102 protein-coding genes and 1 tRNA gene (1 of these 103 running past the window's edge) are annotated in these 112143 nt (G+C 68.6%); 60 read left to right on the forward strand and 43 right to left on the reverse strand.

The features are described from left to right. Positions 1-84: 84 nt before the first annotated feature. The 21 genes from KDK82_RS18755 (at position 85) to KDK82_RS18855 (ending at position 13845) form a co-directional block, all read left to right on the forward strand. On the forward strand, positions 85-393 hold the full coding sequence (locus KDK82_RS18755) for a DUF2160 domain-containing protein (RefSeq protein WP_043820414.1): 309 nt from the start codon (positions 85-87) through the stop codon (positions 391-393). Positions 394-493: 100 nt separating this feature from the next. Then, positions 494-2227: an ABC transporter substrate-binding protein gene (locus tag KDK82_RS18760; RefSeq protein ID WP_012202962.1), complete on the forward strand. Its 1734-nt coding sequence runs from the start codon at positions 494-496 to the stop codon at positions 2225-2227. Between the two features lie 344 nt (positions 2228-2571). Next, positions 2572-4161 carry a glycerol-3-phosphate dehydrogenase/oxidase gene (locus tag KDK82_RS18765; RefSeq protein WP_088165880.1) on the forward strand — a complete coding sequence of 530 codons (1590 nt, stop codon included), beginning with the start codon at positions 2572-2574 and terminating at the stop codon, positions 4159-4161. Between the two features lie 688 nt (positions 4162-4849). Beyond that, positions 4850-5218: a 50S ribosomal protein L14 gene (gene rplN, locus KDK82_RS18770; protein WP_012202964.1), complete on the forward strand. Its 369-nt coding sequence runs from the start codon at positions 4850-4852 to the stop codon at positions 5216-5218. A gap of 10 nt (positions 5219-5228) precedes the next feature. Further along, positions 5229-5549, forward strand: coding sequence for a 50S ribosomal protein L24 (gene rplX / locus KDK82_RS18775; RefSeq protein ID WP_012202965.1), 321 nt, complete (start codon positions 5229-5231; stop codon positions 5547-5549). Positions 5550-5559: 10 nt separating this feature from the next. Continuing rightward, on the forward strand, positions 5560-6099 hold the full coding sequence (rplE, locus tag KDK82_RS18780; RefSeq protein WP_012202966.1) for a 50S ribosomal protein L5: 540 nt from the start codon (positions 5560-5562) through the stop codon (positions 6097-6099). A gap of 8 nt (positions 6100-6107) precedes the next feature. After that, positions 6108-6413: a 30S ribosomal protein S14 gene (rpsN, locus tag KDK82_RS18785; RefSeq protein WP_012202967.1), complete on the forward strand. Its 306-nt coding sequence runs from the start codon at positions 6108-6110 to the stop codon at positions 6411-6413. Between the two features lie 20 nt (positions 6414-6433). Beyond that, complete coding sequence (gene rpsH / locus KDK82_RS18790) at positions 6434-6829, forward strand: 30S ribosomal protein S8 (protein WP_012202968.1); 396 nt, start codon at positions 6434-6436, stop codon at positions 6827-6829. A gap of 24 nt (positions 6830-6853) precedes the next feature. Continuing rightward, on the forward strand, positions 6854-7387 hold the full coding sequence (rplF, locus tag KDK82_RS18795) for a 50S ribosomal protein L6 (RefSeq protein ID WP_013804444.1): 534 nt from the start codon (positions 6854-6856) through the stop codon (positions 7385-7387). A gap of 11 nt (positions 7388-7398) precedes the next feature. Further along, positions 7399-7764 carry a 50S ribosomal protein L18 gene (gene rplR / locus KDK82_RS18800; RefSeq protein WP_012202970.1) on the forward strand — a complete coding sequence of 122 codons (366 nt, stop codon included), beginning with the start codon at positions 7399-7401 and terminating at the stop codon, positions 7762-7764. 15 nt (positions 7765-7779) lie between these two features. Next, on the forward strand, positions 7780-8301 hold the full coding sequence (gene rpsE / locus KDK82_RS18805; protein WP_012202971.1) for a 30S ribosomal protein S5: 522 nt from the start codon (positions 7780-7782) through the stop codon (positions 8299-8301). Between the two features lie 14 nt (positions 8302-8315). Then, a complete protein-coding gene (gene rpmD / locus KDK82_RS18810; protein ID WP_012202972.1) occupies positions 8316-8498 on the forward strand; it encodes a 50S ribosomal protein L30 in 183 nt (60 codons plus the stop codon). A gap of 11 nt (positions 8499-8509) precedes the next feature. Then, the gene (gene rplO, locus KDK82_RS18815) at positions 8510-8941 is read left to right on the forward strand and encodes a 50S ribosomal protein L15 (protein WP_012202973.1); all 432 of its coding nucleotides are present in this window, start codon (positions 8510-8512) and stop codon (positions 8939-8941) included. 24 nt (positions 8942-8965) lie between these two features. Next, positions 8966-10285, forward strand: coding sequence for a preprotein translocase subunit SecY (gene secY, locus KDK82_RS18820; RefSeq protein ID WP_012202974.1), 1320 nt, complete (start codon positions 8966-8968; stop codon positions 10283-10285). A gap of 132 nt (positions 10286-10417) precedes the next feature. Next, complete coding sequence (rpmJ, locus tag KDK82_RS18825) at positions 10418-10531, forward strand: 50S ribosomal protein L36 (protein ID WP_003050535.1); 114 nt, start codon at positions 10418-10420, stop codon at positions 10529-10531. A gap of 22 nt (positions 10532-10553) precedes the next feature. Then, positions 10554-10919 carry a 30S ribosomal protein S13 gene (gene rpsM / locus KDK82_RS18830; RefSeq protein ID WP_012202975.1) on the forward strand — a complete coding sequence of 122 codons (366 nt, stop codon included), beginning with the start codon at positions 10554-10556 and terminating at the stop codon, positions 10917-10919. 18 nt (positions 10920-10937) lie between these two features. Further along, positions 10938-11342, forward strand: a complete 405-nt coding sequence (gene rpsK, locus KDK82_RS18835) for a 30S ribosomal protein S11 (RefSeq protein ID WP_012202976.1) — start codon at positions 10938-10940, stop codon at positions 11340-11342. A gap of 90 nt (positions 11343-11432) precedes the next feature. Beyond that, entirely contained in the window at positions 11433-12056 is a 624-nt protein-coding gene (rpsD, locus tag KDK82_RS18840) for a 30S ribosomal protein S4 (protein WP_012202977.1), read from the forward strand. A 112-nt stretch (positions 12057-12168) separates the two neighbouring features. Next, complete coding sequence (gene rpoA / locus KDK82_RS18845; protein WP_012202978.1) at positions 12169-13167, forward strand: DNA-directed RNA polymerase subunit alpha; 999 nt, start codon at positions 12169-12171, stop codon at positions 13165-13167. Positions 13168-13354: 187 nt separating this feature from the next. Next, positions 13355-13747 carry a 50S ribosomal protein L17 gene (rplQ, locus tag KDK82_RS18850; protein ID WP_012202979.1) on the forward strand — a complete coding sequence of 131 codons (393 nt, stop codon included), beginning with the start codon at positions 13355-13357 and terminating at the stop codon, positions 13745-13747. Positions 13748-13768: 21 nt separating this feature from the next. Next, positions 13769-13845: transfer RNA gene (locus tag KDK82_RS18855), tRNA-Met, on the forward strand. An 81-nt stretch (positions 13846-13926) separates the two neighbouring features. Here KDK82_RS18855 and KDK82_RS18860 read toward each other — a convergent pair. After that, positions 13927-14244, reverse strand: coding sequence for a hypothetical protein (locus tag KDK82_RS18860; RefSeq protein ID WP_012202980.1), 318 nt, complete (start codon positions 14242-14244; stop codon positions 13927-13929). A gap of 294 nt (positions 14245-14538) precedes the next feature. On the opposite strand from KDK82_RS18860, the gene KDK82_RS18865 reads away from it, so the two are divergent. Next, positions 14539-16044: a DASS family sodium-coupled anion symporter gene (locus tag KDK82_RS18865; RefSeq protein ID WP_034389959.1), complete on the forward strand. Its 1506-nt coding sequence runs from the start codon at positions 14539-14541 to the stop codon at positions 16042-16044. A gap of 12 nt (positions 16045-16056) precedes the next feature. Here the strand turns inward: KDK82_RS18865 and KDK82_RS18870 are convergent, their stop codons facing one another. From KDK82_RS18870 to KDK82_RS18900, 7 genes are read right to left on the reverse strand one after another with little or no spacing between them, the layout of a single operon-like run. Further along, positions 16057-16644, reverse strand: coding sequence for an alkylhydroperoxidase domain protein (locus KDK82_RS18870; RefSeq protein WP_013804442.1), 588 nt, complete (start codon positions 16642-16644; stop codon positions 16057-16059). After that, positions 16641-17336 (reverse strand): CMD domain protein, encoded by a 696-nt coding sequence (locus KDK82_RS18875; RefSeq protein ID WP_088165881.1) that lies wholly within the window; start codon positions 17334-17336, stop codon positions 16641-16643. Before KDK82_RS18875 ends, KDK82_RS18870 begins: the two co-directional genes overlap by 4 nt. Continuing rightward, the gene (locus KDK82_RS18880; protein WP_088165882.1) at positions 17333-18463 is read right to left on the reverse strand and encodes a putative FMN-dependent luciferase-like monooxygenase; all 1131 of its coding nucleotides are present in this window, start codon (positions 18461-18463) and stop codon (positions 17333-17335) included. The genes KDK82_RS18875 and KDK82_RS18880 overlap by 4 nt, the downstream gene beginning before the upstream one ends. Beyond that, positions 18444-20135, reverse strand: a complete 1692-nt coding sequence (locus tag KDK82_RS18885) for an ABC transporter ATP-binding protein (RefSeq protein ID WP_088165883.1) — start codon at positions 20133-20135, stop codon at positions 18444-18446. Before KDK82_RS18885 ends, KDK82_RS18880 begins: the two co-directional genes overlap by 20 nt. After that, positions 20132-21088 (reverse strand): ABC transporter permease, encoded by a 957-nt coding sequence (locus KDK82_RS18890; RefSeq protein ID WP_088165884.1) that lies wholly within the window; start codon positions 21086-21088, stop codon positions 20132-20134. Before KDK82_RS18890 ends, KDK82_RS18885 begins: the two co-directional genes overlap by 4 nt. Continuing rightward, a complete protein-coding gene (locus tag KDK82_RS18895; protein ID WP_088165885.1) occupies positions 21085-22032 on the reverse strand; it encodes an ABC transporter permease in 948 nt (315 codons plus the stop codon). Before KDK82_RS18895 ends, KDK82_RS18890 begins: the two co-directional genes overlap by 4 nt. Before the next feature lie 28 nt (positions 22033-22060). Then, a complete protein-coding gene (locus tag KDK82_RS18900) occupies positions 22061-23734 on the reverse strand; it encodes a TIGR04028 family ABC transporter substrate-binding protein (RefSeq protein ID WP_088165886.1) in 1674 nt (557 codons plus the stop codon). Between the two features lie 251 nt (positions 23735-23985). On the opposite strand from KDK82_RS18900, the gene KDK82_RS18905 reads away from it, so the two are divergent. The 3 genes from KDK82_RS18905 to KDK82_RS18915 all read left to right on the forward strand — a co-directional run bounded on the left by KDK82_RS18905 (position 23986) and on the right by KDK82_RS18915 (position 26760). After that, the gene (locus KDK82_RS18905) at positions 23986-24537 is read left to right on the forward strand and encodes an OsmC family protein (protein ID WP_088165887.1); all 552 of its coding nucleotides are present in this window, start codon (positions 23986-23988) and stop codon (positions 24535-24537) included. A gap of 25 nt (positions 24538-24562) precedes the next feature. Next, positions 24563-25387, forward strand: coding sequence for a VOC family protein (locus KDK82_RS18910; protein ID WP_088165888.1), 825 nt, complete (start codon positions 24563-24565; stop codon positions 25385-25387). 116 nt (positions 25388-25503) lie between these two features. Beyond that, the gene (locus tag KDK82_RS18915; RefSeq protein WP_088166339.1) at positions 25504-26760 is read left to right on the forward strand and encodes an Hsp70 family protein; all 1257 of its coding nucleotides are present in this window, start codon (positions 25504-25506) and stop codon (positions 26758-26760) included. On the opposite strand, the gene rsmI is transcribed toward KDK82_RS18915, so the two are convergent. Beyond that, complete coding sequence (rsmI, locus tag KDK82_RS18920; RefSeq protein WP_088165889.1) at positions 26761-27702, reverse strand: 16S rRNA (cytidine(1402)-2'-O)-methyltransferase; 942 nt, start codon at positions 27700-27702, stop codon at positions 26761-26763. Here rsmI and KDK82_RS18925 point away from each other — a divergent pair. The 3 genes from KDK82_RS18925 (at position 27702) to KDK82_RS18935 (ending at position 29528) form a co-directional block, all read left to right on the forward strand. Continuing rightward, positions 27702-28118, forward strand: coding sequence for a YraN family protein (locus KDK82_RS18925; protein WP_088165890.1), 417 nt, complete (start codon positions 27702-27704; stop codon positions 28116-28118). The two genes, rsmI and KDK82_RS18925, sit on opposite strands and share 1 nt — an antisense overlap. Before the next feature lie 73 nt (positions 28119-28191). Beyond that, a complete protein-coding gene (locus tag KDK82_RS18930) occupies positions 28192-28800 on the forward strand; it encodes an SIS domain-containing protein (RefSeq protein ID WP_012202994.1) in 609 nt (202 codons plus the stop codon). Continuing rightward, entirely contained in the window at positions 28797-29528 is a 732-nt protein-coding gene (locus KDK82_RS18935) for a BON domain-containing protein (RefSeq protein ID WP_063327425.1), read from the forward strand. Before KDK82_RS18930 ends, KDK82_RS18935 begins: the two co-directional genes overlap by 4 nt. 194 nt (positions 29529-29722) lie before the next feature. Here the strand turns inward: KDK82_RS18935 and KDK82_RS18940 are convergent, their stop codons facing one another. The 4 genes from KDK82_RS18940 to KDK82_RS18955 all read right to left on the reverse strand — a co-directional run bounded on the left by KDK82_RS18940 (position 29723) and on the right by KDK82_RS18955 (position 33725). Beyond that, positions 29723-30634, reverse strand: a complete 912-nt coding sequence (locus tag KDK82_RS18940; protein ID WP_088165891.1) for an NAD(P)-dependent oxidoreductase — start codon at positions 30632-30634, stop codon at positions 29723-29725. A gap of 125 nt (positions 30635-30759) precedes the next feature. Further along, on the reverse strand, positions 30760-31896 hold the full coding sequence (locus KDK82_RS18945) for a PilT/PilU family type 4a pilus ATPase (protein WP_012202997.1): 1137 nt from the start codon (positions 31894-31896) through the stop codon (positions 30760-30762). A 121-nt stretch (positions 31897-32017) separates the two neighbouring features. Beyond that, positions 32018-32650 (reverse strand): cyclic nucleotide-binding domain-containing protein, encoded by a 633-nt coding sequence (locus KDK82_RS18950; protein ID WP_012202998.1) that lies wholly within the window; start codon positions 32648-32650, stop codon positions 32018-32020. A gap of 31 nt (positions 32651-32681) precedes the next feature. Beyond that, positions 32682-33725 carry a type IV pilus twitching motility protein PilT gene (locus tag KDK82_RS18955; RefSeq protein ID WP_012202999.1) on the reverse strand — a complete coding sequence of 348 codons (1044 nt, stop codon included), beginning with the start codon at positions 33723-33725 and terminating at the stop codon, positions 32682-32684. Between the two features lie 37 nt (positions 33726-33762). Here KDK82_RS18955 and KDK82_RS18960 point away from each other — a divergent pair, with 37 nt between their 5' ends. Next, complete coding sequence (locus KDK82_RS18960) at positions 33763-34488, forward strand: YggS family pyridoxal phosphate-dependent enzyme (protein WP_088165892.1); 726 nt, start codon at positions 33763-33765, stop codon at positions 34486-34488. 38 nt (positions 34489-34526) lie between these two features. On the opposite strand, the gene KDK82_RS18965 is transcribed toward KDK82_RS18960, so the two are convergent. After that, positions 34527-35810 carry a branched-chain amino acid ABC transporter substrate-binding protein gene (locus tag KDK82_RS18965; protein ID WP_088165893.1) on the reverse strand — a complete coding sequence of 428 codons (1284 nt, stop codon included), beginning with the start codon at positions 35808-35810 and terminating at the stop codon, positions 34527-34529. 26 nt (positions 35811-35836) lie between these two features. Continuing rightward, complete coding sequence (locus KDK82_RS18970; protein ID WP_088165894.1) at positions 35837-36559, reverse strand: TetR/AcrR family transcriptional regulator; 723 nt, start codon at positions 36557-36559, stop codon at positions 35837-35839. A 159-nt stretch (positions 36560-36718) separates the two neighbouring features. Between KDK82_RS18970 and KDK82_RS18975 the strand changes: the two genes are divergently transcribed. From KDK82_RS18975 to KDK82_RS18995, 5 genes are all read left to right on the forward strand, one after another. Then, positions 36719-38314, forward strand: a complete 1596-nt coding sequence (locus tag KDK82_RS18975) for an AMP-binding protein (protein WP_088165895.1) — start codon at positions 36719-36721, stop codon at positions 38312-38314. A gap of 16 nt (positions 38315-38330) precedes the next feature. Then, positions 38331-41624, forward strand: coding sequence for a carboxyl transferase domain-containing protein (locus KDK82_RS18980; RefSeq protein ID WP_088165896.1), 3294 nt, complete (start codon positions 38331-38333; stop codon positions 41622-41624). A gap of 100 nt (positions 41625-41724) precedes the next feature. Next, positions 41725-42867, forward strand: coding sequence for an alanine--glyoxylate aminotransferase family protein (locus KDK82_RS18985; protein WP_034389990.1), 1143 nt, complete (start codon positions 41725-41727; stop codon positions 42865-42867). Positions 42868-42900: 33 nt separating this feature from the next. Beyond that, positions 42901-43320, forward strand: coding sequence for an FKBP-type peptidyl-prolyl cis-trans isomerase (locus tag KDK82_RS18990; RefSeq protein ID WP_034389991.1), 420 nt, complete (start codon positions 42901-42903; stop codon positions 43318-43320). Positions 43321-43408: 88 nt separating this feature from the next. Further along, positions 43409-44329 (forward strand): DMT family transporter, encoded by a 921-nt coding sequence (locus tag KDK82_RS18995; RefSeq protein ID WP_034389992.1) that lies wholly within the window; start codon positions 43409-43411, stop codon positions 44327-44329. Here KDK82_RS18995 and norR read toward each other — a convergent pair. Next, on the reverse strand, positions 44313-45896 hold the full coding sequence (norR, locus tag KDK82_RS19000) for a nitric oxide reductase transcriptional regulator NorR (protein ID WP_088165897.1): 1584 nt from the start codon (positions 45894-45896) through the stop codon (positions 44313-44315). The genes KDK82_RS18995 and norR overlap by 17 nt on opposite strands. Positions 45897-46016: 120 nt before the next feature. Between norR and hmpA the strand changes: the two genes are divergently transcribed. Continuing rightward, a complete protein-coding gene (hmpA, locus tag KDK82_RS19005) occupies positions 46017-47243 on the forward strand; it encodes an NO-inducible flavohemoprotein (protein ID WP_088165898.1) in 1227 nt (408 codons plus the stop codon). Between the two features lie 79 nt (positions 47244-47322). Here hmpA and KDK82_RS19010 read toward each other — a convergent pair whose 3' ends face one another. Next, on the reverse strand, positions 47323-49278 hold the full coding sequence (locus KDK82_RS19010) for a bifunctional diguanylate cyclase/phosphodiesterase (RefSeq protein WP_179217940.1): 1956 nt from the start codon (positions 49276-49278) through the stop codon (positions 47323-47325). Between the two features lie 73 nt (positions 49279-49351). Between KDK82_RS19010 and purU the strand changes: the two genes are divergently transcribed. The 3 genes from purU (at position 49352) to KDK82_RS19025 (ending at position 52797) form a co-directional block, all read left to right on the forward strand. Then, on the forward strand, positions 49352-50200 hold the full coding sequence (purU, locus tag KDK82_RS19015; RefSeq protein ID WP_013804418.1) for a formyltetrahydrofolate deformylase: 849 nt from the start codon (positions 49352-49354) through the stop codon (positions 50198-50200). A gap of 19 nt (positions 50201-50219) precedes the next feature. After that, positions 50220-51143 (forward strand): LysR substrate-binding domain-containing protein, encoded by a 924-nt coding sequence (locus KDK82_RS19020; protein WP_012203013.1) that lies wholly within the window; start codon positions 50220-50222, stop codon positions 51141-51143. 142 nt (positions 51144-51285) lie between these two features. After that, positions 51286-52797: an FAD-linked oxidase C-terminal domain-containing protein gene (locus tag KDK82_RS19025; protein ID WP_088165900.1), complete on the forward strand. Its 1512-nt coding sequence runs from the start codon at positions 51286-51288 to the stop codon at positions 52795-52797. 62 nt (positions 52798-52859) lie between these two features. Here KDK82_RS19025 and KDK82_RS19030 read toward each other — a convergent pair whose 3' ends face one another. Next, entirely contained in the window at positions 52860-53882 is a 1023-nt protein-coding gene (locus KDK82_RS19030; RefSeq protein ID WP_088165901.1) for a hypothetical protein, read from the reverse strand. 118 nt (positions 53883-54000) lie between these two features. Here KDK82_RS19030 and KDK82_RS19035 point away from each other — a divergent pair, with 118 nt between their 5' ends. Next, entirely contained in the window at positions 54001-54423 is a 423-nt protein-coding gene (locus KDK82_RS19035) for a hypothetical protein (protein WP_013804415.1), read from the forward strand. A 62-nt stretch (positions 54424-54485) separates the two neighbouring features. Here KDK82_RS19035 and KDK82_RS19040 read toward each other — a convergent pair whose 3' ends face one another. The 7 genes from KDK82_RS19040 to KDK82_RS19070 form a co-directional block, all read right to left on the reverse strand. Then, a complete protein-coding gene (locus KDK82_RS19040) occupies positions 54486-54836 on the reverse strand; it encodes a DUF4148 domain-containing protein (protein ID WP_088165902.1) in 351 nt (116 codons plus the stop codon). A gap of 186 nt (positions 54837-55022) precedes the next feature. Next, complete coding sequence (locus KDK82_RS19045; protein ID WP_088165903.1) at positions 55023-55775, reverse strand: carbon-nitrogen hydrolase family protein; 753 nt, start codon at positions 55773-55775, stop codon at positions 55023-55025. After that, on the reverse strand, positions 55772-57295 hold the full coding sequence (locus KDK82_RS19050) for a cytosine permease (protein ID WP_088165904.1): 1524 nt from the start codon (positions 57293-57295) through the stop codon (positions 55772-55774). Before KDK82_RS19050 ends, KDK82_RS19045 begins: the two co-directional genes overlap by 4 nt. 217 nt (positions 57296-57512) lie before the next feature. Further along, positions 57513-60686, reverse strand: coding sequence for a CusA/CzcA family heavy metal efflux RND transporter (locus tag KDK82_RS19055; RefSeq protein ID WP_088165905.1), 3174 nt, complete (start codon positions 60684-60686; stop codon positions 57513-57515). Positions 60687-60709: 23 nt separating this feature from the next. Beyond that, on the reverse strand, positions 60710-62098 hold the full coding sequence (locus KDK82_RS19060) for an efflux RND transporter periplasmic adaptor subunit (protein WP_088165906.1): 1389 nt from the start codon (positions 62096-62098) through the stop codon (positions 60710-60712). Positions 62099-62128: 30 nt separating this feature from the next. Next, the gene (locus KDK82_RS19065) at positions 62129-63463 is read right to left on the reverse strand and encodes a TolC family protein (RefSeq protein WP_088165907.1); all 1335 of its coding nucleotides are present in this window, start codon (positions 63461-63463) and stop codon (positions 62129-62131) included. 167 nt (positions 63464-63630) lie between these two features. Next, entirely contained in the window at positions 63631-64035 is a 405-nt protein-coding gene (locus tag KDK82_RS19070) for a hypothetical protein (protein ID WP_063328026.1), read from the reverse strand. A 164-nt stretch (positions 64036-64199) separates the two neighbouring features. On the opposite strand from KDK82_RS19070, the gene KDK82_RS19075 reads away from it, so the two are divergent. The 3 genes from KDK82_RS19075 to KDK82_RS19085 are packed head-to-tail and all read left to right on the forward strand — an operon-like array spanning position 64200 to position 66744. Beyond that, a complete protein-coding gene (locus KDK82_RS19075; RefSeq protein WP_179217941.1) occupies positions 64200-64889 on the forward strand; it encodes a heavy metal response regulator transcription factor in 690 nt (229 codons plus the stop codon). Next, positions 64886-66280 carry a heavy metal sensor histidine kinase gene (locus tag KDK82_RS19080; RefSeq protein WP_012203023.1) on the forward strand — a complete coding sequence of 465 codons (1395 nt, stop codon included), beginning with the start codon at positions 64886-64888 and terminating at the stop codon, positions 66278-66280. The genes KDK82_RS19075 and KDK82_RS19080 overlap by 4 nt, the downstream gene beginning before the upstream one ends. 35 nt (positions 66281-66315) lie before the next feature. Next, positions 66316-66744: a hypothetical protein gene (locus KDK82_RS19085; RefSeq protein WP_016446659.1), complete on the forward strand. Its 429-nt coding sequence runs from the start codon at positions 66316-66318 to the stop codon at positions 66742-66744. Between the two features lie 7 nt (positions 66745-66751). Here KDK82_RS19085 and KDK82_RS19090 read toward each other — a convergent pair whose 3' ends face one another. Genes KDK82_RS19090 through KDK82_RS19115 form a run of 6 tightly spaced genes read right to left on the reverse strand, consistent with a single transcriptional unit; the run spans position 66752 to position 73495 of the window. Further along, complete coding sequence (locus KDK82_RS19090; protein ID WP_088165909.1) at positions 66752-67189, reverse strand: PaaI family thioesterase; 438 nt, start codon at positions 67187-67189, stop codon at positions 66752-66754. Beyond that, complete coding sequence (locus tag KDK82_RS19095) at positions 67186-67410, reverse strand: acetyl-CoA carboxylase biotin carboxyl carrier protein subunit (protein WP_012203026.1); 225 nt, start codon at positions 67408-67410, stop codon at positions 67186-67188. Before KDK82_RS19095 ends, KDK82_RS19090 begins: the two co-directional genes overlap by 4 nt. Before the next feature lie 11 nt (positions 67411-67421). Next, a complete protein-coding gene (locus KDK82_RS19100) occupies positions 67422-68783 on the reverse strand; it encodes an acetyl/propionyl/methylcrotonyl-CoA carboxylase subunit alpha (protein WP_088165910.1) in 1362 nt (453 codons plus the stop codon). After that, positions 68780-70888 (reverse strand): acetate--CoA ligase family protein, encoded by a 2109-nt coding sequence (locus tag KDK82_RS19105; protein WP_088165911.1) that lies wholly within the window; start codon positions 70886-70888, stop codon positions 68780-68782. Before KDK82_RS19105 ends, KDK82_RS19100 begins: the two co-directional genes overlap by 4 nt. Before the next feature lie 10 nt (positions 70889-70898). Further along, on the reverse strand, positions 70899-71918 hold the full coding sequence (locus KDK82_RS19110; protein ID WP_016451976.1) for a tripartite tricarboxylate transporter substrate binding protein: 1020 nt from the start codon (positions 71916-71918) through the stop codon (positions 70899-70901). 29 nt (positions 71919-71947) lie between these two features. Continuing rightward, positions 71948-73495 carry an acyl-CoA carboxylase subunit beta gene (locus KDK82_RS19115; protein WP_088165912.1) on the reverse strand — a complete coding sequence of 516 codons (1548 nt, stop codon included), beginning with the start codon at positions 73493-73495 and terminating at the stop codon, positions 71948-71950. 222 nt (positions 73496-73717) lie between these two features. Here KDK82_RS19115 and KDK82_RS19120 point away from each other — a divergent pair, with 222 nt between their 5' ends. Next, the gene (locus KDK82_RS19120; protein WP_088166340.1) at positions 73718-75400 is read left to right on the forward strand and encodes a sigma-54-dependent Fis family transcriptional regulator; all 1683 of its coding nucleotides are present in this window, start codon (positions 73718-73720) and stop codon (positions 75398-75400) included. 105 nt (positions 75401-75505) lie between these two features. Next, the gene (locus KDK82_RS19125) at positions 75506-76507 is read left to right on the forward strand and encodes an arsenic resistance protein (protein WP_088165913.1); all 1002 of its coding nucleotides are present in this window, start codon (positions 75506-75508) and stop codon (positions 76505-76507) included. Here KDK82_RS19125 and KDK82_RS19130 read toward each other — a convergent pair. Next, positions 76483-77427: a siderophore ABC transporter substrate-binding protein gene (locus KDK82_RS19130; protein WP_088165914.1), complete on the reverse strand. Its 945-nt coding sequence runs from the start codon at positions 77425-77427 to the stop codon at positions 76483-76485. The two genes, KDK82_RS19125 and KDK82_RS19130, sit on opposite strands and share 25 nt — an antisense overlap. Before the next feature lie 121 nt (positions 77428-77548). Then, positions 77549-79576 carry a ligand-gated channel protein gene (locus tag KDK82_RS19135; RefSeq protein WP_013804398.1) on the reverse strand — a complete coding sequence of 676 codons (2028 nt, stop codon included), beginning with the start codon at positions 79574-79576 and terminating at the stop codon, positions 77549-77551. On the opposite strand from KDK82_RS19135, the gene KDK82_RS32840 reads away from it, so the two are divergent. Continuing rightward, complete coding sequence (locus KDK82_RS32840) at positions 79575-79742, forward strand: hypothetical protein (RefSeq protein WP_179217942.1); 168 nt, start codon at positions 79575-79577, stop codon at positions 79740-79742. The two genes, KDK82_RS19135 and KDK82_RS32840, sit on opposite strands and share 2 nt — an antisense overlap. 166 nt (positions 79743-79908) lie before the next feature. Here KDK82_RS32840 and KDK82_RS19140 read toward each other — a convergent pair whose 3' ends face one another. Then, a complete protein-coding gene (locus KDK82_RS19140; RefSeq protein WP_088165915.1) occupies positions 79909-81213 on the reverse strand; it encodes a DUF445 domain-containing protein in 1305 nt (434 codons plus the stop codon). 121 nt (positions 81214-81334) lie between these two features. Between KDK82_RS19140 and KDK82_RS19145 the strand changes: the two genes are divergently transcribed. Further along, the gene (locus KDK82_RS19145) at positions 81335-81592 is read left to right on the forward strand and encodes a DUF3297 family protein (protein ID WP_013804396.1); all 258 of its coding nucleotides are present in this window, start codon (positions 81335-81337) and stop codon (positions 81590-81592) included. Positions 81593-81643: 51 nt separating this feature from the next. Here the strand turns inward: KDK82_RS19145 and KDK82_RS19150 are convergent, their stop codons facing one another. Beyond that, positions 81644-82519, reverse strand: coding sequence for a ChaN family lipoprotein (locus KDK82_RS19150; protein ID WP_088165916.1), 876 nt, complete (start codon positions 82517-82519; stop codon positions 81644-81646). Between the two features lie 161 nt (positions 82520-82680). On the opposite strand from KDK82_RS19150, the gene KDK82_RS19155 reads away from it, so the two are divergent. Continuing rightward, a complete protein-coding gene (locus KDK82_RS19155; RefSeq protein ID WP_088166341.1) occupies positions 82681-84579 on the forward strand; it encodes a type IV pili methyl-accepting chemotaxis transducer N-terminal domain-containing protein in 1899 nt (632 codons plus the stop codon). Between the two features lie 28 nt (positions 84580-84607). Further along, positions 84608-85279 (forward strand): response regulator, encoded by a 672-nt coding sequence (locus KDK82_RS19160; protein WP_012203037.1) that lies wholly within the window; start codon positions 84608-84610, stop codon positions 85277-85279. A gap of 4 nt (positions 85280-85283) precedes the next feature. On the opposite strand, the gene KDK82_RS19165 is transcribed toward KDK82_RS19160, so the two are convergent. The 3 genes from KDK82_RS19165 to KDK82_RS19175 are packed head-to-tail and all read right to left on the reverse strand — an operon-like array spanning position 85284 to position 89604. After that, complete coding sequence (locus KDK82_RS19165) at positions 85284-86525, reverse strand: MFS transporter (protein WP_088165917.1); 1242 nt, start codon at positions 86523-86525, stop codon at positions 85284-85286. Beyond that, positions 86522-87583, reverse strand: coding sequence for a trans-aconitate 2-methyltransferase (locus KDK82_RS19170; RefSeq protein WP_088165918.1), 1062 nt, complete (start codon positions 87581-87583; stop codon positions 86522-86524). Before KDK82_RS19170 ends, KDK82_RS19165 begins: the two co-directional genes overlap by 4 nt. Positions 87584-87609: 26 nt before the next feature. Beyond that, on the reverse strand, positions 87610-89604 hold the full coding sequence (locus tag KDK82_RS19175; RefSeq protein WP_088165919.1) for a TonB-dependent receptor: 1995 nt from the start codon (positions 89602-89604) through the stop codon (positions 87610-87612). Between the two features lie 130 nt (positions 89605-89734). On the opposite strand from KDK82_RS19175, the gene KDK82_RS19180 reads away from it, so the two are divergent. From KDK82_RS19180 to KDK82_RS19235, 12 genes are all read left to right on the forward strand, one after another. Beyond that, entirely contained in the window at positions 89735-90697 is a 963-nt protein-coding gene (locus tag KDK82_RS19180) for an AraC family transcriptional regulator (RefSeq protein ID WP_088165920.1), read from the forward strand. A gap of 156 nt (positions 90698-90853) precedes the next feature. Next, positions 90854-92176: a nitrate/nitrite transporter gene (locus tag KDK82_RS19185; protein WP_088166342.1), complete on the forward strand. Its 1323-nt coding sequence runs from the start codon at positions 90854-90856 to the stop codon at positions 92174-92176. A gap of 16 nt (positions 92177-92192) precedes the next feature. Beyond that, a complete protein-coding gene (locus KDK82_RS19190) occupies positions 92193-93653 on the forward strand; it encodes an MFS transporter (RefSeq protein WP_012203039.1) in 1461 nt (486 codons plus the stop codon). A 67-nt stretch (positions 93654-93720) separates the two neighbouring features. Continuing rightward, the gene (locus KDK82_RS19195) at positions 93721-97500 is read left to right on the forward strand and encodes a nitrate reductase subunit alpha (RefSeq protein WP_088165921.1); all 3780 of its coding nucleotides are present in this window, start codon (positions 93721-93723) and stop codon (positions 97498-97500) included. 177 nt (positions 97501-97677) lie between these two features. Next, positions 97678-99219, forward strand: coding sequence for a nitrate reductase subunit beta (gene narH, locus KDK82_RS19200; protein ID WP_012203041.1), 1542 nt, complete (start codon positions 97678-97680; stop codon positions 99217-99219). 11 nt (positions 99220-99230) lie between these two features. Continuing rightward, positions 99231-99944 (forward strand): nitrate reductase molybdenum cofactor assembly chaperone, encoded by a 714-nt coding sequence (gene narJ / locus KDK82_RS19205; RefSeq protein WP_088165922.1) that lies wholly within the window; start codon positions 99231-99233, stop codon positions 99942-99944. Further along, on the forward strand, positions 99941-100678 hold the full coding sequence (narI, locus tag KDK82_RS19210) for a respiratory nitrate reductase subunit gamma (RefSeq protein WP_071954236.1): 738 nt from the start codon (positions 99941-99943) through the stop codon (positions 100676-100678). The genes narJ and narI overlap by 4 nt, the downstream gene beginning before the upstream one ends. Positions 100679-100778: 100 nt before the next feature. Then, positions 100779-101600: a peptidylprolyl isomerase gene (locus tag KDK82_RS19215; RefSeq protein WP_016446632.1), complete on the forward strand. Its 822-nt coding sequence runs from the start codon at positions 100779-100781 to the stop codon at positions 101598-101600. Between the two features lie 15 nt (positions 101601-101615). Continuing rightward, positions 101616-102293 carry a carbonic anhydrase gene (locus tag KDK82_RS19220; RefSeq protein WP_088165923.1) on the forward strand — a complete coding sequence of 226 codons (678 nt, stop codon included), beginning with the start codon at positions 101616-101618 and terminating at the stop codon, positions 102291-102293. 55 nt (positions 102294-102348) lie between these two features. After that, a complete protein-coding gene (locus KDK82_RS19225) occupies positions 102349-104793 on the forward strand; it encodes an adenosylcobalamin-dependent ribonucleoside-diphosphate reductase (protein ID WP_088165924.1) in 2445 nt (814 codons plus the stop codon). Next, a complete protein-coding gene (locus tag KDK82_RS19230) occupies positions 104790-105368 on the forward strand; it encodes a hemerythrin domain-containing protein (protein ID WP_088165925.1) in 579 nt (192 codons plus the stop codon). Before KDK82_RS19225 ends, KDK82_RS19230 begins: the two co-directional genes overlap by 4 nt. Before the next feature lie 98 nt (positions 105369-105466). Further along, positions 105467-106561 (forward strand): AbrB family transcriptional regulator, encoded by a 1095-nt coding sequence (locus KDK82_RS19235; RefSeq protein ID WP_063327390.1) that lies wholly within the window; start codon positions 105467-105469, stop codon positions 106559-106561. An 8-nt stretch (positions 106562-106569) separates the two neighbouring features. On the opposite strand, the gene KDK82_RS19240 is transcribed toward KDK82_RS19235, so the two are convergent. The 5 genes in view from KDK82_RS19240 to KDK82_RS19260 are tightly spaced (at most 13 nt apart) and all read right to left on the reverse strand, a layout consistent with a single transcriptional unit that may run on beyond the window. After that, a complete protein-coding gene (locus KDK82_RS19240) occupies positions 106570-107136 on the reverse strand; it encodes a glycerol-3-phosphate responsive antiterminator (protein WP_012203049.1) in 567 nt (188 codons plus the stop codon). Between the two features lies 1 nt (position 107137). After that, positions 107138-108688, reverse strand: a complete 1551-nt coding sequence (locus KDK82_RS19245; RefSeq protein WP_088165926.1) for an FAD-binding oxidoreductase — start codon at positions 108686-108688, stop codon at positions 107138-107140. Next, entirely contained in the window at positions 108682-110364 is a 1683-nt protein-coding gene (locus tag KDK82_RS19250; RefSeq protein WP_088165927.1) for a glycerol-3-phosphate dehydrogenase/oxidase, read from the reverse strand. Before KDK82_RS19250 ends, KDK82_RS19245 begins: the two co-directional genes overlap by 7 nt. Beyond that, the gene (locus tag KDK82_RS19255; RefSeq protein ID WP_088165928.1) at positions 110361-111902 is read right to left on the reverse strand and encodes an FGGY family carbohydrate kinase; all 1542 of its coding nucleotides are present in this window, start codon (positions 111900-111902) and stop codon (positions 110361-110363) included. Before KDK82_RS19255 ends, KDK82_RS19250 begins: the two co-directional genes overlap by 4 nt. 13 nt (positions 111903-111915) lie before the next feature. Then, positions 111916-112143, reverse strand: partial view of a nitrate/nitrite transporter gene (locus tag KDK82_RS19260; protein ID WP_088165929.1) — the 3' end only. 1221 nt of this gene lie beyond the right edge of the window; the window shows 228 of its 1449 coding nt (coding positions 1222-1449); its start codon lies off the right edge, out of view; its stop codon occupies positions 111916-111918.

Consider the following 112143-nt stretch of genomic DNA (forward strand, 5'->3'; position numbering starts at 1 on the left):
GCCCTTCCTCGGTGTCCCTGGGCTGGGCTCTGCCGGTTTCGAGAAGCTGCGGTATTGATGCTGGATTTCTGAAAGGACTCGTCAATGTTTTCCTGGATGGCCTGGACGCTGCCGGTGGCGGTGTTCTTCAGTTGCATCGTGCTGATGCTGGTGGGCATGACGCTGTGGGAGTTGCGCAGCCCGACCGTGATGCGCAAGGGCTGGCTGCCGATGGCGACGACGCGCGGGGACCGGCTGTTCATCGGGCTGCTGCTGGCGGCCTATGTCAATCTGGCCTGGGTGGGCCTGGGCGAGAGGATGGTGCAGTGGTTCTCGCTGGAGGCCGAGCCTTCGGTGTGGATCAGCCTGGTGCTGTCCATGCTCGTGCTGGCCGTGGTCATGCGCAAAGGCTGATCACTTCATTCCATTTATCGACAGCCGGGTCCGAAGCTCCCCCGGGGCCCGCTGGTGCATGTGCATGTCGGGGAGACAGCAAGAATCTAGGAGACGGCAGATGAAACAACGACTTCATACCATCGCCCTCGCGGCGGCCCTGCTGGCGGCGGGGCAGGCGTCCTGGGCCGGAGAGGCGGAAGCCAAGAAGTGGATCGACGCGGAGTTCCAGCCCAGCACGCTGTCCAAGGACCAGCAGATGGCCGAGATGAAGTGGTTCATCGAGGCGGCCAAGAAGCTGCAGGCCAAGGGCGTCAAGGAGATCGCCGTGGTGTCCGAGACCATCACCACGCACGAGTACGAGAGCAAGACGCTGGCCAAGGCCTTCACCGAGATCACGGGCATCACCGTCAAGCACGACCTGATCCAGGAAGGCGACGTGGTCGAGAAGCTGCAGACCTCGATGCAGTCGGGCAAGTCCATCTATGACGGCTGGATCTCCGACTCCGACCTGATCGGCACGCACTACCGCTACGGCCGCATCATGAGCCTGACCGACTACATGGCCGGCGCGGGCAAGGACTTCACCAATCCGGGCCTGGATATCAAGGACTTCATCGGCACCAGCTTCACCACCGCGCCCGACGGCAAGCTCTACCAGCTGCCCGACCAGCAGTTCGCCAACCTCTACTGGTTCCGCGCCGACCTCTTCGAGCGCAAGGACCTCAAGGACAAGTTCAAGGCCAAGTACGGCTACGAGCTGGGCGTGCCGCTGAACTGGAGCGCCTACGAGGACATCGCCGAGTTCTTCACCAACGACGTCAAACAGATCGACGGCAAGCCCATCTACGGCCACATGGACTACGGCAAGAAGGACCCGTCGCTGGGTTGGCGCTTCACCGATGCCTGGCTGTCCATGGCCGGCGCGGCCGACAAGGGCATTCCCAACGGCATGCCCGTCGATGAATGGGGTATCCGCGTGGCCGACGACAAGTGCACGCCCGTGGGCGCTTCGGTCTCGCGCGGGGGCGCCACCAACTCGCCGGCCGCCGTGTTCGCGCTCACCAAGTACGTGGACTGGATGAAGAAATACGCGCCCAAGGAAGCCATGGGCATGACCTTCGGCGAGTCCGGCCCCGTGCCAGCCCAGGGCCATATCGCGCAGCAGATCTTCTGGTACACCGCCTTCACGGCCGACATGACCAAGCCCGGCCTGCCCGTGGTCAATGCCGACGGCACGCCCAAATGGCGCATGGCGCCCGGCCCCAACGGCCCCTACTGGAAGGACGGCATGCAAAACGGCTACCAGGACGTGGGCAGCTGGACCTTCTTCAAGGACCATGACGCCAACCGCACGGCCGCCGCCTGGCTCTACGCGCAGTTCGTCACCGCCAAGACCACCAGCCTCAAGAAGACCATCGTCGGCCTGACGCCCATCCGCGAGAGCGACATCCGTTCCAAGGCCATGACCGACATGGCGCCCAAGCTCGGCGGCCTGGTCGAGTTCTACCGCAGCCCCGCCCGCGTGGCCTGGACGCCCACCGGCAACAACGTGCCCGACTACCCCAAGCTGGCCCAGCTGTGGTGGAAGAACGTGGCCCAGGCCGTCACCGGCGAGAAGACGCCCCAGGGCGCCATGGACAACCTGGCCGAGGAAATGGACCAGGTCATGTCCCGCCTGCAGCGTGCCGGCATGGCGCACTGCGCTCCCAAGCTCAACCCCAAGGGCGACCCGGCCAAGTGGCTCAGCGACAAGCAGGCGCCGTGGAAGAAGCTGGCCAATGAAAAGCCCAAGGGCGAGACGATTGCGTATGACACGCTGCTCAATGCCTGGAAAAACGGCAAGGTGCGTTAGCACCCCCTGAGGCGCTTGCGCGCCTTCCCCCTCTCTACTTGCTTCGCAAGGGAGGGGGAAGGCGCCCTCGCCGCGAGGCGGCTCTTGCTCGGCGTCCCTGAGTTGGGCCGTGTCGGCTTTGGACAACATGCCCTGTGCTGGTCTCCCGGCCTATCGCCAAATTCGTTGACTGCAAAAAACACGAAACGAAAGATAGCGAAGAAAAAAATACAAAAACGAGCGAAAATAGCGGAAAACCCGATTCCGTCCCCTTCGCATTGGGCGCAGGCGTGGCGTCCCGGGTGCTGACATGGCGGCTACATGGCGCCCTGTTAACTTGCCCCACATTCCTTCGTCGAAGATCCATGTCCCTCGTTGCTTCCCCTCTGCCCACCGGCCGTGCCGCCCTGCTGGAACGCCTGGCCCAGCCTGAAACCTACGATCTGGCCATCATCGGCGGCGGTGCCACCGGCCTGGGCGTGGCCCTGGACGCGGCGGCGCGCGGGTTCAAGGTCGTGCTGGTGGAGTCGCACGACTTCGCCAAGGGCACGTCCTCGCGCGCAACCAAGCTGGTCCATGGTGGCGTGCGTTACCTGGCCCAGGGCAACATCGCCCTGGTGCGCGAAGCGCTGCACGAGCGCACCACGCTGCTGCACAACGCACCCCACCTGGCGCAGCCGCTGGCCTTTGTCATGCCGTCCTACAAGCTGCTGGACACGCCGTTCTATGGCATCGGCCTCAAGATGTATGACGCGCTGGCCGGCAAGGCAGGCTTGGGCGCCACCGAATTCCTCTCGCGCTCCAGCACCGTCAAGTGTTTGCCCACCGTGCGCCAGCAAGGCCTCAAGGGCGGCGTCAAATACTGGGACGGCCAGTTCGACGATGCCCGCCTGGCGCTGGCGCTGGCCCGCACGGCCGCTGCCAAGGGCGCGCTGCTGGTCAACTACTGCCCCGCGCTTGAACTGCTGCATGAAGGCGGCAAGGTCGCCGGCCTGATCTGCGAAGACTCGGAATCCGGCCGGCGCTTCACGCTGCGCGCCAAGTGCGTGGTCAACGCCACCGGCCCCTGGGTGGACCTGTTCCGCCAGCAGGATGCCGAGGCCCAGGGCCGACCCGTCAAGCCCATGGTCGCGCCCAGCCAGGGCGTGCACGTGGTCGTGGACCGCGACTTCCTGCCCAGCGATCACGCCCTGCTCGTGCCCAAGACGGCCGATGGCCGCGTGCTCTTTGCCGTGCCCTGGCTGGGCAAGGTCATCCTGGGCACCACCGACACGCCGCGCAACGACCTGGCGCGCGAGCCCCTGCCGTTCCCCGAGGAGCTGGACTTCATCCTCACCGAGGCCGGACGCTACCTCACGCGCCAGCCCACGCTGGCCGACGTGCGCAGCATGTGGGTCGGCCTGCGCCCGCTGGTCAAGCCCCAGGACGACGACGGCGAGAACACCAAGAAGATCAGCCGTGAGCACACGGTCATGTCCAGCCGCACCGGCCTGGTCACCGTCACGGGCGGCAAATGGACCACCTACCGCGCCATGGCCGAAGACGTGCTCTCCGAGTGCTTTGCCATCGGCCGCCTGCCGCACCGGCCCGGCGGCGTCACGGCCCGCCTGCCGCTGGCTGGCGCCCCGGCCGAATCCGCCGTGCACCACCGCATGAACCAGGTCCAGGGCCTGCACTCCTATGGCACGGAAGCCTCGGCGGTGGAGGCGTTGCCGGGCAACGACGAATGGCTGGCAGACGGCCTGAACGAAGCCATGGTGCGCTTTGCCGCGCGCTTCGAATACGCGCGCACCGTGGAAGACGTGCTGGCGCGCCGCAGCCGCCTGCTGTTCCTTGATGCGCGCAAGGCCGCCGAGGTGGCGCCGCGCGTGGCAGCCATCCTCCAGGAGGAGCTGGGGCAGGACGCCGGCCTGGCGGACTTCATGCCGCTGGCGGCCCAGTACCTGCCGGCCTGATTGCGGCTGAAGTCCCTCTCAAGCAAAACGCCCTGCACTGCAGGGCGTTTTGCTTTTGGAGGCAGATGCAAGTCGAGGAAAGATTGTCAAAATTGATGGATATCTATCTTTGATTGTTTTTATGAATCAGAATGCTGCCCATGGCATCTCGTAACGGTGCCAGCGAACAGCAGCCAGCACAAGGCTGACGAGGGAGGGGGAAATGATGAAGAAAGCGCTTGAAAGTCCGTTTTCCGCAGGGCAAGGGCCGTGCCCGAGCCCAACGCGGTGGCCCCAAGCCGCTGCGATGTCTGCGCCGCCGTAGTACGAGCGGCCAGCCCGCAGCAGACGATTGCGTTGAGTCTGCCACCCTTTGCCGAGCCCGCCAGGCTCGGCTTTTTTATGGGCGTTTCCGATGGTGTGCGGCCATCGGCAGGCCCAGCTTGCTCCTGGGTTGATAGCGCTCTTGTGGGGGTTGCGCAACGCTGCCGGCCAGGGGTGGAAAAGGCAGCTAAGGGTTTGACGCGCAAAGGAATTTCTGGGACAATCCCATGCTTCACGTGAAAATCGTGAAGTTATCTGCCCAGTGGAAGCGCCGAGAAATGGTTTTCGGCGTGGACGACGGGCCCAAGACTGACTGGCTGCTCGCGGCCCTTGAGAAGACTCTGGGGCTGTCGAGTGTTTGCTGGAGCAAGTTGGGAATATTGAAATGATCCAAACAGAATCTCGGTTAGAGGTTGCCGACAACACCGGCGCGAAGTCTGTTCAGTGCATCAAAGTGCTGGGCGGTTCTCATCGTCGCTATGCGAGTGTTGGTGACATCATCAAGGTGACCATCAAGGAAGCTGCACCGCGTGGACGCGTCAAAAAAGGCGAGGTCTACAGCGCGGTCGTGGTGCGTACGGCGAAGGGTATTCGCCGTGCTGATGGCTCGCTCGTCAAGTTCGACGGCAACGCCGCCGTTCTGCTGAACGCCAAGCTGGAGCCTATCGGCACCCGCATCTTTGGCCCCGTGACTCGTGAACTGCGCAACGAAAAGTTCATGAAGATCGTGTCCCTGGCACCTGAAGTTCTCTAAAGGAAGCACCATGAACAAGATTCGCAAGGGCGACCAAATCATCGTGCTGACCGGCCGTGACAAGGGCAAGCAAGGCGTGGTCTCGGCTCGCAAGGACGACTCCCACCTGTTGATCGATGGCATCAACATGGTGAAGAAGCACGTCAAGCCGAACCCCATGAAGGGCACCACCGGCGGTATCGTGGAAAAGGCCATGCCTATCCACCAATCCAACGTGGCCATCTTCAATGCAGCGACCGGCAAGGCTGATCGCGTGGGCATCAAGGTGCAGGCCGACGGCACACGCGTTCGCGTGTTCAAGTCCAGCGGCGCCGAAATCAAGGCGGCCTAAGGGGTAACACATGGCACGACTGCAAAAACTGTATCGCGAAAAGATCGCGGCTGAACTCAAGGAAAAGTTCGGCTACACCTCCTCCATGGAAGTGCCCCGTCTGACCAAGATCACCCTGAACATGGGTGTGAGCGAAGCCGTGGCCGACAAGAAGGTGATGGACAACGCCGTGGCTGACCTGACCAAGATTGCTGGTCAGAAGCCCGTGGTGACCAAGGCCAAGAAGGCTATCGCCGGCTTCAAGATCCGTGAAGGCCAGGCCATTGGCTGCATGGTGACCCTGCGTGGCGTTCAGATGTATGAATTCCTGGACCGTTTCGTCACCGTGGCTCTGCCCCGCGTGCGTGACTTCCGTGGTATCTCCGGCCGTTCTTTCGACGGTCGCGGCAACTACAACGTCGGCGTCAAGGAACAGATCATCTTCCCCGAAATCGAGTACGACAAGGTGGACGCTCTGCGTGGTCTGAACATCAGCATCACGACGACAGCTCGGACCGACGATGAGTGCAAGGCACTGCTCGCCGCTTTCCGTTTCCCCTTCAAGAACTGAGGTGGCGCATGGCTAAAGTTGCATTGATCCAGCGCGAACTCAAGCGCGAAAAGCTGGCAGCCAAGTACGCTGCCAAATACGCAGAACTGAAGGCAATCGCCGCTGACGCAAAGCGCAGCGACGAAGAGCGCGACGCCGCTCGCCTGGGCCTGCAGAAGCTGCCCCGTAACGCGAACCCCACTCGCCAGCGCAACCGCTGCGAGATCACGGGTCGTCCCCGTGGCACCTTCCGTCAATTCGGTCTGGGCCGCGCCAAGATCCGTGAACTGGCCTTCGCTGGCGACATCCCCGGTGTCACCAAGGCCAGCTGGTAAGCAAGCAGGAGAGATTAAACATGAGCATGAGTGATCCCATCGCTGACTTGCTGACCCGCATCCGCAATGCACAAATGGTCTCCAAGACCACCGTGACGGCTCCTTCCTCCAAGGTCAAGGTTGCCATCGCCCAGGTGCTGAAGGATGAAGGCTACATCGACGGCTTCCAAGTGAAGACCGACGCTGGCAAGTCCGAACTCGAAATTACCCTGAAGTACTACGCCGGCCGTCCGGTGATCGAGCGCATCGAGCGCGTGAGCCGTCCCGGCCTGCGCGTGTACAAGGGCCGTGACGCAATCCCCCAGGTCATGAACGGTATGGGCGTTGCCATCGTCACCACTCCCAAGGGCGTGATGACGGATCGCAAGGCACGCGCCACTGGCGTGGGCGGCGAAGTGCTGTGCTACGTGGCCTAACGGACATTAAGGAGAAATACTGAAATGTCTCGCGTAGCAAAGACTCCCGTGGCCATCCCCGCAGGCGTGGATGTGTCCATCAAAGACGACCAGATCAATGTGAAGGGCACCGGCGGCACGCTGTCGCAAGCCCAGAACGTTCTGGTGAAGATCTCCAACAACGAAGGCAAGCTGTCTTTCGAGCCCGTCAATGACTCGCGCGAAGCCAACGCCATGAGCGGCACCATGCGTCAGCTGGTGAACAACATGGTGGTGGGCGTGAGCAAGGGCTTCGAGAAGAAGCTGTCGCTGGTTGGCGTGGGTTTCAAGGCTTCGGCCTCGGGCTCCAAGCTGAACCTGGCGATCGGCTTTTCGCACCCGGTGAACTTCGAAATGCCGGCCGGCATCACTGTCACCACCCCCACACCGACCGAAATCTTGGTCAAGGGTGCTGACCGCCAGGCCGTTGGCCAGATGGCTGCTGAGATCCGTGCCGTTCGTCCTCCCGAGCCCTACAAGGGCAAGGGCATCCGTTACTCGGATGAGAAGGTCGTGATCAAAGAGACCAAGAAGAAGTAAGGAGCTGCATTATGTTGACCAAGAAAGAGCAGCGTCTCCGTCGTGCCCGCCAGACCCGCATCCGCATTGCACAGCAAGGCGTGGCACGTCTGAGCGTGAACCGTACGAACCTCCACATCTACGCAAGCGTGGTGTCGGAAGACGGCACCAAGGTGCTGGCTTCGGCCTCCACCGCCGAAGCCGAAGTGCGCACCCAACTGGGCGCCATCGGCAAGGGTGGCAACGTGGCTGCCGCTACGCTGATTGGCAAGCGCATTGCCGAGAAGGCGAAGGCTGCCGGCGTGGAGAAAGTGGCTTTCGATCGCGCTGGTTTCGCATACCACGGCCGCGTGAAGGCTTTGGCAGAAGCCGCTCGTGAAGCCGGCCTGCAGTTCTAAGCGGAGCGGATAGAAATGGCAAAGTTTTCTCCCAAGGTGCAAGACGAAGGTCGTGACGACGGTCTGCGCGAAAAAATGATCGCGGTGAACCGCGTCACCAAGGTTGTGAAGGGCGGTCGTATCCTCGGCTTCGCTGCACTGACCGTGGTTGGCGATGGTGATGGCCGCGTTGGCATGGGCAAGGGCAAGTCGAAAGAAGTGCCTGCAGCCGTGCAAAAGGCGATGGAAGAATCCCGTCGCAACATGATCAAGGTGTCTTTGAAGCACGGCACGATCCATCACACCGTGATGGGTCAGCATGGCGCAGCATCCGTGATGCTGAACCCCGCTCCCAAGGGTACCGGCATCATCGCCGGCGGCCCGATGCGCGCCGTTTTCGAAGTGCTGGGCATCACCGACATCGTGGCCAAGAGCCATGGTTCGTCGAATCCCTACAACATGGTCCGCGCGACTTTTGACGCTCTGAAGCACTCCACGACCCCTTCGGAAGTGGCAGCCAAGCGCGGCAAGTCGGTTGAAGACATCTTCACCGCCTGATCGGAGTCAATCACATGACAACGCAACAAACCGTGAAGGTGCAACTGGTGCGCAGCCCCATTGGCACCAAGGAATCGCACCGCGCCACTGTCCGTGGCCTGGGCCTGCGCAAGCTGAACAGCATCAGCGAACTGCAGGACACGCCTGCCGTGCGCGGCATGATCAACAAGATCAGCTACCTGGTCAAAGTTCTCTGAAAGGATTGATGATGGAACTCAATAGCATCAAGCCTGCAGAGGGCTCCAAGCACGCCAAGCGCCGTGTCGGTCGCGGCATCGGCTCCGGCCTGGGCAAGACTGCCGGCCGTGGTCACAAGGGTCAGAAGTCGCGTTCGGGTGGCTACCACAAGGTGGGCTTCGAAGGCGGTCAAATGCCTCTGCAGCGCCGTCTGCCCAAGCGTGGCTTCAAGTCGCATCTGCTGAAGTTCAATGCAGAAGTGACCCTGTCCGCTCTGGAACAGCTGGGCCTGGCCGAAGTCGATCTGGCAGCTCTGAAGCAAGCCGGTCTGGTTGGTGAAATCGCAAAGGTGGTCAAGATCATCAAGAGCGGTGAAATCAGCAAGGCTGTCAAGCTCAACGGCATCGGCGCTACCGCCGGCGCCAAGGCTGCCATCGAAGCTGCCGGTGGCAGCATCGCCTGATTAATGATCTGAAAGAAGACATCCGTGGCTACTAGCGCAGCTCAAATTGCAAAAACCGGAAAATTCGGCGATCTTCGCCGCCGTCTGGTTTTTCTGTTGCTCGCGCTGGTCGTTTACCGGATCGGGGCTCATATCCCCGTGCCGGGCATCGATCCAGCGCAGCTGCAGCAGCTGTTCAATGGCCAGCAGGGCGGCATTCTCAATCTGTTCAACATGTTCTCGGGTGGGGCGCTCTCGCGCTTCACGGTGTTCGCACTGGGGATCATGCCGTACATCTCGGCATCGATCATCATGCAGCTCATGACCTACGTGGTCCCTACATTCGAGCAGCTGAAAAAGGAAGGTGAATCGGGTCGTCGCAAGATCACCCAGTACACCCGCTACGGCACATTGGGCCTGGCGATTTTTCAGTCCCTGGGAATTGCCGTGGCTCTGGAAAGCTCCGCAGGTCTGGTTCTGAGCCCTGGCTTCGGCTTCCGCCTCACGGCGGTGGTCAGCCTGACGGCCGGCACCATGTTCCTGATGTGGCTCGGTGAACAGATCACGGAACGTGGTCTGGGCAACGGCATCTCGATCCTCATCTTTGGAGGTATCGCCGCAGGTCTGCCGAGCTCCATCGGTGGTCTGCTGGAGCTGGTGCGCACCGGTGCCATGAGCATCCTGGCCGCGATCTTCATCGTTCTCGTGGTGGCAGCCGTGACGTACTTCGTCGTGTTTGTCGAGCGGGGACAACGCAAGATCCTGGTGAACTATGCGCGTCGTCAGGTGGGTAACAAGGTGTATGGTGGCCAGTCTTCGCACTTGCCGCTGAAGCTGAATATGGCGGGGGTCATTCCTCCCATCTTCGCTTCCTCGATCATCTTGCTGCCGGCGACCGTTGTGAACTGGTTCAGTGCAGGGGAATCCATGCGCTGGCTGAAGGACATTGCTAGCACGCTGACCCCCGGTCAGCCGATCTATGTGATGCTCTACGCCACTGCCATCATCTTCTTCTGCTTCTTCTACACGGCCCTGGTGTTCAACAGCCGGGAAACCGCCGACAACCTGAAGAAGAGTGGTGCCTTCATCCCCGGGATCCGTCCCGGTGACCAGACGGCCCGCTACATTGACAAGATCCTGGTTCGCCTGACCCTGGCTGGCGCGGTGTACATCACATTCGTGTGCTTGTTGCCCGAGTTCCTGATCCTGAAGTACAACGTTCCGTTCTACTTCGGTGGCACATCACTGCTGATTATTGTGGTGGTGACCATGGACTTCATGGCCCAGGTGCAGAACTACATGATGTCGCAACAGTACGAATCGCTCCTCAAAAAGGCGAACTTCAAAGCGACACTTGGCAATTGAACTAAGTGATGGGCCTGGCCGGCGGTGCCGGCGGGTCCAGTAAGAGTTAGTAGACGCCCACTCGATCTATCCATCGCGGGCATGTTTCCCGGTCGATAGGCCGTAACGGATGTAGAGTTTTAGGAGAATGAAATGAGAGTTTCGGCTTCGGTCAAAAAAATCTGCCGTAACTGCAAGATCATCCGCCGCAAAGGTGTGGTGCGAGTGATCTGCACGGACCAGCGCCACAAGCAGCGCCAGGGTTGATAGGAAAGTTTGAGGACGAATAATGGCACGTATCGCTGGCATTAACATCCCGCCGCATCAGCACGCTGAAATCGGCCTGACCGCTATCTATGGGATCGGTCGCACCACTGCACGCAAGATCTGCGAAGCCGCTGGCATCGCATATTCCAAGAAAATCAAGGAACTGACTGACGGTGATCTGGAAAAGATCCGTGATCAGCTGACTTCCCTGACTCTGGAAGGTGATCTGCGTCGCGAAACAACGATGAACATCAAGCGTTTGATGGACATCGGTTGCTATCGCGGTTTCCGTCATCGTCGTGGCCTGCCCATGCGTGGTCAACGTACCCGCACGAATGCACGTACCCGCAAGGGTCCGCGCAAGGGTGCCGCGGCTTTGAAGAAATAAAGAGATTGAAAGATCACTATGGCTAAGTCTCCCGCAAACAACGCTGCACAGCGCGTTCGCAAGAAAGTCCGTAAGAACATTTCGGACGGCATTGCCCACGTGCACGCTTCGTTCAACAACACGATCATCACCATCACCGACCGCCAAGGCAACGCTCTGTCGTGGGCCTCGTCGGGTGGCCAGGGCTTCAAGGGTTCGCGCAAGTCGACTCCCTTCGCTGCCCAGGTGGCTTCGGAAGTGGCTGGTCGTGCTGCCATCGAACAGGGCATCAAGAACCTGGACGTCGAAATCAAGGGTCCCGGTCCTGGCCGTGAATCCTCGGTTCGCGCCCTGGGCGCCCTGGGCATCCGCATCACTTCCATCGCGGACGTGACGCCGGTTCCCCACAACGGCTGCCGCCCTCAAAAGCGCCGTCGTATCTAAGCTTTTTCACCAAGCCCACCGCCGCCCAGATGTGTAACATCGCGGGCGGCTCCCGTGCTTGTGCACGGCAGATGACACAAAGGAAATCAAGTGGCACGCTATATCGGCCCCAAGGCCAAACTCTCCCGCCGTGAAGGCACTGACCTGTTTCTGAAGAGTGCACGTCGCTCGATCGCCGACAAGTCCAAGTTCGACACCAAGCCCGGCCAGCACGGCCGCACTTCCGGTCAGCGTACTTCCGACTTCGGCCTGCAGCTGCGTGAAAAGCAGAAGGTCAAGCGCATGTACGGCGTGCTGGAAAAGCAATTCCGCCGCTACTTCGAAGCCGCCGACAAGAAGAAGGGCAACACCGGTGCCAATCTGCTGTCGCTGCTGGAGTCGCGTCTGGACAACGTGGTGTACCGCATGGGCTTCGGCTCGACCCGCTCGGAAGCGCGTCAGCTGGTGTCGCACAAGGCCATCACGGTCAACGGCCAATCCGTCAACATCCCTTCCTACATGGTGAAGGTGGGTGACGTGGTCGCCGTGCGTGAAAAGTCCAAGAAGCAGGCTCGTATCGTCGAAGCCCTGCAACTGGCTGGTCAAGTCGGTTTCCCCGCATGGGTGGAAGTGTCTGCCGACAAGGCTGAAGGCACGTTCAAGAAGTCGCCTGACCGCGACGAGTTCGGTGCAGACATCAACGAATCCCTGATCGTTGAGTTGTACTCGCGTTAATTCCGCGCAGCGACATTTCTGTAAAACCGTCCCCCAGCCGCGAGGCATCGCGCTGGGGTGCTTCACCAGCCTTACCGGTGTAACGAGCCGGGGGTATTGAGAGGAAGTCTGCATGCAAACCAATTTGCTGAAGCCCAAGACGATCAATGTCGAGCAGCTTGGCCACAATCGCGCCAAAGTTGTTCTGGAGCCGTTTGAGCGTGGCTACGGCCATACGCTGGGCAACGCCCTGCGCCGTGTCCTGCTCTCCTCCATGGTGGGTTACGCAGCGACGGAAGTGACGATTGCTGGTGTGTTGCACGAGTACTCGTCCATCGACGGTGTCCAGGAAGATGTGGTCAACATCCTGCTGAACCTCAAGGGTGTGGTGTTCAAGCTGCACAACCGCGATGAGGTCACGCTCTCGCTGCGCAAGGATGGCGAAGGCGTCGTGACGGCGCGCGACATCCAGACGCCCCACGACGTGGAAATCATCAACCCTGATCATGTCATCGCCAACCTGTCGCAAGGCGGCAAGCTGGACATGCAGATCAAGGTGGAGAAGGGCCGCGGCTATGTGCCCGGCAACGTGCGCCGCTATGGCGACGAGTCCACGAAGTCGATCGGCCGCATTGTGCTGGACGCTTCGTTCTCGCCCGTCAAGCGCGTGAGCTACGCCGTCGAATCGGCCCGCGTTGAACAACGCACCGACCTCGACAAGCTGGTGGTGGAGATCGAAACCAATGGTGCGATCACTGCCGAGGACGCCGTGCGCGCCTCCGCCAAGATCCTGGTGGAACAGCTCGCCGTGTTCGCTCAGCTGGACGGCGGCGATATCGCCAGCGTCTTCGATGCTCCGGCCGGTGGCCGTGGTGCCGCAACCGCCTTTGATCCCATCTTGCTGCGTCCCGTGGACGAGCTGGAACTCACCGTGCGTTCGGCCAACTGCCTCAAGGCAGAGAACATCTACTACATCGGCGACCTGATCCAGCGTACCGAAAACGAGCTGCTCAAGACCCCCAACCTGGGTCGCAAGTCGCTCAACGAGATCAAGGAAGTCCTGGCTTCCCGCGGTCTGACGCTGGGCATGAAGCTCGAGAACTGGCCGCCTGCTGGCCTGGAAAAGCGCTAAGCACTATAATTGCGGGCTCTCCTTTTTTGGAGAGCCTCAGTGCCTCGGGCAGTACCTGATACGGCTGCACGAATTAATCAACAACTTGCGCAAATTCGGTTGAGGCAAGCTGCAGATCCGGTAACGGGTCCAGGCTTGCATCCTTGTTTGCGCAAGCCCTAATTACATATTTTAGGAATAAAGCACCATGCGTCACGGTCACGGCCTCCGCAAACTCAATCGCACCTCTTCGCACCGCCTGGCGATGCTGAAGAACATGATGAATTCGCTCATCGAGCACGAAGCCATCAAGACCACCGTTCCCAAGGCCAAGGAACTGCGCCGCGTGATCGAGCCCATGATCACCCTGGCCAAGGTCGACACCGTTGCCAACCGCCGTCTGGCATTCGACCGCCTGCGCGACCGCGACAGCGTGACCAAGCTCTTCAACGAGCTGGGCCCCCGCTTCGCAAAGCGTCCTGGTGGCTACACCCGTATCCTGAAGATGGGCTTCCGCGTGGGCGACAACGCCCCCATGGCCTTCGTGGAACTGGTCGAGCGCGCTGAAGAAGGCGCCGCCGAAGCCAAGGCAGCTGAATAATCTGCTATAATTTTGGAATACCGCGCGATGGAGCAGTCTGGTAGCTCGTTGGGCTCATAACCCAAAGGTCGGAGGTTCAAATCCTTCTCGCGCAACCAAATTGAAAAGGGCTACGACAGTGTCGTAGCCCTTTTTTCATGCCCTCGCGCCAGGGCAAAGGCCAGGCGGACAGCCCGGCATCAGCCGCCCAGCTGGTTGCCGATGCGCTGGCCCAGCCGCAGGCGCACGCGGTGGGCGATTTCCTGGGCAACCTCGGGGCTGAGCACTTCGCTGATGTGCAGCAGCTCGGTGTAGTGCATGTACAGAAGACCGCGCAGGGTCTTGAATGCGGCCTCGTGCTCGGCGCCGCAGACGCTGGCGTCATTGGCCAGCACGCGCTCCACCACACCGGCCTGCAGCAGCGGGATCTTGCAGATGACGGCGTGGCGGGCGATCTCCAGGTCGATTTCCTGGAGCCGGCATTCCCATTCCTCGGGCAAGAATCGGTTGGCTGGCATGTCGGCTTTTCTCCTTTTTTCACTGCATGGGTACACCGGGGCGAAAGGCACCCGGTCTGGGGATGCTGTCATGTGAGCGGGGCTCGGTGGCCTGGGTCGCCAGGTTTACTGGCCCGGGCTTGATGCCTGTCAAACTTCGGTGGCGCAGGCACCCGCTGGAAGCCGGGCTCATGCTGCACTGCATCATGATGTCAGTCATGCGGCGCGGCCGCCAGTGCCCGTGCAGGCTGGTGGGCTTTTGCTCCCGGCAGGCCATGCTCTCTCGGCGCCGCTCCGGCAACGCAAAGGATCCACATGCTCGAGAAGATCGCCTCGCTGTTCCGTTATTTCAAGGCGGCCGTGCCGTTCCGGCTGGTGCCGGCACTGATTGCCACCGCCGTGCTGTTCGGCCTGCTGCTGATGCCCGTGCCCGAGGGGCTGACGCCCAAGGGCTGGCAGCTGGTCGCCATTTTCCTGACCACCATCGTGGCCATCATCCTCAAGGTCATGCCCATCGGCGTGATGGCCTTGATGGCCATCGTCATCGTCTCGCTGTCCCAGGTCACCTCCGGCTCGTCCAAGGGTGCCATCACCGATGCGCTGAGCAGCTTTTCCAGCCCGCTGATCTGGCTGATCGTGGTGGCCATCCTGATCTCGCGCGGCCTCAAGAAGACGGGGCTGGGCAGCCGCATCGGCCTGATGTTCATCGCCCTGCTGGGCAAACGCACCATCGGCATCGGCTACGGCCTGGCGATCTGCGAGCTGGTGCTGGCTCCGTTCACGCCCAGCAACACGGCGCGCGGCGGCGGCATCGTGCACCCGATCATGAAGTCCATCGCCAATGCCTTCGAGTCGGACCCGGCCAAGGGCACGCAGGGCAAGGTGGGCACCTACCTGGCCCTGGTCAACTACCACGCCAATCCCATCACCTCGGCCATGTTCCTGACCGCCACGGCGCCCAACCCGCTGGTGGTGGATTTCGTGGCCAAGGCCACGGGCCAGGCCCTGCACCTGAGCTGGACCACCTGGGCGCTGTACATGCTGCTGCCGGGCCTGCTGTGCCTGCTGCTGATGCCGCTGGTGATCTACCTGCTGTCGCCGCCCGAGCTCAAGGCCACGCCCAATGCCGTGGAGTACGCGCGCAGCGAGATGGCACGCATGGGGCCGCTGTCGGGCAAGGAGCGCGTGATGCTTGGCACCTTCGGCCTGATGCTGCTGCTGTGGGCCAACGTGCCGCAGATGCTGTTCGGCCCGGCCTTCGTGCTGGACCCCACCGTGGTCGCCTTCCTGGGCCTGTTCGTGCTGATCATCACGGGCACCATCGACTGGGATGACGTGCTGTCCGAGAAAAGCGCCTGGGATACCCTGGTATGGTTCGGCGCCCTGGTCATGCTGGCCGAGCAGCTCAACAAGCTCGGCGTGGTGTCCTGGTTTGCCGTGGGCATGAAGAATGCCATCGTCGCCAGCGGCCTGGACTGGCTGCCGGTGGCTGCCATCCTGGTAGGCGTGTTCGTGTTCTCGCACTACCTGTTCGCCAGCACCACGGCCCACATCAGCGCGATGATGCTGGCCTTCCTGACCGTGGGCGCGCAGCTGATTCCGGCCGACTATGTCGTGCCCTTCATGCTGATGATGACGGCCGGCTCGGCCATCATGATGACGCTCACGCACTACGCCACCGGCACTTCGCCCATCATCTTCGGCAGCGGCTACGTCACGCTGGGCAACTGGTGGCGCGTGGGTGCGGCCATGTGCGTGATCGAGCTGCTGATCTTTGCCGTGGTCGGCAGTGTCTGGTGGAAGCTGCTGGGCCTGTGGTGAGGGCGGGCGCCCTCAAGCCGTGGTCCGTGGCTCGCCCAGCGACAGCATGAGCCGGTTGGCCCAGTTGAAGAAGGCCGTGCCGTGCAGCACATCGGAGATGGCGGCATCGTCCAGGCCTGCGGTGCGCAGCGCATCGATGTGGGCGGGCTCCAGCGCAGGCGGCGTCTGGGTCAGCGCCACGGCCGCCGTGACGATGGCATTCCAGCGCGGCCCCAGGTCCGTGCCCGGGCCTTCGTCGAGCAGGCGCTGCACGTCGCCGCCCCGGCGCGAGAAGTGCGTGGCAAAGCGCGCATGGACCGAGGCGCAGTAGATGCAGCCATTGGCGCGCGAGGTGGCCGCAGCGGCCAGCTCGCGCTCGGCGCGCGGCAGGCCGGCGTCGGGGTTGTAGAAGATGTCCTTGTCGGTGCGCGTGCGTGCGCCCAGCGTGTCGGGGTCGCGCGCCAGCAGGCGGAAGTAGGGCGACTGCGCGCGTGAGGCATCGACCAGGCCTGCATGGTGGCGTTCGGTCAGCTCGCTTTCTTCCAGCGGCTCAATCCATGGCAGCCAGTCGAGTTGTTCCTGGGTGAAGACCTGGGGAGCGGCGGAGTTCGTTGAGGTCATGGCTGGGCTTGCAGGGTGGTGGGTTGATGGGCTGCCGGGGGCGCGGGGCGTGCAGCCAGCACGCGCAACCCCGCCACCACGCGGATCTGGAAGGACAGGAAGGACGCCAGCTGGGACAGGATGACGATGTCCGTCTCGCTCCAGCCCGCCTGTTGCAGCGCCTGCAGGGCCCCGGCGCTGGCGTCGCGCGGGTGGTAGGCCAGCAGGTGGGCATGGGCCAGCGCCGCGGCCAGGCGCGGGCCCAGCAGTGCGGCGTGGGCCGGGTCCACGGCATAGGCGGGGCCGGGCTGGTCCTCGCGGCTCAGCGGGCCTGCCGGGTAGCTGCCGTAGGGGCCGTGCGGGCCGCTGCCGGCCTGCAGGCTCTGGGCGCGGCCACGCACCACTTCGGACGCCACCACGGCGGCCAGTTCCGCATCCTCGGTGGCCAGCGCGCGTGTATAGAAGACGGCGCTGCGCGGCTCGCCATGCAGCCCGGCCGTGAAGGCGGCCAGGGCCAGCCGCTCGCGCAGCGAGACCGTGCCTGGCACGGGCTCGGCAGGCGTGAACAGGGCGGCAAAGCTTTGCTGGGCCTGCGTGCGTGCCTCGGTGCGGTGGCGGCGCACGCGGTCCAGAGCGCTGCCGGGGGTGATGTCGGCGAGGTGGTCGATCACGTCGCCGGGAAAGCGGGGCGTTGCGGTGGTGTTCATGGTCATGCGGCTTGCAGCAGTCCGGCCCGGACTGCTGGGAGGGAAGAAGGCGCTGGGGTGGACGTGGATGTGGACTCATCGGCACGGCGCCAGCCCAGGGCCGGTGCCACATGGGCGGCCGTCAGTTCGATCGAGCGCAGGATGGCGTTGTGCGGTGGGTCGATGGAATGCACCTGGAAGACGATGTCGCTCACGCGCGCCAGCGCCGTGTCGGCGCGCAGCGAGGCGATGACCTCGTCGGGCGTGCCCACATGTACGTCGTAGGCGGCGATGAGATCGGCCAGCGGCGCCTGCGGATCGACGCGGGCCGCCCATTGCGAGGGCTGGGCGGCATGGCGCAGGGCCACGCGGCGCAGGCCGGCCTCGGCCCAGCGCAGCGCCTCGTCGCGGCGGTCGGCCACGAACAGCGTGCGCGAGCCCAGGATGCGCGGCGCCCGCCCCGCGGGCAGGCAGGCGAGGTAGGCGTCGATGATGGGGTTCTGGATCTCGGACAGCGTGGCCTGCGGCGCGCCTTCGGGCCGTGGCTGGGTGCGCGACAGCATCAGGCCGTCGCCGTTGGCCCCGGCCCGCGCACCGCCCTCGGCCGAGAACGTGGCCTGCCAGACGCGCTCCAGCAGCTGCGGCGCGGCCGGGTACAGGCGCACGCCGCCAGCCAGCGCGCGCCCGGCCCAGGCGTCCTGCAGCACGCCGAAGTTGCGTGCGAAGACGGCGCCGCGCTCGGCGCCCTGCACGCCAAAGGCCTCGAAGGATTCGGCCGTGCCGCCCGTGCCCAGGCCCACCTCCAGGCGGCCGCCGGTCAGCAGGTCCAGCACGGCCGCGTCCTCGGCCACGCGCAGCGCGTTTTCCAGCGGCAGCGTGATCACGCCCGTGCCGATGCGGATGCGCCGCGTGCGCGCCGCCACATGGGCCAGAAAGACGAAGGGCGAGGGCAGGCCGCCCTCGCTTTCATGGAAATGGTGCTGGGCCACCCAGGCCGAGTCGAAGCCCTGGGCCTCGGCATGGGCGATCTGCTCGGCCACCAGGCGGTAGCGCTCGCCGGCCGGCGCATCGTCGAGCAGGCGGCTGAAGAAGCCCAGGCGCGGGCCGGTGCGGGAGCCGTGGCCACGGTTGGTATCAGGCGGTATGAGGGACAAAATCAATGCTCCTTTTGCCGGGAATGGCGTCCATGAGTTCACGCGTGTAGTCGCTGGTGGGGCGCTGGAACACTTCCTCCACGCTGCCCGCGTCCACCACCCGGCCCGCGCGCAGCACCGACACCGTGTCGGCGATCTGGCGCACCACGGCAAGGTCGTGCGAGATGAAGAGATAGGTCAGCCCCAGGTCCTGCTGCAGCTGGGCGAGCAGGGCGAGGATCTGCGCCTGCACCGTCACGTCCAGGGCCGATACGGCCTCGTCCAGCACCAGGACCTGCGGCTGCAGCACCAGGGCGCGCGCAATCGCCACGCGCTGGCGCTGGCCGCCCGACAGCGCATGCGGGCGCCGCTGCAGCACGGCGGCCGGCAGGCCCACGCGCTCCAGCATGTCGTGCACGCGCCGGCGGCGCTCATCGGCCGGCAGCGGGTCGAAGTTCAGCAGGGGCTCCTCGATGATGTCGAACACGCTCTGGCGCGGGTCCAGAGAGCTGAACGGGTTCTGGTAGACCAGCTGCACGCGGCGGCGCAGCTGGCGCAGGGCCTCGCCGTGCAGGCCCGTGACCTCGGTGCCTTCGATGCGGATGCGGCCCGCCGTGGGCCGGCCCAGGCCCACGATGGCGCGGATGGTGGTGGTCTTGCCCGAGCCCGACTCGCCCACGATGGCATGCGTGCTGCCCCGGCGCACGCGCAGCGACACGCCGTCCACGGCGCGGAAGATGCCGCGCCCGTGGGCCGAGGCATGGCCGGGCGCCGCGAACTCGTGCACCAGGTCCTCGACCTCGATGGCCCAGTCATCGGCCGTGGCAGGCCTGGGCGTGCGGCGCGGCGCGGGCGCCAGCGAAGGCGCATCGGCCAGCAGCCGCCGCGTATAGGCGCTTTGCGGATTGCGCAGCAGCTCCAGCGTGGGGCCCTGCTCCTGGATGCGGCCGCCCTGCATGACGACCAGGCGGTGCGAACGGTCGGCCGCCACGCCCAGGTCATGCGTGACCAGCAGCACGGCCGTGCCGGTCTCGCGGCGCAGCGCGTCGATCAGGTCCAGGATGCGCCGCTGCACGGTCACGTCCAGCGCGCTGGTGGGCTCGTCGGCAATGATGAGGGCGGGCCGCAGCGCGATGGCGATAGCGATCAGCACGCGCTGGCGCATGCCGCCCGACAGTTCGTGCGGATACTGGCGTGCGCGCAGCGCGGGCTGGGACAGGCCCACGCGGGCCAGCAGCTCCAGCACGCGCGCCTCCACGGCCGTGCGGTCGCGCAGGCCGTGGAGGCGCAGGATCTCGCCCACCTGGTCGCCCACCGTGCGCACGGGGTTCAGCGACATGGTGGGGTCCTGCGGCACCAGGCTGACCACGCGGCCGCGGATGGCGTTCCAGCGTGCGGCCGGCCACTCCGAAACCTCGGTGCCCTGCAGGCGGATGCTGCCGTGCTCGCGGTGGCCGTTGTCGGCCAAAAGGCCGATCACGGCCTGGGCCGTGGTGGTCTTGCCCGAGCCCGATTCGCCGACCAGGGCCACCACCTCGCCCGGCGCCACGGAAAACGACACGCCGTGCACCACGCGCTGCGCCTGGCCTGCGGCATCGCGGTAGGCCACGGCCAGGTCCTGCACTTCGAGCACAGGGGCGGTGGTTGCCACTGCTGGTGCGGCGTGGATGCGTTCCTCGATGGCGGCGCTCATGCAGGCCTCCGTGCGAAGGCCGTGGCGATGCGGTTGGCCGCCAGCACCACGGCCACCACGATCAGGCCCGGCGCCGTGGTCAGCCACCAGGCGGAGGCGATGTAGTTGCGGCCTTCGGCGATCAGCAGCCCCCATTCGGGCGTGGGCGGCGGCGCGCCGTAGCCCAGAAAACCCAGCGTGGAAATCGCAAGGATCGCCGAGCCGAACTGCAGCGCCGCCATGGCGATGACCGACGTCAGTGAGTTGGGCAGCACATGGCGCCACAGCACGGCGGCAAAGCGCCCGCCGCTGCCGAAGGCGGCCTCCACATAGTCGGAGCGGCGCACGCGCACCACCTCCGAGCGCACCAGGCGCGCGAAGCTGGCCACCGAGACCACGCCCACGGCAATGGCCGCGTTGATGGTGCCAAAGCCCAGCACGATGATGATGGTCAGCGACAGCAGCAGCGAAGGCACGGCCAGCAGCACATCGACCAGGCGCATCAGCGCATCTTCCGTGCGCCCGCCCGTGGCCCCGGCCAGCAGGCCGATCAGCGTGCCCACGGCCAGGCCCACGCCCACGGCCACGAAGGCGCCCGACAGCGAATGCACGGCGCCATGCACCACGCGCGCCCACAGGTCGCGCCCCAGCGCGTCCGTGCCCAGCCAGTGCGCGGCGCTGGGCGCCAGCAACTGCTGGCCGGCCTGGCCCGCGATCGGGTTCTGGTGGGCGAACCAGCCGGGCGCCAGCGCCCACAGCGCGGCCACGGCAATCACCAGCCAGGCCAGGGCCAGCGTGGGCGGCAGGCGTTTCAGGGATTGCAGGCGGGCCGGCAAGGCGAAGCTGCGGCGCGGGGCGGCTGGCGCAGGGGCCAAGGACGACGCTGGCAGCGCCGTGGGAATGGGAGTAGGAGTGGCGGGCGCGGCCTGGGCATCCAGGGCCGGGGAAAGAGCGCTTGAGACGGCAGTGTTCATGGCCGGTTCTCCACGGAATGGCGCAGGCGCGGATCAAGCAGCGGGTACAGCAGATCCACGGCGAGGTTGATGAGTACGAAGGCGGCGGCCGAGACGACCACCACGGCCTGGAGCACGGCCGTGTCCTGGTTGCCCACGGCCTGCTGGGTCAGCGTGCCCAGGCCATTGAGGCCGAACACGGCCTCCGTCACCACGGCGCCGGCCAGCAGCTCGCCGAACAGCACGCCGGCAATGGTCAGCGTGGGCAGCAGGGCATTGCGTGCCACATGGCGCAGCAGCACCCAGCGGCGCGAGGCGCCCTTGGCCCGTGCCACGGCCACGAAGGGCTGGGCCAGCACGGCGTCGATATTGCGCAGCAGCACCTGGGCCAGCGGCGCCGAGATCGGTACGGCCAGGGTCAGCGTGGGCAGCACCAGTCCTTCCCAGGGGCCGGGATTGATCACGGCGATCCAGCCCAGGCGGAACGACACCACCTGGATCAGCATGATCCCCAGCCAGAACACGGGCACCGAGACAAAGACCGAAGGCAGCGAATACAGCGCGTTGCGCAGCCAGGCAAAGGGCGCCAGGCTGGCAGCCGCCGCCAGCGCCACGGCCAGCAGCGCGGCTGCGGCAAAGCCCAGGGCCGCGAGCTTGAGCGTGGGCGGCAGGCTGGTGGCCAGGCCCTGGCTCACCGGCACGCCGGCCTGCAGCGAATAGCCGAAATGGCCCGTGAGGAACTGGCCCAGCGTGCGCAGGTACTGCTGCCACACGGGCTGGTCCGAGCCGTAGGCGGCGCGGATGTCGGCGATCTCCTGCGGGCCCAGGCCCAGCTCGGGGTTCAGGAACTTGATCAGCACGGCATCGCCCGGCAGCAGCTGCAGCAGGATGAACGAGACCGTGAAGGCCGCCCACAGCACCAGGGCGGCCTGTGCGATGCGGCTGAGCAGATAGCGGCGCGGCATGGTAGTGGTTCCTCAGGGAGCGTTCCGGTCAGCGCCTGGCCAGCCAGGTGCTGTAGAAGCTGGGCCGGCCTACGGCCTCGAAGCCCACGTCGCGCACCCAGCCCGCGCCCGCAAAGGCCTGGGGTTCCTCGAAGATGGGGATCACATAGGCCTGGTCGATCAGGTAGTTCTGCACCTCGCCGGCCAGCGCCAGGCGCCTGGCGGCATCGGTCTCGGCCGCGATGGCGTCGAACAGGCCGTTGAGCTTGGTGTCCTCGAAGGACTTGACCTTCTGGCTCACGCCGCCCTTTTGCAGCAGCACGTTGCGGTTGGTCGGGTAGTAGTTGCTCTTGATCACGTCGGGATCGGCGCGGCCCACCATGCCGGGCAGCACGCCGGTCTTGTCGGGGTCCAGCGTGTCCACGGCACGGCTGCCCGCGTCGCCCGACAGCACGTTGAGCTTGACGCCGATGCGCGCCCACTGCTGGGCCACGAGCTGCAGCGTCTCCTTGTTCTGCGGCTGGGGCAGGGACTCGTAGGTGGAGAGCACGAAATCGCGGCCGTCCTTCTGGCGCAGGCCGTTGGCGCCCAGCGTCCAGCCGGCCTCGTCCAGCAGCTGTTTCGCCTTGGCCTCGTCATAGGCCAGCTTGGCCGACAGGTCCACGAAGCCGGCCGCCGTGGAGGCAATCACCGAGCGCGCCTGCGGATAGCGCGGCGAGAACAGCGTCTCCACGATCTCCTTGGCATTGGTGCCGTGCAGCAGGGCCTGGCGCACCTTGAGATCGGCCACCAGGGCGTTGTCCGGGCGGATGGCCACGCTGTTGTTCACGCCGCGTGTGGGCGGGGCGTAGATGCTGAACTTCTGGTCCTCGACGCGCTTTTCGTCATAGGCCTGGATCTGGCGGATCAGCCCGGCCTGCCCGGCCAGCAGCGCGCCGATGCGCACGCTGTCCTCTGGCGTGACGATGAACTTCACCTCGTCCAGCCGCGCGCGGCCCTGGTGGGCCAGCTTGGCGGGACCCCAGGCATAGTCCTTGCGCACCTTGAGCACCAGCTCCTTGCCCAGCGTCTCGCTGGCCACCACGAAGGGGCCGGAGCCGATGATGCGCGTGGCGTCGCCCAGCTCCTCGAAGGGGCGGTCCAGCGTGGCCGGCGAGACCAGGCCCGAGCCGATCACCGAAGTGCCCTGCAGGAAGCCCGGCGAAGGCTTTCTGAAGAAGAACTTCACCGTCAGCGGGTCGACCACCTCGCTGCGCTCGTAGTTGTTGATCACCTCGGACACCGGCTGCTTGAGCGCCTTGTTGCCCAGGCCATAGGTGTCGAAGTTGCGCGCCACGGCCGCCGCGTCCAGCGGCGTGCCGTCGGAGAAGGTGACGCCGGGCCGCAGCTTGAAGCGGTACTCGGTGGCATCGGCATTCACGGTCCAGGACTCGGCGATCCAGGGCTGGATCTCCAGCGTCTTCGGGTCCTGGTAGGTCAGCTTGTCGGTGATCTGGTTGAGCACGCCGCCATTGGGGTAGAAGCCCCCGGCCGGCGGATAGAGGTTGGTGTGGGCCTGCTGCTCCAGGTAGACCAGGGTGCCGCCTTCCACGGGGCCAGCAGCCGCGCCCGCCTGGGCCGTATCGGCCTGCTTGGAGCACGCCGCCAGCAGCAGGCTGCTGCCCGCCAATACCGCTATCGCGGCCTTCCATGCCACCTGACCCGCCTTCGATTGGGAAAACACGTTCGTACCTCGCCGCCGCTGGGGCGCTGAAAAACAAGACTGCCGGCCACAGGACCGGCTCCATGTTTTTCATGCTATCGATGCCAAATATTTGCGCTCATATATCGAGTTGCATCGATATTTGGAAAACGACTAAGGGATTGGGCCCCCGCATATCTGCCCAGTGCATAAGCGCAGACGGATTCGTTTGTTTGCCGCGCATGCGGCGGTCCCAACAATGGGCTGGTACTTCCTTCACCGAAAGCCCGTCCATGAGCCATCTCAACGAATACCTCGCCGAAAAGCGCGCCGCCGTGCTCGCCCGCAGCGCCACCGTCGCGGCCGGCACGGCCCAGCCCGCCCACCTCAAGGCCCATGTGCGCGCCGAGGGCCGCAGCGGCGTGCGCCGCCTGCGCATCCGCGAGCACCAGGTCATCAGCGACAGCCCGCCCGACTTCGCGGGCTACAACCTCGGCCCCAGCTCGCCCGAGCTGCAGCTGGGCGTGCTGGGCACCTGCGTGACCCACATCTTTCTGATCCAGGCGGCCGAGCGCCAGGTGCCCGTGGAGAGCCTGGAGGTCGAGGTCACGGGCATCATCGATCCGCGCGGCGGCAAGCCCGGCCACGAGGCCACGCCCATCTGGCCGCATGAGATCGGCTACACCGTGCACATCGACTCGCCCGCCAGCCGCGCCGAGATCGATGCGCTGTTCGAGGCCGTGGAGCGCACCTGCCCCATCCTCAACCTGCTGCGCAATCCGCAGAACATCCGCGCCGAAGTGCGCCACACCGACTCCAGCGCCGCCGCGCGCCTGGCAGCCTGAACACCGTGCAGAAAGCACCCCTGTCATGACCCTGCCACTCGACCACATCGTCATCGCGGTCCAGGACCTGGAACGCACCATTGCCGACTACACCGCGCTGGGCTTCAACGTGCTGCGCGGCGGCGAGCATCCGGGCCGCTCCACGCACAACGCCCTGGTGGTGTTTGCCGACGGCGCCTACTTTGAACTCATCGCCTGGCGCGCACCCGCGCCCGAGGAGCGCTGGTGGCAGCAACTGCAGCGCCATGGCGAGGGCATTGTCGATTTCGCGCTGCTGCCCACCGAGACCGGCGCCGTGGTTGCCGCCGCCCAGGCGCGCGGTCTGGACTACGAGGCGCCCTACGAAGGCGGCCGCCTGCGCCCCGACGGCGCGCAGCTGCGCTGGCGCAATGCACGCGCCCGCAGCCAGGACCTGCCCTTTCTCTGCGGCGACCTCACGCCGCGCGCCCTGCGCGTGCCTGAGGGCGATGCACGCGTGCACCCCAACGGCGCCACCGGCGTGGCCCGGCTGCACGTGGCCGTGCATGACCTGCGCGCCAGCCTGGCACGCTGGCGCGCGCTGCTGGGCGAGGGCGCAGACATTGGTGAGGCCCGGCTGTCGGACGACGGCAGCGCCTACCGCGCATCGCTGAGGCTGGGCGCCACCGAGCTGGTGCTGGCTGCGCCTGCCCAGGGCGTTGCCACGGGCACCCTGGGCCACCGTCTGGCCACGCGCGGTGAAGGCCCTTATGCCATCGAGCTGCAGGTACGCCAGCCCGCGTCTGCGCTGGCGCTGGACGAGACCGCCACGCATGGCGCGCGCATCGTGCTGGCCCAGGTTTCCCCGGCCAGGGAAACCGCCGCCGCCTAGGCGAAATGCGTGGGCGCTAGAATGGCGCCCCGCTGACACCCATGCCCACCCCGGTGGGCGTTTTCGTTGCAGCCGCGGCCTCCCTTGAGGGGCGCCGTGGCGCGGCGCTGCTTGCCATGACGACTGCTTCCACTCCTGCCACGCTGGGCATAGATTTCGGTACCTCCAACTCCGCCATGGCCTGGCGCGCCCCCGGCCAGACCGCACGCCTGCTGCCGCTGGAGGGCGATGCCTGCGGCATGCCCACGGCGCTGTTCTTCCATACGGACGAGCACAGCACCCATTTCGGGCGCGACGCCATGGCCCAGTACCTGGACGGCGAGCCGGGCCGGCTCATGCGCTCCCTCAAAAGCTTGCTGGGCAGTGCGCTGCTGCAGGAAAAGACGGCGGTGCACGACCAGTTCGTGAGCTACCAGGACATCATCGGCCTGTTCCTGCGCCGCGTGGCCGACCGGGCGCGTGCCTCGCTGGACGGCCGCCTGCCCGAGCGCGTGGTGCTGGGCCGGCCCGTGCATTTCGTGGACGACCATCCCGAGCGCGACCGCCAGGCCCAGCAGGCCCTGGCCGATGCCGCGCGCGCCGCAGGCCTGGGCGAAGTGGATTTCCAGATGGAGCCCATTGCCGCCGCGCTGGACTACGAGCAGCGCCTCACGCAGGAATCCGTGGTGCTGGTGGTGGACATCGGCGGCGGTACCTCCGACTTCACCGTCGTGCGCCTGGGCCCCGAGCAGGCCGGCCGCAGCGATCGCCGCGACGACATCCTGGCCACCAGCGGCGTGCACATCGGCGGCACGGACTTCGACCACCGGCTCAACCTTGCCCAGCTCATGCCGCTGCTGGGCTACCGGCACATCGGCCCCAGCGGCCGCGAAGTGCCCAGCCGCGTGTTCTTCGACCTCTCGACCTGGCACCTGATCCAGTGGCTGTACTCGCCCAAGGCCCTGGCCGAGGCGCGCAACCTGCGCACCGACTACAGCGACCAGCGCCTGCACAAGCGCCTGATGGACGTGCTGGAACTGCGCGAAGGCCACCGCCTGGCCGCCGTGGTGGAGCAGGCCAAGATCGAGGCGTCCACGCGCCATGCCGAAGCGGCCATCGAGCTGGGCTGGCTGGAATCGGGCCTGTCCGCCGCCATCTCGCCCGAGGTGCTGCACGAGCAGCTGCAAGGCCCGCTGCAACAGGTCGTTGCCTGCGCCCAGGACTGTCTGCGCCTGGCCGGCGTGGCGCCCCAGGCGCTGGACGCCATCTACCTCACGGGCGGCTCATCGGCCCTGCGCACGCTGCGCGATGCGCTGCGCGAGGCCTTCCCGGGCGTGCCGCAGGTCGAGGGCGACCTGTTCGGCGGCGTGGCCACCGGCCTCGCGTATGCCTGATCAATCCGCGTCGCCGTCCTCCTCGGCGGCCTGCTTGATCGCCAGCGCGGCGTCATAGAGGCGGTTGCGCGGTGCGCCTGTGATCTCGGCGGCCAGGCGCACGGCGGTCTTGGTGGGCAGCTCGGCCAGCAGCAGGCGCAGCACGCGCAGGGCGTCGGCGTCGGCCTCATCGCCACCCAGGGCCACCGGGTGCAGCACCACGGCGAATTCGCCCTTGCTGCGCTGGGGCACGGCCTGCAGCCAGGCCGGCAGCGCGCTGGCGGGCATGGTGGCAATGTCCTCGAACTGTTTGGTGATCTCTCGTGCCAGCGTTACCGGGCGCTCGCCCAGCGTGGCCAGCGCGGCGGCCAGGTCGGCAATGCGGTGGGGGGCCTCCAGCAGCACGGTGCAGCGCGGCTGCAGGGCCAGCTGCTGCACGGCGGCCAGGCGCTCGGCCGACTTGGTGGGCAGAAAGCCTGCGAAGACGAAACCTCCCTCGCCCTGTGAAGGCGTGACCGCGCCGGCCACGCTGATGGCCGCCGTGATGCTGCTGGCGCCGGGCAGCGGAATGCAGCGCAGGCCCGCGGCCTGCACGGCTGCGCACAGGCGTGCGCCGGGGTCGCTGACGCCGGGCGTGCCCGCATCGCTGACATAGGCGATGCGCTGGCCCTGCTGCAGCCGCGCCACGATCTGCTGTGCCGCCTCGGCCTCGTTGTGCTGGTGCACGGCCAGCAGCTGGCTGCCGGGGCGGTCCAGTCCATAGGAGCGCAGCAGGCCCTGCGTGTGGCGCGTGTCCTCGCAGGCCACGCAGTCCACCAGCTGCAGCACATGCAGGGCGCGCAGGCTGATGTCGGCCAGGTTGCCGATGGGAGTGGCCACCACGTAGAGGGCGCCCTGCGGATAATGCTGGGATGCCGCAGCATCCTTGGCTGCGCCCAGCGCGGTGGCGAAAGAGGTAGTCAATGGGTTTCCTTGCGAAAAAGCCGGCAGGCGCGGGGCCGTCTGCCCTCACGACCCGGCACCGGGGCCAGCAGGCCGAGGATGCGGCGCTGGCCCATCTGCAGGCGGCCGGCCTGCGTCTGGTCGAGCGCAATTATCGGACGCCGGGCCGCGGCGGCGGCGAGATCGACCTCATCGTGCAGGCGCGCGACGGCACCGTGGTCTTCGTCGAGGTGCGCAGCCGCGGCACGCGCGCCTTCGGCGGTGCCGGCGCCAGCATCGGTGTCACCAAGCAGCGGCGTATCGTATTTGCGGCGCGCCACTACCTGATGCGCTGGTCCGCGCCGCCGCCGTGCCGCTTCGACGTGGTGCTGGTCGAGCCCGGCGCCGGGTCCGCCGTGCAGTGGCTGCAGGCCGCCTTTGACGCCGAAGGCGCCTGATCCGTTACCGCTGCAGCACAAATAACGCCTGGCTACGAAAGACTTCAAGGGCGGCAGTTATCATCGGGCCTCCATGCTTGAGCAACGTATCCAACAGCATTTCATCGACAGCGCCGACCTGAAATACCAGGCCGCCCAGGCGCTGAGCCAGCCCATTGCGGCGGCAGTGCAGGCCATGCTGGCCTGCGTGACCAGTGGCGGCAAGGTTCTGGCCTGCGGCGCGGGCGCCTCTGCCAGCGATGCCCAACTCTTCGCCGCCCTGTGCGTGGCCGGCTTCGAACGCGACCGGCCCGAGCTGGCTGCCGTGGCCCTGGTCTCCGACGGCGGCCTGCTGGGCACCGTGGGCGCCACGGGCTCGGGCGGCAACGCCACCCAGTACCTGGCGCGCCAGATACGCGCCCTGGGCCAGCCCGGCGACCTGTTGCTGGTGCTGTCCGCCACGGGCAACGACGTGGCCGTGCTGGAGGCCCTGGATGCCGCCCATGAGCGCGACATGATGGCCGTGGTGCTGACCGGCCGCACGGGCGGCTCGCTGGCCGGCCGCGTGCGCGAGACCGATGTTCTGATCTGCGTGCCGCACGACCGTGCGGCGCGCGTGCGCGAAACCCATACGCTGGTGCTGCACTGCCTGTGCGACGGCGTGGATGCCCAGTTACTTGGTGAACAGGAGATGCCTCTATGAAGTTCCGTTGGTCCCGCGCCGCCTGCGGTGTGCTCGCCGTCGCGTCCCTGGGCGCCGCCCTGTCGGGCTGTGTCGCCCTGGTGGGCGGCAGCGCCGTGATGGCCGGCATGTCGGTGGCGGACCGCCGCACCACCGGCACCCAGGTGGAAGACCAGGGCATCGAGCTGCGCGCCAACAACCGCATCGCCGAAGTGCTGGGCGACAAGGCCCATGTCAACGTCACCAGCTACAACCGCCAGGTGCTGCTGACCGGCGAGGCCGGCAACGAGGCCGACCGCCAGACCATCGAGAAGCTCGTGCGCGAGCAGCCCACGGTGCGCAATGTCTTCAACGAAGTGGTGGTGGCTCCCTTCACCTCCACGCTGAGCCAGCGCTCCAAGGACACGCTGATCACCACCCAGGTCAAGGCCAGCCTGCTGGACGCCAAGGACATCCAGGCCTCGGCCTTCAAGGTCGTGACCGAGAACAAGGTCGTCTTCCTGATGGGCATCGTCACCCCGCGCGAAGCCAAGCGCGGTGCCGAGATTGCACGCGGCATCAACGACGTGACCAAGGTCGTGCGCGTGGTGGAAGTCATCTCCGAGGACGAACTGGCCCGCATGCAGCCCCAGTCCGCCCCCGTGGTCACCGACGACTCCGGCAAGGCCGCCGCAGCCAGCGCCCCCACCAGCCTCTCGGAAAGCAGCCTGTCCACCCCCGCAGGCGCCACCGCCACCCCGGTGAAGTGATCACCGCCGCCTGAAAGCAAAAGCCGGAACATGTTCCGGCTTTTTTCATTGCTTACTGAGTCAGCCACTGCAACCGACCTTTGAAACCGGCGCGACCAAAAAGCCAGGGACGCCGAGCAAGAGCCGCCTCGCGGCGAGGGCGTCGTCCCCCTCCCCCGCGAAGCGGGTAGAGAGGGGGAAGCGGCGTAAGCCGCTCAGGGGGTGAGCCTCTTGATCAGGCTGGAGGTATCCCAGCGCCTGCCGCCCATCTGCTGCACATCGGCATAGAACTGGTCCACCAGGGCCGTGACGGGCAGGCGCGCGCCGTTGCGCTGGGCTTCGGCCAGCACCAGGCCCAGGTCCTTGCGCATCCAGTCCACGGCAAAGCCGAAGTCGAACTTGCCTTCGGCCATGGTGCGGCCGCGGTTGTCCATCTGCCAGCTCTGGGCCGCGCCCTTGCCGATGACGTCCAGCACGGCGGGAATGTCCAGGCCCGCGCGCTGGCCGAAGGCGATGGCCTCGGACAGGCCTTGCACCAGGCCGGCGATGCAGATCTGGTTGACCATCTTGGTGAGCTGGCCGGCGCCGCTGTCGCCCATCAGCGTGCAGGCGCGCGAGAAGGCCATGGCCACGGGCTGCATGGTGGCGAAGGCGGCCTCGTCGCCGCCGCACATCACGGTGAGCTGGCCGTTCTGGGCGCCCGCCTGGCCACCCGAGACGGGTGCGTCGATGAACTGCAGGCCCAGCTCCAGCCCGGCCGCATGCAGCTCGCGCGCGACTTCGGCCGATGCCGTCGTGTGGTCGGCGAAGATGGCGCCGCGGCGCATGCCGGCGAAGGCACCATCCGGGCCCAGCACGACCGAGCGCAGGTCATCGTCATTGCCCACGCAGCTGAACACGATGTCGGCGCCGGCCACGGCCTCGCGCGGCGTGGCCGCATGGCCGCCGTTGAACTCCTCGCACCAGGCGCGGGCCTTGGCCGGCGTGCGGTTGTAGACCGTGACGCGGTGGCCTGCCGTGGCCAGGTGGCCGGCCATGGGGTAGCCCATGACGCCCAGCCCGAGGAAGGCCACGGAAAGAGGGGCGGTGTCCGCATAGCTGCGGGCGGCGATGGAGGAGTCGGACATGGAAGCAATCCTGAGAGGTGGTGGGAGGCGGGTGGCGCAGGGCTGCGTCCGGCGCGGCCCTGGAAGGAGCCGGCATGCCGGCTCAGCGCACTGAAGGCGCGGTCAGGGCATGCATGGCACGCCCCTCAGACGATGGCGAAATGCTCGGTGCCCGCCGCTAGGTCCAGCGACTTGGCGCGCTGGCTGCCCAGCTTGATCTGCAGCCGCAGGTCGTTGACCGAGTCGGCATTGCGCAGTGCATCCTCGTAGGTGACCAGGTTGGACTCGAACAGGTCGAACAGCGCCTGGTCGAAGGTCTGCATGCCCAGGTTGCGGCTTTTCTTCATGATCTCCTTGATCTCGGTGACCTCGCCCTTGAAGATCAGGTCGGAGATCAGCGGCGAGTTGAGCATCACCTCGATGGCGGCCACGCGGCCCTTGCTGTCCTGCTTGGGCAGCAGGCGCTGGGAGACCATGGCGCGCAGGTTCAGCGACAGGTCCATCAACAGCTGCGGGCGGCGGTCCTCGGGGAAGAAGTTGACGATGCGGTCCAGCGCCTGGTTGGCGCTGTTGGCGTGCAGCGTGGCCAGGCACAGGTGGCCGGTTTCCGAGAAGGCGATGGCGTGCTCCATGGTCTCGCGGTCGCGGATTTCGCCCATCAGGATCACGTCCGGCGCCTGGCGCAGGGAGTTCTTGAGCGCCGCGTCCCAGCTGTCCGTGTCCAGGCCCACTTCGCGCTGCGTGACCACGCAGTTCTTGTGCGGGTGCACGAATTCGATGGGATCCTCGATGGTCACGATGTGGCCGTAGGAGCTCTCGTTGCGCCAGTCCACCATGGCGGCCAGCGTGGTGGATTTGCCCGAGCCTGTGGCGCCGACCAGGATGCACAGGCCGCGCTTGGTCATGGCCACCTCCTTGAGCACCTGGGGCACGCCCAGGCTGTCGATGGTGGGCAGGGCCAGCGGAATCGTCCGCATCACCATGCCCACGCGGCCCTGCTGGATGAAGGCGTTGACGCGAAAGCGCCCTATGCCCGGCGGCGAGATGGCGAAGTTGCACTCCTTGGTGCGCTCGAAATCGGCGATCTGCTTGTCGCTCATGACCGAGCGCGCCAGCGTCAGCGTGTGCACGGGCGACAGCGGCTGCGGCGACACCTTGGTGATGCGCCCGTCGATCTTGATCGCCGGCGGGAATTCCGCCGTGATGAACAAGTCGCTGCCGTTGCGGCTGACCATGAGCTTGAGCAGGTCGTTGATGAACTTGGTGGCCTGATCTCTTTCCATTGCCGTATTCCCCCGGGCATTGCGCGCCGTTGTGGCGCGCAGGTTGTTTTGTTATTTGCAGGTAGGCCGGTCCGGCCCGCAGGGGCCAGGCGTCCTCATATTCAACTCACTCACTCACTGTCTATGTGTGCTGCTCTTCGCCCAGGCGCACGCTGATGGCGCGCAGCCGGAACGAGAGCTTGCGCGCCAGCAGCGCCATCAGCTTGGCGGCCAGCGCGGCGTCCTTGGCCATCATCTCGTCCAGCGCCTCGGCGCTGAGCACGCCGATCTCGCAGTCGGTCAGCGTGGTGCAGCTGGAAAAGCGCGGCCCGCCGTCCAGCAGGGACATCTCGCCCAGGATGTCGCCGGGCCGCGTCTGCGCCAGGCGCATGCGCTCGCCCCAGGGCTGCTGGCGCTCCACGGCGATCTGGCCGGACAGCACCACGGCCATGAAGCTGCCGTTCTCTTCCTGGCGGATCACGTCGCGTTGCGGTGCCACGGCCGCGTAGATGAAATATTCGCTCAGCCGCTGCAGGCTGGCCGCATCCAGCTGGCCCAGGTAGCGGTCGCGCGACCACAGCTGCTCCAGCTGGCCCCCGCCGCCGCGCGGCAGCCGCGTGGCCCCGACCTCGATGGCGCGCGCCTCCCAGGGAACGGGAGGAGTGTGCGGGTCCATGAAGCCATGCGCCGCCAGCGTGGTCGTGAAGAAGGCCGACTCGGAGGCCGGGGCCGAAGGCTCCTGGCCGCTTCGCAGCTTGCGGAAAATGCTTTTCATGGCGCGTGGCGAGAGGCTGGGCGGGTGGCGGTCAGCCCGGGAAGTTGTCCGGTATCTTGGCCTTGGCGCGGGCTTCCGCCGGGCTGATCAGGTTGCGCCGCACCAGATCGGTCAGGTTCTGGTCCAGCGTCTGCATGCCCACATTCTGACTCGTCTGGATGGTGGAGTACATCTGGGCGACCTTGGCCTCGCGGATCAGGTTGCGGATGGCGCTGGTGCCCAGCATGATTTCGTGGGCCGCGATGCGGCCCTGGCCGTCCTTGGTCTTGCACAGCGTCTGCGAGATCACGGCCTGCAGCGATTCGGAGAGCATGGCGCGCACCATCTCCTTTTCCTCGGCGGGGAAGACGTCGATGATGCGGTCGATGGTCTTGGCGGCGCTGGAGGTGTGCAGGGTGCCGAAGACCAGGTGGCCCGTCTCGGCCGCGGTCATGGCCAGGCGGATGGTTTCGAGGTCACGCATTTCGCCCACCAGGATGGCGTCCGGGTCCTCGCGCAGCGCCGAGCGCAGGGCGGCCGAGAACGACTGCGTCATCGGCCCGACTTCGCGCTGGTTGATCAGGCACTTCTTGGAGTCGTGCACGAATTCGATGGGGTCCTCCACCGTCAGGATGTGCCCGTACTCGGTCTCGTTGAGGTGGTTGACCATGCCGGCCAGCGTGGTGGACTTGCCCGAGCCCGTGGGGCCGGTCACCAGCACCAGGCCGCGCGGCTTCAGGGCCAGGTCGCCGAAGATGCGCGGCGCGTTGAGCTGCTCCAGCGTCAGGATCTTGCTGGGAATGGTCCGGAAGACGGCGGCCGCGCCCCGGTACTGGTTGAAGGCGTTGACACGGAAGCGCGCCAGCCCCTCGATCTCGAACGAGAAGTCCACCTCCAGGAACTCCTCGTAGGCCTTGCGCTGGGAGTCGCTCATGATGTCGTAGACCATGGCGTGGACCGTCTTGTGGTCCAGCGGATCGACATTGATGCGGCGCACATCGCCGTGCACACGGATCATCGGCGGCAGCCCCGCGGACAGGTGCAGGTCGGAGGCCTTGTTCTTGACGCTGAATGCCAGCAATTGGGTGATGTCCACGGAGTTCGCTCCCTCGTTTGGTACGCTGGCGGCAATTATGACGACGATTGAAAACAAGCTTCAACAGATTCACGAACGGATTGCCTCGGCCTGCGCGCAGGCGGGCAGGGCGTCCGGCTCGGTGCAATTGCTGTCCGTCTCCAAGACCTTCGGCGCCGACGCCGTGCGCGAGGCCGTGCTGGCCGGCGAGCGCAGCTTCGGCGAGAACTACATCCAGGAGGGCGTGGAAAAGATCGCCGCCGTGCGCGCCATGGGCCTGCTGGGCGGCGAGGCCCTGCAATGGCATTGCATAGGCCCCATCCAGAGCAACAAGACGCGCCTAGTGGCCGAGCATTTCGACTGGGCCCAGACCGTGGACCGCCTGAAGATCGCCGAGCGCCTGTCGGCCCAGCGTCCCGAGGGCCTGGCGCCGCTGCAGGTCTGTATCCAGCTGAACGTGGATGGCGGCGAGACCAAGGCCGGCGTGGCGCCGCAGCAGGCGCTGGAGCTGGCCGCCGCCATCGTGCAGCTGCCGCGCCTGGCGCTGCGCGGCGTGATGAGCATTCCCGACGATGCGCCGGGCTTCGAGGCCCAGCGCGAGGTGCATGCCCGCGCCACAGCCGTCTTCGAACAGATCCGCGCCAGCGGCCTGCCGGGGCTGGAGCGCTTCGACACGGTTTCCATGGGAATGACCGGCGACCTGGAAGCGGCCGTGGCCGCCGGATCGACCATGGTGCGCGTGGGCAGCGGTATCTTCGGCCAGAGAAACTACGCCCCGCGTTGAGCGGGGCGTAGCTGGCTTGGCTGGCGGGGCAGGCCGCCTCAGCGCCCGCCAGGCCGCTTCATCTGGCAGTCCGTGGGCAATTCCACCTGCTCGGGCGTGTAGACGGCATCGGTGCGAAAGCCGTAGTTCGTGCCTTCCCAACCGGCCTTGACCAGCTTGCTGTCCACGGGCGCGATGGTGTTGACCACCTGGGGCAGCAGCAGCTGGTGGTCCTTGCCGCGCATGCGCACGGGGCCGACCACGGTGTCCATCTGCAAATCCTCCATGGCCAGCGCGATCTTCACGGGTTCGGTGGACTGTGCCTTGGCCATGGCTGCGGCCAGCATGCGCGGCACCAGGTCCATGCGCGGGGCCAGGAAGTCCTTGCCCATGCGGGCCTTGTATTCCTGGGCGCGGGCGTCGGCCAGCGGGCGGCCGGCCTGGCCCGGGTGCCATTCGGCCACCCAGGTCAGCTGGCCGATGCGGGTCTGGGCGAAGGATGTCACCGTGCCCGGCATGCCGCCCGCGCTGTGGTTGAAGTAGCGCAGGTCATAGCCCGAGTCGGCGGCTGACTTGAGCAGCAGGGTCAGGTCCTGGCCCCAGTTGCCCGTGATCACCGAGTCCGCACCCGTTTCCTTGATCTTGGCCACATAGGGCGCGAAGTCCTTGACCCGGCCTATGGGGTGGAGCATCTCGCCCGTGAACTGGATGTCGGGCCGGGCCGCGCTCACCATCTGGCGCCCGTAGGCCGCCCACTGCTTGCCGTGGGCGTAGTCCTGGTTGAGCAGGTAGACCTTGCGGATGCCGGGCTGGGTCTTGATGTAGCTGGCAATCGCCTGCATGCGCATGGCGGTGTTGGCATCGAACATGAAGTGCCAGAAGCTGCAGGCCTTGCCCGTCAGCTCGGGGTCGATGGAGGAGTGGTTGAGCACCAGCACCTCCTTGCCCGGATTGCGCTGGTTGTGGCGCGAGGCTGCCTGCACCAGCGCCGCCACCACCGAAGAGCCCGATCCCCCGGTCACCACCACGCGCGCGCCCTGGTCTATGGCCGCCTGCAGCGCGGCCTGGCTTTCCTGGGCCGAGAGCTTGCTGTCGAACTGCAGCAGCTGCAGCTTCGCGCCGTTGAACAGCCCGCCCTTGGCGTTCACATCCTCGACCGCGTATTGCACATGGTCGCGCATCAGCTCGCCTGTGCTGACGAAGGGGCCGGACAGCGGATCGATGAAGGCGATCTTGAAGGTCTCGCCGCCCTGGGCGTGGGCGACCGTGGCGCACAGCAGGGCGGCGGCGAGAACGATGGATGGTTGGGAATATCGTCGGATGCAATGGCGGCGGATCGGCATGTCTTGTCTCCTCGAAGGAATGGTCGTCAGTCTTTGCCGGGCGGCTCGGCTCGGGGCCGGCTGCGCCGTGCAGGCGTTTTTTTCGCGGGGGGTGTGGCAATGGCTTCGGGCGCGGTGGCTGGCGCCGCCCGCAGGCCCAGCACGCGGCTGGCCAGCTCGGTCAGCTCGGCCACCATCTCGGCCGTGCCCAGGCGGCCGCCGGGGCGGTACCAGTTGTAGAGAAAGCCCGGCAGGCTGCAGGCGGCCTGGGCGGTGATGCGTGTCTCGCGGAAATCGAGATGGCCGCTGGCGCGGCCTTCTTCGAGCAGCGCGCAGAACTGGCGGTAGAACTGGCGCGCCAGCGTGCGCGAGGCCTTCATGTACGCAGGGCTGAAGGCCTGGGGCTCGCGGTAGGGAAAGAAGGCCGCCGGATAGTGGGCAATGGTGGCCGCGATCAGGCGCTGTAGGCCGTCCACGGCCTTCTCGTGCGCGGCGCGCGCATCGTCGGCCGCGAAGTCCAGCACCGTGAAACAGGCCTCGGTGGGCGCCCAGCACAGGGTCTCGAAGATCTCCTGCTTGTTGCGGAAGTAGTAGTAGACGAAGGGCTTGGTTACGCCCAGGGCCTGGACGATCTGCTCCATCGTGGTGTTGGCGTAGCCGTTGCGGTCGAACAGGGCCTCGGCCGCCTTGAGGATGCGTTCGCGCTTTTCATCGGAGCCGGCCGTGGGAAGGCGCTGGCGGCCGCGCGGGGTGACAGGGGGCTTGGGCATGCGGGAAATCTCGTGTCGCGTCGGTGGCTGCGATGGTTATACCGGTGGGTAGCAATGTTCTACCAGCGGGTATATATTGGCAAGCCGCTGGACCCCAAAACAAATCAAGGCTATCCCTTAGGACTGGTTCCGGGATGGCCAGACACCCAGGAGACAAGCATGGCGGATTCCGAGACCCTCATTCCCCTGCATGAGGCCCTGCGCCGCAATGCGCGCAACCACCCCGGCCGCGACGCCTACATCTGGTATGGCCGCCACATCAGCTGGGCCGAGGTGGATGCGGCCAGCGACGCCTTTGCCGCGCGGCTGCAGGCTCTGGGCGTGGGCCGGGGCGAGCCCGTGGCGCTGTTCATGAACAACTGCCCGCAGTACATCGTGGCGCACTACGGCATCCAGAAGATCGGCGCCATCGTCTGCCCCTGCGGGCCGCTGAACAAGGAGCATGAGCTGCAGTACCAGCTCGATGACCTCAAGGCCCGCGTGATCGTCGCGGCCGATGTGCTGCTGCCCGTGGTGGACAAGGTGCGCGCCAGCACGGCGCTCAGGCATGTGCTGGCCGTGCGCTATGGCGACTGGCTTCCTGAATCGGCCACGCTGGCGCTGCCGCCCGAACTGCAGGCCCCCGTGCAGCCGCTGCCCGAGGGCGTGGAATCGTTCTGGGATGTCATGCACAGCGGCGCCAAGCCCGTGCCCGTCGATGTCGCCATGGACGATGTCTCGCTGATGACCTATACCTCGGGCACCACGGGCCTGCCCAAGGGTGCCATGCTCAGCTACGGCAACGCGGCCAGCAAGACGGCCGGCGCCTCCAGTGCCACGGGCGTGAACGCCGGGGACATGCTGCTGGCCGTGGCGCCGCTCTATCACATTGCCGGCATGTCCATGGGCGTGAACATGCCCGTGCACAGCGGCGCCACTTGCGTGCTGCTGCACCGCTTCGACCCGCTGGCCGTGGCCCAGGCGCTGGAGCGCTACCGCGTGACCTGGTGGTACAGCATCGCGCCCATGAACGTGGCCGTGATGCAGCTGCCGGGCGTGGAGGCCATGGACTTTTCCGCGCTGCGCCGCAACACGGTGACCAGTTTCGGCATCGCCTACACCGAGGAGCTGGCGCGGCAGTGGAAGCGCTTCACCCCGAACTGCATCTCCAGCGAGGCGGCCTATGGCCTCAGCGAGACCCACACCATGGACACCGCCATGCCCGGCGACGCCATCCGCTGGGGCACGCACGGCAAGCCGCTGCCCGGCAACGAGGTGCGCATCATCGACCCCGAGACCGGCGAGCCGCTGCCGGCAGGCGAGGTGGGCGAGATCACCATCCGCGGCCCCGGCAACTTCAAGGGCTACTGGAACAAGCCCGAGGCCACGGCCAGGACCCTGAAGAACGGCTGGGTGCACACGGGCGACATGGGCCGCATCGACGCCGATGGCTACCTGACCTTCATCGGCCGCTTCAAGGAGATGATCAAGGTCTCGGGCTACAGCGTCTTCCCCGAGGAGGTGGAGGCCATCCTCATCAAGCACCCGGCCGTGGCCCAGGCCGCCGTGATCGGTGTGCCCGACCCGCACAAGGGCGAGGTCGTGCGCGCCTTCATCGTCACGCGGCCGGGCCAGCAGATCGCGGCCGAGGACCTGGTGCAGTGGTCGCGCGAGAACATGGCCAGCTACAAGGCGCCGCGCGAGGTGCGTTTCATCGAGGCGCTGCCCGCCACCGGCGCAGGCAAGGTGCTGCGTCGCTTGCTGCGCGATCAATGAGAAAGACCGAAGTCCCATGTTCCAGAAGATCCTGATTGCCAACCGCGGCGAGATCGCGCTGCGCATCGTGCGCGCGCTGCGCGAGCTGGGTGTGCCGAGCCTGGCCGTCTTTGCCGCAGACGATTCGCAGGCGCCCCATGTATCCGCTGCCGATGCAGCCGTGCCCCTGGGCGCCAGCGGCCCCTCGGCCTACCTGGACGGCGCCCACCTGCTGCGCATTGCGCGCGAGCACGGCTGCGACGGCATCCATCCCGGCTACGGCTTTCTCAGCGAGAACGCGGGCTTTGCCCAGGCCTGTGCCGATGCGGGCCTGCGCTTCATCGGCCCCGCGCCGGAGCACCTGGCGCTGCTGGGCGACAAGGCCCGCGCACGCGATCTGGCACGCCGCTGCGGCGTGCCGCTGATGCCGGGCAGCAGCGAGGCTGTCACGCTGGAACAGGCCCAGGCCTTCTTCGAGGCGCAGCAGGCCGGAGGCGCCAGCGGCATCATGGTCAAGGCCATCGGCGGCGGCGGCGGGCGCGGCATGCGTGCCGTGGCGCGCGCCGAGGACCTGCCTGCCGCCTATGAGCGCTGCCGCAGCGAGGCGCGCGCCGCCTTCGGCGTGGACGGCGTCTATGTGGAGCGGCTGATGACGGGCGCGCGCCATATCGAGGTGCAGATCCTGGGCGACGGCGGCGCAGGCCCCATCGCGCTGGGCGAGCGCGAATGCACGCTGCAGCGGCGCTTCCAGAAGCTGGTGGAGATCGCGCCCAGCCCCAGCCTGGCGCAGCCGCTGCGCGAGCGCATCACGCGCGACGCACTGCGCATGGCCGCCGAGATCGGCTACGAGAGCCTGGGCACCTTCGAATTCCTGGTCGATGCGGCCTCCGACTCCCTGCCCTATGTCTTCATCGAGGCCAACCCGCGCCTGCAGGTCGAGCACACCATCACCGAGGAAGTCTTCGGCATCGACCTGGTGCAGGCCCAGATCCGCGTGGCGGCGGGCGATCACCTGGGCGAGCTGGGCCTGGACCCCAAGGCACCGCCCGCGCCGCGCGGCTATGCCATGCAGTGGCGCATCAATGCCGAGACGCTGGATGCCGCAGGCCAGTCGCGCCCCGGCAGCGGACGCATAGGCGCACTGCAGTGGCCGGCCGGCCCCGGCATCCGCATCGACACGCATGCGGTGGCGGGCGCCAGCCCCTCGCCGCACTACGACACGCTGCTGGCCAAGCTCATCGTGCACAGCAGCGGACCGCGCTTTGAAGACGTGCTTCGCCGCGCACGTCGCGCACTGGACGAATGCCGCATCGACGGGCTGGCCACCAACCTGCCGCTGCTGCAGGCGCTGGCCCGGCGGCCCGAGATGGCGTCGCAGGCCGTGCACACACGCTGGCTTGAAGAGGCCCTTCCCGAATTGGTGGCGGACGCCCAGGCGCTGGCCGAAGGCGCGCGCCGCACGGCTGTGGCCCCCGAGGTTCCGGCGGCGGCCGAGGCTGCTGGCGCGCCCGTCCTCGAAGGCGCCCTCACGGCCCTCATGCCAGCACGCATCGTGCAGTGGAGCGTGGCCGTGGGCGAGGCCGTGGCTGCAGGCGTCGAGCTGGGCGTGCTCGAAGCCATGAAGATGGAGCATGTGCTGCTGGCGCCGCAGGCCGGCACCATCACCCAACTGCTGGCCGAGGCCGGTGCCTATGTGGCCCAGGACCAGCCCCTGCTGGTGCTGGCCGCCGCCGAAGGCGTGCAGGCCGACGCACGCGCGCAGCAGTCCGCACAGGACCCGGACCACATCCGCGCCGACCTGCAGCGCGTCATCGACCGCCATGCCTTCACGCGCGATGCTGCCCGACCCGAGGCCATGGCCAAACGCCATGCCCAGGGCAGCCGCAGCGCGCGCGAGAACATCGCCGACCTCTGCGATGAGGGCAGCTTCATCGAATACGGTGCGCTGGCCATTGCCGCGCAGACGCGCCGGCGCAGCATGGACGACCTGATCGCCAACACGCCGGCCGACGGCATGGTCACGGGCATGGGCTCCATCAACGGCGCGCAGTTCGGCCAGGAGCGCTCGCGCGCCGTCGTCATGTCCTATGACGCCACCGTGCTGGCGGGCACCCAGGGCGCGCGCAACCATGCCAAGACCGACCGCATGCTGGGCATTGCGCTGGCGCAGAAGCTGCCCGTGGTGCTGTTCGCCGAAGGCGGCGGCGGGCGGCCCGGTGACACCGACACGCCCGTGGTCGCGGGCCTGCATGTGCACACCTTTGCGGCCTATGCGGCGCTGTCGGGCCAGGTGCCCGTGATCGGCATCACCCATGGCCGCTGCTTTGCGGGCAACGCGGCCTTGCTGGGCTGCAGCGACGTGATCATCGCCACGCGCGCCAGCTGCATCGGCATGGGCGGGCCAGCCATGATCGAGGGCGGCGGGCTGGGCGTCTTCCGGCCCGAGCAGATCGGTCCCAGCAGCGTGCAGCATGCCAATGGCGTGATCGACGTGCTGGTCGAGGACGAGGCCGAAGCCGTGGCCGCCGCGCGCCACTACCTGTCCTTCTTCCAGGGCCGCACCACGGAGTGGACCGCGCCCGACACGCGCGCCCTGCGCCATGTGGTGCCCGAGAACCGGCTGCGTGCCTATGACACCCGTGCGGCCATGGCGCATCTGGTGGACGAAGGCAGCCTGCTGATGCTGCGCACGGGCTTTGGCGCAGGCATCCACACGGCGCTGGCGCGAATCGAAGGCCGGCCCGTGGGGCTCATGGCCAACAACCCCTCCCACCTGGGCGGCGCCATCGACGCCGATGCGGCCGACAAGGCCGCGCGCTTCATGCAGCTGTGCAATGCCCATGGCCTGCCCATCGTGAGCCTGGTGGACACGCCCGGCTTCATGGTCGGCCCCGAGATCGAGAAGACGGCCCAGGTGCGCCATGTCAGCCGCCTGTTCGTCACGGCGGCCAAGCTGCGCGTGCCGTATTTCAGCGTGGTGCTGCGCAAGGGCTACGGCCTGGGAGCCATGGGCATGACGGCCGGCAGCTTCCATGCGCCGGTGTTCAACGTGGCCTGGCCCACGGGCGAGTTCGGTGCCATGGGTCTGGAAGGCGCCGTGCGCCTGGGCTTTCGCAAGGAACTGGAGGCCCTGCCCGAGGGCGCCGAACGCAACGCCCTGTTCGACCGGCTGCTGGCCCAGCAGTACGCCCACGGCGAGGCCATGCACATGGCCGGCACGCTGGAGATCGACGCCGTCATCGACCCCGCCGACACGCGCGCGTGGCTGTCGCGCGGCCTGGCAGGGGCGCGCGTTGCGCCTGCCCAAGCCGGCTTCGTGGACACCTGGTAGGCCCTGAAAACGCCACGGACGGCATGCTAAGCTGGCCGCCTTTCCGACGAACATGATGGCGGGCCTGCAGTGCAGGCCCCGCTGCCTCTGGAGACTCCCCATGCCCGGACTTCTGCCCGATATCGATCCCGACGGCCTGCTCGAATTCTCGGTGGTCTACACCGACCGCGCGCTCAACCACATGTCCAAGCGCTTCGCGGGCGTGATGCAGGACATCCTCACCACGCTGCAGGAGGTCTACCACGCCCACACAGCCGTGCTGGTGCCGGGCAGCGGCACCTTCGGCATGGAGGCCGTGGCGCGCCAGTTCGCCAACCGCGAAAAGGTGCTCATCGTGCGCAACGGCTGGTTCAGCTACCGCTGGACCCAGATCTTCGAGGAAGGCGGCCTGGGCGGCGGCGCCGTGGTCTGCAAGGCGCGTCGCCAGGGACCGGGCAGCCAGGACCCCTGGGCGCCCTGCGCGGCCGAGGACGTGGCCGCCGCCATCCGCACTGAAAAACCCAAGGTCGTGTTCGCCCCCCATGTGGAGACGGCCAGCGGCATCCTGCTGAGCGACAGCTACCTGCGCACCGTGGCCGATGCCGCGCACGAGGTGGGCGCGCTCTTCGTGCTGGACTGCGTGGCCTCGGGCGCCATGTGGGTGGACATGGAAAAGACCGGCGTGGACGTGCTGATCAGCGCGCCGCAAAAGGGCTGGAGCAGCTCGCCGTGCTGCGCCATGGTCATGCTCTCGCAGCGTGCGCGCGAAGCCATCGAGCACACGCAAAGCTCCAGCTTCTCCTGCGACCTCAAGAAGTGGATGCAGATCGCCGAGGGCTACGAAAAGGGCCAGCACGCCTACCACACCACCATGCCCACCGACGCCCTGGTCCGCCTGCGCGACGTGATGCTGGAGACGCGTGCCTACGGCTTCGCCAAGGTGCGCGACGAGCAGATCGCCCTGGGCGCCAAGGTGCGAGCCCTGCTGGAGTCGCGCGGCTTTCCCAGCGTGGCGGCCGAAGGCTGGAAGGCCCCCGGCGTCGTCGTCAGCTACACCACCGACCCCGGCATCCAGAGCGGCAAGAAGTTCATGGAAGCCGGCCTGCAGACCGCCTCGGGCGTGCCCCTGCAGTGCGACGAAGGCCCGGACTTCAAGACCTTCCGCATCGGCCTGTTCGGCCTGGAAAAATGGCACAACGTGGACCGCACCGTCGGCCACATCGCCAAGGCCCTTGACGACATTGGTGTCGCCGCCAAGGCGTGAACCCGCTGCAAACATTGCATTGAAAGAACCCTCATGAACAAGACCCTCACCACCCTGGCCACCTCCTGCGGCCTGATGCTCGCCGCACTGACCGGCGTGGCAGCCCATGCGGCCCAGCCCGTCACCACGGCCAGCGGCCTGGTCTATGAAAGCCTCAAGGAAGGCACGGGCGCCAGCCCCAAGGCCAGCGACACGGTGCGCGTGCACTACCGCGGCTACTTCCCCGACACGGGCAAGGACTTCGACAGCTCCATCACGCGTGGCCAGCCCATCGAGTTCCCCTTGACCGGCGTGATTCCCTGCTGGACCGAAGGCGTGCAGAAGATGAAGGTCGGCGGCAAGGCCAAGCTGACCTGCCCGCCCTCCATCGCCTACGGCAGCCGTGGCGCGGGCAGCGTGATCCCGCCCAACGCCACGCTGAACTTCGAGGTGGAACTGCTGGGCATCAAGTGATGGCCGGCCCGCTGGCCGGGCCAGCCCCCGCCTGATGCAAAGCCGGCCTGCGGGCCGGCTTTTTTACGGTCGTTGAAAGGGATATGCCGTGGACTCACGCAAACCGCTGGACGCGCGCGCCGCCGCGCTGATGCTCATGCTGTGCCTGATCTGGAGCCTGCAGCAGATCCTGCTCAAGGCCACGGCCGATGCCATTGCGCCCACGCTGCAGATCGCGCTGCGCTCGGGCGTGGGCGCTGTGCTGGTGTGGCTGTTCATGCGCTGGCGCGGCATGCGCGTGCAGTGGGGCGACGGCAGCTGGCGCCCGGGCCTGGCCGTGGGCACGCTGTTTGCGCTGGAATTCCTGCTGGTGGGCGAGAGCATCAACCACACCTCGGCCGCCCATGTGGTGGTCTTTCTGTATTCCGCCCCCGTGTTCGCGGCGCTGGGCCTGCACTGGAAGCTGCCATCGGAGCGCCTGGCGCCGCTGCAATGGCTGGGCATCGCACTGGCCTTTGCCGGCATAGCGCTGGCCTTCCTGGGCGGCGGCAAGCCTTCGAAGGCAGCCGGCGCCGCCATGCTGCTGGGCGACCTGCTGGCACTGGCTGCCGGCGTGGCCTGGGGCGCCACCACGGTGGCCATCCGCACCACTCGGCTGGCATCGCTGCCCGCCGCGCAGACCCTGCTCTACCAACTGGCCACCGGCTTTGCGCTGCTGCTGCCCGCCGCCTTCCTGCTGGGCCAGACCCGCTTCGAGCCCACGCCGCTGGCCTGGGCCGGCCTGGCCTTCCAGTCCGTGCTGGTCTGCTTCGTGAGCTTCCTGGTCTGGTTCTGGCTGCTCACGCAATACCTGGCCTCGCGCCTGGGCGTGTTCTCTTTCATGACGCCCATCTTCGGCGTGGTCTTCGGTGCCTGGCTGCTCAGCGAGCCCATCGAGCCCAACTTCCTGGCCGGGGCGCTGATGGTGCTGGCCGGGGTGCTGCTGGTGAGCGGGTATGGGTGGCTGAAGTCGCTCAGGCGTCCTGCCTGACCAGTCCCAGCCGCCGCGCCAGCCGCTGCAGGTTGGCGCGGTCCATCTGCAACTCGCGTGCGGCGGCGGCCCAGCTGCCGTGGTGGCGCTGCAGGCTGGCGTCGATCAGATGGCGCTCGTAGCTCTCCACGGCTTCGCGCAGGCCTTGGGGGCTGGCGCCGGGCGATGCGGCCTGTGGGAGGGGCAGGGTCGGGGTGGCCGTCGCCGGGGGCTGCGCGTCATCCCAGAGATCGGCCTGGCACAGCGTGACCATGCGAGCCCGGCCACCGGCTGGAGCGGCGGAGGGCGCACGGCTCAGCGCCCGCAGCACGCCGCGGCTGATGAGGTGCTCCAGCTCCCGGACATTGCCGGGCCAGTCCTGGGCCAGCAAGGCCGATTGCGCGGCCGGGTGCAGGCGCAGGCCGCCCAGGCCCAGGCGCGAGCGGTTTTCCTCGAGGAAGAAGCCGGCCAGCATCAGCACGTCGCTGTCGCGCTCGCGCAGCGCGGGCACGCGCAGCGGGTAGACGCTCAGGCGGTGGAAGAAATCGGCGCGCATGCGGCCTGCCGCCACCTCGGCGGCCAGGTCGCGGTTGGTGGCGGCGATCACGCGCACGTCCACATGGTGTTCGCGGTCCGAGCCCAGGCGCTGCAGCTGGCCGCTTTGCAGCACGCGCAGCAGCTTGGCCTGCACGGGCAGGGACAGCTCGCCCACCTCGTCCAGGAACAGCGTGCCCTGGTCGGCCTGCTCGAACTTGCCGCTGCGCTCGGACAGCGCACCCGTGAAGGCGCCGCGCACATGGCCGAACAGCTCGCTTTCGACCAGGTTGTCGGGCAGGGCCGCGCAGTTGATGCTGACCAGCGCCCGGCCTGCACGCGCCGACTGCGCATGCACGGCCTGGGCCACCAGTTCCTTGCCCGTGCCGGTCTCGCCCGTGATCAGCACGTTGAGGTCGCTGGCCGCGACCAGGGCGATGTCCTTTTGCAGCGCGCGCATGGCCGGGCTCTGGCCGATCAGCGGACGCGATGACTCGCCCCCCGGGGCGGCGCCGGGCGCGGGCAGGGCGCGCGCACTGCGCGCCAACCGGCGCAGCCGCTCGGCCGTGGTCACGGTGGCCGCCGCCAGGTTGCTGAAGGCCTGCAGCGCCGCCAGCGCGGCCGGGTCGGCAAAGCGCCCCGGGTCCAGCGCGTCCAGCGTGAGAAGGCCCCAGGGCAGGCCGCCCGTCTGCAGCACGCAGCCCATGCAGTCGTGGACCTCCAGCGGCCCGTGACCCTGGGCCACCAGGCCGTCATAGGGATCGGGCAGCGGGCTGTCTGGCGCAAAGCGCATGGCCTGGCCCGCCGCCAGCAGCTGGGCGAAGCGCGGGTGCTCGGCAATGCGAAAGCGCCGGCCCAGCGCATCGGGCACCAGGCCATCGATGGCCACGGGCCGCAGCCACTCGCCTTCCAGCCGCAGCAGGGCGGCGGCATCGGCCGGCAGCACGGCGCGCAGGGCTGCCAGCAGGCGGCGAAAGCGCTCGCGCTCGGGCAGGTCCTGGGCCAGGTCGGCCACCAGAGGGGTCAGGGCATGCAGGGCGGTGGATGTGGTCATAAAGACTGCGGTCGCTGTCAAAAAGACTCTATTTGACGAAGGTCATATTGACGCATGAAACGCCAAACCCTTGTTATGCAAGGGCTGCAGTCCTGGCACGGCCCTTGCCTTTGTCAAGGCATGCCCGGCATCGCACCGGGCATGCCCGTCCCCGTACCCAAGGAGTTTCCCGTGCTGACCGACCGCCAACGTGCCATCGTCCAATCCACCGTTCCGCTGCTTGAAACCGGCGGCGAGGCTTTGATCACCCACTTCTACCAGACCATGCTGGGCGAGTACCCCGAGGTGCGCGCCCTGTTCAACATGGCCCACCAGCAAAGCGGTGCCCAGCCGCGTGCCCTGGCCTATAGCGTGCTCATGTACGCCAAGCACATCGACCGGCTCGAAGCCCTGGGCGATCTGCCCGCGCAGATCATCAACAAGCACGTTGCGCTGCAGGTGCAGCCCGAGCACTACCCCATCGTCGGCACCTGCCTGCTGCGCGCCATCCGCGAAGTGCTGGGCGCCGAGATCGCCACCGACGAGGTCATCGATGCCTGGGGCGCCGCCTACCAGCAGCTGGCCGACATCCTGATCGGCGCCGAACGCCAGGCCTATGACCGCACGGCGGCGACCGAGGGCGGCTGGCGCGGCGAGCGCGCCTTCGTGGTCGAGGACAAGGTGGCGGAAAGCGCCGAGATCACCTCGTTCTACCTGGTGCCGGCCGATGGCGGCCCCGTCATTGCCCACCAGCCCGGCCAGTACATCGGCCTGCGCCTGGTGGTGGACGGCCAGGAGCAGCGGCGCAACTACTCGCTGTCCGCGCCCGCCGATGGCCGCAGCCTGCGCATCAGCGTCAAGCGCGAGGCAGGCGGCAAGGTCTCCAACTTCCTGCACGACCGGGTCCAGGTCGGCGACACGCTGCAACTGTTCCCGCCCGCAGGCCACTTCACGCTGCAGCCCGGCGAGCGTCCGCTGGTGCTGATCAGCGGTGGCGTGGGCATCACGCCGACCCTGCCCATGCTGGATGCGGCCTTGCCCAGCAAGCGTCCCGTGGTCTTCATCCACTGCGCGCGTGAGCGCGGTGTTCACGCCTTCCGTGAACGTGTGGATGCGCTGGCCGCAGTGCATCCGCAGCTCAGCCGGTACTACTGCTATGACCGGGTGGAGGAGGGCGATGAGGCCGATGCGCAGGGGCTGCTGACCGCCCGGCAGTTGGGTGAGTGGCTGCCTTCAGTGGATGCCGATGTGTATTTCCTGGGACCGCGGCCGTTCATGCGGTCGGTGAAGGAGTCGTTGCGGGTGTTGGGGGTGCCGGAAGGGCAGGTCCGCTATGAATTCTTTGGGCCGGCGGAGGCGTTGGCCTGATTTGCCGTCGATTCGCTCGGGTCCCCTGGCCTGAGTGGTGGAGCAGGGGCTGGGCCTTGGCCCGCCGTGCATCGGGCGATCAGCCCTGCACGGCCCACATGCCCTGGTTGTCCGACACCCACTCCCCAAACGCCTGTGCGGGCAAGGGCTTGCTGCACAGATAGCCCTGGAAGAAGTCGCACCCCTTGCCGCGCAGGAATGCCAGTTGCTCGGCCGTCTCCACGCCCTCGGCCAGAACCTTGAGCCCCATGGCATGCCCCAGCGCGATCACCGATCCGCTGATGGCCATGTCGTCCGCGCTGTGCGGGATGTCGCGGATGAAGCCCTGATCGATCTTGAGCAGGTCCAGCGGAAAGCGCTTGAGATGGGCGAGCGAGGAGTAGCCGGTGCCGAAGTCGTCGATGGCCAGCCGCAGGCCCTGGGCGCGCAGGCGGCGCATGACGGCCAGGGCCTCCTCGGGGCGCTCGGCCAGGGCGCTTTCGGTGATCTCCAGCTCCAGGCAGTGCGGAGCGAAGCCCGTGGCGGCCAGCGCGTCGGCGGTGGCGCCGGCGATGTCGGTCAGCAGGAACTGGTGCAGCGAGACATTGACCGCGATGGTCATCTCGGGCAGGCCCAGATCGCGCCAGCGCCGGCCCTGGGCGCAGGCCTCGCGCAGCACCCACAGGCCCAGCGCGCCGATGACGCCCGAGCTTTCGGCCACGGGAATGAAGCGTGCCGGGGAGATGAGGCCCTCGTCCGGGTCCAGCCAGCGCACCAGGGCCTCGGCGCCCACCAGGCGGCCCGTGGCCAGGTCGATCTGGGGCTGGAAGTACAGGCGCAGGTGGCCCAGGTCTATGGCCTGCCGCAGCCGTGCCTCCATGGCCAGCCGCTCGCGCGCGGCCGAGGTCATGTCTTCCTCGAAGAAGCACCAGGCACGGCCGCTGCGCGACTTGGCGCCGTAGACGGCGGCATGCGCGCCCTGCAGCAGGTCCTGGGCATTGCCGGCGTGGGAGGGATACATGCAGATGCCCACGCTGACGCCGGCCATGACGGACAGGCCGTCCGGCGAGCTCCAGGGCTGGCCGGCCGCCGCGATCAGTTGCCGTGCGCGGGCGATGGCGTCGCCGCGCTCGGCCATGCCCTTGCACAGCACTGCCAGTTCGTCACCGGCCATGCGACCTATGAGGTCCTGGGGTCCCAGGGAGTCGTGCACACGGGCGGCGATGTGGCGCAGCACCTGGTCGCCAATGGCGTGGCCGTAGCTGTCGTTGACGTCCTTGAAGCGATCGATGTTCAGCAGCATCACGGCCAGCGTGCCCTGCTCGGCGGCCGCCTCGGCCACGGCGTCTTCCAGCAGCGCTGTGAAGCGCACGCTGTTGGGCAGGCCGGTGAGCATGTCGCGGTGGGCCAGGAATTCGAGCTGGGCCTCGCGCGCCTTCTCGGCCGAGATGTCGGTGAACATGCACACGTAGTGCGTGACCTTGCCCTGTGCGTCCTTGACGGCGCTGAGCGACATGCGCTCGGGGAAGACCTCGCCGTTCTTGCGGCGGTTCCAGATCTCGCCCTGCCAGTGGCCCGTGGCCTGCATGCTGTCCCACATGGCCTCGTAGAAGGCCTTGTCATGGCGGCCGGACTTGAACATGCGCGGGGTCTTGCCCAGCATCTCCTGCTCGGTATAGCCCAGCAGCCGCGTGAAGGCGCTGTTGACCGAGAGGATGCGGCTGCGCGCGTCGGTGACGACCACGCCCTCCATGGTGTTGTCCACCACGGCGGTGGCCAGGCGCTGGCGTTCGTCGGCCTCCCGCCCGGCGGCCATCGCGGCATGGGCAGTGCGCTCTCCACGGCGCATGCGCCACAGCAGCCAGCCGCCGCCCACGGCCGTGACCAGCACCAGGGTCACCGAGGACAGCATGCGCCGCTGCGCCGCCGCCTCGGGCGGAATCTGCAGGTGCGCCAGCAGCCATTCCACGCCCCAGAGCCACAGCAGACCTGCGCACACGTACAGGGTCATTGCGCCCCAGAGCGGTATTCGGGGCTGCTCTCCCTGATCTTGCATGTGGTTCCTCAGAACGTTCCCAGAACGTGTGACTTGCGCAGGGTCGTGTCCATGCTGCGACAATTGCGCCGCTATGACCCAAGCCTATATTCTTACCCTTTCGTGCCCCGACCGGCTCGGTCTGGTACATGCCGTCTCGGGCTTTCTGCTCGAGCAAGGCGGCAACATCGAAGAGGCCGCGCAGTATAACGACCCGGCCACCGGACTGTTCTTCATGCGCGTGCAATTTGCCTGCAACGGCTGCGATCCCGCGGCTCTGAGGGCGGCCCTGGCCGACCTGGGCGGCCAGTACCAGATGAAGTGGCGCCTGCACACCAAGGCCGAAGCCATGAAGACCGTGCTCATGGTCAGCAAGGAAGGCCACTGCCTCAACGACCTGCTGTTTCGCTGGAAGAGCGGCCTGCTGCCGGTGGACATCCGCGCCATCATCAGCAACCACCGCGAGTTCTACCAGCTGGCGGCCAGCTACAACATCCCCTTCCACCACATTCCCGTCACGGCTGCCACCAAGGCCCAGGCCGAGGCAAAGCAGTTCGAGATCATCGAGGCCGAAGGCGCCGAGCTCGTGGTGCTGGCGCGCTACATGCAGGTGCTGTCCAACGACCTGTGCACCAAGCTGGCGGGCCGCGCGATCAATATCCACCACAGCTTCCTGCCCAGCTTCAAGGGCGCCAAGCCCTACTACCAGGCCCATGACCGCGGCGTGAAGCTGATCGGCGCCACGGCCCACTATGTGACGGCCGACCTGGACGAAGGCCCGATCATCGAGCAGGACGTGGCCCGCGCCGACCACACCGACACCGTGGAGGACCTCACGGCCCGCGGCCGCGACACCGAGAGCCAGGTGCTGGCCCGCGCCGTCAAGTGGCACAGCGAGCACCGCGTCATCCTCAACGGCCACAAGACCGTGGTCTTCCGCTGAAGCCGGCTCCCGGCCGCCCATGGCGAACGTGACCCTTGCCGCCGGCAGCGGCTTTGCCCCGCCCGGCAGCGGCGCCCGCCGCATCCCGCCCATACAGTGCCTGCTCACTTTCGAGGCGCTGGCGCGGCTGCGCAGCGTGACGCAGACGGCCGAGGAGCTGTGCGTCACGCCCAGCGCCGTCAGCCACCGCGTGCGCCAGCTCGAGCAGATCCTGGGCACGCGGCTGTTCGGCCGCTCGGACTTTTCGCTCACCACCGAAGGCAGCGCCTACCTGTCCCACGTGCGCGAGGGCCTGGGCGCGCTGCAGCGCTTTCCGGGCGAGGTGACGGCACCGGGCCGCCGCAGGCTCAAGCTTGCGGTCACGCCCACCTTTGCGCGCGTGATCCTGATCCCGCGCCTGCGCCAGTTCACGGAAACCTATCCCGAGATCGACATCGCCCTGCAGGTCTCCATCCCGCTGCTGGACGTGGTTGCCGAGGATGCCGACCTGATGGTGCGCTTCGGCCCCGGCCACTATGCCGATGTGGAGCACATCGAACTGGCGCGCGACGTGGTCACGCCGCTGGCCTCGCCGGCCTTCATCCGCGAGCACGGCCCCTTCGAGCAGCCCCAGGACCTGGAAGGCATGCCCCTGCTGCGCAGCCCGCTGGAGCCCTGGCGCACCTGGTTCGGCGCCACCGGCCTGGACTGGCCCGAGCCGCACGAGGGCTCGCAGTTCAACGACATCGGCCTGATGTGCGACGCGGCATCGGCCGGCATGGGCATCGCCCTGGTGCGCCACAAGCTGGGCGCGCCCTGGCTGGACAACGGCACCCTGGTGCGCCTGTTCGACGTGGACACGGCCAGCCCCCATGCCCACTACCTGTGCTGGCGCACCGGAACGATGGACCGCTGGGAATGCGCGGCCTTTGCTGAATGGTTGAAGAGGGCGATGGCCTGCTGAGGCGCCCACAACGGATTTCACGGATTTCACGCACCGTTGCAATAAACATCAGCGCAGCCCCGCTGCACAAAGACGGCGGCATCGCCTAAAGTCAGGCTCCATGACTCCCGCCAGCTCCCCAGCCAGCCTCGCTCCCGGCGCCATGGCGTCGGCCGCCGCCGATGCCGCCCATCGACAGCCTGCAACCTCCGAGCGCGCACGGCGCCAGGCCGAGGTCGTGGCCGCGCTGGCCCGCCATGTGCCCGCCCACGCCCTGCTGTGGAATGCCGAGGACACCACGCCCTATGAATGCGACGGCCTCACGGCCTACCGCCAGCGCCCGCTGGTGGTCTGCCTGCCCGAGACCGAGGCCCAGGTCCAGGCCGTGCTGCGAGCCTGCCACGCCATCCAGGTGCCCGTGATCGCGCGTGGCGCGGGCACCGGGTTGTCGGGCGGTGCCTTGCCCCATCCCATGGGCGTGACGCTGTCGCTGGCCAAGTTCAACAAGATCCTGCAGGTCGATGCGGCCAGCCGCACGGCCGTGGTGCAGTGCGGCGTGCGCAACCTGGCCATCAGCGAGGCCGCCGCGCCCTTCGGCCTGTACTACGCGCCCGATCCCAGCAGCCAGATCGCCTGCACCATCGGCGGCAACGTGGCCGAGAACTCGGGCGGCGTGCACTGCCTCAAGTACGGGCTGACCGTGCACAACGTGCTCAAGGTGCGCGGCTTCACCGTGGAGGGCGAGCCGGTGGAGTTCGGCTCCACGGCGCTGGACACGCCGGGCTTCGACCTGCTGGCCATCCTGGTCGGCAGCGAAGGCATGCTAGCCGTTACCACCGAAGTCACCGTGCGCCTGATCCCCAAGCCCCAGCTGGCGCGCTGCATCATGGCCAGCTTCGACGACGTGCGCAAGGCCGGCGACGCCGTGGCCGCCGTGATCGCGGCCGGCATCATCCCGGCCGGGCTGGAGATGATGGACAAGCCCATGACGGCCGCCGTCGAGGACTTCGTCAAGGCCGGCTACGACCTCACGGCCGAGGCCATCCTGCTGTGCGAGAGCGACGGCACGCCCGAGGAAGTCGAGGAAGAGATCGCCCACATGAGCGAAGTGCTGCGCAGCGCGGGCGCCACGGCCATCACGGTGAGCGAAAGCGAGGCCGAGCGCCTGCGCTTCTGGAGCGGGCGCAAGAACGCCTTTCCCGCCAGCGGGCGCATCAGCCCCGACTACATGTGCATGGACTCCACCATCCCGCGCAAGCGCCTGGCCGACATCCTGCTGGCCATCCAGGAGATGGAAAAGAAATACGGCCTGCGCTGCGCCAACGTCTTCCACGCGGGCGACGGCAACCTGCACCCGCTGATCCTGTTCGATGCCAACGATCCCGACGAGCTGCACCGCTGCGAGCTGTTCGGCGCCGACATCCTGGAGACCAGCGTGGCCATGGGCGGCACGGTCACGGGCGAGCATGGCGTGGGTGTGGAAAAGCTCAACTCCATGTGCACCCAGTTCACCACGGCCGAGAACGACCAGATGTTCGCGCTCAAGGCCGCCTTCGACCCGCAGGCCCTGCTCAACCCCGGCAAGGTGATTCCCACGCTCAACCGCTGCGCCGAGTACGGAAAGATGCTGGTGCGCGGCGGCCAGATCTCACACCCGGACCTGCCGAGATTCTGAGGAGCAGTGCAACGGGCGCGGTGCAGCCGGCGCCGTGCAACGAGCACCATGCAACCCGCTGGTCACGGCTGCTGCAGGCAGCGCAGCCACAGCCCATCGAGCGCGCGGGCCAGCGCAGCTTCCTGCCGGGGCACGGCCAGGTCTGCCGCGAGGTCTTCGATCATGGCCTCCAGTGGTACGGCATGGGACAGGGTGCGCATGCCGCATTCCATCGCCAAGGCGGTGTCCAGGTAGACCACGCGCGCGCCGGCCACGCCCCAGCGCGTGAGTTCGCGCACACGGCCGACCTGGTTCAGCCGCAGGCGCATCGCCTCCAGCCGCTCGGCCAGGGATCTGCGGATGCGCTCCCCTGTCTCGGGCCGGTCCTCCTCCAGTCTGCGCAGCGCCGCCTCCTGCTGCTCTAGCGTGCGCTCCAGTGTCCGCAGAGCCGCCTCGCGCCCCAGCCGGGCCTCGTCGTAGCGCGGCAGGGCTGCACGCATGCGCTCCAGCGTCTGCTTGCGTTCGCGTGCGTAGACCGGCTCGGCGGGGCGCCCGGAACGCACGCAAGCGTCGGCGGCCAGCACCAGCCGCTGCGGAGCTGCTTCGGCGCCCAGCCCTTGCGGACGGAAGCTGCGGCAGTCTGTCATTTCCTCCAGCATGCGCAGGTCTTCCAGGTGCAGGCGCATGCGTTCCGCGTCCTTCTGCGCCTCAAGCCGATGGCGGCCCAGCATCTCCTGGCGCTGGCGCTCCAGCATCAGCAATTCGCGCCAGCCGCCACGCAGCCGGGCCTCGAACCGCGCCTGCTCGCCATCGGCCGCTTGCTGCAGCTGCTCGGCATCCTGGCGCAGACGCAGCTGCAGGTATCCATGCGTGCCTGATCTCTCGCAGGTGTACTCGACGATGCGCCCGCCGTTTCCATCGCCCACGCTGCGCCATGCACTGCGCGCGCATGCGTTCCTCTCCTGGAGCACCTGGCCTATCGAGACCCCCGATGCACCGCCCCAGGATGCGGCCCGGACCGCCAGGACATCACCGTCGTCACCGCCGCAACCGCCCAGCACCAGTACAAGGCTCGAGGGCAGCAGCCACACTCGTTGCCAACGCATTTGCTCCCCCGTGCATGTGATTTCCAGATCGATGGTTGATATTAACTATCAATCAAAAAGAGATGTGATTTTTATCAATACTCACATCTCAATCAGACCAATCCCATAGCGTTCGCGCATGCAGGATGCAAAGCAGCGGTTTGCTCAAAAATTACGTGATTCAATGCAGGCCCAGGGCTATGAAGCCAGGCCTGCCGTGCTGGAGCACGAGTTCAATTCCCGTTTCTGGGGCAAGCCCATGTCCCAGCACGGCGTGCGCCTCTGGCTGGTCGGCAAGACCATGCCCAACGCCAAGAAACTCGCTGCGCTGGCCGACTGGCTGCAGGTGCCGCTGGAGGAGTTCCTGCGCTCGCCGCAGCAGGTTCGCGAGGTGCGCGAGCCCAAGAGCGCCTGGTCCGCAGGCCTGGGCTACGAGGACAACGAGCTGTTCAAGATCTACCTGCGCCTTCCCGTGCCCAAGCGCCGGCTGGCGCGCGACGTGATCCTGGCCATTGCGCGCGCCCATGATGCCGAGGAAGCGGAACGCGCCGCAGGCTCGTAGCCAGGCGGCGCGTCGGGTTTGCATTGATCCGGCACCTGCGGGGCACGGGCCCCGCCTGCGCATCAGCCACCCATGGCACGCTGGCGTGCATCGCGCTGGGCAGGCGTTTCGTTGATCAGTTCATTGATCACTTCCTGGCGTGTCTTGCCCGCGCCGGTCTGCGGTGCGGGAGCCGGATAGACGCCGGCATTGAAGCGCGAAGTGCCGCCCTGGCGCACGGCCGCCTCGGCCTCGGCCGTCACCTGGGCGCGCGTCTTGCTGCTCTTGAAATGCTCGGGGTGGACGACGGCGCCCGCCTCGTTGTTGGCCGGGTGGATGTATCCGGCCGCCGATGCCATGCCGGGCAGCAGCAGCGCTGCCGATGCGGCCAGGCCGGCAATGAGGGTGGCGGGGGTGAAGCGGCGTTGCGACATGATGTGATTCCTTTCAGGCACGTTGGTAATTCGTTCTCCCCACGCCCCGCGATGCGGAACGCCGAGGAGAGGACTCCAATGTAGAAATCACGTGCCCACACCAGCCCCACAGGATGGTGACATTGCTGTCATACAACCGGCACAGATGACCGCGATGACCGAGACACTGCGGCGCCTCGGCGCTCGTCACCCCCGGTACTGCGCACGCGCGCGGCCGGGCGCCAGAGGGTCCAGACGCACGTCCAGCAGGCCCTCGGCATCGCCCGCGATGCGTGCCAGCGTCTGGCCGAAGGGATCGGCGAACTGGCTTTCACCGCAGAAGGCGTAGCTGTCGCCGGGACCGGCGCGGTTGGCCATGGCGATGTAGCACTGGTTGTCCATGGCGCGCACGGGCACGGCGTGGCGATGGATGTGGCCGTAGGGGTGCATCATCCCGTCCATCAGCACGATCAGGTCCACGCCCTGCACGCCCAGGGCGCGGGCCGGTACCGGAAACTCGATGTCGAAGCAGATCAGCAGTCCCACTCGCAGGCCGCGCCATGTGCAGACGGGCTGGCGATCCCCGGCCTCGAAGACCCCTTGGTCCGAGTCGTAGAGCATGGTCTTGCGGTAGTGCAGCAGCACCTGGCCATCGGCATCGATCAGCAGGCCGGCATTGAAGTGGCGGCCCTGGTCTGCTTCGGCCAGGCCGATGGCGACGGCCACGCCGGCTTGCCGCGCGGCTTCGCGCAGCGCAGTGGCCGAGGGGCCATCCAGCGGCTCGGCCAGCTGCGCCACGTTGTCCGGCCGGGGAAATCCGCTGATGCAGGTTTCGGGAAAGACCAGCAGGTCGGCCTGCCCCGCGCTGGCCCTGATCGTCTTCAGCGTCATCGCCAGGTTGCCGGCAATGTCGCCGTCGCGCAGACGGGGCTGGATGATGCGGATGCGGTGCTCCGTCATGGTGTGCGCTCCTTGAGATGCAAAGGGTGGCTGTCCTGCCGAGACTGGCAACTGGCGGCCTCCTCGGCCTGCAGATCCAGGTTGCGGGCCAGCACCCAGTAAAGGCCGCCGGCCACGAGAATGCCCGGCAGCCAGGCGAAGTCCACGCCGCCCAGCCGCTGCGCAGCCCAGCCTATGAAGACCGCATGGCCGTCCGTGGCGTCGTGGATGTGGAAGAAGGGCACCATGGCCGCAAAGCCGCCCAGATAGGCGCAGATGCCGCGCCAGCCCCAGGCGCCGTAGATGCCCTGTGGCGTGAAGAAATCGGCGATGGCGTAGCGGCCCTTGCGCACCAGGAAGTAGTCCACGAGGTTGACCGCCGTCCACGGCACCAGGAAGTACAGCAGCAGCGCCAGGAAGGAGTGCAGCAATGCCACGCCGCTGCCCTGGATGGACAGCACGCACGCGAGGATGGTGGCGCTGATGGCGGCGATGGCGCCGATGCGTGCACCGAGTGTGCCGAGTGCTTCGCGTGCACCGCGTGCGCTGCGCGTGGGGCGCAGGCCGCCCAGCGAATCCGCCGCCGTGAGCACGGTCAGCGCCGCGCTGTAGGTGTTGAGGGCGATGATGGGCACGAAGGCCACGACGGCCAGGGCAGGCAGCAGCCGGTCCGCGCCCGGGAACAGGCCGGTGCCGATCCGTCCCAGCGCCGCCAGCGCGTCGCCGGCCTGCAGCCGCTGCGCCATCCACGCGCCCAGCCCGATCATCCAGGCCCCGGACAGCGATGCGCCCAGGAAGATGGCCGCGATCAGGCGCCGGGGCGCGGTATGGCGCGGCAGGTAGCGCGAATAGTCGGAGACATAGGGCGCATAGGAGATGTTGTAGCTGGCCGCGATGGTGAACTGCGCGGCAAAGGCGCTCCATGCGAATCCTGGCAATGGCTCCGGCCGAACGTGCAAGGCGGGCTCGCCCATGCCTGCCAGCAACGCCAGCGTGGCCAGCGCATACAGCGGCAGTGCCAGCATCAGCGCGCAGCGGAAGGCCCTGTGCATCACATCGTGGCCGCAGACCGCCAGCAAGGCGCCTACCGCCACGGCCACGCAGGCCGTGGGCGCTGGCGGCAGGCCGAACACGGCCTGCATGCCCTGCATGATGAGAGAGACGTTGACGACGTTGAACCCCGTGAACACCAGCAGCGTGGCGCACAGCGGCAGGGTGACGCCGCGAAAGCCGAACTGCGCGCGCGACTGGATCATCTGCGGCAGCCCCAGCTGCGGCCCCTGCGCGCCGTGCAACGCCATGAACAGCGTGCCGAACATGATGCCCAGCGTGCCGGCCAGGGCGCTCCAGGGCGCCGAAAGCCCCAGTGACGGGCCGACGAAGCCGATGGAAAGCGTGAAGAAGTGGAAGTTGCCCAGGAACCAGAACGGCCCCTGGTCGGCGAGCCGCGCGTGGCGCTCGCTGTCGGGAATGCAGTCGATGGACCGGCTTTCCACGGCGATGCGGGCACGGCCGTGCTGTCCGCTGGCGGGGCTGTTCATGGCCTTGTCTCCCTCCCGTTGTCCTTGCTGTTGTGGGACAAATTCTAGGCAGGAGCCTGCCGCCGCTCCATGCCTGATGCGCGACGTTCACATCGACTGGAAAAGATGTTTGGCCAGCCGGCCAGCCCCTGGTGCCGAGGCGGCCGGGCATGAAAAAGCCCCGCGCCGCCTGGCGGCCACAGGGCCTGCCAGGCGGCATGGGGGCGTGGGTGGCGTGCTACGCGGCTGGTGCCGATGCCGTGGGCACTGCGCCTGCGGCGTCCGCTTCCGACGGGTCGTTGCGGTGCACCAGCCGGTACAGCAGCGGCAGCACCAGCAAGGTCAGCAGCGTGGACGACAGGATGCCGCCGATCACCACCGTGGCCAGCGGCCGCTGCACCTCGGCGCCCGTGCCCGTGGCAATGGCCATGGGCACGAAGCCCAGCGAGGCGACAAGGGCCGTCATCAGCACGGGGCGCAGCCGGGTGAGCGCGCCCTCGGTCACGGCGTCGGGCACGCTGGCGCCCTGTTCGCGCAAGGTTCTGATCCAGGAGATCATGACCAGGCCGTTGAGCACGGCCACGCCCGACAGCGCGATGAAGCCCACCGCCGCCGAGATGGACAGCGGTATGTCGCGCAGCCACAGCGCCAGGATGCCGCCCGTGAGCGCGAACGGAATGCCCGTGAAGACCACCAGCCCGTCGCGCACATTGCCGAACATGGCGAACAGCAGCACGAAGACCATCAGCAGGGCCACGGGCACGACGATCTGCAGGCGGCGCGTGGCCGACTCCAGGTTCTCGAAGGTGCCGCCCCAGCGCGTCCAGTAGCCGGGCGGCAGCGTGAGGCCTTGCAGCTTTTGCTGTGCCTCGCCCACGAAGGAGCCCATGTCGCGCCCGCGCACATTGGCGCTGACCACGATGCGGCGCTTGCCGTCTTCGCGGCTGACCTGGTTGGGGCCGGGCGCGGTCTCGAACGTGGCCACGGCCGACAGCGGCACGAAGCCGATGCGCCCGTCCGCGCCGCGCGGCAGCGCGATGGGCAGCCGGCTCAGGACCTGCAGGTCGTTGCGCACGGCGTCCGGCAGGCGCACCTGGATGTCGAAGCGCCGGTCGCCCTGGAATACCGTGCCGGCCTCGGTGCCGCCCATGGCGGTGCTGATGGCGTCCTGCACATCGCCCATGTTCAGGCCATAGCGCGAGGCCTTTTCGCGGTCAATCTGCACGGTGAGCATGGGCAGGCCCGTGGTCTGCTCGACCTTGACCTCGGAGGCGCCCGCGATCTGCTGCAGCATGCCGGCCACGGTCTGGGCGCTTTTCTCCAGCACGGCCATGTCGTCGCCGAAGATCTTCACGGCCACGTCGCTGCGCACGCCCGAGATCAGCTCGTTGAAGCGCAGCTGGATCGGCTGGGAGAACTCGTAGTTGTTGCCGGGGATGCTGTCCACCAGCGCCTGCACGGCGGCCAGCAGGTCCTCGCGCGAGCGGGCCGGGTCGGGCCACTCGCTGCGGGCTTTCAGCATGATGTAGCCGTCGGAGATGTTGGGCGGCATGGGGTCGGAGGCGATCTCGGCCGTGCCGGTGCGCGCGAACACGCGGTCGATCTCGGGGAACTCCTTCTTGAGCGCCGTCTCGATCTGCATCTGCATTTGCAGCGACTGCGTGAGGCTGGTTCCCGGGATGCGCAGCGCCTGGATGGCGAAGTCGCCCTCGTTGAGGTTAGGGGCGAACTCGCTGCCCAGGCGCGTGGCCAGCAGCAGGCTCAGCGCCACGGCCACGGCGGCGGCCGTGAGCACCACGGCGGGCGCGGCCATGACGCGCGCCAGCACGGGCGCATAGGCGCGGCGCGCCCAGCCCATGAGGCGGTTTTCCTTCTCGGCCACCTTGTCGCCCATGAACAGCGCAATCGCCGCCGGGATGAAGGTGATGGACAGCAGCATGGCGCCGGCCAGCGCAATGACCACCGTGAGCGCCATGGGATGGAACATCTTCCCCTCCACGCCCGTGAGCGCGAAGATGGGCAGGTAGACCACCATGATGATGAGCTGGCCGAACAGCAGCGGGCGGCGCGCTTCCTTCGCGGCGGCGAAGACTTCATGGAAGCGCTCGCTGCGCGTCAGCGACCGTCCTCGCGCCTCCTGCGCATGTGCCAGGCGGCGCACGCAGTTCTCCACGATGACCACGGCGCCGTCGATGATGATGCCGAAGTCCAGTGCCCCCAGGCTCATGAGGTTGGCGCTGACCTTGTAGTGCACCATGCCCGTGAAGGTGAACAGCATGGACAGCGGGATGATCAGCGCCGTGATCAGCGCCGCGCGCAGGTTGCCCAGGAACAGGAAGAGGATGACCACCACCAGGGCTGCGCCCTCCACCAGGTTCTTCTTGACCGTGGCGATGGCTTTGTCCACCAGGTTCGTGCGGTCGTAGACGGTGATGGCCTTGACGCCCGGGGGCAGGCCCCGGTTGATCTCGGCCATGCGCTGGTCCACGGCGCGCGAGACGGTGCGGCTGTTCTCGCCGATCAGCATGAACACCGTGCCCAGCACCACCTCGCGGCCGTTGTCGGTGGCCGCGCCCGTGCGCAGCTCCTGCCCCAGGCCGACCTCGGCCAGGTCGCGGATGCGGATGGGCTGGCCCTGGGCCGAGCCCACGATGACCTCGCGGATGTCGGCGATGCCGCCGACCTGGCCCGGCGCGCGGATCAGGTACTGCTCGCCCTGGCGCTCGATATAGCCCGCACCCACGTTGCTGTTGTTGCGCTGCAGGGCGGTGACGATGTCGGCCAGCGTGAAGCCGTAGGCCGCCAGCTTCTCGGGCGCGGGCGCCACCAGGTACTCCTTGGCGTAGCCGCCGATGGAGTTGATCTCTGTGACGCCAGGCACGTTGCGCAGCTGCGGCTTGATGACCCAGTCCTGGATCTCGCGCAGGTCCATGGGCGTGTAGGGCGTGCCGTCGGGCTTTTTCGCATCGTCCTCGGCTTCCACGGTCCACAGGTAGATCTCGCCCAGGCCCGTGGAGATGGGGCCCAGCGTGGGCGTGATGCCGGCAGGCAGGCTGTCGCGCGCCTGCTGTATGCGCTCGCCCACCAGTTGCCGTGCAAAGTAGATGTCCGTGCCGTCCTTGAACACCACGGTGACCTGGGACAGGCCGTAGCGCGACAGCGAGCGCGTCTGCTCCAGGTGGGGCAGGCCGGCCATCACCGTCTCTATGGGATAGGTGACGCGCTGCTCAGTCTCCAGCGGCGAGTAGCCGCTGGCCTGGGTGTTGATCTGCACCTGGACATTGGTGATGTCGGGCACGGCGTCGATGGGCAGGCGCTGGTAGTTGTAGATGCCCAGGCCCGCCATGGCCAGCACGGCCAGCAGGACCAGCCAGCGCTGCTCTATGGCAAATCGGATGATGCGTTCAAACATGGAGTTCTCCGTTCATGCCCGCATCAATGGGAGTGCTCGGCCGTGGCCTTGCCCAGCTCGGCCTTGAGCATGAAACTGCCCTCGGCCACGTAGGATTGGCCGGGTTTCAGGCCTTCCAGCACCTCGGTGGTGTTGCCGTCGGCGCGGCCCACGCGCACCGGCTGGGCGCGAAATCCCCCCTGCACGGGCACGAAGACCACGGTCTGCTGCTCCATCTTCTGCAGTGCCTGCGTGGCCACGGCCAGCGGCGCCTGCCGGGACGATGCCGTCAGCTCCACATTCACGAACAGGCCCGGGCGCCACACGCCGTCGGGGTTGGGCAGGGTGATGCGCGCGGGGGCCGTGCGCGTGTCCTGGCCGATCAGTGCGCCCACATAGGCCACCTCGCCCGTGGCCGAGGAGTCGAAGGCCGTGGCGCGCACCGTGGCCTTCTCGCCCACGCGCACGGCGGGCAGGTCGGGCGCGGCCACGCGCATCTCGGCCCAGACGCTGCGCAGGTCGGAGATGGTGAAGACCTGGGTGGTGTCCTGCACGGCCTCGCCCACGGACAGGTGCTTTTCCACGATCACGCCGTCAAACGGCGCGCGCAGCTCGAAGCGGTTGAGCCCGCCCGCACCACCGCCGGCACCGGCGCCCGTGGCGGCCAGCTTCTGCTGGGCGTTGGAGACGGCGATCTCGGCCTCGCGCAGCGCCTGGCGCGCCTGCAGGTAGTCCTGCTCGGCCGAGACCTTTTCCTCCCACAGCTGCTTTTCACGTGCGTAGGTGGTGCGGGCCAGCTCCAGGCGCTTGCTGGCGGCCAGCAGTTCGCTGCGCTGCTCGGATACGGCGGCGCTGCTGAGCACGGCCAGCAGCTGGCCCTTCTTCACGTTCTGGCCCAGGTTTGCGGGAACGCTCTCGGCAATGCCGGCCACGCGCGGCACGACGTGGGCCGTGCGGTCTTCGTTGAAGCGGATCTCCCCGGGCAGCTGCAGCACGGAACGCACGGTGGCCGGGCCGGCCTCGGCCAGGCGCACGCCGGCCGCCTGCATGCGCTGCGCGTCCATGGCGATCAGGCCTTCTTCGTCGCCATGGCCGGCTTCTGCAGCCGGCTTGGCGGCAGGTTGGGCCGCAGGTTGGGCGGCAGGCTTGGCCTCGGCTTTTTCCGCCTTGGAGTCTTCATGGTGTTCATCGTCGGCATGGCCTTCGTCGTGCTTGTGGCCATCGGCTGCGGCTGCGGCGGCGCCGTGGTGCTCGCCATCGGCATGGCCTGCGGCCTCGCTGTGGCCGTGGCCATGGCTGTCGGCCTTGGCAGCGCCTGGCGTGCCGCTGCGCAGGATCAGCGTGGCGGCCAGCGCGCCCAGGGCCAGGATGACGGCAATGGCCACGAGGGTGCGGCGCGGTCCGAGGGGGGAGGAGGAGGGCTTGGTGTTCATGGTCTGGATGCAATCAGGTTGCTATCGGAATCAGAGGCCGGATTCGGTGCCCAGCAGGCGGTCGATGTCGGCGGCGGCGCGGTGGGTGGCCAGCAGCTGGTCCAGGTACTGGCTGCGCGCCTCGGACCAGGTGCGTTGTGCGTCCAGCACATCGAGGTAGCCGAACTTGCCCAGCGCAAAGCCGCGCGAGGCCAGCTCGTAGGCCGTGCGCGCCGTGGGCAGCACCTCGTCGGCCAGTTGCCGTGCCTGCTCCCGGCTGGACTGCAGCAGCTCGCGCGCCTCGAACAGCTGGGCCTGCAGCTGAACGCGCGTGGCCAGCAATTGCTCCTCGGCCTGGTCGGCCAGGCGCAGGGCCTGCAGCTGGTTGCCCCGGTTGCTGTCGAGCACGGGCAGGGGCACGGAGACGCCGACCACGAGCTGGTTGCGCCCGACCTCGGTGGCGCGCTTGACGCCCAGGCTGACGGTGGGATCGGGCAGGCGCCGCGCACGCTCCAGGTCGGCCGTGGCGCGGCTTTGCTCCAGCGCCTGGCGCGCACGCAGCACGGCGGGCGCCTGTTCGATGCGTTGCTGCAGGGCTGCCAGCTCAGGCAGCTGGGGCAGGGCGTCCACCGCGCCCTCGGCCTGGCCGAAGGGGCGCACTCGCTCGCCCCACAGCGCCTGCAGCTGGCCGCGCGCCACGCGCAGGCCCGAGCGGGCCTTGGCCTGCTCCAGGCGGGCGCCGGATTCGGCCACGCGGGCCCGGGTTTCCTCCAGCGGCGCCACCTTGCCGGCCGCCACGCGGCGGGCTGCGGCCTCGCGCGCGCTGCTGGCGATCTCCAGCGTCTGCCCGGCCAGGACCACGCGCTGCTGCGCAGCCAGCACGCCGAAGAAGGCCGTGCCCACGTCGGCGCGCAGCGCAGCCTCGGCCCCCGCCAGCTCGGCCTGCGCCAGGTCGCGACCGCGCTCGGCCACGCGCATGCGGGCCTCGCGCTTGCCGCCCACTTCCAGGGTCTGGTTCAGCTGCACGGTCAGCGTGCGGGTGCTGCGGCGCGTGTCCTCCTGCGACCAGGCCAGCTCGGGGTTGGGCCGGGCACGGCTTTGCAGCACGGCGCCATCGCTGGCCTCCAGCGCACGGCGGGCCGCACGCAGGCCGGGGTTGCCGTCCAGCGCCAGGGACAGGGCCTGCTGCAGATCCAGCGGCGGGCCGGCCGGTGTGGACTCGGAAACAGCGGCTGCAGATGGCGCAGCCGCATCGGCAGGCTCGCCCGCCTGCACGGCGCCGCAAGCGGTCAGCACGGCCATCACCAGCAGGGCGCGCGGCCCGGGCCAGGCGCTCCATGGGGCGTGGGAAGCCGTCCTCGACGGAAAGGACGAAGGGAAAGACATACACGGACTCCTTGCCCGCGCGCAGGTCAGGCCTGATCGTTCATCAGCCGGTCAGGCCGCTGCGGCGGGCGCGCACGGCCCATGGCCGCTGAGCGCGAGGGGATTTCAGGGGAATGCCGGTCCGGGGCAGAAACAGGGCCATGCCCGGCCGGCGGCTGCAGGGGGCGTCAGCCCTGCCAGCGGGGCCGATCGGGGCGCAGCAGCACGGCCGAGGCATGGCGGCGCAGCGGCTCGGCGAATGGCATGGGGGGAGGCGCCACCGGCGCGGCCTTGGCGTAGTGGGTGGCGACGGCCACCCAGGCATGGCACATGGAGCAATCGACACTGAGCGACGACGGCTGGCCCTGGTCCGCCTTCTTTGCCGGTTGCCCCGGTTCGGCGCCAGCGCCCGGATCTGCGTTGGCATGGCGCTCGGCGCCCATGCCATGCAGGCTCACGCCGTGGACATGGTGGCCGAAGTGCCGGGTCTCATGCCCGTCGTGCCGGCACAGTGCAGCGGCCGCCATCCAGCTCCACTGGAACAGCAGCGCGATCACGAGGACGGCGAGGGCAGCGAGACGGGGCCGGGTCATGGAGGAGGGCATGGGGCAGGTGGGGATTGTCGTGCATGGCGTTTGCCCACAACCACGACTCCCCCAAGCCGGCGAGTCTAGGGCCGTGCGGCGACCTGTGGCTGTCGGGCACATGACAAATTTGTCATCTTGGCAAACCATGCCCTTCCCCGACAATGCTCGGCATGAAAGTCCTGGTCATCGAAGACGAAATCAAGCTGGCCGACTACCTCCGCAAGGGCCTGACCGAGGAGGGGTTCGTGGTCGATGTCGTGCACGACGGCATCGACGGCCTGCACCTGGCCACCGAGCTGGCCTACGACCTCATCGTGCTCGACGGCATGCTGCCCGGCATCGACGGCCTGGCCGTGCTGGCGGCGCTGCGCCAGTCGCGCCAGACACCGGTGCTGATGCTGACGGCGCGTGGCCAGGTGGAGGACCGCGTGCGCGGCCTGCAGGGCGGCGCCGACGACTACCTGGTCAAGCCCTTTGCCTTCTCCGAACTGGTGGCGCGCATGCATGTGCTGCTGCGCCGCAGTGTCGGCACGGCGCATCCGGCGGCCGAGGCCACCATGCTGCGCATGGCCGACCTGGAGCTGGACCTGATCCGCCGACGCGCCACGCGCGCCGGCCAGCGCCTGGACCTCACGGCCAAGGAATTCAACCTGCTGAGCCTGCTGCTGCGCCGCCAGGGCGAGGTGCTGTCGCGCACCGAGCTGGCCTCCCAGGTCTGGGACATGAACTTCGACAGCGAGACCAATGTGGTCGAGGTCGCCGTGCGCCGCCTGCGCCTGAAGCTGGACCAGCCCTTCGAGCAGCCGCTGCTGCACACGGTGCGCGGCATGGGCTATGTGCTGGAGTCGCGCGCACCGTGAGCGCCGCCCCTGCCGCACCTCCCGCCGCCGACATTCCCCACCTGGGCCGGCGCCTGTCGCGCTGGCTGGCGCTGCAGACCATGCTGGGCCTGGGCCTGGTGTGCGCGGCCGTCTACGGGGTGGCATCGATGACGCTGGAGCAGCACCAGCACGAGACGCTGGACCTCAAGCAGCAGGCCGTGCTGCACCTGATGACGGAAAGCCGCAGCGCCCACAACGAGGCCGGTCTGGCCCACATGCTGGACGACTTTCTCACGGGCCTGGACGAGATGTCGCTGCGCATCACCGACCTGCAGGGCCGCGTGATCTACGAGCGCCTGCGCATTCCCAAGACGCCGGGCCGCACGCTGCAGCGCAGCTTCGAGGTGGTGCTGGCCGACAGTGGCCAGCATGCACAGGCCCAGCTCACCCTGGACCGCGCCGACGATGACCGGCAGCTGTCCCTGCTGGCCTGGACGCTGGCGCTGGCCGCCGTGGGCGGCGCACTGCTGGTGTCGTTGACCGGCATCTGGCTGGTGCGCCTGGGCCTGGCGCCGCTGCGCGAACTGACCGAGCAGACGCGCAAGCTGTCCGCCCAGGACCTGCAGCGGCGCCTGGACGACAGCGGACAGCCGCAGGAGTTGCGCCCGCTGATCGCGCAATTCAACGCCCTGCTGGAACGGCTGGCCGTGGCCTACCGGCAGATGGAGGCCTTCAACGCCGACGTGGCCCATGAGCTGAACACGCCGCTGACCACGCTGATCAGCAGCTGCGAGCTGGCCCTGCGCAAGCCGCGCAGCGAGGCCGAGCTGCGCGAGGTGCTGGCCTCCAACCTGGAAGACCTGCGGCGCATGGCCGGCATCGTGGCCGACATGCTGTTTCTCTCGCAGGCCGACCGGGGCCAGGGCGCGCGCCTGGCGCCCTGGGCCAGCCTGGCCGCGCTGGCCCACGAGGTCATCGACTTCCACGAGGCCGCGCTGCAGGAGGCCGACCTGCAGGTCGTCGTCCAGGGCGACGCGGCCGCCGAGGTCGATGCGCGGCTGCTGCGCCGGGCGCTGTCCAACCTGCTGGGCAATGCCACACGCTATGCACAGCGCGGCTCCACCATCACCGTGCAGATAGGCGCTCGGCCCTGTGCCCACCACGGTGGCGCCGGTGATGTGGCGCTGGCGGTGCTCAACCGGGGCCCGACCATAGCCCCCGCCGACCTGCCGCGCCTGTTCGACCGCTTCTACCGCGCCGACGCCGCGCGCAGCCAGGCCGACCGCAACCATGGCCTGGGCCTGGCCATCGTGGCCGCCATCGCGCGCATGCACGGCGGGCGCTGCTTTGCCGAGTCCGAGGGCGGCTTCACGCGCATCGGCCTGGAACTGCCCGACAGCCCGAGCCCGCCGCGCGATTCCCCGGCCTGAACACAGGCACCGGAGCGGCGGCACAATGGCGCCCCATGACGCAAGACGCCCCCTCCTCCTACGCAACGCTGCTGGCCGAAGGCAATGCCCTGGTGGCCCAGGCGCAGCGGGCCGCCACCCAGGATTTCGCCCAGGCCCGGGCGCTGTGGCAGCAGGCCGGCAAGCATTTCTATCTGGCCCACAAGGCCGACCCCGATCAGGCCGAGGGCGCGTTTCGTCTGGCCCAGGCCTGGATGGCCGAAGCCCATGCGCTGCAAAAGGAAGAATCGCCAGACGCCGTGGTGATGTGGCGCAACGCCGCCGCGCAATGCGAGCTGGCGTTCGACCTGGAACCCGAAAACGGCCGCCTGGCCATGACGGCCGCCAGCTGCCACATGTTCGGCGGCCAGCATGACGCGGCCAAGGCCTGGCAGCAGATCGGGCAGCACCTGCTGCCGCCGGCGCCCGAAGGCGACGGCGCCTGAAGCCAGGCTACAGCGCGATCAGCTTGAACACGGCCCGCGCCGTGCACACGACCTGGCCCGCGCTGTCCAGCACATCGCCCTCGCAGAACACGGTGCGCGCGCCTGCGCGCAGCACGCGGGCCTCGATCAGCAGGTCGGTGGTGGCCGAGGCGAGGAAATGCGTGCTCATCTCGATGGTCACCACGCCCAGCCCCAGCGGGTTGGACGAGCGCGCGGCCGCGCTCAGCGTGAAGTCCAGCGCGCTCATCAGCGCGCCGCCATGGCCATGCCCCCGGCTGTTGGCCAGGTGCGGGCGCATGGGCAGCCGCGTGCGCGCCAGGCCGGGCGCCAGGCTCACGGGCTCCAGGCCGATATGGGACATGAAGGGCACGTCGATGCCGAAGTAGCCGCGCGCCAGCGCGGCGGCCTCCAGGTCCGGGGCGGTGGAAATTCCAACGGCGTTCATCCGATCTCCGCAATCGCCTGGCCTTCGGCCACCGGCTCGCCCACGGCCACGAGCATGCGGCGCACGACGCCTGCCACCTCGCTTTCCACGGGAATCTCCATCTTCATGGACTCCACGATGATGAGGGTGTCGCCCAGGGCGACGGTGCCGCCTTCGGCGGCTTCCACAGCGGCCACGAGGCCGGCGATGGGGCTTGTGATCATGTTCGGGGTGGTGGTCATGGGTAGGGCTTTCAAAGGTTGGCCAGCACGCGCTGGGCGATGCCGGTGTCGATGCGCAGGTCCAGGAAATCGGCGTGGCCCAGGATGCGTTCGATGAAGGGGATGTTGGTCTTCACGCCCTCGATGCGGGTCTGCGCCAGTGCCTGGCGCAGCCGTGCGATGGCCTGGGCGCGGTCGCTGCCATGGGCCACGAGCTTGGCGACCATGGGGTCGTAGAAGGGCGTGACGCTGCAGCCCTGGGCATAGCCGGTCTCCACGCGCAGGCCTTCGCCCTGGGGCATCTCGAAGCGGTCCAGGCGCCCCGGCGAGGGCAGGAAGCGCACGGGGTCTTCGGCATAGATGCGCGCCTCGATGGCATGGCCGCTGGCCACGGGCTCGGCGGGCAGCACCTCCCGCATGCGCTCGCCGGCGGCCAGGCGGATCTGGGCCTCGACGATGTCGATGCCCGTGATCTCCTCGGTCACCGCATGCTCGACCTGCAGCCGCGTGTTCATCTCCAGGAAGACAAAGCCGTGCTGCGGCGTGTAGAGCATCTCCACGGTGCCGATCACGTCATAGCCCGTGCGCGCCAGCAGGCCGGCCAGCAGTTGCCGCATGTCGGCCAGGGCCTGCGCGGGAATGCCTGCGGGGCGGGCCTCTTCCACCACCTTCTGGTGGCGGCGCTGCACCGAGCAGTCGCGCTCGAACAGCACGCGCACCTCGCCATGGCGGTCGGCCAGCACCTGGAACTCGATGTGGCGCGGCGCCTCGATCAGCTTTTCCAGGTACAGCTCGGCCGTGCCGAAGTACTTGGCGGCAATGCCGCTGGCCTTGGACCAGGCGCCCTCCAGCTGCGGTGCATCGTGCGCGGGCAGCATGCCGATGCCGCCGCCCCCGCCTGCGGGTTTGACCAGCACGGGAAAGCCGATGCGCGCCGCCTCCGCCTGCGCCTCCTGCACGCTGTGCAGCACGGCCGAGCTGGCCGCCTGCGGCATGCCCTGGGCGGCCATGAAGGCCCGCGCCTGGGTCTTGTGGCCCAGCGTGCGTATCCAGTGCGGCGAGGGGCCGATGAAGCACAGGCCCTGGCGCTGCACGGCCTCGGCGAACTCCGCGTTCTCGGAGAGAAAGCCGTAGCCCGGGTGCACGGCATCGGCCCCCGTCTCGCGCGCCACCTGCAGCAGCCGCGCCTGGTCCAGATAGCTTTGCGCGGCGGGCGCAGGGCCTATGCACACGGCCTGGTCGGCCGCGCGCACATAGGGCAGGCCGGCATCGGCCTCGGAGTACACGGCCACGGATTCAAGGCCCATGCGCCGCAGCGTGCGGATCACGCGCGCGGCCACGGCGCCCCGGTTGGCGACCAGCACGCGGCGGATGGGGTGCGGGGCGCCGCTCATGCCGCCTCCGAGGAGACCGCTGGCGCGGCGGCCACGGCCACCACCGCATCGACGATGACCGGCGCCTGCGCGCCGCGCGCCACGAGCACGGGATTGGCATCGACCGACTGCACGCGCCCGCCCTGGGCCATCATCCAGTCGCCCAGCCGCACCATCATGGCGGCCACGGCGTCCAGCTCAACGGCCGGCATGCCGCGCACGGCCGCAAAGACCGGGGCGATGGACAGGCGCGCAAGGGCATCCAGCGCCTGCTGCGCACTGAAGGGGGCCACGAGGAATTGCACGTCCCTGAGCGCCTCTACCAGCACGCCGCCCTGGCCGACCATGACCACCACGCCGAATTCGGCATCGACATGGGCACCCAGCGCCAGCTCGAAGTCGGCCTTGTGCTGGGCTCCCAGCAGCAGGCCGCCATCGGCCACGCCCAGGCGGGCCAGCGTGGCCGAGAAATCACCGAAGGCCGCCAGCGCCTGGCCGGCTTCGCGGATGTTGAGCCGCACCAGGCCATGCTCGGACTTGTGCGAGAGATCGGCGGACACGCCCTTGGCCACCAGGGGCCGTGGCAGGGACTCGATGGCGGCGCGCACCTCGTCCTCGCTACTGCAGACCAGATGGCGCATCACCGGCAGGCCGGCGCGGGCGAGTTCGGACAGGCTGGAGGGCTCGTCAAGCGTGAGGGAGCGGGAGGCCGCCACCGGCACCGATGCCTCGGCAGACGGCGCCTGTGCCTGCCTGCCACCGGCCTGCTCGGCCAGCAGCGCCAGGCCGCGCATGGCGGCGCGTTCGCTCCAGAAGGTGGGCACGCCCTGGTCCTGGAAGGCCTGGGCCACCCAGTCCTGGTTGACGCTGACCGCAATGGGCACGCCGGTGTCGCGCGCAAAGCGGCTGGCCTGGCCCGCGAAGTCGGCAAAGTCATAGCCCTCGCCGCCGATCGGGAAGCCCACGTGAACGAGGTCCGCCGCACCGCTGCCCGACAAGGCCCGCAGCGTGTCGCCAAAGGTCTGCGGCCTGCCCAGCAGGGCCGTGGTCATGTCGATGGGGTTGCGCGCCGTGACATAGGACGGCAGGGCCTGGGACAGGCCGTCCAGCGTGGCGGCATCGAACGGCTCCAGGGCCAGGCCGTATTCCTCGGCCGCGTCGGCCGACAGCACGCAGGTGGCGCCCGAATTGCTGATGCTGACCACGCGACGACCGCGCGGCGCGGGCTGGGACAGGAACAGCGGCGCGTAGTCGATCAGCTCGCGGAAGTCGGCCAGGCGCGGTATGCCGTGCTGGCGCAGGAAGGCATCGGCCAGCGCGTCCTCGGCCGCCAGCGCGCCCGTGTGCGAGCTGGCCGTGGCCTGGCCTGCGCGCGTGCGGCCGGCCTTCACGGCCAGGATGGTGATGCCGCGCGCATGCGCCAGGCGCGCGGCCTCGGCCAGCCAGGCGCTTTGCCTGAGCGTCTCGATGTAGAGCACGACCAGGCGGATGCCTTCGTCCTCGACCACGGCGCGCACGGCCTCGGCTGCGCAGATATCGGCCTCGTTGCCCGTGGACAGCATGTAGCGCACGCCGATGCCCGCGCGGCGCAGTCCGCCGTAGAGAATGGCCGCGCCCGCACCGCTCTGGCTGACGATGGCCACGGGGCCGTCGGCCGGCGCGTTCTCGTTGATCATGGTCGAGAAGTTGAGGATGGCGCCCGTGGCGAAGTTGGCCACGCCCTGGCAATTGGGGCCGAACAGGCGCAGCCCGCCGCCTGGCGCCCGGCGCGCCCGCGTCACCAGGTCGGCCTGCTGCCGGCGACCCTCCTCGCCCAGCTCCGCAAAGCCGGACGAATAGATCACGGCCAGGCGCGCGCCCACGGCCACGCAGTCGTCGATGGCGGCGGCCACGTCCTCGCCGGGCAGGCTGATGACCACGGCGTCGGGCGCCTCGGGCAGCGCGCGCAGCGAGGGGTAGGCGGCCAGGCCCTGGACCTCGGCGCGCTTGGGATTGACGGGCAGGATGCGGCCTGCGAAACCATGGCGCCGCAGGTAGTCGATGGGCCGGCCACCGGCCTTGATGGGGTTGTCGGAGGCGCCAAGGATGGCGACGGAGCGGGGGTTTAGTGCTTGCAACAGTGACATGCGTACCTCATCAATCCAGGGAAAGTGCTTCGCGCTGGATCACTTGCCCCCAGTCGGCCACTTCCTTGGCGATGCGCTGGCCGAACGGCGCGGGCGGCATCATCACGGGCTCGCCCTGGCTGCTGAGCACGGCGCGGATGCGTGCGTCCTGCAGCACGCCCCTGGAGGCCTCGTAGAGCCGGTTGACGATGGCCGGCGGCGTGCCCGCGGGCGCCAGCAGGCCGGCCCAGAAGGTGACGTCGAAATCGGCATAGCCGGCCTCGGCCATGGTGGGCACCTCGGGCAACTGCTGCATGCGCCGGGGCGCGGTGACGGCCAGCGCCACGAGCTTGCCGCTGGCGATGTGGGGCAGCGCGCTCCAGGTGTCGAACTGCGTGTCCAGCTCGCCGCTGAGCACGGCCATCTGCGCCTGCGATGCGCTCTTGTAGGGCACATGCGTGGTCTTCACGCCCGTGCGGTTGCTCCAGGCCGCATAGGCCAGGTGGGCGATGTTGCCGGGGCCGGCAGAGCCGTAGCTGAGCTTGTCGGGATGGCCCTTGGCGAAGGCGATCACATCCTTGGCCGAGCGGATCTGGTGCTTCTGCGCCCACTCGGGGTTGACGGTGAGAATGAAGGGCGCATCCAGCACCATGGTGATGGGCGCGAAGTCCTTGGCGCGGTAGGTGATCTTCTTGTAGATCTGGGGGTTGATGGTGATGCTGCTGGAGTTGGTGACCAGCAGGGTGTAGCCGTCGGGCGCGGCGCGCGCCACCTCGCCCACGCCGATGGCGCCGTTGGCGCCGGGCTTGTTCTCCACCACCACGGGCTGGCCCAGCGACTTGCTCAGCGGCTCGGACAGCGCGCGTGCAATGGTGTCGGTGAACGAGCCTGCAGGAAAGCCGACCACGATGCGCACGGGGCGCGTGGGCCACTTGTCCTCCTGGGGGGCCTGGGCCTGGGCCGCCGTCGCGGCGCAGATGGTCAGGCACGGCGCCAGGCACAGGGCCAGGGCGGTGCGGCGCGAGGGCGCGCGCGGTTGTCTGGTTGCCATTGCTTTGTCTCCTTGGGTTTTTTATGCGTTCAGGGCCGCAGGCCGAACTGCGGCGCTCCGGCCTCGCGCAGCGGCGCGGCCAGTTCCACGAATTCGCTGAGCAGGGCGCGCGTGTCGCGCGGATCGATCACCTCGTCGATGCCGAAGGCCTCGGCCGTGCGGAAGGGCGAGGTCAGGCTGCGCACGCGCTGCTCGATCTCGGCGCGCTTTTGCACGGGGTCGTCGGCGCCTTCGATCTCGGCCTTGTAGGCCACCTCCAGCCCGCCCTCGATGGGCAGCGAGCCCCAGTTGGCCGAGGGCCAGGCATAGCGGAAGTTGAAGCGGCCCATGTGCTGGTGGCCGGCCGCCGCCACGCCGTAGGCGCGGCGGATGAGGATGCTGCACCAGGGCACGGTGGCCTGGTAGACGGCGGCCAGGGCGCGCACGCCGTAGCGCATGACGCCGGCCTTCTCGGCCTCCACGCCGATCTGGAAGCCCGCGATGTCCACCAGGTTGACCACGGGCAGGTGGAAGGTCTGGGCCATGTCCACGAAGCGCGTGAACTTCTCGGCCGAGGGGCCGTCCCAGCCGCCGCCGTAGAAGTACGGGTCGCTGGCCACCACGGCCACGGGCCAGCCGTCGATGCGTGCCAGCCCCGTGACGATGGCCCGGCCCCAGTGGCGGCCCGTCTCCAGGAAGGAACCCTCATCGACCAGGCATTCGACGATGGGCCGGATCTTGTAGACCTTGCGGCCATCACGCGGAATGGCCGACAGCAGCCATTCGTCGCGCCGCCGCGGATCGTCCTGTGGCGCGGTGCGCGCAGGCAGATCGTACACCGACGATGGCAGGTAGGACAGGAAGCGGCGCACGCGCTCGAAGGCCTCCTGCTCGGTGGCCACCTCGTCATCGACCACGCCGTTGCGCGTGTGCACCTGGCTGCCGCCCAGCTCGTTCTTGGTCACGTTCTGGCCGATGCGCGCCACCACGGGCGGGCCGGCATTGAACAGCTGGGCGGTCTCCTTGACCATCACCGAGTAATGGCTGGAGGCCACGCGCGCCGCGCCCATGCCGGCCACCGAGCCCAGGGCCAGCGAGACCACGGGCACGGTGGACAGGTTCTGCACCACCTGGCTCCAGACCTTCATGGTGGGCACGCTGGTGTAGCCCTTGGTCTCGATATTGCGCACCGAGCCGCCGCCGCCCGTGCCGTCCACCAGGCGCACCATGGGCAGGCGCAGGTCGTGCGCCATCTTCTCGGCAAAGATCAGCTTGTCGCCCACGGCGCCGTCGTTGGCGCCGCCGCGCACCGTGAAATCGTCGCCCACCACGACCACGGGCCGCCCGCCCACGCGCGCCCGCCCCATGATGAGGTTGGAGGGCGTGAAGTCCGTCAGCCGGCCCAGGCCGTCGTACTGGCCCGAGCCGGTGAGCGAGCCCACCTCCACGAAGGACTGCGCGTCCGTGCAGGCATCGATGCGCTCGCGCACCGTGAGCTTGCCCGCGGCCTTGTGCCGCGCCACCTTGTCCTCTCCGCCCAGTTTGGCCGCCAGTGCGCGGCGGTATGCGATCTCGTCCACTTCGGGTTGCCAGCTCATGTCGTCGTGTCTCCTTGTGCCAGCACAGATGCACAAGGCGTGCCAGAACGCAGTGCGTTGAATTCAAAGGATTTTTTCCACAGTTCACCTTCACGTGTCCACATCAAGGACAACCTCGAAGACACGGGTTGGGCACTGTCTTTAATGGAGACACCACGGGGACAGACCCGTGGCCTGCGCGCCGCTAGAGTGCGTTCACCCCAGCCACTGCCCGCCATGCCCATGCCCAGCTCCCCCGACCACCGATTCGGCGTTCTCGTCTGGCGGCGCGACTCGCCCGAGCCCGTGGCGCGACTGGGCCTGGCGCAGGAGCCGCTGCTGCATGCAGCCGTCACCGAGGCCCTGGCCCGCGCGCATGGCGACGGGAACAACCCCATCGGCCATGGCCAGCTGCTGCACGTGGAAACACCGGGCCCGCGCGGCACGGTGGCCCGCCATGTGGCCGTGGTGCTGGCCGATGCCGAGGGCGAGGTCGCCCTGCTGCGCCCGGCCGACGAGGCGGCGGCGCTGTTCGACATGGTGGCCAGCGTGCCCTTCGCCTTCGCCATCCTCAACATGTTCCTGACCAACCCGTACCAGGCGATCACGGTGGCCGACCATGAAGGGCTGATGCGCTACATCAGCCCCGTGCACGAGAAGTTCTTCGGCCTGGCGCCCGGCACGGCCGCAGGCCGGCGCGCCGAGGACGTGATCCCCAACTCGCGCCTGCCCCACGTGGTGCGCAGCGGCCGGGCCGAGATCGGCGACCTGCAGCAGCTGGGGCCGGGCGTGAGCCGCATCGTCAACCGCATGCCGGTCTACGAGGGCGGCGCCGTGGTGGGTGCCGTGGGCCAGGTCAGCTTCAGCGGCGTGGAGGCGCTCAACCGCATGCAGCAGCGGCTGAACCAGCTGCATGACGAGGTGCAGCACTACAAGCGCGAACTGAGCCAGTTGCGCGGCGGCACGCCCACGGCGCAGATGGTGGGCGCCAGTGCCCCCATGCAAAGGCTGGCCCGCGAGATCGACGCCGTGGCGCGGCTCGATGTGCCCGTGCTCATCCTGGGCGAGAGCGGCAGCGGCAAGGAGCTGGTGGCCCAGGCCCTGCATGCGCGCGGGCGCGATGCCGACGCGCCCCTGGTCAGCCTCAACCTCGCGGCCCTGCCGGCCACGCTGATCGAGTCCGAGCTGTTCGGCTACGAGGCCGGCGCCTTCACGGGCGGGCGCCGGCAGGGCCAGCCCGGCAAGCTGGAGCAGGCCGAGGGCGGCACGCTCTTCCTCGACGAAGTGGCCGACATTCCCATGGAGATCCAGGTCAAGCTGCTGCGCGTGCTGGAGGACCGCCAGGTGCAGCGCCTGGGCGCGCACAGCGGCCGGCAGGTGAACTTCCGCATCGTGGCCGCCACGCACCGCGACCTGCGCGGCCTCATCGACAGCGGGCGCTTCCGGCTGGACCTGTTCTACCGCCTCAGCGGCGTGGTGCTGCATGTGCCCGCCCTGCGCCAGCGCCTGGAGGACATCCCGGCCCTGGTGCAGCGCTTTGCCCAGTCGTTCTGCGAGCGCAACGGCATTGCGCTGCCCCGCATCGCGCCCGGTGTCATGCCCTACCTGGCCCGCCAGGCCTGGCCCGGCAATGTGCGCCAGCTGCGCCAGCGCGTGGAAGAGGCCCTGGTGTTCTGCGACGGCCACCTGCTGGGTGTGGACAACTTCGCGCGCCACGAGGACCCGCTGGCCGGCGCACGACCTTCGCCCGTTGCCGAGGCAGACATGCCCACCACCGGCGCCGTGGCCCCGCTCAAGGACCAGGAGCGCAACGCCATCCTCGACGCCATCGCACGCTGCGGCGGCAACAAGAAGCTGGCCGCGCAGGAGCTGGGCATCTCGCGCTCCTACCTCTACAAGGTGCTGGGCGCGGCATCGCCCGGCTGAGCCTGTCGGGCCGAGGGCAGGGAATTCGAGACAGTGGCTGGCCGCACCGTTGCCATACTAGGCACCCCGTACCCCCTGCCGCCCCTGCCGCACCCGGCGCCCCGAATGCAAGACACCCGAGACGCGCTCGAACAGCGCCAGATCCCCATCTACTTCGCCGCCGTGGCCCTGGCCGCGGCCGCCGCCTGGGCGCTGCCCGGCACGGGCGTGCTGGAGCGCGCCATCAACCCCGCGCTGGCACTGATGCTCTATGTGACCTTCTTGCAGGTGCCCGTGGCCGAGCTGCGGCGCGCCTTTGGCCAGGTGCGCTTCCTGGCCGCGCTGATGACGGCCAACTTCATCGTGGTGCCGATGCTGGTCTGGGCGCTGCTGCAGTTCCTGCCCGCCGACCCCCTGCTGCGCCTGGGCGCGCTGCTGGTGCTGCTGGCGCCCTGCATCGACTACGTGGTCACCTTCTCCCACCTGGGACGCGCCGATGCGCGCCTGCTGCTGGCGGCCACGCCGGCCCTGCTGATCGCGCAGATGCTGGCCCTGCCCGGCTACCTGGGCCTGTTCCTGGGAGACGATGCGGCGCGGCTGGTGCAGGCGGGGCCTTTCCTGCATGCGTTCGTGTGGCTGATCGCCGTGCCGCTGGCCTTGGCCGTTGCCACCCAGTGGTGGGCGGCCTGCAGCCGGCGCGGCGCCAGCGCCTCGGCATGGCTGGGCCTGCTGCCCGTGCCGGCCACCGCCCTGGTGCTGTTCGTGGTGATCGCCTCCGTGCTGCCCCAGCTGGGCCCGGCCACGCACGCGGCCTGGAGCGTGGTGCCCGTCTACGCGGCCTTCGCGGTGGCGGCGCCCGCGCTGGGCTGGCTGGTGGCGCGCGCCTTCCGACTGCCTGCGCCCGCAGGCCGTGCGGTCGCGTTCAGCGCGGGCACGCGCAATTCGCTGGTCGTGCTGCCGCTGGCCCTGGCCGTGCCTGACGCCATTCCCGTGCTGCCGGCCGTCATCGTCACGCAGACGCTGGTGGAGCTGCTGGCCGAGCTGGCCTATGTGCGCGTGATTGCGCTGTGGGGCCGGGACCGGGAGCCGGCCCTGGCCAGCGGTCAACGCGATGACGCCGCGCCATAGGCCTGGCGCAGCTGCGCCATGTTGTCCAGCAGCGCCGTCGGCCCGGCGCTGCCCATCAGGTACCAGCCCTTGGGATCGAGGAAGACGACCTGCCCCTTGCGGCCGGCCGCCGTGGCGTGGATCCGCGCGTTGTCGAACACCTTGCGCGAAGCCATGATCTCGCCGCCGCCTGCCGCTTGGCCCGTGGCCGTGTTGCGGTCGATGACGTAGATCCACTCGGGGTCCAGCCGCGCCACATCATCGAAGCCGTAGGCGGTGCCGCGGGCTGGCAGTTGCGCAGCCGATAGCGCCGAGCGCGCGCCGAACACATCGAACAGAAAGCCGAAACGCGATCCCGGCGCCTGCGGCAGGAGCTTGTCGTTCACGGCCATGAGCAGCAGGCCCGGCGCGGCCTGCGAGGCCTGGGCACGCAGGCCCTGCAGCTCGGCGTGGATGCGCTGCACCAGCGCACGGCCCTGCGCCTGGCGGCCGAACAGCAGCGCCAGCGTGGCGATGTTGCGTTCGATATCGGCCAGCATGTCCTTGCCGCTGACGCTCAGGTCCAGCGTGGGCGCGATGCGTCCCAGCACCTCGGCCTTGCCGGCCGAGCGCCCGCCCACGATGATCAGGTCGGGCGCCAGCCGGCTCAGCGCCTCGTAGTCGGGCTCGAACAGCCCGCCCGCCGCAGGCCGCTGCGCGAAGCTGTCCAGATACCGGGGCAACTGCGCCCGGGGCACGCCTGCGACCGCCGACGCGGGCACGCCCAGCGCATGCAGTGCATCCAGCGCCCCCAGGTCATAAACCACCGCGCGCCGGGGTGCGCCGGGCAGGCTGGTCATTCCCCCGGCATGCCGCACGGACAGCGGGGCCGCCACCGCAGTCCCCAGGAACAAGGCCGGCAAGGCCAGCGCCGCCGCGCGGCGCGTGATATCGAAGGTCATGGCAAAGAATCCCAGGAAAAAATGAATGGAGTTCCGGCCTCCGGAGGCGGGTGCCGCGCCGGGAAGCGGCGCGGCCCGATCCGCAGGCCACGGGCAGCGGCCGCCCTTGCGGCCGGGGTGCCTAGAACTTCACGTTCATGCCGATCCAGTAGCGCCGGCCGTCCTGCACCGTGGCGTAGTCCTCGTAGTAAACGTCCTTGTCGAACAGGTTGTAGATGCCTGCGTAGAAGGTCACGTCCTTGCTGTAGTTGTAGGAGCCGCCCATGTCGAACATGGCATAGCTGCCAGCCACCCAGGTGCGCGCCGAACGGCCGCCCGTGGGCTGGCTTTCCTTGCCCCGGTAGGACAGCTTGGCCCAGCCCGCCCATTGCTGCGAAGGCTTCCAGTTCAGCGCCAGGTTGAGCATGTGGCGCGGCAGCTGGCTCAGCGGCTGCCCCGCGAACTCGCCGCTCTTTTGCTCGGACTTGGTGAAGGTGTAGCTGCTGCTCAGGTCCAGCGTGCGCGCCAGCGGGGCCTTGAACGTGGCTTCGATGCCGCGCGTGATGGCCTTGTCGATATTGACGTTGGTGGTGGGCGTGTTGCCCGAGGAATTGGCCGGTCCGCACTCGGGACAGGCGATGCGCGTGATCTTGTCGTTGAACTCGTTGTCGAACACCGTCAGGCCTGCCGACAGGCCGGCGCCGTTGTTGTAGAGCACGCCCAGTTCCTTGCTCAGCGAGGTTTCGGGCTTCAGGTCGGGGTTGCCGTAGATGTTGCCGCCGCGGCTGGACTGGCCCCAGTCGCCCAGGGTCTGGCGCAGCGAGGGCGCGCGAAAGCCGGTGGACACGCCGCCCTTGACGGTCCATTGCGCGTCGAGGTTCCACACGCCGTACAGGCGCGGGCTCCATTGCGATCCGCCCTTGCTGTCGTGGTCGTAGCGCAGGCCGCCGGTCAGGGCGAAGTTCTCGCGCAGGCGCCACTCGTCCTCGGCGAACCAGGCGTACTGCGTGCGATCGGCCGTGGTGCGCGCCGAGCCCGGCAGCGTATTGGTCGTCGTGTCGCGCAAGTCCTGCTGGTTGTAGTACACGCCCGTGGTCAGCAGGTGCTGGCGGCCCAGCGGCGCTACCCAGCTGCTGTTGAACACCGTGTTCCTGATGGTCATGTCGCGCGACAGGTTGCGCGTTTCCTCGCGCTGCAGATAGGTGTCGGAGGAAGCCCAGCCCCAGCGGCCCTTGTGCTGCAGCGAGTAGTTCTCGCGCTCGAACTTGCGGTCGCTGGGCGCATCGGTGGGCAGCAGGGTCATGCCAGGCGACGAAACGAAGTGCTGGCGCGAAGTGCCGATCTCGGCGATCAGGTCGTGGTCCTTGCTGGGGGTCAGCGCCAGGCGCAGGTTCAGCGAACGGTTGTCGCTCTTGTTGTAGCCCTGGTAGATGCGGTCCTGGTCGCGCTTGCCGTAGTTGCCGTACAGGCTCAGGCCCAGCAGGTCGGTCTTGATCGGGCCTGACAGGTAGAAGTTGGTCTGGTAGGCATCGCCCGAGGTGGAGCGCTCCTGCAGCGTGGCGTCGGCACGCACCGAGCCATGCCAGTTCTTCGCCACCTTGCGCGTGATGACGTTGATCACGCCGCCCATGGCGTCCGAGCCGTACAGCGAGGACATGGGGCCGCGCACCACCTCGATGCGCTCGATGGCCTCCAGCGGCGGAATCCAGCTCTGGTCCGTGCCGGTGCTGCCGTTGGTCTGGGTCTCGCGCGTGCTCATCCGCTTGCCGTCCACCAGGATCAGGGTGTAGTTGGCGCCCATGCCGCGCAACGAGATGTCGTTGGAGTTGTTGTCCGAGGGCGTGAGGATCACGCCGGGCACATCGCGCAGGGCATCGTGCAGGTTGCGGTAGGCGCCCTGCTCCAGTTCCTGGCGCGTGATCACCGAGATCGAGGCCGGCGCCTGGCTGATCTCCTGCTCGAAGCCGCTGGCCGTCACGACCAGGGTTTCCAGCGTCGCCCCGCCTGCTGCCTGGGCCAGCGCGCTGCCCGAGGCCAGCAGGCCCAGGCAGGCGCCCAGCGCGGTGCGGCGCAGGGGAACGACGGTGGAGGGAAACGAAGCACGCAAGGAGGTGCAAAGGGCGGACAGGGCAAAGCCACGGCCCGCCGCGGGGGCTGTGCAGTTGTGCATGGGAAAGCTCGCAAGAAGAATCACGGACGGTCGAACGACCGGGGTGCGCATCCGCTCTGTTGTTTTTGATGAGTGCGAATCGTTCTTATTTTATTTTCCCGTCGACAACGGCCTGGCCGACGGCAGCGCAGCTGCTGTTTTTCTTTACAAGTGGGCCGATCTGTGAGCAATTCATTCAGGATGCTGAATGTTGCCTTGTTCATCAATGACATGCAGGGCCGCCAGTGCCCGGGCGCGTGCAGCGCCCGGCACGATTCACGGCGTTCCGGCGAGCACGGCGGCTTTGTAAAGTTGGCCCGATGTGGCCCGCAGGCAACATCCTGATACGAAGATCAGGACCACAGCCGCCCCGCATTGGAGACCAGGAACAGCACCAGCCCCACGGCACCGCCGACCACGGTGCCGTTGATGCGGATGTACTGCAGGTCCTTGCCGATGTGCAGCTCGATCAGCTCGGACAGCTCGCGCGCATCCCAGCGCCGCACGGTATCGGCGATGTGCTGGGCCAGGAACTGCGAGACATCGGGCGCCAGCGCCTGGGCCCAGCGCTTGAGGCGCTCGTTCATGGAGCTGCGCAGCGCCTCGTCGTGCGCCAGCGACTGGCCCAGCCAGCGGCCCATGGCGGCGGTCTTGCGCGCCACCTGCGAATGCTCGTTGGCCAGGTCCGCCTGCAGCTTGGCGCGCAGGCCCAGCCACAGCGCACGCAGGTAGCCGGCCAGCTTCTCGTCGTGCAGCAGGTAGTGGCGCAGCCGCTCGGCGCGCTCGGACATGGCGGGGTCGGACTGCAGCCGCGTGACCAGCCGGTCCACGGAGGCGTCGAAGGCCTTGCGCATGTGGTGCTCGGGATTGCTGGCGATGTCCTGCAGCAGGCTGTCGAGCGCGCCCGCAATGGCGCTGGCGCCCTTGTCGCTGAGCCAGTCCGTGGGCAGCATCTTTTCCTTGAGCGGATGCTCGCGCTTGAGCCACAGCACGATGGTCTGGGCGATCAGCACATGGGTCTCGGCCTCGCGCAGCACGCTGCTGACGCGGGCCAGCACATCGTCCAGCACGGCCTGGTGGCGGCCGTCCTTGGTCAGCCCCGACAACAGATCCGCCGCCGCGCGGGGCAGGTCCACCTGGGCCAGCAAGGCCTTGAATGCCTGTGTCAGAAAGCGCTCCACCTGCCGGTCCTGCACCATCTCCAGCGCCGCCAGCGCCAGCCGCGCCACCTGCCGTCCCAGCAGGGTGCTGTTGGCTGGCGTGGTCAGCCAGCCGGCCAGCACGCGCGCAGGATCATGGCGCTCGATCAGTGCCACCAGCGAAGGGCCGTCCAGGAACTTGTCGCGCACGAAATTCGCCAGGTTCTCGCCGATGCGGTCCTTGTTGCGCGGGATGATGGCCGTATGGCGCCCGACCAGGGGCAGCGGAATGCGCCGGAACAGCGCCGACACCGCAAACCAGTCGGCCAGCGCGCCGACCAGCGAGGCCTCGGTCACGGCCTTGATGCAGGCCAGCCACAGAGGCACCTGCTGCCAGTGCCCCGCCGCCACGGACGAGGCCACGAAGCCCAGCGCCACGAACAGCAGCAGCGCCAGCGGCAGGCGCTTGGCCGACTTCAGTGTTTGACGTTGCTCTGGCGACAGCATGGAGCGCAGCATACGACGCCCGTCCGCCATCCGCATGACGATGCCTGCCGCCAAAGCCTGTCAGCCAGCGCCTGCCTGCGAATTGCGCGGACAATACCGGCTTTCTTCAGAACCCTCTTGCGAGAACAAGACCATGACCGACGCCAACGCACCCGCCGATCGCCCCGCACTGCCCGACCATCTGTCCATCGACCCGCGCAGCCCGCACCATGTGGCCGCCGTGTTCGAGCACGACATCGGCATCCGCTTCAACGGCAACGAGCGCTTCGATGTGGAGGAATACTGCGTGAGTGAGGGATGGATCAAGGTGCCTGCCGGCAAGACGGTGGACCGCAAGGGAAAGCCCCTGCTGATCAAGCTCAAGGGCGCCGTGGAAGCTTTCTACCGCTGATTTCCGGCCGGTCGCAAGGCCGGCCGCAACCTCTTCAAGAATCAGCGGGCTTCAGCCCGCATCGGCCCGCGGCGCCGGCGGATTCCTGAACTTCTCCCGCAGCTCGGCGCAGTGGTCCTTGGCGGGCAGGGCATCCGTCTTCTGCAGCCAATCCACATCCGAGGCCTGCGCCACCGATGTCTCCCCCGCCTGCGCCACGGCCACCTTGGCGCCTGCGGCCTCGGGCAGCCAGGTGGGAATGCCCACGCCGCGCAGCACGTGGCCGCGCCCGGCCACCAGCAGCACGGTCTTGCCGGGCTTGACTGCGGCCCTGGCCACCTCGGCCATGCTGGCATCGCGGGCCAGCTGGATGCGGGCCATGGGCGCCAGCTGGGTGTCGGGCAGCAGGCCGCAGTGGCCTTCGCGGATGGCGTCGAGCTGGCGCTGCCAGCCCTCGGGCGGCAGGTGGGTGTCCAGGTTTTCGTTGCGCATGGCCTGCTTCATGTCGGCGCGCGGCAGGTTGCCCCCCAGCACGGGCACGCCCGCGCGCACGGCGGCCATGACCACGCCGCGGTAGCGCGGCCAGGGCCAGGCCGCGTCCTGCCATTGCAGGGCCTGCTGCACCGCGTCCTCGGAGGCATCGCGTGCCAGGCTGGCCGTGGAGCCCGTGCGCGGCGCCATCTCGATCACCAGCGCGGCCAGGCGCTCCTGTTTTGCCAACTGCTCCACCGTGGCCTGCTGCCAGGCCTGGTGGGCGACCGCATCGTGCTGCTCGCCCAGCAGCACGATGGGCGCGTCGGACCAGCGCTGCAACTGCTGCGTCCAGTCCCGCGCCGGGGCGGAGGAGCTGGCGCAGCCGGCAAGGGCTGCCGCCAGCAATGCGGCCGCAGCCAGGCCGGCAAGGCGCGGGGTGCGGATGAAGGGGCGGGGGATGGAGCGGACTTGCATGGCCCCATGCTAAACACTGGCCTCGCCCGGGGACGCCATAGGCCCTGTGGGCGTTGGGGGCAGTTGAAAGGATCCTAGGAATCGGGGCGGGAGCACGGCGCAAACGGGCGGCGCTTGATTCAGGTCAAGACGCGCAAATGTGCGGTGGCTACAGTGCAACCATGCATGGCAAGCCCTCGCTTTCGACCAAGCTGCTGCTCATGGGCGCAGCCTGCCTGCTCGCGGCCGTGGCATCGATCGGTTTCACGCTGTGGGTGGCCTGGCAGCTGGAAGGCGGTGCGGCGGCGGTGAACGAGGCCGGGCGGCTGCGCATGAGCATGGTGCGCATGGCCATGGCGCGCCAGAACGAGGCGCCAGCGCAGTGGCAGGAGCGCGCACGACAGTTCGACGCCAGCCTGGACCTGCTGCGCAGCGGCGACATGTCGCGGCCGCTGTTCGTGCCCTGGAGCGATGCGGTCAGCGCGCGCTACGAGCGCATACGCGGCGACTGGAGTGCGCTGCGCACGCAGTGGCAGGCCGAGGACCATGTCGATGCGCAGGCCATCATGGGCAGCGCCGACGCCTTCGTGCGCGAGGTGGACGGCTTTGTCGAGGCCATCGAGGACCGGCTCTCGCGCTGGACGGCCATCCTGCACCTGTTTCAGATGTGTCTGATGGCGCTGGCCATCATCGCGGCCGTGAGTTTCATGGCCACGAGCTACTGGCTGGTGCTGCATCCCGTGGGCCAGCTGCGCTCGGCGCTGGAGCGCATGCGCCGCGGACACCTGGACACGCGCATGAGCGTGGAGGTGGATGACGAGTTCGGCCAGCTGGCGGCCGGCTTCAACCTCATGGCCCAGTCGCTGCAAAGCTCGCACGCCGAGCTGGAAGACAAGGTGCGCGAGAAGACCGCCAGCCTCAACGTGCAGCACCAGCAGCTGCAGGCGCTGTACGCGGTCAGCGTGCAGGCGTCGGAGGCCGCCAGCCTGCAGTCCCTGGCCGAAGGCTTTGTGCGCCAGGTCCGCCTGGCGGCCCAGGCCGATGCGGCCACGGTGCGCTGGTCCGACGAGGCCAACGAGCGCTACGTGCTGCTGGCCGGCGACGGCCTGCCCCAGTCCATGTCGGTGCAGGAGCACTGCCTGCACACGGGCGCCTGCCTGTGCGGCCAGCCGCGCGAGCAGGCGCGGCTGCGCGTGATCCCCATCACGCCGGCCAGCGACCTGCAACTGCCCCACTGCCGCGAGGCCGGCTTCGAGACCGTGGTCAGCATCCCCGTGCAACTGCAGCAGCGCCTGCTGGGCGAGGTCAACCTGTTCTTTCGCTCCACCGTGGTGCTCACGGACGACATGCGCGACCTGCTGTCCGCCATGGCGCGCCACCTGGCCAGCGCCATGGAAAGCCTGCGCGCCACGGCGCTGGAGCGCGAGGCCGCCGTGGCCGAGGAGCGCGGCCTGATCGCGCGCGAGCTGCATGACTCCATTGCCCAGTCGCTGGCCTTTCTCAAGATACAGACCCAGTTGCTGCGCGACGCCGTGGCCAAGGGCCGCGACGAGGCGCGCGACCGCAGCCTGGGCGAGCTGGAAGTGGGCGTGCGCGAATGCTATGCCGACGTGCGCGAGCTGCTGGTGCATTTCCGCACGCGCACCAGCGCCGAGGACATCGAGGCCGCGCTGCGCGCCACGCTGTCCAAGTTCGAGCACCAGACGGGCATCGCCACCTCGCTGAGCATGACGGGCCAGGGCCTGCCGCTGGCGCCCGACGTGCAGATCCAGGTGCTGCACATGGTGCAGGAGGCGCTGTCCAACGTGCGCAAGCACGCGGGTGCCAGGCATGTGGAGCTGCGCGTGGGGCGCCACCCCTGGCGCTTCGAAGTCTGCGACGACGGCTGCGGCTTCGTCCCCGCCGACGTTGCGCCGGACTCGCTGCATGTGGGCCTGGGCATCATGCGCGAGCGTGCCCTGCTGGCGCAGGCGCTGGTCCATGTCCACTCCCGCCCCGGCGAGGGCACGCGCGTGCTGATCGAGCTGCCGCCGTCGGCCTCGGCCGGCGCGCCAGCGCAGGCCCTCCCCTCGAACGCGTGACACGCTCCCGGAAGAAAAAAGCCGCCCCATGTCCTTCTCCAGCCCCATCTCCGTCTTCGTCATCGACGACCACACGCTGTTCCGGCGCGGCCTGATCGCCCTCATCGCCCAGGACGCAGGCCTGCGCGTGGTCGGCGAGGCCGGCGACGCGGGCGAGGCCCTGCGCCTGGTGCCCGCGCTGGCGCCCCAGGTCATCCTGCTGGACAACCACCTGCCGGGCGTGCTGGGCGTCGATGCCATCGCGGGCCTGCGGGCCGCATCGCCCGGCAGCCGCGTCGTCATGCTCACCGTGAGCGAGGACGGCCAGGACCTGGCGGCCGCGCTGCGCAACGGTGCCCAGGGCTATCTGCTCAAGACCATCGACGGCGACCTGCTGTCCGAGGCCCTGCGCCGCGCCGCGCGCGGCGAGCCCGTGGTCAGCCCCGAGATGATGGGCAAGCTGGTGGCGGCCTTCCAGTCCCAGGGCGCGCCCGAGCCCCAGGCGCCCGAGCCGGACGAGGCCCCGGCCTCGCCGCTGTCCCCGCGCGAGGAAGAGGTGCTGGTCCAGATCGCCCGGGGCGCCAGCAACAAGGAAATCGCCCGCACGCTGGACATTGCCGAGACCACGGTCAAGATCCATGTGCAACACATCCTGCGCAAGCTCGGCCTGAGCTCGCGCGTGCAGGCGGCGGTGTATGCGTCGGAGCGGCAGCGGGATTAGCGGCCTACGCTGTGGCCGAAGCCCAACCATCCCCCGCACACCGCAGCGCCCACACCCACGCCAGCGCGGCCGCCACGGTCAGCCCGGTGAGCATGGCCGCTGCGCCCATGGCGTCCAGCGCCACGCCGGCCGCCAGCGGCACCAGCATGCGGCTGGCGGCAAACAGACTGGCCTGCAGGCCGTAGTCGAAGGCCTGCCAGCGCGGGCGGGCGAATTGCATCATCAGTCCGAAGACGCAGGCCGAGGAGGCGCCCATGGCTGCTGCCACGCAGGCCACGGCCGCGACCAGGCCCGGGGCCGGGGCGCCGGCTGCGATGACGGCGGCCAGCAGGGCCAGCGCCGCCACGTTGCAGCCCGCATACAGGGGCAGGGCGCGCCGGGTGCCCAGGCGGCGCGTGAGCAGGGGCGAGGCCGCGCCCGCCAGCGCAGCCACCACGCCGCCGCCCATGCCGGCCAGCAGGGCGGCCTGGGCGGGCGCGAAGCCATGGTCCAGCATCAGCGGCTTCAGGTAGAACCAGGCCGCGCCGATGAAGGGGAAGTAGCTGACCAGCACCAGGGTCCAGCGCCAGGCGCCGGGCTGGGCGCCATAGCCGCGGACCATGGCGGCCAGTCCAGCTTTGGGCGCAGGCAGCAGCACAGGCGAGGACGCCTCCCCGGGCTCATGGCGCACCACCCAGGCCAGCAGCAGGGCGCCCAGGGCCAGCGCGCCGGCCAGGCAGAGGAAGGGCGCGCGCCAGCCCCATTTCACCTGCATGAGCAGCATCATCCCGCCGCCCACGATGGCGCCCAGCGACAGCGCCGCTGCGCGCACGCCCCCGGCGCGCATGCGCTCGGACGCGGGCAGCAGGCGGATGGCCAGGGCGCTGACGGGAATGTCGGCCCAGGTGGCGGCCAGCGCGGCCGCGAAGGCCAGGCCGAACAGCCACAGGCGCTCGGCCAGCAACTGCTGCCAGCCCAGGGCCAGCAGCACGGCCGCATAGGCCAGGCACAGGGCCAGCGCCCAGGCGCGGTAGCGCGGCTGGCCGTTCGCGCTGCGCGCTTCCACGGGCGCTGCCAGCGCGAACTTGATCAGCGCGGGCAGCCCCGCCAGCTGGAACAGGCCGATGGCCGTGCCCGACCAGCCATGCTGGCGCATGACCAGGGGCAGGCCCAGCCAGAGGTAGACGCTGGGGGCGGTGAGCGCCAGGTGCAGCCAGCCGAACAGGGCCTGGAGCAGCCAGACAGGGCGGGGAGCTGCGGCCTTCATGGCGCGGCCTTGCGCGCCACGAGCACGGCCAGTGGCGCCATCGGAAACTCGCGCGACTCGATGCGTTCGATGCGCTCGAAACCCGCCCGCGCCAGCAGCGCCTGCAGCTCGCCGCGCCGGGTCACGCTGCGGCCCAGCAGGCGCATGGGCAGGTAGTAGGGCAGGGTGCGAAGGGCGGCTTCGGGCGCGTCGTCCACCTCCGCATGGGCGCAGACGAAGACGCCGCCGGGCGCCAGCGCGTCGAACACCTTGGCGACCACGGCTGCCGCATCGGGCACGAAATGCAGCACGGACGAGCACCAGACCAGGTCGTAGCCGCTGCCTATGCCGTCCGTGGCCAGGTTGCCGCCCAGGGCGGTGAAGCGGTCGGACAGGCGGGACTGGCGGGCGTTGTCCGCCGCCACGGCCACGGCCTCGGGCCAGTCGAAGACGCTGGCCTGCAGCGCGGGCTGCTGGCGCAGCAGGGCCAGCGCGATCCAGCCGGGGCCGCCGCCCAGGTCCAGCATGCGGCGCGCGGCGCCGGCCTCGGGAACCTGCTGCAGCAGGTTCAGCGCGGCAGGCACGCTGACGGCGCGCTGCTCCTGGCCGATCTGGGCGCGTGCGGCGGCGGCCCAGCCTTCGGCATTGCCCGTGGCCAAGGGGGCGCTGCAGGCCGAGCCGTCCCCGGCAGGGCCGTGCTCGACCAGACCGCGCAGCAGCGTGGCGGAGTGGCGCAGCGAGCGCAGGCGGAACAGCCAGGCCGCGCCGCAGGACTCGGGCGATGCGCTGTGCAGGTAGCGCAGCGCGTCGGTGGCCAGCAGGTAGCTCACGGGCTCGTGCTGGCCGCGCCGCAAGAGGCCCATGCTCCACAGCAATTCCAGCCAGTGGGAGGTATTGGCCTCGTTCCAGCCCTGGGCCTGGGCCAGCTCGGCCGGCGTCTGGGGCGTGGCCAGCCTGTCCAGAGCGCCCGATTCGAGCGCCAGCACCAGGGCCTCGGCCTGCACCTGGGCGGCGGCCAGGTCCCACAGCGGTTGCAGGGCGTGGGTGGGGGTGGGGGATTCACTGCGGGGTGTATTCATCGGAAGGTCCTTTTCACGAAAGGGAGTCACATGCGCCAGGTCAGGCGCACGCCGAACTCGCGCGGCGGGCTGTAGACCACGACCTGGCCGTTGAGGTAGCCCACGGCGTCGTAGCGGCGGTTGGCGGCATTGCGCAGGTAGGCGGCGATTTCCCAGGACCCCTGGGCATAGCCGGCCGACAGGTTGAGCAGCCCGTAGCCGGGGCGGCGGTAGGCGTTGGCGGCGTCCAGGTAGACCTTGCCCGTGCCCTGCACGGCGGCCTGCGCCCACCAGCGGCCGGGCGCGTCGTAGCGCAGCGCCACATGGGCCGTCATGTCGGGCGCAAACGGGTTGCGGTGGCCGTCGTAGACGGCGGTGCCGTCGCGGAAGCTGCCGAAGCGCGTGCGGTTCAGGCCCAGGGCCGTCTGCAATTGCCAGCCGCCGCCGAACACATAGTCCAGCTCGAAGTCCGCACCCGTGGAGCGCGCCCGCGCCGCATTGGTGATGTAGACCACGCCCGGCAGGCCCATCTGCTGCACCTGCATGTCGCGCACCTGCTGGGTGTAGACCGAGGCCGCATAGCGCAGGCGCTGCCCCAGCAGCCGGCCCTTGGCGCCTATCTCCCAGGCGCGCACGGTCTCTGGCTCGTAGGCCGCATAGCCCATGGCCGGAGAGAACACGTTGAAGCCGCCCGCGCGGTAGCCCTCGCTGAGGCTGGTGTAGACCTGGCCCTGGGGCGACCACTGGTATTGCAGCGAGAGCTTGGGGCTCAAGCGCGACCAGTCGTCGCTGCGCGCCGCCGCGCCCACGGGGGCCAGTTCCACGCGGTTGCGCTCCACGCGCGCGCCGGCCGCCAGCGTCCAGCGCTCGGACAGCGGGACGGTCCAATGCGTGAACAGCGCCGCCGTGCTGCCCTTGAGTCCGGCCGTGGGCCGCATCAGCGCGGCGGGCAGCTTTTGCTCGTAACGCAGGTCATGGTCGTCGCGGTCCAGGTACAGGCCGGCCAGCCAGCGTGCGTTCCACAGGCCTGCGGCCTCGCCCTCCAGGCGCAGTTCCTGCGAGGTCGTGGCCAGGCGGTAGTCGCGCCGCACGTGGAGCAGGTCGGCGCGCTGGAAGTCCGTGTCCTGCAGCACACGGTCGTCGAAGACATTGCGCGCGGTGATGGAGCGCAGCCGCAGGCCCGAGGCAAAGCGGTGCGAGACATCGAGCGACAGCGTCTGCCCGCGCGAGCGGTTCCAGCTGTCCGTGCCCGAGTTCACCGTGGCGCGCGGCGCGGCAATGCTGCCCCATTGCGCGGCGCCGTCGTCCCAGCGCTGCTGGGCGTAGCGCAGCGTGGCCTCGGTCTCGGCCGTGGGCGTCCAGCGCAGGGCCAGGCGGCCGCTGGCGCGCTCGCGGTCGTCCACGCGCGCTCCCGTCGCCTGCTGGCGTATGAAACCGTCCTGCGCGCGCCACTCGCCCGACAGGCCGATGTAGAGCTGGCCCGGCACCAGGGCGCGGCCCAGCTCGAAGCTGCCTGCGCGCTGGCCGTGGTTGCCGGCCTCGGCGCTGATCGATGCATAGGGCGCGTCGCCGGGCTGGCGCGTGACGATGCTGACCACGCCCGCTTCGGCATTGCGGCCGTACAAGGTCGATTGCGGGCCGCGCAGCACCTCCACGCGGTCCACGCCCTGCAGGTTGTGCTCGAAGCCCTGGGCCATCAGCGTGGGCACGCCATCGACCAGCAGCAGCGTGGACGAGGAGAACGACACGAAGTTGGCCGTCAGCCCCCGCATCACGGGCGGCTGCACGCCCGACTGGCCGAAGGCCTGGAACACAAAGCCCGGCACCTGGGCGGACAGCGCGTCCAGCCCGCGCACGCCGGCCGCCTCCAGCGCCGCGCCGTCGAAGACGGAGACGCTGGCGGGCACGGCGTCCAGGCTCTCGGCCTGCTTGTTCACCGTGACCGTGATCTCGGGCAGGGCGGCTTCGGGCGCCTGGCCCTGGGCCGCCACCGTGAAGGGGGCCAGGGCCAGCGCGGCCGGCCAGCGAAGGGGGAATGCCATGGTTTTCTCGTCCTCTCCAAAAGGGAATCTTGTTGGAGACCGATGCTAGGGAAGATGAGAATCGCTATCATTTGAAAACGTATGCGCGCCGGAGCATTTCCTATGCGAAGCGCGCATCCATTCCTCTCACATGACCTCCCGCATCCCTTCCTCGATTGCCTTGCCCCAGCCCTGTGCGCCGGGCTGGACGCGGCATGCCCTGCCCGCCGAGCTGGGCGACTGCCATGCGGAGCGCTTCACGCTGGGCGACGGCATCGTGCTGGCGCGCTCGCACTACTGCCCGCTGCGCGACCTGGTGGAGGACAGCGTGCAGGCCGATGCCTCGGAGCAGGGCCGCACCCTGGTCATCACGCTGGGGCTGGCCGGGGAATCGGGCTTTGTGGCGCGTACGGGTGCGGCGCTGCGCTTCGGCGCGGGGCAGACCACGCTGGCAGCCTTTCGCGGCAGCCAGGGCGAGCGCCGCTATGCGGCCGGCCAGACCGTGCGCCAGCTGCGCCTGCTGCTTTCGGGCGCAGCGCTGGACCGCTATCTGGGGGCCGAGCTTTCGCGGCGGCTGACGCAGGTGGACGGCGCGGCCGGCGTGCGGCCCTTGGACCACCGTGCCAGCCTGCCGGCCAGTCTGGCCCTTGCGCGGCGCCTGGCCCAGCCGCCCGGGCACCAGCCCACCGACGCGCTGGACCGCCACATCGCCATGCTGAGCCTGGCCGCGCTGGAGCTGCGGCATCTCGCGCCTGCGCCGCAGCCGGCCAAGGCGGCACCGCGCTGGTCGGCCGACGAACTGGCCCGGCTGGAGCAGGCGCGCGAACTGCTGTCTACCCAGATGGATCGCGCGCTGACCCTGGCCTACCTGAGCGCCGCCGTGGGCCTGGGCGAGCACCGGCTCAAGCAGGGCTTTCGCGCCGTCTTCGGCACCACGCCCCAGGCCCTGCTGCTGGAGCTGCGCATGCGCCGCGCCTGGGCGTTGCTGGAGACCGGCTGCCAGGTCGCCCAGGCCGGCTGGCAGGTGGGCTATGCCCATCCGTCGAACTTCAGTGCCGCGTTCACGCGGTTCTATGGGCGCAGCCCGAAGTCCGTGTTTGGCCGCCGCTCCTGATCTGCGTCAAGCCTTTTTGTCCTCGATAGTTCTTTGGAACTAGGCCCGCCTGCGCGCTCCTAGTTCTTCCGCCTTGTCCGAGCGTACGGCTGGCGGATGTGCGGCGCGGCCCTCGCGCGGGACCATGGAAGCCATAGCCCCCACGAGGAAAACAAAATGGCAAACACAGCGCCCACCGCACAGGGCGACCCCCGCAAGAGCACCAGCACAGGCACACGCCACGACCGCCAGGCCTGGTCGGTCCTGGCCGTCAGCACCCTGGCCTTCACGGTCTGCTTCATGGTCTGGATGATGTTCGGCATCATCGGCATCCCCATCAAGAAGATGCTGGATCTGAACGCCACGCAGTTCGGCCTGCTCACGGCCATGCCCGTGCTCACGGGCTCGCTGGTGCGCGTGCCGCTGGGCATCTGGACCGACCGCTTCGGCGGGCGCATCGTGATGGCGGTGCTGATGGCCGTCACCGTGCCCGCGATCTGGGTGATGGGCTATGCCACCGAGTACTGGCACTTCCTGACCATCGGCCTCTTCGTGGGCCTGGCGGGCGGCTCGTTCTCGGTGGGCACGCCCTATGTGGCGCGCTGGTTTCCCAAGGAGCGCCAGGGCATGGCCATGGGCATCTACGGCGCGGGCAACTCGGGTGCGGCGGTCAACAAGTTCGTGGCGCCGGTGATCCTGGTGGCCTTCGGCTGGGCCGCCGTGCCGCATGCCTATGCGGCCATCATGCTGGGCGCGCTGGTGCTGTTCTGGCTGTTCAGCCACAGCGACCCGGCCCACCTGGTGCCCAGCAACGTGTGCTTCAGCGACCAGTTGAAGGCGCTCAAGGACCCGCGCGTGCTCAAGTACTGCCAGTACTACAGCATCGTCTTCGGCGGCTATGTGGCGCTGAGCCTGTGGATGGTGCAGTACTACGTGGGCGAGTACGGCCTGGACATCCGCGTGGCGGCCCTGCTGGCGGCCTGCTTTTCGCTGCCGGGCGGCGTGCTGCGCGCCATCGGCGGCTGGCTGTCGGACAAGTACGGCGCACACAGCGTGACCTGGTGGGTGCTGTGGGTGTGCTGGATCTGCCTGTTCCTGCTGTCCTATCCGCAGACCGATTTCACGGTGCTCACCACCGAGGGCAGCACCCGCTTTCACCTGGGCCTGAACGTCTATGCCTTCACCGCGCTGATGTTCGTGCTGGGCATTGCCATGGCCTTCGGCAAGGCCAGCGTCTTCAAGTACATCAGCGACGACTACCCCGGAAACATCGGCGCCATCAGCGGCATCGTGGGCCTGGCCGGCGGCATGGGCGGCTTCATCCTGCCCATCCTGTTCGGCGTGCTGCTGGACTGGACGGGCATCCGCTCCAGCGCCTTCATGCTGCTGTACGGCGTGGTCTGGGTGTCGCTGATCTGGATGTATTTCACCGAGGTGCGCCGCACCGACGTGCTCAACAGCCACGGTGGTCACAGCGATGTGCAGCCGGCCGCGCGCTGAACCGCAGGAGTTGCACATGCATGCGAACACCAAGACCGCCGCAAAGGCATCCGCGCGCAGCCGCCCCGGCAGCGTGCTGACCCTCTGGCGCCCCGAGGACAGGCAGTTCTGGGAGCGCGAGGGCGAGGCCATCGCCAGGATCAACCTCTGGATCTCGGTGCCCGCCCTGTTCCTGGCTTTTGCCATCTGGCAGGTCTGGAGCGTGGTGGCCGTGAACCTGCCCGCGCTGGGCTTCACCTACTCCACCAACCAGCTGTTCTGGCTGGCGGCGGCGCCCGCGCTGTCGGGCGCTACGCTGCGCATCTTCTATTCCTTCATGGTGCCGCTGATGGGCGGGCGCCGGTGGACGGCGCTGTCCACGGCCTCGCTGCTGATCCCGGCCATCGGCATCGGCTACGCCGTGCAGGACGCCAGCACCGGCTATCCGACCATGCTGATCCTGGCCCTGCTGTGCGGCCTGGGCGGGGGCAACTTCAGCTCCAGCATGGCCAACATCAGCTTCTTCTTTCCCAAGGAGCGCAAGGGCTCGGCCCTGGGCGTGAACGCGGGCCTGGGCAACCTGGGCGTGTCGGTGGTGCAGTTCCTGAGCCCGCTGGTGATCACGGCCGGCATCTTCGGCGTCTTCGGCGGCGATGCGCAGACCATCACCAAGGCCGGCGAGACCACCCGGGTGTGGGCGCAGAACGCGGCCTTCATCTGGGTGCCGTGGATCGCCATCGCCTCGCTGGCCGCCTGGTTCGGCATGAACGACATCGCCGACGCCAAGGCCAGCTTCGCGGCCCAGGCCGCCATCTTCCGGCGCAAGCACAACTGGGTGATGTGCCTGCTGTACCTGGGCACCTTCGGCTCGTTCATCGGCTTTGCCGCCGGCTTTCCACTGCTGATCAAGAGCCAGTTCCCGGCGGTCAATCCGCTGGCCTATGCCTGGCTGGGCCCGCTGCTGGGCGCGCTGTCGCGGCCTTTTGGCGGCTGGCTGGCCGACAAGGCGGGCGGCGCGCGCGTGACGTTCTGGAACTTCCTCGTCATGGCCGTGGCCGTGGTGGGCGTGCTGTATTTCCTGCCCAAGGGCAGCGGCGGCTACGCGCTGGGCTTCGGCCCTGCCGAGGGCAGCTTCATGGGCTTCTTCCTGATGTTCCTGGTGCTGTTCCTGACCACGGGCATCGGCAACGGATCGACCTTCAGCATGATCCCGGCGATTTTCCTGGCCCTCAAGCAGCGCGAGCTCGGCGCCCATCCCAGCGAGCAAGCGCAGGCCCATGCCCTCAAGGAGGGCAATACCGAAGGCGCGGCCGCCCTGGGCTTTGCGGGCGCGCTGGGAGCCTACGGCGGCTTCTTCATCCCCAAGAGCTACGGCAGCTCCATCGCCGCCACGGGCGGGCCCGAGCTGGCGCTGTGGGTGTTTGCCGCCTTCTATGTGCTGTGCGTGGGCGTGACCTGGTGGTACTACGCGCGCAGGAACGCAGAGATGCCCTGCTGAGCCCCGGGCCGCAGGCACTACTGCACCGAACAGCAACGCACCGCAACGAACAACAAGGAGTCCCGCGATGAGCCATTTTCTGGACAAGCTTTCCTACTTCTCCCTGCCCCGGCAGGAATTCTCCAACGGCCATGGCCAGGTGACGGGCGAGGACCGCACCTGGGAAGACGCCTACCGCGACCGCTGGGCGCATGACAAGGTGGTGCGCTCCACGCACGGCGTGAACTGCACGGGCTCGTGCTCGTGGAAGATCTACGTCAAGGGCGGCATCGTGACCTGGGAGACCCAGCAGACCGACTACCCGCGCACGCGCGCCGACCTGCCCAACCACGAGCCGCGCGGCTGCGCGCGCGGAGCCAGCTACAGCTGGTACCTGTACAGCGCCAACCGCGTCAAATACCCCATGGTGCGCGGCCGGCTGCTCAAGCACTGGCGTGCTGCCCTGGCCGTGGCCAGGAGCCCGGTCGATGCCTGGGCCGCCATCGTCGAGAACGCGGATGCGCGCAGCGAGTGGCAGAAGCAGCGCGGCCTGGGCGGCTTCGTGCGCAGCAGCTGGGACGAGGTCAACCGCATGATCGCGGCGGCCAACGTCTACACCATCAAGAAGCACGGGCCGGACCGCATCATCGGCTTCTCGCCGATTCCGGCCATGTCCATGATCTCGTATGCCGCAGGCAGCCGCTACCTGAGCCTGATCGGCGGCGTGTGCATGAGCTTCTACGACTGGTACTGCGACCTGCCGCCGGCCAGCCCCCAGACCTGGGGCGAGCAGACCGACGTGCCAGAGAGCGCAGACTGGTACAACTCCAACTTCATCATTGCCTGGGGCTCCAACGTGCCCCAGACGCGCACCCCCGACGCCCACTTCTTCACCGAGGTCCGCTACAAGGGCGCCAAGGTCGTGGCCGTCACGCCCGACTACTCCGAGGTCGCCAAGCTGGCCGACCTGTGGATGCACCCCAAGCAGGGCACGGATGCCGCCGTGGCCATGGCCATGGGCCACGTCATCCTCAAGGAGTTCTACTTCGGCGAGCGCGGCCGCCCGGCGTATTTCGAGGACTATGCGCGCCGCTACACCGACCTGCCGCTGCTGATCCGCCTCAAGCGCCAGCAACTGCCCGACGGCCGCACGGCCCTGGTGCCCGAGCGCTATGTGCGCGCCAGCGACTTCGACGGCCACCTGGGCCAGGACAGCAACCCCGAATGGAAGACCGTGGCCTACGGCGAGGACGGCGGCGTGGCCCTGCCCAATGGCTCCATCGGCTTTCGCTGGGGCGAGGCCGGCCGCGCCGACGAGGGCCTGTGGAACCTCGAATCCAAGGAGGCGCGCACGGGCAACGACGTGCAGCTCAAGCTCTCGGTGCTGGACGGCCAGGGCGTGGACAGTGAAGTGGCCGACGTGGCCTTCCCCTACTTCGGCGGCCTGCAGTCGCCGGGGTTCGACGCCAACGAGCAGGGCACGGATGTGCTGCTGCGCCGCGTGCCCGTCTCGCGCATGGTGCTGGACGGCGAGGAGGCCATCGTGGCCACCGTGTTCGACCTGCTGGCGGGCAACTACGGCATCCACCGCGGCCTGGAGGGTGAGGCCACCGAGGGCGCTGATGGCGGCTATGACGCCGATGCGCCCTACACCCCGGCCTGGCAGGAAAAGATCACCGGCGTGCCGCGTGACCAGGTGATTGCCATTGCGCGCCAGTTCGCCGACAACGCCGAGAAGACGCGCGGCAAGTCCATGGTCATCATCGGCGCGGCCATGAACCACTGGTACCACTGCGACATGAACTACCGCGGCATCATCAACATGCTGATGCTGTGCGGCTGCATAGGCCAGAGCGGCGGCGGCTGGGCGCACTACGTGGGCCAGGAAAAGCTGCGCCCGCAGACCGGCTGGACCGCACTGGCCTTTGCGCTGGACTGGCTGCGCCCGCCGCGCCAGATGAACTCCACCAGCTTCTTCTACGCCCACACCGACCAGTGGCGCTACGAGAAGCTGGGCGTGGAAGAGGTGCTGTCCCCGCTGGCCGACCGCAGCCAGTACGGCGGCGCCATGATCGACTACAACGTGCGCGCCGAGCGCATGGGCTGGCTGCCCAGCGCACCGCAGCTGCAGGCCAACCCGCTGCAGCTGGTGCGCGACGCCCAGGCCCAGGGCCTGGACGTGAAGGACCACGTGGTGCAGTCCCTGCAGGACGGCTCGCTGTCCATGAGCTGCGAGGACCCCGACCACCCGGCCAACTGGCCGCGCAACATGTTCGTGTGGCGCTCCAACATCCTGGGCAGCTCGGGCAAGGGCCACGAGTACTTCCTCAAGCACCTGCTGGGCACCACCCATGGCGTGCAAGGAAAAGACCTGGGCCACGATGAAGCCAAGCCGCAGGAAGTGCGCTGGCACGACAAGGCGCCCGAAGGCAAGCTGGACCTGCTGGTCACGCTGGACTTCCGCATGAGCACCACCTGCCTGTACTCGGACATCGTCCTGCCCACGGCCACCTGGTATGAGAAGAACGACCTCAACACCAGCGACATGCACCCCTTCATCCACCCGCTGTCGGCGGCAGTGGACCCGGCCTGGCAGGCCAGGAGCGACTGGGAGATCTACAAGGGCTTCGCCAAGTCCTTCAGCGAGGTCTGCGTGGGCCACCTGGGCGTGGAAAAGGACGTGGTGCTGACGCCGCTGATGCACGACACCCCCGCCGAGCTGGCCCAGCCCGATGGCGTGCGCGACTGGAAGAAGGGCGAGTGCGCCCTGATCCCCGGCAAGACCGCGCCGCAGATTGCCGTGGTCGAGCGCGACTATCCCAACCTCTACAAGCGCTTCACGGCCCTGGGCCCGCTGATGGACAGGCTGGGCAACGGCGGCAAGGGCATCGGCTGGAACACCGAGACCGAGGTGGAGCAGCTGGGCGAGCTCAACGGCCTGGTGCGCGAGGAAGGCGTGAGCCAGGGCCGCCCGCGCATCGTCACCGACATCGACGCCACCGAGGTGGTGATGATGCTGGCGCCCGAGACCAACGGCCACGTGGCCGTCAAGGCCTGGGAGGCGCTGTCGAAGCAGACGGGGCGCGAGCACGCCCACCTGGCCCTGCACCGCGAGGACGAGAAGATCCGCTTTCGCGACATCCAGGCCCAGCCGCGCAAGATCATCAGCTCGCCCACCTGGTCGGGCCTGGAAAGCGAGAAGGTCAGCTACAACGCCTGCTACACCAACGTGCATGAGCTGATCCCATGGCGCACCCTCACCGGCCGCCAGCAGTTCTACCAGGACCATCCGTGGATGCGCGACTTCGGCGAAGGCTTCGTCAGCTACCGCCCGCCCGTGCACATGAAGGCGCTGCAGGAAGTGCAGGGCCAAAAGCCCAACGGCCATCCCGAGATCGCGCTGAACTTCATCACGCCGCACCAGAAGTGGGGCATCCACTCCACCTATGGCGACAACCTGATGATGCTCACGCTGGCGCGTGGCGGCCCCATCGTCTGGCTCAGCGAGGAAGACGCCAAGAGCGCCGGCATCGCCGACAACGACTGGGTGGAGCTGTACAACGCCAACGGCGCCATCGCGGCGCGGGCCGTGGTCAGCCAGCGCGTCAAGCCGGGCATGGTGATGATGTACCACGCGCAGGAGAAGACCATCAACACGCCGGGCTCGGAGATCACCGGCACGCGCGGCGGCATCCACAACTCGGTCACGCGCATCGTGCTCAAGCCCACCCACATGATCGGCGGCTACGCGCAGTACAGCTACGGCTTCAACTACTACGGAACCATCGGCACCAACCGCGACGAGTTCGTCCTGGTCCGAAAGATGCGCCGCATCGACTGGCTGGATGAAGAGGTGAACACCCCCTGAGTCGCTACGCGCCTTCCCCCTCTCTCGCTACGCGGGAGGGGGACGACAGCCTCGCTGCGGGGCGGCCCTTGCTTGCTGTCCCCGATATGGGACCGCTACTCCGCAAAGCCTGCGGTTTCAAGGCGCCACGCGCACCCCTCGAAGAAAACGTGCACACACGTTGAAAGGACAAACACGATGAAAATCCGCGCACAGATCGGCATGGTGCTGAACCTGGACAAGTGCATCGGCTGCCACACCTGCTCCGTCACCTGCAAGAACGTCTGGACCAGCCGCCCGGGCGTCGAATACGCCTGGTTCAACAACGTCGAGACCAAGCCCGGCATCGGCTACCCGCGCGAGTGGGAAAACCAGGCCAAGTGGAACGGCGGCTGGATGCGCCGCACGGACGGCTCCATCGCGCCCCGCCAGGGCGGCAAGTGGAGCCTGTTGATGCGCATCTTCGCCAACCCCAACCTGCCCCAGATCGACGACTACTACGAACCCTTCACCTACGACTACGAGCACCTGCAGTCGGCCAGGGAAAGCAAGGCCGCGCCCACGGCGCGCGCACGCAGCCTGATCTCGGGCCAGCGCATGGAGAAGATCGAATGGGGTCCGAACTGGGAGGAAATCCTGGGCGGCGAATTCAGCAAGCGCAGCCATGACGTGAACTTCGAGCAGATCCAGAAGGACATCTACGGCCAGTTCGAGAACACCTTCATGATGTACCTGCCGCGCCTGTGCGAGCACTGCCTGAACCCGGCCTGCGTGGCGTCCTGCCCCTCGGGCTCGATCTACAAGCGCGAGGAGGACGGCATCGTCCTCATCGACCAGGACAAGTGCCGCGGCTGGCGCATGTGCGTCTCCGGCTGCCCCTACAAGAAGATCTACTACAACTGGCAAAGCGGCAAGGCCGAAAAATGCATCTTCTGCTACCCGCGCATCGAGGCCGGCCAGCCCACCGTCTGCTCCGAAACCTGCGTGGGCCGCATCCGCTACCTGGGCGTGCTGCTGTACGACGCCGACCGCATCGAGGAAGCGGCCAGCGTGGAGCGCGACCGCGACCTCTACCAGGCGCAGCTGGACATCTTCCTGGACCCCAATGATCCCGAGGTCATCCGCCAGGCCCGCATCGACGGCATCCCCGACGCCTGGATCGAGGCCGCCCAGTCCAGCCCCGTCTACAAGATGGCCGTGGACTGGAAGGTGGCCCTGCCGCTGCACCCCGAGTACCGTACCCTGCCCATGGTCTGGTATGTGCCGCCGCTGTCGCCCATCACCTCGGCGGCGAACGCCGGGCATCTCGACAGTGTCGGCCGCAGCCCCATCAATGGCGACCTGCCCGATGTCTCGCAGCTGCGCATCCCCGTGCAGTACCTGGCCAACCTGCTCACCGCCGGCGACACCACGCCCGTGGTGCGCGCGCTCGAGCGCATGCTGGCCATGCGCGCGTACCAGCGCAGCAAGCACGTGGACCAGGAACAGAACCTGGCCGTGCTCCAGTACGCGGGACTGACGGTGGACGAGGTCGAGGACATGTACCAGACCATGGCGATCGCCAATTACGAGGACCGCTTCGTCATCCCCTCGGCCCACCGCGAATACGCCGAAAGCGCGTTCGATTTGCGCGGCGGCTGCGGCTTCTCGTTCGGCAACGGCTGCTCCGACGGCAGCACCGACGCCAGCCTGTTCGGCGGCAAGAAGCCGCGCACCATCCCCATCCGCGCGCAAATGTGAGGACTGCCGCCATGTTCAATCACAACACCTCCTCCCCCGTGCGCCTGACGCTGCGCGCGCTGGCCTGCCTCATCGGCTACCCCGGCGCCGAGCTGCGCGCCCTGCTGCCGGGCCTGATCGACGCCCTGCGCCTGGAGCAATCCGTGGCGCCCGCGCGGCTGCGCGAGTTGCAGCAGCTGGCCGAGCAGCTGCAGGCCATGGACCCCTTCGAGGCCGAGGCCCGCTACGTGGACACCTTCGACCGGGGCCACCAGACCTCGCTGCACCTGTTCGAGCATGTGCACGGCGACTCGGCCGACCGGGGCCCGGCGCTGATCGACCTGCAGCAGACCTACGAGCGCGCGGGCCTGGCCTTCGAGGCCGACGAACTGCCCGACCACCTGGCCGTGGTGCTGGAGTTCGCCTCCACCCAGCCGCCGGCCATCGCCCGCGAATTCCTGGGCGAGATGGCCCACATCCTCAACGCCCTGTTCACGGCGCTGGCGCGGCGCGACAGCCCCTACGCCAGCGTGATCGCGGCCGTGCTGGAGATCACCGGCCACAGGGCCGAGCGCGTGGAAATCCGCCCCGAGCCCGCCATGGACGAGGCCTGGGCCGAACCCGCCGCCTTCGACGGCTGCAGCAGTCAGGGCAAATCCCGCCCCGGCGCCGAGCAGCCCGTGCATTTCGTGCGCCGCACGGCGGCGCCCCAAGCCCAAGGACCCCGCCAAAGGAGCCTGACATGACCCCCTCCTGGATAGACCACCTGCTCTTCGGCCTCTACCCCTACATCTGCCTGGCCGTGTTCTTCATCGGCAGCTGGCTGCGCTTCGACCGCGACCAGTACACCTGGAAGAGCGATTCCTCGCAGCTGCTGCGCAGCGGCAGCCTGCGCTGGGGCAGCAACCTGTTCCACATCGGTGTGCTGTTCCTGTTCTTCGGCCACACCGTGGGCATGCTCACGCCGCACTTCGTCTACGAGCCCTTCATGGCCGCAGGCGCCAAGCAGCTGCTGGCCATGGTCAGCGGCGGCATCGCGGGCACGCTGGGCTTCATCGGCCTCACCATCTTGCTGCACCGCCGGCTGTCGGACGTGCGCATCCGCGCCAACTCCAGGTTCAGCGACATCGCCATCCTCTGGCTGCTGTGGCTGCAGCTGCTGCTGGGCCTGGCCACCATTCCGCTGTCGGCAAAGCACATGGACGGCTCCATGATGATGGCCCTGGCCGAATGGGCGCAGCGCATCGTCACCTTCCGTGGCGGCGCGGCCGAACTGCTGGCCGAGGCCGGCTGGGTGTTCAAGGCCCACATGTTCCTGGGCATGAGCATCTTCCTGGTCTTCCCCTTCACGCGCCTGGTCCATGTCTGGAGCGGCTTCGGCACCCTGGTCTACCTGTTGCGTCCCTACCAGCTGGTGCGCTCGCGCCGCCTGGGCCTGCCCGCATCGTCGGCACGCCGTGATGCCAAGCCCGGCCATTGAGGAGATCGACATGGAACATGGATGCAACGGATCGGGCGGCGGCCACTGCGGCTGCGCGTCTTCAACCCCTTCTTCTTCTTCTTCTTCTTCTTCTGCACCGATGGGGGATCTCCCGGCGATTCCCGAAGTGCCGGCCTTCCAGCCCGTGGGCGAGGCCGGTGCCGAGGTGGCCCGCATCAACGCAACGCCGCTGCACGCACCCGGACAGCGCCCGCCCGAGCGCGAACTGCGCCAGCGCGCCTGCACCGAGCTGCTGCGCCAGGCGGCCCAGCGCGAAGGCCTGCTGGGCGCCGATGATGCGGCCGGCGACGACGGCGTCATCAGCGAGCGCGCCTCCCAGGCCATAGAGCAGCTGCTGGAGCAATCGCTGCACCTGCCCGAGCCCGGCGAGGACGCCTGCCGCCGCCACTTCGATGCCAACCCCGCGCGCTTCGCCCAGGGCGAGCGCGTGCGCCTGCGCCACGTGCTGTTTGCCGTCACGCCCGGCGTGGACGTGCGCGCCCTCACACAGCGGGCCGAGGCCCTGCTGATCGAGCTGCGCTGCGCCGACGACGCCGGCCTGCGCTTTGCCGAGGCCGCGCGCCAATGGTCCAACTGCCCCAGCGGCCAGCACGGCGGCGAACTGGGCTGGCTGGGCCGCAGCGATTGCGCGCCCGAATTCGCGCGCGATGTCTTTGCCTCCCAGGAAATCGGCGTGCTGCCGCGCCTGGTGCACAGCCGCTTCGGCCTGCACGTGGTCGAGGTCTGCGCGCGCGAGGCGGGCGTTCTGCCCGACTGGCAGCAGGCGCGCCCGGCCGTCGCCCAGGCCCTGCACCAGCAGACCTGGGTGAGCGCGCTCCACCAGTACCTGCAACTGCTGGCCGGCCAGTCCGAGGTGGTGGGCGTGCGCATCGCTGCGGCCGACTCGCCGCTGGTGCAATAGCAGGGGGAAGTGCCGATGCCCGACGACGAACTGCTGCTGCGCCTGCGGCGCTTCCACGAGCAAGCCTTCCCGCAGTACCGCGCTCAGTTCCGCACCCTGGTCGACGAGGGCCAGCACCCGACCACGCTGTTCATCGGCTGCTCGGACTCGCGCCTCGTGCCCTACCTGCTCACGGGGGCGCCGCCGGGCGAGCTGTTCCTGGTGCGCAACGTGGGCGCCTTCGTGCCGCCGTACGACGGATCGCACGGCCACCACGGCACGGCGGCGGCCATCGAATTCGCCGTGCTCAACCTGCAGGTCAGCCGCATCGTGGTCTGCGGCCACAGCCACTGCGGAGCCATCAAGGCCCTGTATGGAGAAGTCTCGCCCGAGGCGCGCAACCTGCAGCGCTGGCTGGACCTGGGCCGCGAGGCCGTGCTGCCCGTGCAGGCCGGCCCCGAGGCGCTGCGCCGCACCGAGCAGCGCGCCGTCGTGCTGCAGCTCGAACGGCTGATGGACTATCCCATGGTGCGATCGCGGGTAGAGGCCGGGCAGCTCAGCCTGCACGGATGGCACTATGTCATCGAAGACGGCGAAGTCCACGTCTTCGATGTCCAGACCGGCCGCTTTGTTGCGGCATCTCAAGCTCCGCACAGCGGCACCGGGCCGTACCCGCCCTACGTGGAGCATGATGGACAAGTGCTTGTCGACTGAGGCCCGAGCAAGTGCCAGGGACGGCGGCAGGCAAGTCAACACGGGAGCCATGCCAATGCATCGCGAAAACCTGGGCCGCGCGCAGGACGCGGCGGATCTGCAGCCCATCAGCCTCGATGTGCTGCGCGAGAAATACCTCAAGAACGGCGAGACCGGCGTGGGCGAGCTCTACGCCCGCGTGGCCCGCGCCCTGGCCTCGGTCGAGCCCGAAGCGCGCCGCGCCGAATGCGAGGCCCTGTTCCTGGCCAACCTGCAGGCCGGCGCCATAGGCGCGGGGCGCATCATGAGCGCGGCCGGCACCGACCTGCAGGCCACGCTGATCAACTGCTTCGTGCAGCCCGTGGGCGACTGCATCCAGGGCGTGGACGACGGCGGCTACCCCGGCATCTACGAAGCCCTGCGCGAAGCCGCCGAAACCATGCGCCGTGGCGGCGGCGTGGGCTACGACTTCTCTCGCATCCGCCCCCGCGGTGCCGAGGTGCGCGCCACCGCCTCGCTGGCCTCGGGCCCGTGCAGCTACATCAACGTCTTCGACCAGTCCTGCGCCACCGTGGAAAGCGCGGGCGCGCGGCGCGGCGCCCAGATGGGCGTGCTGCGCATCGACCACCCCGACGTGCTCGAATTCATCACCGCCAAGCGCACGCCGGGCCGCTGGAACAACTTCAACGTCTCGGTCGGCGTCAGCGACGCCTTCATGCAGGCCGTGGCCGAAGACCAGCCCTGGCACCTGGTGCACCGCGCCCGCCCCGGCACCGCCCTGCTGGAGCAGGGTGCCCACCAGCGCGCCGACGGCCAGTGGGTCTACCAGACCCTGCCCGCCCGCACGCTGTGGGACACCATCATGCGCTCGGCCTACGACTTCGCCGAGCCAGGCATCCTCTTCCTGGACCACATCAACGACGACAACAACCTGCGCTACTGCGAGGAGATCGCGGCGACGAATCCTTGCGGCGAGGAGCCCCTGCCGCCCTACGGCTGCTGCGACCTCGGCCCCGTCATCCTCACGCGCTTCGTGCGCCATCCGTTCGGCTTTGCGGGCGAGCCTGTGTTCGACTTCGAGGCCTTCGAGCGCGCCGTGGCCGTGCAGGTGCGTGCGCTGGACAACGTGCTGGAGCTGACCTGGTGGCCGCTGCCGCAGCAGCGCGAGGAAAGCGAGGCCAAGCGGCGCATCGGCGTGGGCTTCACGGGCATGGGCAATGCGCTGGCCATGCTGCGCCTGCGCTACGACGCGCCCGAGGGCCGGGCCATGGCCGCGCGCATTGCCGAGCGCATGCGCGATGCGGCCTATGGCGCCTCGGTGGAGCTGGCGCGCGAGAAGGGGGCCTTCCCCAAGTTCGACGCCGATGGCTACCTGGCCGAAGGCACCTTCGCCAGCCGCCTGCCCGAGGCGCTGCGCCAGCGCATACGCACGCACGGCATACGCAACAGCCACCTGCTGTCCATCGCGCCCACGGGCACGGTCAGCCTGGCCTTTGCCGACAACGCCTCCAACGGCATAGAGCCGCCGTTCTCCTGGACCTACAAGCGCAAGAAACGCACGGCCGATGGTGGCAGCGCCGAGTACGCGGTCGAGGACCATGCCTGGCGCCTGTACCGCTCGCTGGGCGGCGACGTGCAGCAGCTGCCCGAGTACTTCGTCAGCGCGCTGCAGATGCCTGCGGCCGGCCACATCGCCATGATGCAGGCCGTGCAGCCCTTCGTGGACACGGCGATCTCCAAGACCGTCAACGTGGCCGCCGACTATCCCTACGAGGACTTCAAGGACCTGTACCGCCAGGCCTGGAAGGCCGGCCTCAAGGGGCTGGCCACCTACCGGCCCAACACCATCCTGGGCGCCGTGCTCGAGACCCATGCGCCTGAATCTGCTGAAAAGCCGGCCTCCCCCGCGCCGGCAGGGGTAGCGGCTTCCGCACCCGACCCGCTTCGCACCGTGATAGAAAGCCGCCCCCAGGGCGCGCTGGATGCCGTGGCCGAGAAGATCGAATACTGGACCCAGCAGGGTCCCAAGCGCCTGTATCTGGTCGTCTCCTTCCTGCCCGTGGTGCTGCCCGATGGCCGCACGGTGGACCGCGCCATCGAATTCTTCATGCCCGTGGGCCAGAGCGGCGAATCCCAGCAGTGGGTGACCTCCAGCATGCGCCTGCTGTCACTGGCCGCGCGCGGCGGCTTCCTGGAGCGCGCCCTCAGCGATATGCGCAAGGTGGCCTGGGACCGGGGCCCCGTGCGCCTGGGCACCCACCAGCGCGACGACGGCACGCGCGTGCCCATGTGGCACGACTCCGAGGTGGCCGCCATCGCCTATGCGGTGCAGAACATCCTGGCCCGGCGCGGCAGCGGCGCACCGCCCGCCCCATCGCCGCTGCCCGAGCCCGAAGCTCTGGCCACCGACCCCATGGTCATGGCCGGCCGCAAATGCGAGGAATGCGGCGCCCATGCCGTGATCCGCAAGGACGGCTGCGAGTACTGCACGGCCTGCGGCCATCTGGGGAGCTGTGGGTGAAAGTTACCGTGTCCCCACGTCCGCAGGGCGATGCCGTGCCCGGCTGGCGCGCGCCCGGCACGGGCTTCGACCAGCCCTTCGAGATGCTCGAAGCCTGCCACGAGCGCGTGCTGCGCATGCTGGCGCTGCTGGACCGGCTGCGCGTGCATCTCCGGACCAAAGGTTGCGACGACAGCGCACGCCAGGCGGCGCGCGACATCCTGCGCTACTTCGACCAGGCGGCGCCGCTGCACCATGAGGATGAGGAGCTGCATGTCTTCCCGCCGCTGCTGGAGCAGGGCGATGCGCAGACCGTGGCCCTGGTGCAGCGCCTGCAGCGCGAGCACGGCCTGATGAGCGCCGACTGGGCGCTGGCGCGCCAGCCGCTGCTGGACATGGCCGAGGGGCGTTGCCAGGGCTTTGGCGCGGCTGACGAGGAGGTGTTCGAACGCTTCGCGGCCTGCTATGCCAGCCATGTCGAGAATGAAGAGCGGCTGGCCTACCCGCAGGCGCGCGGCCTGCTGCCAGAGGCAACGCAGGCGGCCATGGGCCGTGAGATGGCCGTGCGGCGCGGCGCAGATCTGTCGCGCCGGTAGCGCTTCGGCAGTGCCGCCTGCAGCGCGCGGGCGCAGGCGCGGCGATACTCGCAGGCTTCCGGCCCTGCCTTGCCTTTCGCCCACGAGCCCACGCCCTCATGTCCGCGCGCCGCCCCATCCCCCTGCTTCGCATTTCGCTGACCCTGCTGGGCGCCTTTGCCGCCGCCCAGCTGTGCCTGTGGCTGCGCACGCCGCTGCCCTGGATGCTGGGGCCGCTGATCGCTACCTCGCTGGCCTCCATCCTGGGCGCGCCCACGGCCAGCGCGGGCCGGCTGCGCAACGGCGGGCAGTGGATCATCGGCGCCTCGCTGGGCCTGTATTTCACGCCGGCCGTGGTGCAGTTGATCGCGGGGCTGTGGTGGGCGATTGCCGTGGCCATCGTCTGGGCGCTGCTGCTGGGCTGGGGCTTCGGCGCCTGGCTGTACCGCGTGCATGCGCCGCGCATGCCGCAGATACCGGCGGGCGAGATGCGCGCCACCACCTATTTCGCGGGCGCCATTGGCGCGGCGTCGGAGATGACGCTGCTGGCCGAGCGCGAGAACGCGCGCACCGACCTGGTGGCGGCCAGCCACAGCCTGCGCCTGGTCATCGTCACCGTGAGCATTCCGTTTGCGCTGCAGTGGAGCGGCCTGCACGGGCTGGAGGGGCTGACGCCGCCCAGCATCCGCATCGTCGAATGGCCGGGGCTGGCGCTGCTGGCCGTGCTCACGGGCCTGGGCGCCTGGGCCATGGACCGGCTCAAGCGGGCCAACCCCTGGTTCCTGGGCGCGCTGCTGGTGTCCATGCTGCTGACCATGTGCGGCCAGGAACTGTCGGCCGTGCCCCAGGCCCTGGTCAATGCGGCGCAGCTGGTGATCGGCATCAGCCTGGGCGTGCGCTTCAAGCGCGAATTCCTGCACACCGCGCCGCGCTGGCTGGGCTCCGTGGCCGTGGGCACCGTGGGGCTCATGGCGATCTGCGCGGGCTTTGCCTGGCTGCTGCACCTGGCCGTGGACCTGCCCTGGGTCACGCTGCTGCTGGGCACCTCGCCGGGCGGCATCACCGAAATGGCCATCACCGCCAAGGTACTGCAACTGGGCGTGCCCGTGGTCACGGCCTTCCAGGTCTGCCGGCTGATCGCCGTGCTGCTGCTGGTGGCGCCGCTGTTCCGCTGGGTGGAGGCGCGCGGGCCGGCCGCGTCGCGCACGGCCTAGGGCCCACCTCACCACAGCCCACTGTCACTGGTAGACACCGCAATCGCACCACCGGCCAGCGCCTGTTGCACCTGCTCCTGACTGCAGACGAAGCCCGAGGCCACGAGCGGCGGCAGGATGCGGCGCTCGGCCTCGGTGATGTGGGCCAGCATGGGGGCGGGCATGATCTGCACGAGGTTGGGGTCGCTCTGCTCCACGGCCTTGATGCTGCGCGGCCAGGTGGAGCGGTCGGTGACGAAGACCTTTTGCATGGTCAGCAGCCCGGCCTTGTTGGCGCGCTGGATGGTGGCCACGCGCGTGGACAGCAGGCTGCTGGCGCCCAGGTCCACAAGGTAGTCCACGCCGCCCTTGTCGGGCGAGATGCCGTCGCAGCTGTCGATGTTGACGATGGCGATCTTGCCCGCCCCGGTGATGGTGGAGATCACCGAGCGCAGGCGGCGCAGTTCGATGTTGGCGACGATGGCGACTTCGGCCTGGCTGGCCAGCAGCGCGTCCATCTGCTCGGCCCCGTACAGGGTGGCGATGACGGGGCGGCGCGCCAGCCGCGCGCCCAGGGAGTTGTCCGGGCGGCCCATGTCAGAGGTCCAGCCCCAGCTTGCCGGGGTTGAGCAGGTTCTTGGGGTCCAGCATGCGCTTGGTGGCCTCCAGCAGGGCAAAGGCCGGGCCCAGCGATTGCCGCATGTAGGGCGCGCGCAGCAGGCCCACGCCGTGGTGGTGGCTGAGCGTGGCGCCGTGGCGCAGCAGCACGGCGTTGGCCGCGTCCCAGGCCGCGCGGTACCACTGGGCGCGCTGGTCCACGGCCACCTCGCCGCGCAGCGAAAAGTACAGGCAGGCGCCATCCACATAGGCATGCGACTGGTGGGCCGAGCCGGCCAGGGTGCCGGGGATGGCCTGCAGGGCGGCGACCACTTCCTCGTAGATGGCCGGCAGGTCTTTCCAGGGGCCGCACATCTCCAGCGTGTCGGCGACGAAGCCCGGGCCTTTCTTGAAGCCCTCGGCGCTCTTGCCAGTCAGGTAGCGCGTGTCCAGCCAGCGCTCCAGGGTGGCGGCACCGTCCAGCCGTTCTCCCAAGGGTGCACACACACGCTCGCAGATGGCCATGACGGCATCGACGATCTCGGGCGCGCCTTCGTCGGCGATCAGCAGCACGTTGATGTCGCTGCGGCCGAATTGCACGCCGCTTTCCAGCGCGTCGTACAGCCGCAGCGCGGCGGGGTTGGCGCCTTGCTGCAGGATCTGGCGGCAGGCCTCCAGGCCCTGGGCAAAGCTGGCAAAGCCATAGGCGATGGCGCGGCCGTGGTCGGGCAGGCGGTGCAGCTTGAAGCGGATGCGCACGATCACGCCCAGCGTGCCTTCCGAGCCGATGAACAGCTGCTGCAGGTCCGGCCCGATGGCCGCGCGCGCGTAGCCGCCCACGGTGACGAGGCGGCCATCGGCCAGCACCACGTCCATGCCGTGGACCATGTCCTCGATCTTTCCGTAGCGCGTGGACAGCTGGCCCGCGCCCCGGCAGGCCACCCAGCCGCCCACGGTGCTGATGCCGAAGGACGAGGGCCAGTGGCCCATGGTCATGCCGTGGCGGCGCTGGATGGTTTCCTCGAACACGTCGCCGAACATGCCGGCCTCGACCTCGACGATCTGGCTTTGCTCGTCCATGGCGATGAAGCGATTGAGTTCGCACAGGTCCAGCACGATGCCGCCGCGCATGGGCAGGGCCGCGCCCGTGACGTTGCTGCGCCCGGCCGAGACGGTGACGGGAATGGCGTGCGCATCGGCAATGCGCATCACGGCCTGCACCTGCTCCACGGTGGATGCATGGGCGATGACGGCCTGCGGCGTGGCCGGGTGGCCCGAGGTCTCGGCCACCATGGTGCGCGCCCACCAGTCGCGCGTGCCGGCGACGATGTCGGCGCGCTCGGTCTGCACGCGGTCGCAGGCGGTGCGCAGCGCGGCGAGCGCGGCCTCGGGCACGGCCACGGGTTCGTGCTGCAGGCCGCAGGCAGGACCTTCGGAGGCAGGGCGGTCGGCTGCAGGTGCGGCCTGCGCCGCCCAGCCCGGTGTCGTGGGGGCGCCCACCACGTAGTTGCGGCGGTTGTAGCCGCGGGCGATTGCGTCTTTGCTCAGCATTGGATGTCTCCCATCAAAATCTGTTTTTCGCGCTCCACGGCGCGGCGGTAGTCGTGGACCTGTTGCGCGACCTGCGCGGGTGTCAGTCCCAGTTCATCGGCCAGGATGTCGCCCACGCGCTGCGCGGCGTGGGCCGAGGCATCGCGCGCCATGAGGCGGGCGCGCAGGCGGCGCGAGAGCACGTCGTCCACGCTGGCCGCCATTTCGTGGCGCACGGCGTAGAGGACTTCGGCCTCGGTATGGGGCAGGCCCTGCACGATGGGCCGGGCCAGTTCGGGCCGTGCGGCCAGCAGGTCGCTGACGAAGCGCGCCTCCGTGCCGTAGCGCTCGCCCAGGTGGGCCGACAGGCCGCCCGTGGCCGTGATGGCCTGGGCGTCGTAGCCGGCCGCGCCCAGCACAAAGGCCGAGGTGGTGGTGCAGCGCGTGCGCCGGCCCAGCAGCTTTTCCACGGCGTCCACGGTCTGCTCTGCCATGTGGCGCGAGGTGGTGAGCTTGCCGCCCACGATGGTGACCAGGCCGTCGGCCGCCACATGGATTTCGTGGTTGCGCTTCATCTCCACGGTCTTGCCGCCGGGCGGGCCGACCAGGGGGCGGCAGCCGGCGATGGAGCCGACCACGTCCTCGGGCGACAGGTCCACCCTGAGTGCAGAGCGCGCGCCTTCCAGCAGGAAATCCAGCTCGGTGCGCGTGCAGTGCACATCGTCCAGGCCGCCTGCGTAGTCCTCGTCGGTGGTGCCCAGGTAGGAGACATCGCCCCAGCGCGTGATGGTGGCGCGCCGGCTGCGGCCCGGCACGGGAATGGTGACGGTGCAGTCGTTGCGTATGCGCAGCCAGGGAATGGCCACGTGCACGCCCTTGGCGGGGCGCACGTGCAGCCGGGGCTCCTGGCCGGGCTTGCGGCCATCCCAGTCGCGCAGCCACACGCCCGTGGCCATGACCACGCTGCGCGCGCGCACCGTGATCTCGCGGCCATCGGCCTGGACGATGGCGCCATCCACGCGGCCGTGGGCGTTGCGCGTGACGGCGGTGGCCTGGCAGTGGTTGAGCACGGCCGCGCCATGGAAGGCTGCGGTGCGCGCCACGGCCAGCGTGAGCCGCGCATCGTCCACGCGCGCGTCGAAGTACATGTAGCCGCCCAGGAGCTGCTCTTCGCGAAAGCTCGGGCAGTGCGACAGCACCTCGGCCTTGCCGAGCTTGCGGTGCAGGATGCCTTCGCGCCAGCCGCCGGCCAGGTCATAGGTCCACAGCAGGCTGCCGAAGGCCTTGGCCAGGCGGGCGTCGAAGACGCCGTCGCGCTCCATCACGGGAAACAGGAAGGGCAGGCGCTGCACCAGGTGCCGCGCATTGCGGCGCAGGCGCTGGCGCTCCAGCAGCGAGTGCCGCACCAGCCCCAGGTTGCCCTGTTCGATGTAGCGCAGGCCGCCGTGCACCATCTTGGAGGACTTGGACGAGGTGCCCGAGGCGAAGTCGTCCTTCTCCACCAGCGCCACGCGCAGGCCGCGCAGGCTGGCGTCCAGCGCCGCATAGGCGCCGGTGATGCCGCCGCCGATGACCAGCAGGTCGAAGGCCTCGTCGCCCAGCCGCGCGAGCTGGTCCGCGCGCTGCAGCTGCAGCGGCGCGGTCTGGGTCAGTGCGGCGCTGTCCCTGCGCTCCTTGCCAAAGGGCCATTGCATCATGCGCAGCCCTCCAGGGCGGCGCTGCGGCCGGGGGCCCGCGCGCGGGCCAGTTCGTCGCCCACGCGGGCGCGCCAGATGCGGCGGCGCTCGCCGCGCTCGTCGGCGGCCATGCGCGGGGTGAAGACCGCTTCGGTGCGCAGCGTGGCGCAGGCCTGCTCCAGCCCGTCCCACAGCAGGCCTGCGCTGCCGGCCATGAAGGCGATGCCGCGCAGGCTGGCCTTGTCGGTATCGGCCAGGCGGCGCACGGGCAGGCCGCCCAGGTCGGCCTGGATCTGCAGCAGGGCATCGCTGCCCGACAGGCCGCCGCCCACCAGCAGCTCGCCCACCTCGGTGCCCGATGCCGCCTCGTCCGCCTGCACGCAGGAGGCCACGGAATGCGCAATGCCTTCGAGGATGGAGCGCGCCAGCTGCGGCCGCGAGGTGGCCATGGACACGCCCGAGATCGAGGCCCGCGCGCCCGGCTCCATGGCAGGCAGGCGCAGGCCGGTGAGCGCGGGGATGAAGACCAGGTCGGCCGGCGTCTCGGCCTCGCGGGCCAGGGTGCTGATCTGCTGCGGGTTGTCGAACCACTGCAGCTTCTCGCAGATCCAGTTGAGCGCCGAGCCCGTGGTGGGCACATAGGTCTCGATGGCATAGCGCGAGACACCGCCCATGCGCCGCGCCGTCATGGTCAGCGAGCTTTCATGGGCCGCGTCATGCGCGGGCAGCTTTGTTCCCGTGAGCACATCGACGAAGCTGCCCGTGCCATGCACGCACAGCGCCTGGCCCCGCTCCAGGCAGCCCAGGCCCACGGCGGCCGCATGCTGGTCGCCTGCGCAGGCCAGGATGGGCACGGCCAGGCCCAGCAGCTCGGTGCGCGTGCGGCCAAAGTCCTGCACGTCCTCGCACAGGCGGGGCAGCAGCTCGGCGGGAAACTCCAGCGCGTCCAGCCAGTCCTGCAGGTAGCGGTGATCGCCCAGCGCATAGGCATTGCCCGAGGTCACATTGGTGGGCGTGGTGACCACGGCGCGCGCATCCGACAGATGCCACAGCAGCCAGGAGTCGATGGTGCCGAAGGCCAGGCGGCGCTGCTGCCAGGCACGGGCCACGGCCGCATCCTCACGCAGCTTGCGCGCGGCCCACAGGTAGGGCGAACGCACGCCCACGGGCCGGCCCGCGTGGCGGATCAGCCGGGCATCCCAGTCGCCGGCCAGCAGGGCCAGTTCTTCGCGGTGGCGCGAGTCCTGCCAGACCATGATGGGCGCCAGCGACCGGCCCGTGGCCGTATCCCAGAGCACGGCCGAGCAGCGCTGGTTGGCGATGGCCAGGGCCACGATCTGCTGGCCGCAGCCCTGGGCGCGGGCGATGGCGCGGCGGCACACGTCCAGCGTGCGCTCCAGCAGCAGGTCGGCGTCCTGCTCGACCACGCCGGGGCGCGGGCAGTGGATTTCCAGCGGCAGATAGTCCTGGGCGGACACCTGCCCGTCGCGCCCCACGACGGCGGCGCGCGTGCCCGAGGTGCCTTCGTCTATGCAAAGGATCACGGCTTCATGGTGCATGGGGTGGTCTCTTTCAGGCGGTGGTTTGAGCGACCTTGGCGGGCGGGGCCGCGTCTTCCGCGAACTGGGGCGCGCCGGGCTCGTCGTCGGGGTTCACGGTGGTGCGCGTGGGGTCCCAGCGGATGGAAAAGCAGACGATGCTGGCCAGCAGCGGCACCACGGACAGGATGAGGAAGGTGTTCTCCAGCCCGTACTGCTGGCGGAACAGCGGGAACACCAGCAGCCCCAGCGCCGCGCCCAT

The organism is Delftia sp. K82, assembly GCF_002193035.1.
Classification (GTDB): domain Bacteria; phylum Pseudomonadota; class Gammaproteobacteria; order Burkholderiales; family Burkholderiaceae_C; genus Comamonas; species Comamonas acidovorans.

What these genes read in the sequence shown, in the direction of transcription:
- KDK82_RS19175 (WP_088165919.1), bottom strand. Translation starts at nt 89,604, where the DNA reads ATGGCATTCCCCCTTCGCTGGCCGGCCGCGCTGGCCCTGGCCCCCTTC.
- KDK82_RS19105 (WP_088165911.1), bottom strand. Translation starts at nt 70,888, where the DNA reads ATGTCACTGTTGCAAGCACTAAACCCCCGCTCCGTCGCCATCCTTGGC.
- KDK82_RS19120 (WP_088166340.1), top strand. Translation starts at nt 73,718, where the DNA reads ATGCCCAGCTCCCCCGACCACCGATTCGGCGTTCTCGTCTGGCGGCGC.
- KDK82_RS19095 (WP_012203026.1), bottom strand. Translation starts at nt 67,410, where the DNA reads ATGACCACCACCCCGAACATGATCACAAGCCCCATCGCCGGCCTCGTG.
- KDK82_RS18895 (WP_088165885.1), bottom strand. Translation starts at nt 22,032, where the DNA reads ATGCCGCGCCGCTATCTGCTCAGCCGCATCGCACAGGCCGCCCTGGTG.
- narI (WP_071954236.1), top strand. Translation starts at nt 99,941, where the DNA reads ATGACCCCCTCCTGGATAGACCACCTGCTCTTCGGCCTCTACCCCTAC.
- rplO (WP_012202973.1), top strand. Translation starts at nt 8,510, where the DNA reads ATGGAACTCAATAGCATCAAGCCTGCAGAGGGCTCCAAGCACGCCAAG.
- KDK82_RS19040 (WP_088165902.1), bottom strand. Translation starts at nt 54,836, where the DNA reads ATGTCGCAACGCCGCTTCACCCCCGCCACCCTCATTGCCGGCCTGGCC.
- KDK82_RS19075 (WP_179217941.1), top strand. Translation starts at nt 64,200, where the DNA reads ATGAAAGTCCTGGTCATCGAAGACGAAATCAAGCTGGCCGACTACCTC.
- KDK82_RS19060 (WP_088165906.1), bottom strand. Translation starts at nt 62,098, where the DNA reads ATGAACACCAAGCCCTCCTCCTCCCCCCTCGGACCGCGCCGCACCCTC.
- KDK82_RS18860 (WP_012202980.1), bottom strand. Translation starts at nt 14,244, where the DNA reads ATGCCAGCCAACCGATTCTTGCCCGAGGAATGGGAATGCCGGCTCCAG.
- KDK82_RS19180 (WP_088165920.1), top strand. Translation starts at nt 89,735, where the DNA reads ATGACCTCCCGCATCCCTTCCTCGATTGCCTTGCCCCAGCCCTGTGCG.
- rpsH (WP_012202968.1), top strand. Translation starts at nt 6,434, where the DNA reads ATGAGCATGAGTGATCCCATCGCTGACTTGCTGACCCGCATCCGCAAT.
- KDK82_RS18930 (WP_012202994.1), top strand. Translation starts at nt 28,192, where the DNA reads ATGCTTGAGCAACGTATCCAACAGCATTTCATCGACAGCGCCGACCTG.
- KDK82_RS19110 (WP_016451976.1), bottom strand. Translation starts at nt 71,918, where the DNA reads ATGGCAACCAGACAACCGCGCGCGCCCTCGCGCCGCACCGCCCTGGCC.
- KDK82_RS18945 (WP_012202997.1), bottom strand. Translation starts at nt 31,896, where the DNA reads ATGGAAAGAGATCAGGCCACCAAGTTCATCAACGACCTGCTCAAGCTC.
- KDK82_RS19255 (WP_088165928.1), bottom strand. Translation starts at nt 111,902, where the DNA reads ATGCACCATGAAGCCGTGATCCTTTGCATAGACGAAGGCACCTCGGGC.
- KDK82_RS18975 (WP_088165895.1), top strand. Translation starts at nt 36,719, where the DNA reads ATGGCGGATTCCGAGACCCTCATTCCCCTGCATGAGGCCCTGCGCCGC.
- rpsM (WP_012202975.1), top strand. Translation starts at nt 10,554, where the DNA reads ATGGCACGTATCGCTGGCATTAACATCCCGCCGCATCAGCACGCTGAA.
- KDK82_RS19185 (WP_088166342.1), top strand. Translation starts at nt 90,854, where the DNA reads ATGGCAAACACAGCGCCCACCGCACAGGGCGACCCCCGCAAGAGCACC.
- KDK82_RS19150 (WP_088165916.1), bottom strand. Translation starts at nt 82,519, where the DNA reads ATGCAAGTCCGCTCCATCCCCCGCCCCTTCATCCGCACCCCGCGCCTT.
- KDK82_RS19195 (WP_088165921.1), top strand. Translation starts at nt 93,721, where the DNA reads ATGAGCCATTTTCTGGACAAGCTTTCCTACTTCTCCCTGCCCCGGCAG.
- KDK82_RS18765 (WP_088165880.1), top strand. Translation starts at nt 2,572, where the DNA reads ATGTCCCTCGTTGCTTCCCCTCTGCCCACCGGCCGTGCCGCCCTGCTG.
- KDK82_RS18960 (WP_088165892.1), top strand. Translation starts at nt 33,763, where the DNA reads ATGACGACGATTGAAAACAAGCTTCAACAGATTCACGAACGGATTGCC.
- hmpA (WP_088165898.1), top strand. Translation starts at nt 46,017, where the DNA reads ATGCCCGGCATCGCACCGGGCATGCCCGTCCCCGTACCCAAGGAGTTT.
- rpmJ (WP_003050535.1), top strand. Translation starts at nt 10,418, where the DNA reads ATGAGAGTTTCGGCTTCGGTCAAAAAAATCTGCCGTAACTGCAAGATC.
- KDK82_RS19170 (WP_088165918.1), bottom strand. Translation starts at nt 87,583, where the DNA reads ATGAATACACCCCGCAGTGAATCCCCCACCCCCACCCACGCCCTGCAA.
- KDK82_RS18950 (WP_012202998.1), bottom strand. Translation starts at nt 32,650, where the DNA reads ATGAAAAGCATTTTCCGCAAGCTGCGAAGCGGCCAGGAGCCTTCGGCC.
- KDK82_RS19145 (WP_013804396.1), top strand. Translation starts at nt 81,335, where the DNA reads ATGACCGACGCCAACGCACCCGCCGATCGCCCCGCACTGCCCGACCAT.
- KDK82_RS18925 (WP_088165890.1), top strand. Translation starts at nt 27,702, where the DNA reads ATGGGTTTCCTTGCGAAAAAGCCGGCAGGCGCGGGGCCGTCTGCCCTC.
- narJ (WP_088165922.1), top strand. Translation starts at nt 99,231, where the DNA reads ATGTTCAATCACAACACCTCCTCCCCCGTGCGCCTGACGCTGCGCGCG.
- KDK82_RS19020 (WP_012203013.1), top strand. Translation starts at nt 50,220, where the DNA reads ATGGCGAACGTGACCCTTGCCGCCGGCAGCGGCTTTGCCCCGCCCGGC.
- KDK82_RS19045 (WP_088165903.1), bottom strand. Translation starts at nt 55,775, where the DNA reads ATGACGGAGCACCGCATCCGCATCATCCAGCCCCGTCTGCGCGACGGC.
- KDK82_RS19085 (WP_016446659.1), top strand. Translation starts at nt 66,316, where the DNA reads ATGACGCAAGACGCCCCCTCCTCCTACGCAACGCTGCTGGCCGAAGGC.
- KDK82_RS18915 (WP_088166339.1), top strand. Translation starts at nt 25,504, where the DNA reads ATGACGACTGCTTCCACTCCTGCCACGCTGGGCATAGATTTCGGTACC.
- KDK82_RS18980 (WP_088165896.1), top strand. Translation starts at nt 38,331, where the DNA reads ATGTTCCAGAAGATCCTGATTGCCAACCGCGGCGAGATCGCGCTGCGC.
- rplQ (WP_012202979.1), top strand. Translation starts at nt 13,355, where the DNA reads ATGCGTCACGGTCACGGCCTCCGCAAACTCAATCGCACCTCTTCGCAC.
- KDK82_RS18905 (WP_088165887.1), top strand. Translation starts at nt 23,986, where the DNA reads ATGAGCCATCTCAACGAATACCTCGCCGAAAAGCGCGCCGCCGTGCTC.
- norR (WP_088165897.1), bottom strand. Translation starts at nt 45,896, where the DNA reads ATGACCACATCCACCGCCCTGCATGCCCTGACCCCTCTGGTGGCCGAC.
- KDK82_RS18970 (WP_088165894.1), bottom strand. Translation starts at nt 36,559, where the DNA reads ATGCCCAAGCCCCCTGTCACCCCGCGCGGCCGCCAGCGCCTTCCCACG.
- KDK82_RS19090 (WP_088165909.1), bottom strand. Translation starts at nt 67,189, where the DNA reads ATGAACGCCGTTGGAATTTCCACCGCCCCGGACCTGGAGGCCGCCGCG.
- KDK82_RS18935 (WP_063327425.1), top strand. Translation starts at nt 28,797, where the DNA reads ATGAAGTTCCGTTGGTCCCGCGCCGCCTGCGGTGTGCTCGCCGTCGCG.
- KDK82_RS18985 (WP_034389990.1), top strand. Translation starts at nt 41,725, where the DNA reads ATGCCCGGACTTCTGCCCGATATCGATCCCGACGGCCTGCTCGAATTC.
- KDK82_RS19035 (WP_013804415.1), top strand. Translation starts at nt 54,001, where the DNA reads ATGCAGGATGCAAAGCAGCGGTTTGCTCAAAAATTACGTGATTCAATG.
- KDK82_RS19055 (WP_088165905.1), bottom strand. Translation starts at nt 60,686, where the DNA reads ATGTTTGAACGCATCATCCGATTTGCCATAGAGCAGCGCTGGCTGGTC.
- KDK82_RS18910 (WP_088165888.1), top strand. Translation starts at nt 24,563, where the DNA reads ATGACCCTGCCACTCGACCACATCGTCATCGCGGTCCAGGACCTGGAA.
- KDK82_RS32840 (WP_179217942.1), top strand. Translation starts at nt 79,575, where the DNA reads ATGGGAAAGCTCGCAAGAAGAATCACGGACGGTCGAACGACCGGGGTG.
- rplF (WP_013804444.1), top strand. Translation starts at nt 6,854, where the DNA reads ATGTCTCGCGTAGCAAAGACTCCCGTGGCCATCCCCGCAGGCGTGGAT.
- rplE (WP_012202966.1), top strand. Translation starts at nt 5,560, where the DNA reads ATGGCACGACTGCAAAAACTGTATCGCGAAAAGATCGCGGCTGAACTC.
- KDK82_RS19115 (WP_088165912.1), bottom strand. Translation starts at nt 73,495, where the DNA reads ATGAGCTGGCAACCCGAAGTGGACGAGATCGCATACCGCCGCGCACTG.
- rpmD (WP_012202972.1), top strand. Translation starts at nt 8,316, where the DNA reads ATGACAACGCAACAAACCGTGAAGGTGCAACTGGTGCGCAGCCCCATT.
- KDK82_RS18870 (WP_013804442.1), bottom strand. Translation starts at nt 16,644, where the DNA reads ATGACCTCAACGAACTCCGCCGCTCCCCAGGTCTTCACCCAGGAACAA.
- KDK82_RS19225 (WP_088165924.1), top strand. Translation starts at nt 102,349, where the DNA reads ATGCATCGCGAAAACCTGGGCCGCGCGCAGGACGCGGCGGATCTGCAG.
- KDK82_RS19030 (WP_088165901.1), bottom strand. Translation starts at nt 53,882, where the DNA reads ATGCGTTGGCAACGAGTGTGGCTGCTGCCCTCGAGCCTTGTACTGGTG.
- KDK82_RS19010 (WP_179217940.1), bottom strand. Translation starts at nt 49,278, where the DNA reads ATGCAAGATCAGGGAGAGCAGCCCCGAATACCGCTCTGGGGCGCAATG.
- KDK82_RS18990 (WP_034389991.1), top strand. Translation starts at nt 42,901, where the DNA reads ATGAACAAGACCCTCACCACCCTGGCCACCTCCTGCGGCCTGATGCTC.
- rplN (WP_012202964.1), top strand. Translation starts at nt 4,850, where the DNA reads ATGATCCAAACAGAATCTCGGTTAGAGGTTGCCGACAACACCGGCGCG.
- KDK82_RS18875 (WP_088165881.1), bottom strand. Translation starts at nt 17,336, where the DNA reads ATGACCATGAACACCACCGCAACGCCCCGCTTTCCCGGCGACGTGATC.
- KDK82_RS19165 (WP_088165917.1), bottom strand. Translation starts at nt 86,525, where the DNA reads ATGAAGGCCGCAGCTCCCCGCCCTGTCTGGCTGCTCCAGGCCCTGTTC.
- KDK82_RS18965 (WP_088165893.1), bottom strand. Translation starts at nt 35,810, where the DNA reads ATGCCGATCCGCCGCCATTGCATCCGACGATATTCCCAACCATCCATC.
- rpoA (WP_012202978.1), top strand. Translation starts at nt 12,169, where the DNA reads ATGCAAACCAATTTGCTGAAGCCCAAGACGATCAATGTCGAGCAGCTT.
- purU (WP_013804418.1), top strand. Translation starts at nt 49,352, where the DNA reads ATGACCCAAGCCTATATTCTTACCCTTTCGTGCCCCGACCGGCTCGGT.
- KDK82_RS18940 (WP_088165891.1), bottom strand. Translation starts at nt 30,634, where the DNA reads ATGTCCGACTCCTCCATCGCCGCCCGCAGCTATGCGGACACCGCCCCT.
- narH (WP_012203041.1), top strand. Translation starts at nt 97,678, where the DNA reads ATGAAAATCCGCGCACAGATCGGCATGGTGCTGAACCTGGACAAGTGC.
- KDK82_RS19240 (WP_012203049.1), bottom strand. Translation starts at nt 107,136, where the DNA reads ATGGGCCGCCCGGACAACTCCCTGGGCGCGCGGCTGGCGCGCCGCCCC.
- KDK82_RS19220 (WP_088165923.1), top strand. Translation starts at nt 101,616, where the DNA reads ATGCCCGACGACGAACTGCTGCTGCGCCTGCGGCGCTTCCACGAGCAA.
- KDK82_RS19155 (WP_088166341.1), top strand. Translation starts at nt 82,681, where the DNA reads ATGCATGGCAAGCCCTCGCTTTCGACCAAGCTGCTGCTCATGGGCGCA.
- KDK82_RS18885 (WP_088165883.1), bottom strand. Translation starts at nt 20,135, where the DNA reads ATGAGCGCCGCCATCGAGGAACGCATCCACGCCGCACCAGCAGTGGCA.
- KDK82_RS19125 (WP_088165913.1), top strand. Translation starts at nt 75,506, where the DNA reads ATGCAAGACACCCGAGACGCGCTCGAACAGCGCCAGATCCCCATCTAC.
- KDK82_RS19025 (WP_088165900.1), top strand. Translation starts at nt 51,286, where the DNA reads ATGGCGTCGGCCGCCGCCGATGCCGCCCATCGACAGCCTGCAACCTCC.
- KDK82_RS19245 (WP_088165926.1), bottom strand. Translation starts at nt 108,688, where the DNA reads ATGCTGAGCAAAGACGCAATCGCCCGCGGCTACAACCGCCGCAACTAC.
- KDK82_RS19065 (WP_088165907.1), bottom strand. Translation starts at nt 63,463, where the DNA reads ATGTCTTTCCCTTCGTCCTTTCCGTCGAGGACGGCTTCCCACGCCCCA.
- rplR (WP_012202970.1), top strand. Translation starts at nt 7,399, where the DNA reads ATGTTGACCAAGAAAGAGCAGCGTCTCCGTCGTGCCCGCCAGACCCGC.
- KDK82_RS19160 (WP_012203037.1), top strand. Translation starts at nt 84,608, where the DNA reads ATGTCCTTCTCCAGCCCCATCTCCGTCTTCGTCATCGACGACCACACG.
- KDK82_RS18890 (WP_088165884.1), bottom strand. Translation starts at nt 21,088, where the DNA reads ATGAACACTGCCGTCTCAAGCGCTCTTTCCCCGGCCCTGGATGCCCAG.
- rplX (WP_012202965.1), top strand. Translation starts at nt 5,229, where the DNA reads ATGAACAAGATTCGCAAGGGCGACCAAATCATCGTGCTGACCGGCCGT.
- KDK82_RS19140 (WP_088165915.1), bottom strand. Translation starts at nt 81,213, where the DNA reads ATGCTGCGCTCCATGCTGTCGCCAGAGCAACGTCAAACACTGAAGTCG.
- KDK82_RS19050 (WP_088165904.1), bottom strand. Translation starts at nt 57,295, where the DNA reads ATGAACAGCCCCGCCAGCGGACAGCACGGCCGTGCCCGCATCGCCGTG.
- rpsN (WP_012202967.1), top strand. Translation starts at nt 6,108, where the DNA reads ATGGCTAAAGTTGCATTGATCCAGCGCGAACTCAAGCGCGAAAAGCTG.
- KDK82_RS19190 (WP_012203039.1), top strand. Translation starts at nt 92,193, where the DNA reads ATGCATGCGAACACCAAGACCGCCGCAAAGGCATCCGCGCGCAGCCGC.
- KDK82_RS19250 (WP_088165927.1), bottom strand. Translation starts at nt 110,364, where the DNA reads ATGATGCAATGGCCCTTTGGCAAGGAGCGCAGGGACAGCGCCGCACTG.
- KDK82_RS19235 (WP_063327390.1), top strand. Translation starts at nt 105,467, where the DNA reads ATGTCCGCGCGCCGCCCCATCCCCCTGCTTCGCATTTCGCTGACCCTG.
- KDK82_RS19070 (WP_063328026.1), bottom strand. Translation starts at nt 64,035, where the DNA reads ATGACCCGGCCCCGTCTCGCTGCCCTCGCCGTCCTCGTGATCGCGCTG.
- KDK82_RS19100 (WP_088165910.1), bottom strand. Translation starts at nt 68,783, where the DNA reads ATGAGCGGCGCCCCGCACCCCATCCGCCGCGTGCTGGTCGCCAACCGG.
- KDK82_RS19135 (WP_013804398.1), bottom strand. Translation starts at nt 79,576, where the DNA reads ATGCACAACTGCACAGCCCCCGCGGCGGGCCGTGGCTTTGCCCTGTCC.
- KDK82_RS18760 (WP_012202962.1), top strand. Translation starts at nt 494, where the DNA reads ATGAAACAACGACTTCATACCATCGCCCTCGCGGCGGCCCTGCTGGCG.
- KDK82_RS19130 (WP_088165914.1), bottom strand. Translation starts at nt 77,427, where the DNA reads ATGACCTTCGATATCACGCGCCGCGCGGCGGCGCTGGCCTTGCCGGCC.
- KDK82_RS18755 (WP_043820414.1), top strand. Translation starts at nt 85, where the DNA reads ATGTTTTCCTGGATGGCCTGGACGCTGCCGGTGGCGGTGTTCTTCAGT.
- KDK82_RS18865 (WP_034389959.1), top strand. Translation starts at nt 14,539, where the DNA reads ATGCTCGAGAAGATCGCCTCGCTGTTCCGTTATTTCAAGGCGGCCGTG.
- rpsE (WP_012202971.1), top strand. Translation starts at nt 7,780, where the DNA reads ATGGCAAAGTTTTCTCCCAAGGTGCAAGACGAAGGTCGTGACGACGGT.
- KDK82_RS19215 (WP_016446632.1), top strand. Translation starts at nt 100,779, where the DNA reads ATGGGGGATCTCCCGGCGATTCCCGAAGTGCCGGCCTTCCAGCCCGTG.
- rpsK (WP_012202976.1), top strand. Translation starts at nt 10,938, where the DNA reads ATGGCTAAGTCTCCCGCAAACAACGCTGCACAGCGCGTTCGCAAGAAA.